We start from the raw sequence: 114282 nt of genomic DNA, 5'->3' as shown, positions 1-114282 counted from the left end.
GGCGCCGGGGTGCGTGCCGTGCAGCAAGCCTGGCAGGCGGCGGTCGACGGCATTCCGCTGGCGGATTTCGCCTTGAGCCATCCGGAGCTGGCGCGGTCGATCGAAAAATTCGGCGACGGCAAAGCGGCCTGAAGCAATGCAAGACCTGCTTCTCAGCTATTATGGCGACGACCTCACCGGCTCGACCGACGTCATGGAAGCGCTCGAACTCGGCGGCGTGCCGACCGTGCTGTTCATGCGCCAGCCGGACGCGGCCATGCTTGCGCAGTTCAGCCACTGCCGCGCCATTGGATTGGCCGGCACCAGCCGCAGCGAGACGCCACAATGGATGGACACGCATCTGAGCGATGCCTTCGCTTGGCTGAAGACGCTGAATGCCGCGATCTGTCACTACAAGGTCTGCTCGACCTTCGATTCCAGTCCGACGATCGGCAGCATCGGTCGCGCCATCGAGATCGGCCGCTCGGTTTTCGCTCAGGACAGCGTGCCGCTGCTGGTTGGGGCGCCGCAGCTCAAGCGTTACACCGCCTTCGGTCATTTGTTCGCGGCCTATCGTGAAAAGTATTTCCGCATCGACCGCCATCCGGTGATGAGCCGCCACCCGACGACGCCGATGGATGAATCCGACCTGCTGATCCATCTGTCGCGGCAGACGGAGCTCACATCGGGGCTGGTCGATCTCGCGACGTTGCAGTCGGTGTCGCGCTCGGAAGCCTTCGACCGCTTGCTCGCTGAGGGCACCGACATCGTACTTGTCGATGTCGACAGCCTCGAGACGCAGGCGCTTGCCGGCAAGGGGATATGGCGCGCCCGCAAGCCGGGCGGTTCGTTCGTCGTCGGCTCGTCCGGGATCGAATATGCGCTGCTGGCCGAATGGGTGTCGAGTGGGACAGTCAGAGCTGAGCCAGGATTTTCGCCGCCAGGTGCCGCCGACCGGATCGCGGTCGTCTCGGGCAGTTGTTCGCCGACGACCGAACGACAGATCCGGCACGCTTTGACCGACGGCTTCGATGGCATCGAGGTCGATCCCGTCGAACTGATCTCCGAAGCTTCCGGAGATGCGATCGCACGCGCGACGGCAGCCGGTCGCGCCAGTCTGGAAGCCGGGCGCAGCGTCGTTCTCTACACGGCCCTTGGACCCGCGGCCGATAGGGGGGGCGAAATCGACCGCCAGGAAGGCGCCCGCCACAAGCTCGGGCGGGGCCTCGGCGAACTGCTTCGCGCGCTGACCATCGAGCAGAAGTTGCAGCGCGTGGTCGTTGCCGGCGGCGATACGTCGAGCCACGCGCTCGGCCAGATGGGTGTCGATGCGCTGACCGTGCGGATGCCGTTGCCGGCGTCGCCGGGCTCGCCGCTTTGCGTCGCTCACTCGCGCGTCAAGGCGATCGATGGGCTGGAGGTGGCACTCAAGGGCGGGCAGGTTGGAACCGACCGCTATTTCAGCGCCATCCGTGACGGCCTTAGCAGCTGATTACGCGTCGCCTGGCAACGGCGAGATCCATTCATGCCCTCTAACGGCGCCGTAGCGGTTTTTGTCGCGCATGTTGACGTTAAATTCACATAAAGATATGGGTGTTTTGTCCGGGCAAGGTACTTTTGCCATTTATCCGCCTTGCTCTATCGGGGTTGTCGCCATGTGTTTCGCCCTTGCATCAGACTGCAGGATCGCCCTGTAGCAATCGCCAATGCTGAAAGAGGCGGTGATCATGCCCAGCCTGCTCGGAATCGATAACGGCCTCACGGTCACCAAGGCGGTCATCTTCGATGCCGACGGCACGCAATTGTCCGTGGCGCGTCGCCGGGTGCCGCAATCGATGCCCCACGCGCGCTGGGTGGAGCGCGACGTGTCAGGCCTGTGGCAAGCAACAGCCGACGCCATCAAGGAGGCGATCGCGCTCTCCGGCAGGCCGGCGGAAGACATCAAGGCGGTGGCGGCGACCGCGCATGGCGATGGTCTCTATCTGCTCGATCATGATCGTCAGCCTTTGGGACCAGGCATCCTGTCGCTCGACAGCCGCGCCGGCGACATTGTCGACAGGTGGTCCGCCGGTACCGTTTTCACCGATGCGCTGGCGACGACGGGCCAGACGCCGCATGTTTCGGCGCCGTCGGCGCTGCTGGCGTGGCTCAAGCAGAACGATCCTGATCGCTATGGCCGCATCGGCCATGTGCTGGCCTGCAAGGACTGGCTGCGCTTTTGCCTGACCGGCACGATCGGGACCGACCGCACGGAGGCCAGCACTTCATTCACGGATTTTCGCACGCAAGCCTATGCGCCTGAAGCGCTGCGCATCTTCGGGTTGGAGGATCTGTTCAACGCGCTGCCGCCGGTGGCGCATTCCGCTGACATCGCCGGTCAAGTCACAGCCGATGCCGCCGAAAGGACCGGCCTTCGCAAGGGAACACCGGTCGCCTGCGGCCTGCACGACGTGGCCGCATCGGCGCTTGGCATGGGCGGCCATGAAGACGGCGTGCTCGCCATCGTCGCCGGCACCTATTCCATCAATGAAGTCGTCTCTTCGCAACCGCGCGTCGACCGGCGTTGGTTCTGCCGCAACGCCATCGACGCGGGCCGTTGGAACAACATGTCGATCTCGCCGGCCTCGACCGCGAACTACGACTGGTTTCTCGACACGTTTTGCCGCGCGGAGCAGGACAGGACGGATGGCGGCTCCCTCCACGAATTGCTGGCGGGAGAGATCGACGCGGCGTTGAAGAAGCCTTCGACCATCCTGTTTCATCCCTATCTGTTCGGCTCTCCCTATGGCGATTTGGCCAGCGGCAGCTTTGTCGGCCTGCATGGCTGGCACAATCGCGGCGACATGCTGAAGGCGGTTCTGGAAGGCATCGCCTTCAATCACCGCACCCATGTCGAGGCTTTGCGCGAAGGCTTTGCTATCAGCGAGATCCGCCTGACCGGCGGCGGCTCGCGTAATCCTGCCTTCGTGCAGATGTTTGCCGACGTGCTGAACGCCCCGGTCACCGTCACCTCGACGGATGAGACCGCGGCCCTCGGTGCCGCGCTTTGCGCAGGTGCCGCGGTCGGGATCTTCGCGACGCCGCAACAGGGCGCCAGGCAGGTCGGGATGACGGAGCGGACGTATCAACCCGTGCCCGCCTCCAGTGCTGTGTTCAATGAGCGGTTTTCGCTCTACTGCCGCATAGCCGAGCAGCTGAAGTCGCATTGGCCTGATATCGAAAGGCTGGCGGGGGTAAACGCATGATCAAGGCCGACGAACGACGCGAAGAGATCGCCGATTATGTGATCAAGCTCGGCCAGGTGCGCATCGATGATCTGGTCGAGCATTTCGGCGTGTCGCGCATGACCATCCACCGGCATATCGACCGGCTGGCGCAGCAGGGCGTGCTGCGCAAGCTGCACGGTGCGGTGACGGTCCAGCCTTCCGGCCTCTACGAGAGCGCTTTCCGCTACCGGGTGACCGTCAATCGAGCCGAGAAGGATGCACTGGCGCGGGCGGCACTGGATTATATCGAGGCCGGCCAGGTGGTGATGCTGGACGATTCATCGACGGCAAACGCGGTCGCGACGCTGCTGCTCGACGTCAAGCCGCTGACCGTCATTTCCAACAGCGTTTCGACGGCGGGCCAATTGATCAATGTGGACGATATCGATTTCATCTGCCTCGGCGGCCAGTATCATCCCACTTACAATGCCTATATCGGCATTGTCTGCGAGAACGCCGTGGCGCAGTTGCGCGCCAATGTGCTGATCTGTTCGGCTTCGGCCGTCACCGGAACCACTGCTTTCATCCAGGATCCGAATGTCGTGCGGGTCAAGCAGGCGATGATGACCGCCTCCGTGAAGCGCATCCTTTTGGTCGACCACGCAAAATTCGACCGGATCGCGCTGCATGTCTTCGACGATCTGACCAGTTTCGACGCCGTGCTGGTGACCGAGGGCCTGGGCGATGCGCAGGCGCAGAGCCTCGAACGGGCGGGGGTGAAGTTGCGCATCGTCAAGACGAAGGCGCCATGAACCCAGCAGATGGAGCCGGGGCGGACAATCCCGCAGGGCGTCTCGCCGCGATGGCCGGGACCGGCGAAGTCGACGTCGTCATTCTTGGCGCCGGCATCAACGGGGCTGGGCTGTTTCGCGATCTGTGCGCGCAAGGTGTCAGCTGCCTGATCGTCGAAAAGGCGGATTTCGGCTCGGGCACCAGTGCCGCGCCGTCGAGGCTCATCCACGGCGGCTTGAAATATCTCGAGACCGGCGAGTTCGGGCTGGTGGCGCAGTCGACGCTCGAACGCAATCTGCTTCTTCAAAACGCGCCGCACTATGTCAGCCCGCTGCCGACCGTCATCCCGATCTTCTCGTGGAGCAAGGGCATGCTCGCGGCGTTGCGAACGCTGTTCGGCTCGACCAGCGCGCCGCGCAGCCGCGGCGCCATACTGATCAAGATCGGCTTGATGATCTACGATTTCTACGGTTCACGAAACCAGGTCATGCCGCGCCACCGCATGGTCGGGCGGCGGCAGGCGCTTGTTGAGATGCCGGCGCTCAATCCGGCGGTCGTCGCCACCGGCACCTACTACGACGCCAAGATAAGTCACCCGGAAAGGCTGGTGCTGGAACTGATCCTCGACGGCTTGCAGGCTCACGCGGCGTCTGCCGGTGCCAACTACACGACACTGGCGGCTTCAGCCAATGGCGTGCTCACCTTCCAGCCGGAAAACGGCGCGGCCTTTTCGGTGCGGCCGAAGCTGGTGGTGAACGCCGCCGGTCCGTGGATCGACGACGTCAACGCGCTGCTTGGTGCTCCATCGAAGATGATCGGCGGCACCAAGGGCTCGCATATCCTTTTAAGGCATGACGAACTGGTCAAAAGCCTCGCCGGGCGCATGCTCTATTTCGAGGCCGATGACGGCCGCATCTGCCTGGTCTACGACTATCTCGGCCTGGCGCTGGTCGGCTCGACCGACATCAAGGCCGACAATCCGGACGCGGTCCGCTGCGAACCCGAAGAAGTCGACTATCTGCTCGACAGCGTGCGAACGCTGCTGCCGGGCATGGCGTTCGAGCGCGACCAGATCGTCTACGCCTATAGCGGCATCCGGCCGCTGCCGACGTCTGAAGCAGCGACGCCCGGACTGATCAGCCGCGATCATTCGGCGCCCGTTGCCGAGCCGGACGGCAACAGGCCCTTTGCAGTCATTTCGCTGGTCGGCGGCAAATGGACGACGTTCCGCGGCTTTGCCGAGGAAGTCACTGATACCGTACTCAAGCGCTTGCAGCGCAGCCGCAAGATGTCGACTCAGTCGATGCCGATCGGCGGTGGGCGGGATTTTCCGGCCAATGCCGCCGCGCGCGCGGACTGGCTGGCTGAGGCACAGCAGGCAACGGGCGCCGGGGAAGGGCGCCTTGATCAATTGCTGTCGCGCTACGGGACCAGAGCCGTTGAGATCGCCAGGCACGGGTCGGATGATGAGGGTTGCCTGCCGGACTCCGGCGGCTACGGCAAGGCGGAAATCGACTACATCGCGCGCAACGAGTTCGTCGAACATCTGGCCGATGTCGTTATGCGCCGCAGCACGTTGGCGATAGGCGGCTCGCTGACGAGCCGCGACCTGCAGGAGATTGCCGCGATCGCGGGGCGGGCGTTGGGGTGGAGCACCGAGCGCCTCACGCGGGAGGTCGAAGCCGCTGTTGTCGAGCTCGAAGGCAGGAACCTGATGCGGCTGGACTGATCGCTTGATCGCCGACGCCTAGCTTTTCCTGAGGCAATCCGATCGATTTGCCCTTGTTGCGCCCTGTGCATCAACCTTCCCATTTTGCACCCGGATTGGGATTTGCCGGCGCCTACGGGCTCATGCCGTCACTGGATCCGGTAACACAAATTGACGTTAAATTAACACTACCGTATGGTCATATTGTATGCTTACCTTCTAATAGGCTCGCGTTGGCTGCCGAACGTCGGCTGAGGCAACCATCTGCGGAGGGATTGACAGCGGTGCAAAGGTATGAAAATTTTTGCACACAAAGATAATATTATCACCCTGGGGAGGGGATGGCTTGAATTCCGGCGGAAGCGCAAACCGCGACCATGAATCCAGCCTCGCCACGCGCGCGGCCTGGCTGCACTATGCCGGTGGTCTGACCCAGGCCCAGGTGGCCAAGCGGCTTGGCCTGACCAGCCTCAAGGCGCATAGGCTGATCACCAAGGCCAACCAGGAAGGTCTGGTCAGGGTCTTCATCGACGGCGACGTCGCCGAATGCGTCGACCTGGAACAGCGCCTGATCGCCGCCTATGGGCTCCACTATTGCGAGGTGGTTCCCGATCTCGATCAGGACGAACTGCCGCTCAAGGGGCTGGGCATTGCCGGCGCCCAGTTCCTGAAGCGCGAAATCGATCGCGGCGAAGACATGCTGATCGGCGTCGGCCATGGCCGCACGCTTGCCGCCAGCGTCGAATATCTGACGCGCGCAACTGCTGCTCACATCCGTTTCGTCTCGCTGCTTGGCGGCGTGACGCGCAAATTCGCCGCCAACCCGCACGACGTCATGCATCGCCTGGCAGAGCGGACCGGCGCGCAGGCTTTCGTCATGCCGGTGCCTTTTGTCGCCAATACCGCCGAGGACCGCGAAGTGCTGCTTGGCCAGCGCGGCATCAGCGATGTGTTCGCTCTCGCCAGCCGGTCCGACCTGATGTTCGTCGGAATAGGCACGGCCGAGCGGGAGGCGTCGCTGGTCGCCACCGGCATGATCGAGCCTTCCGAAATCGACGAGGTCAAGCGTGACGGCGGCGTTGGTGAATTGCTGGCGCATTTCTTCGACGACAAGGGGCGTCCGGTCGAAACGGCGCTGTCGGAAAGAATACTGGCGCTTCCGCGCGATCAGTTGAAGGGCCGCAGGATCGTTGCCGTCGCCGGCGGCAAGGTGAAGGTGCGCGCCATCAAGGCAGTACTCGAAAGCCGTTATCTCAGCGGCCTGATCACCGACGAATGCACGGCCCGCGCGCTGGTCGAGCTCGACGATGCAGCCGGGACCGCGAAGCGCTGCGTGAACGGAGGAACTTCGAATGCGTGACAACGGACAATCCGCACCGCTGGTGGTTGCATCATGAGCGCGAAGGCCACCGCCCGGCAAGCTTCGCCCGGCCTGCGCCGGGTGCTTGCCGGCGCTGCGGTTGTGGTTCTGCTCGGCGCCATGGCGCTCGATACCAAGGTGATCAAGATCGGCTCTGCCGGCGATGTTCGCAACGCGGTGTTTTCGGCCGCCGACTACGGCAAGTCTGAATTTCCCAAGGTGCAGGCCGATGTCGAAGCGCGTGCCGCCGACGCCGCAACGGTGGCGACGGCGATCGCCAAGGACAGGGCGACGGCCGAAAAGGAATATGGCGTGCCGGCGGGAGTCGGACCGGTCATCTCGGTCAAGTTCACCGGCGTCGTCGGCGAGGGAAAATCGGGCATCTACAAGGTCGCGGTCGACGGTTTGCCGGACACGTTGACCGTCCGCGTACAGACTGGGCCGGCGATCAACGGCACCGAGCTTCGCGACGCCACCGGCAAGATCACCTTTGGTCAGTTCACCAACCAGATCGAGTATCAGGACGCCGGCTCGGCGCTGAACAACGAGATGAAGAAGGAGGTGCTGGCGAAAGTCGATACCAGTGACTTGACCGGCAAGACAATAGCGGTGGTCGGCGTCTTCAAGCTGGTCAATCCGAAGAGCTGGCTGGTCACGCCGGTGAGGCTGGACGTCAAATGACAATGGCTGCCGGCACAGAACCCGCGACTGGCGATGCCGTGCTTTCGGCGCGCAATGTCGTCATGTCGTATGGCGGCGTCCACGCGCTCAAGGGCGTCAACTTCGACATCCATCGCGGCAAGGTCACCACCCTGTTCGGAGAGAATGGCGCCGGCAAGTCGACGCTGATGAAGATCCTGTCCGGCGTGGTCACGCCGACATCCGGCGACATCGTGCTCGACGGCAATCTCGTCAGCTTTTCCTCGTCTTCGGACGCGCGCGACCGCGGCATTTCGATCATCCACCAGGAGCTCAGCCTGGCGCCGAATCTGAGCGTTCGCGACAACATCTTCATGGGCCGCGAACTGCGCACCAGAACCGGCCTCGACTTCGCCGAGGAGTCGCGCCAAGCGCGGGCGCTGATGGCCGACCTCGAAGAAGACATCGATCCGATGACCTTGGTGGAGGACCTGCGCCTGGGGCAGCAGCAGATCGTCGAGATCGCACGCGCGCTATCGGTCGACAGCCGCATCCTGATTATGGACGAGCCGACCTCCGCGCTGAGCGCCACGGAGGTCGAAGTGCTGTTCAAGGTGATCCGCGATCTGACCAGCCGCGGTGTCTCCATCGTCTACATCTCGCATCACCTCGAAGAGGCGCTGCAGATCACCGACTACGCCGTCGTGCTGCGTGACGGGGCGATCACGGCGACGGCCGAAGCCAAGGACATCGACCTCGAATGGATCGTCCGCAACATGGTGGGTGAGAATTTCGACCTCGGCTCGCCGCCGACCGGCCATGCGTTTGGTGAGGTCGCGCTGTCGATCGAGGATGTCAGCGTCACCGACGCTTCGGGTTCAGGCTACGTCGTCGATCATCTGTCGCTGGATGTCAAAGCGGGCGAGATCGTCTGCATCTATGGGCTGATGGGCGCGGGCCGCACGGAATTGCTGGAGGCCGTCGCCGGCCGTGTGCCCATGGCGGGCGGGCGGGCGCTGCTGGAGGGTGAGGACGTTTCGGGGCTGACCATTGCCCAGCGCATCGCCCGAGGTCTGGTTCTGGTCCCCGAGGATCGCCAGCGCGACGGCCTGGTTCAGACCATGACCGTCGGCCGCAATCTGTCGCTTGCCAGCATCGAGGCGTTCGCGAAAGGCCTGTTCCTCTCCCGGCCGAGGGAACGCGCACTGATCGACGATTCGATCCGCAAGGTGACCATCAAGACCGCGGGCGGCAACGCCATGATCGGATCGCTGTCGGGCGGCAACCAGCAGAAGGTCGTCATCGGCAAGATGCTGACGACAGATCCCAAGGTCATCCTTCTCGACGAGCCGAGCCGCGGCATCGATGTCGGCGCCAAGGCCGAAGTCTTTCGCTTGCTCAGCGAGCGTGCCGCGCAAGGCCTGGCGGTCGTCTTCTCGACCTCGGAGGTCAATGAGTGCCTCAGCATCGCCCATCGCATCGTCGTGATGCGGCGCGGCAAGATTTCAGCCGAATTCGGCGCCAACGCCACCAAAGAGCAGATCATGGCCGCCTCCGGCGAAGCCGTGGTCGCCTGACCATAGAATTTCGGAGCCCCGACCCATGAGCGATGTCAGCCAGGCCAGCAAACAGTCCAGCCCCAATGCGGGCGGCGAGGGCTTCGACGTGGCCAAGCTGCTGCTCGAAGGCCGGGCCTTCTTTGCCCTGATCGTCATCATTGTCGTCTTCTCGATCCTGTCGCCCTATTACCTCTCGGTGGCGAATTTCCTGACCATGGCCTCGCATGTCGCCATCTTCGGGATTCTCGCCGTCGGCATGCTGCTGGTCATCCTCAATGGCGGCATCGACCTGTCGGTGGGGTCGACGCTCGGGCTTGCCGGCGTCGTCGCTGGGTTTCTGATGCAGGGCGTGACGCTGACCTGGCTGGGCGTCGTTCTCTACCCGCCGGTCTGGATGGTCGCGGTGCTGGCCTGCATGCTGGGTGCGGCCGTCGGGCTTATCAACGGCGTGCTGATCGCGCGGTTCAAGGTTCCGGCCTTCGTCGCCACGCTCGGCGTCATGTACATGGCGCGCGGCCTGGCACTGCTGATGACCAGCGGCCTGACCTACAACAATCTCGGCGGCAAGCCGGAGTTGGGCAACACCGGTTTCGATGCTCTCGGCTTCAACCGCCTGTTCGGCGTGCCGACCGGCGTGGTGGTGCTGGCGGTTATCGCGCTGATCGGCAGCATCGTCCTGAACCGCACCGCCTTTGGACGCTGGCTCTACGCCTCGGGCGGCAATGAGCGCGCCGCCGAACTCTCCGGCGTTCCGGTCAAGACCGTGCAGATTTCGGTCTATGTGCTGTCGGGCATCTGCGCCGCCATTGCCGGCCTGATCCTGTCCTCGCAGCTGACCTCGGCCGGGCCGACCGCCGGCACCACCTACGAACTGACGGCCATCGCCGCCGTGGTCATCGGCGGCGCCGCACTCACCGGCGGGCGCGGCAACATTCGTGGCACCCTGCTCGGAGCCTTCGTCATCGGCTTCCTGTCCGACGGTCTGGTGATCATCGGCATCTCATCCTACTGGCAGACAGTGTTCACCGGCGCCGTCATCGTGCTCGCCGTGCTCCTCAATGCCGTTCAGTATCGCCGCCGTAGCAAGCTTCCAGCTTCGACGGGCGGCCAACCGACTTCTCAGAAACGGGGGAAGGCCGAACCGGCCAATCCTGCCGAAGGGAAGACTGCCAGCTGACTGGCAGCAAGACCGCGTAAAATCATTGGAGGAATGTACATGAAAATCGTGCTTAGAAGTTTGCTTGCCGCCGCGATGGTGGTCGGGTTTAGCGCAGCCGCATCGGCCGCAGGCCTGATCTCGATCATCGTCAACGATCCGGCCAACCCCTACTGGCTGACCGAAGGCAACGTCGCCAAAGCCGAAGCCGAAAAGCTTGGCTATACAGCCAACGTCGCCGCCCACAAGGGCGACACCAATACCGAAAGCAATCTGATCGACACCGCCATCACCAACAAGTCGGTGGCGATCATCCTCGACCCGGCCAATGCCGATGGTTCGGTTGGCGCGGTGAAGAAGGCAATTGCCGCCAACATCCCGGTTTTCCTCGTCAATGCCGAGATCAACCAGGAAGGCCTTGCCAAGGGACAGCTCGTCTCCAACAACGCGCAGGGTGCAGCCCTCGGTGCCCAGCAGTGGGTGCAGGCGGTCGGTGAAAAGGGCAAGTATGTCGAACTGCTCGGCGCCCCGTCGGACAACAACGCCGCCACGCGCTCGAACGGCTACGCGACCGTGCTGAGCCAGTATCCGGATCTCGAAAAGGCCGCTTCGCAGGTCGCCAACTGGGATCGTACCCAGGGACACGACAAGATGCAGAGCATGCTGCAGGCCAATCCCGACATCATCGCGGTGATCAGCGGCAACGACGAAATGGCGCTTGGCGCGGTTGCGGCGCTGAAGGAAGCCGGCAAGCTCGCCGGCATCAAGGTCGGCGGCTTTGACGGCTCCCCGGATGCGGTTGCGGCCATCAAGTCCGGCGAACTGCAGTACACCGTGCTTCAGCCGGTGGCCATCTTCTCGGCCAAGGCCGTGCAGCAGGCCGACTCGTTCATCAAGTCGGGCGCTACTGGCGCCACCAGCGAGAAGCAGCTGTTCGATTGCCTGCTCATCACCAAGGACAATGTGGACAAGTACACCGCACCCTTCGTGCTGTCGGAATAAAACGTGCTCAGGGGGTGTCCTTTGCGGACACTCCCTGGCTCTTCCACGGCTCCAGACAATAAAGACTGCTCCTTGTGAATTGCCTTCATAACCATCCGGAACGTGCGGCATGAAAGACCTGCTGATCGGGATCGACGCGGGAACGTCCGTGATCAAATCGGTCGCTTTCGATCTGTCGGGGCGGCAGCTTGCCATGGCGTCGGTGACCAACAGCTTCGTCACGCTGGAAGGCGGCGGCGCCGAGCAGGACCTTAATCAGACCTGGCGCGACATGGTGCTGACCGTTCTCGATCTGGCGACGAAAATTCCAGACCTCGCGCGGCGAACCGCGGCCGTCGCGGTCACCGGGCAGGGCGACGGCACCTGGCTGATCGATGGCGACGGCATGCCGGTCGGGCGCGCCTGGCTCTGGCTCGATGCGCGCGCCGGACATCTGGTGGACGAGATGCGCGGCGATCCCCGGGATCGCACGCGGTTCGCGATCACCGGCACCGGGCTCAACGCCTGCCAGCAGGGCGCTCAGCTCAGCTGGCTGAAGAAAAACAGCCCGGAAATCCTGGAGCGCGCCGCCAATTCCTTTCACTGCAAGGATTGGCTCTATTTCAAGATGACCGGCGAGCGCGCCACCGATCCTTCGGAGGGAACATTCACCTTTGGCGATTTCCGCTCGCGCAGCTATTCCGACGAGGTGCTCGACATTCTCGATCTAACGTCGCACCGCCGGCTGCTGCCGCCAATGCTCGAAGGCACGACCGACCATCATCCGCTTTCTGCGTCGGCAGCAAATGAGACCGGCCTGCTTGAGGGCACGCCGGTGGTGCTGGGCTATGTCGACATGGTCAGCACCGCGCTTGGCGCCGGCCTCTATGATCCAAGCGGCAATGTCGGCTGCACGGTCATCGGCTCGACCGGCATCCACACACGCCTGGCGCGCACTGCCGACGACGTCGTTCTCAACGACGATGCATCAGGCTACACGATCGCCATGCCGGTTCCTGGCGCGTATGCGCAACTGCAATCCAACATGGCGGCGACGCTCAACATCGACTGGCTGCTTGGCCTGGCGCGCGACGTGCTGACCGCCAGCGGCGCCAAGCCTTCGCGCGACGAATTGCTGAAAGCGCTCGATGTCTGGGTCGAAGGATCGGAACCGGGGTCGCTGGTCTATCAGCCCTACATCTCGCTTGCCGGCGAACGCGGACCGTTCGTCGATCCAGACGCGCGCGCCGGCTTCATCGGGCTTTCCGTCAAGCACGGTTTTGGCGATCTGGCGCGCGCAGTTCTCGAAGGATTGGCCTTCGCGGCCCGCGATTGCTACCAGGCAATGGGCAGCATGCCCAGCGAAATCCGCCTGTCTGGCGGCGCCGCGCGCAGCCCGTCGCTGCGCCGTATCATCGCTGCGGCGACCCGCGCGCAAGTCAGGACCAGCAGCCGCCAGGAAGCCGGCGCCGCGGGTGCGGCGATGATGGCCGCGGTCGGGCTTGGCGTCTATCGCTCGATGGATGTTTGCTGCGCCGAGTGGGTGACGCCGCTGCTGGGCGAATGCGACGCCTATGACGAGGCGCTTTCGCAAACCTACGATGCGCTGTTTCCGTCCTTTGTCGCGGCGCGTCAGGCGCTGCATCCGGTGTGGAAATCGATGGCGCACCGCACAGGAGCTAAGTCTTGAGCGATACAACGGATATTGTCGATCTCTTCGTGATCGGCGGTGGCGTCAACGGCGCCGGTATAGCGCGCGATGCCGCGGGTCGCGGGCTGTCGGTCATCCTGTGCGAGAAGGACGATCTGGCGCAAGGCACCAGCTCGCGTTCCGGCAAGCTGGTGCATGGGGGCCTGCGCTATCTCGAGTACTACGAGTTCCGGCTGGTGCGCGAGGCGCTGATCGAGCGCGAGGTGCTGCTTGAGGCGGCGCCGCACATCATCTGGCCGATGCGCTTCGTGCTGCCGCACAGCCCCGAAGACAGGCCGGCATGGCTGGTCCGGCTCGGGCTGTTTCTCTACGACCATCTTGGCGGCCGCAAGCGCCTGCCGGGAACGAGGACGCTGAATTTGAGAACCGCGCCGGAAGGAGCGCCGATCAAGGATGAATTCAAACGAGGCTTCGAATATTCGGACTGCTGGGTCGATGATGCACGGCTGGTGTTGCTCAATGCGCTCGACGCCAGTCAGCGTGGCGCAAAAGTCTTCACGCGCACGGCCTGTATTGCCGCCAGGCGCGAAGGCGGCCTGTGGTCGATCGACATGCAGGATGGCCGCACGGGTGCTGTGACGAGGGCCCGCGCACGCGGGTTGGTCAACGCGGCCGGGCCATGGGTGAATGACATCGTCAGCCGCGTCGCTGGACAGAATTCCACCCGCAACGTTCGCTTGGTGAAAGGAAGCCATATCGTCGTGCCGAAATTCTGGGAGGGACGGCAGGCCTATCTCATCCAGAACAACGACAAGCGGGTGATCTTCGTCAACCCGTATGAGAACGATCTGGCGCTGATCGGCACCACCGACATTCCTTATGAAGGTCGGCCCGAAGAAGTGGCCGCCGAGGCAAGCGAGATCAATTATCTGATCAAGGTGGTCAATCGCTACTTCAAGCGGCAGCTGACCGCGCAAGACGTGGTCTACAGTTTCTCGGGCGTGCGTCCGCTCTATGACGACAATGCCGACAACCCGAGCGCGGTGACGCGCGACTACATCTTCGAACTCGACGCCCCGAACGGTGGCGCGCCGCTGCTTTCTGTGTTCGGCGGCAAGATCACCACCTTCCGCAAACTGTCCGAACATGCGCTCGAAAAAATACAGCCCTTCTTTCCGACCATGAAGAAGGCCTGGACGGCCAAAATTCCCCTGCCGGGAGGCGACCTGCCCAACGCGGATTTCGAGCAGTTCCTGGGTGATCTGCACGCCGAGTTTTCGTGGCTTAGCCCGTCGCTGGTGAAGCACTATGCTCGAAGCTACGGCACGCGCACACGCGCTTTGCTGAAAGGGGTCAAAGACGAAGCGGATCTCGGCCGTCGTTTCGGCCCGGATTTCTACGAGCTCGAAGCTGTCTTCCTGTTCGAGACCGAATGGGCGATGACCGCCGCCGACGTTCTCGAGCGCCGGACCAAACACGGGCTGCATATCAATGCGGCCGAGCGGAAAACATTCGAAGACTGGTGCACAAAGACAATGGCGGCGGTGAACTGATGGCCTTCACGCTTTCGCTGAACACCAACCCGCTGGTCAATCGCTTCGCCGATCCCGACGATCTGATCGACGCCATTGCCTATGGCATCGGCATCCGCGACGTGCAGCTGACGCATGAATTCGTCAATCCGGGCTGGCCGGCGGCAACGATCGCCAAGTTCGTTCGCCTGTTCAACAGCGCCCTGGCGCGGACCGGCGTGCGGATCACTTCGGGTATGACCGGTCCCTATGGCCGGCTCAATCATTTCGGCCATCCGGACGCGGATGTGCGCCGTTATTATGTCGATTGGTTCAAGACCTTCGCCGACATCTCCGCCGAACTCGGCGCGTCGGGCATGGGCACGCAGTTCGCCATATTCACCTACAGGGATTTTGACGATCCGAACCGGCGCGCGGCGCTTCTCGACATCGCGCTCGAATGCTGGCGCGAAGTGGCCGAGCACGCCAAGGCGGCGGGCCTGACCTATTTGTTCTGGGAACCGATGTCGGTGGGGCGGGAGTTCGGCCACACGATCGAAAGCTGCGTCGAATTGCAAGGCGCCGTCGATGCGGCCAAGCTGCCGATCCCGATGCAGATGATGGTCGACATCGACCATGGCGACGTGACCTCGCCCAATCCTGACGACACTGATCCCTATGCCTGGGCGAAAGCGTTCCCGTTGCAATCGCCGATCATCCACATCAAGCAATCGTCGATGAACAAGGGCGGGCACTGGCCGTTCACCGCCGCCTACAACAAGGATGGCCGCATCATCCCGCAGAAGCTGCTCGACGCCGTGCGGGCGGGTGGCGGAACCGACAATGAAATCTGCCTTGAACTTTCCTTCCGGGAGAGGGAACCGGTCGATCATCAGGTTATTGCAATGATCCGTGAGTCGGTGGATTTCTGGGCGCCTTACATCGACAGCGGCCGCGAAAGTCTCAAGCCTCGCGCTTGAGGCAAACCGCCGGCCCGAAGGCGGCGCAGACCCGGAAACACGCATCATTCGAATTTCGGATCGAAGGAGAGAAGAATGGCCCCATATTGGGTCGGCACGAGCTGGAAGATGAACAAGACGCTGGCGGAGGCGCTGCAGTTCGCCGAGGCATTGGCGGCGTTCGTGCCGGGCTTCGATCCGGCGATACAGCCTTTCGTCATTCCCCCCTTAACCGCGGTGCGGCAGGTCAAGGCGGCGCTCGCCAACACCCGCGTCAAGGTCGGCGCCCAGAACATGCATTGGGCCGATGCCGGGGCCTGGACGGGCGAGATTTCGCCGGTGATGCTGAGGGATTGTGGGCTCGACCTGATCGAACTCGGCCATAGCGAGCGCCGTGAGCATTTTGGCGAGACGGACAGGACCGTAGGACTGAAAACGGCGGCGGCGGTCAGGCACGGCTTTGTGCCGCTGATCTGTGTCGGCGAGACGCTGGCCGAGCGCGAGGGCGGCCGCGCCGACGAAATTCTGACCGCGCAGGTCTTGGGCGCGCTGCAGGGTCTCGCAAACAATGAGTTGTCGGCAGAGATACTCTTTGCCTATGAACCGGTGTGGGCGATCGGCGAGAAAGGCATTCCGGCCAGCGCCGACTATGCCGACAAGCAGCAGGCGCTGATCAAGCAGGTCGCAGCAACCCGGTTGCCGACCGCCCCGCTTGTGCTCTACGGCGGCAGCGTCAATCCCGGCAACGCGGCTGAACTGATTGGCCAGCCGCGTATCGATGGGCTGTTCATCGGCCGCTCGGCATGGCAAGCGGAAGGCTATATCGACATTCTCAAAAAGGCGTCGGCCGCCATCGCGCGCTGACCACGAAAACGAAGGAGTTCATTGCCATGAAGATCGCACTCGGAGCCGACAGCGCCGGCAAGCCGCTGCTCGATGTCATCGCCAAGCATCTCGCCACCAAGCCAGAACTGCAGGTCGTCGATCTCAGCCAGGCCGGATTCTACGCCGATATTGCCGCTGCGGTCGGCCACGAAATTGTCGACGGCAATTACGACCGCGCCATCCTGTTTTGCGGCACCGGCATCGGCGTCAGCATCTCGGCCAACAAGGTGCCCGGAATCCGTGCCGCGCTAACCCACGACACCTATTCGGCGGAACGCGCTGCGAAATCCAACAATGCCCAGATCATCACCATGGGTGCGCGCGTCATCGGCCCCGAACTGGCCAAATCGATCGCCGACGCCTGGCTGGCCTCGGAGTTCGATCCGAACGGTCCCTCTGCCGCCAACGTGCAGGCTGTCGACAAGCTCGACGCGAAGCGCTGAGGATCCGCTCCCGACCTAGCCGGTCAAGGCGATCCGCATCGCCTCGATGACGGTTACGGCGGACGCCGCGCCTGGATCCATATGGCCAAGCGAGCGTTCGCCGAGGCGGGAGGCCCGGCCCTTGGTGGCGATCATCGCCTTGGTCGCCTCCGCGCCGGCCTTTGCCGCCTCGGCTGCAGCCGCGAGGCTGCCGGCCAGCCCCTTGCCGGCGGCCAGTGCCTCGCCCGCAGCCGTCGCGGCCGGCGCCCACGCATCGATCATCGTCTTTTCCCCAGGCTCGGCCTTGCCGCGATCCTGAATGCCTCTGGCCATCGCTTGGAACATAGCGACCGCGTCGGCGTCGTCGAGCGTCGCCTTGCCCTTGACGGCGGCCGCGCCGCGCATGAATGCCGTGGCATAGAGCGGGCCCGAGGAGGCGCCGACGGCGTTGAGGAACGACTTCGCCGCCGTGTTCAGCAAGATGGTCGGATCGGTGGTCCCGTCGTCCAATGCGGCCACCGCGTCGCGTGCCGCGGCAAATCCCAACTCCATGGCAATGCCGTGGTCGGCATCGCCGATCACCCCGTCAAGCGCGCACAACCGGTCCCGGTCGGCTGACATGGCGTCGGCGATGGCAACGAACATCGCGGCAAGGCGGGTGGTGTCGATTGTTGTCATCTGTTGTTCCTTGCCGTCCCCAGTTTACCCGGCGCGAAACATGGCGCAGTCGCAAGGGTGGTCGAGCATCGTTTGCAACTCGTCGTCGAGGTGGTGCAGCGTGATCGAAGCGCCGGCCATTTCGAGCGAGGTGCAGTAATTGCCGACCCAGCTTGCGTGAATGGATACACCGATATCGTCAAGCCGCTGCTTCACGCGCCGGTTCATGATGTAGAGTTCCATCAGCGGTGTCGAACCCAGCGAATTGACCAGCACGGCGACCTTCTCGCCGCGTGCCGGCGCCATCTCGGCGAGAATCCTGTCCAACATTTCGTCGGTGATCTCGTCGGCCGTTTTGAGTTTTCCGCGTGCGATGCCGGGTTCGCCATGGATGCCCATGCCGATCTCCATCTCGTCGGGTCCGATTTCGAAATTCGGCCGGCGGGTTTGCGGCAACGAACAGGGCGCCAATGCGACGCCCATGGTAAAGGTGTGGTCGTTGGCTTTCCCGGCAATGCGTTCGCATTCATCGAAAGACAACATGCGGTCGCAGGCGGCGCCTGCCGCCTTGAAGATGAAGAAGTTCCCTGCGACACCGCGCCGCTTGTGCCTGTCACCAACGGGCGCGGAAGCGACGTCGTCGGTGCTCAGCACCGTGCGCACCTCGATGTCGTCCATCGCGGCCATCTCGGCCGCCATGTCGAAATTCATGACGTCGCCGGCATAGTTGCCGTACATGAACAGCACACCGGCGCCGCCGCTCGCCGCCTTGGCGCATTCGAGGATCGGGTCGGGCGGCGGAGAGGCGAAGACATTGCCGATCGCCGCCGCGTCGGCCAGCCCCTTGCCGACGAAGCCGAGAAAACTCGGCTCGTGGCCCGAGCCGCCACCAATGACGAGGCCTACCTTGCCTTGGCGCGGTCCATCGCGGGCGATGATAGAGCGCGGGCTTCCGTCAACGGCTTTGAGATGGCGGGGATGCGCAGCCAGGATGCCTTCCAGCATCTCGTCGACGGCCCGATTGCCGTCATTGATGATCTTCTTGGTTTGCACCAACGTCCTCCCGATTTGGTATTTTCATAGATGATACCGGGCGTTATCAGGCTGCCTTCGGGCCAGGGCAGGGGCGCGATGCCCACCAAACTGCCTCGATCGGCTTCGTAGCTGTTACCAGCCGTTCTGGCAGAAGCTAAGCGGACCGAAGTGCGCGGACAATGGCGCTGTAGTGTACAAGATCGCACCACGGCTTAGAAAAGGCGGTGGCTCCCCGGGCCGGATTCGAACCAGCGACCAACCGGTTAACAGCCGGTTGCTCTACCACTGAGCTACCGGGGAATAGAGGCTCTCATGTGAGTGGCGCAGCCTATAGCAAACCCTTTTCGGCTTTGCAAAGCAGCATTTCGCATTTTTTAGCGCATTTTCACCCAATGGTTTCTGGCAATCGCCGGATGACACCACATATGAGCCGTCTTGGGCGCCGTCGGACCTTGGTCCGCGGAACCTGAAAGGCGATTGCAGCCTTTAGCGCACATGGCTTTATCGAAGGCAACCGGATCGACTTTCGACATGACTGCAGCAGACGAAAACCAGGCACCGGCGCGGAAAATCTCGGTGTTCGGGCGCGAGTTCACCATGCCGCGCTCGCGCGGGCTGAGGATCGCCATCGGTATCATGCTGGTGTTTTTCGGCCTTCTCGGTTTCCTGCCGATTCTCGGCTTCTGGATGATTCCGCTCGGCCTTTTGGTGCTTTCCTACGAATTTGCCGCGGTGCGCCGCCTGCGGCGCCGGTTCGTCGTCTGGTGGGAACGGCGTCGCCGGCCAAATTGAAAGCGATGGCGCGCGGTCCCGGTTCAGTGGACGCTTCGCTTCCACCCCCCCCGCAGACCTTCCCCTCGAATATCTCCTTGAGAACGGCAGCCCCTGGTGTCAGCCGCGCGTTTACGGTGAAAGCCAGTTTGCACCCGCTGCGTAAAGCTGCGGGTTCGAGTTTCGCCGGTCGCGCAGCCATGCTTGAGGAGCGGCCAATATGCCGGTGCGCCAAGCGCTGAAATCGCTCGGGAACCACGTTGCGGCGGCTGATGAGGAAAGCGCGCCGGAATGCCGCGCGGACGCTTGACGACCTTTCGCTGCCACCATATTGAGTTCGCTCGCCGGGAGCGATGAGGCCTCGTGGCGGAGTGGTTACGCAGAGGACTGCAAATCCTTGCACCCCGGTTCGATTCCGGGCGAGGCCTCCAATCGCTTCAACTCCCGCATGCCGGGGGCTTGAGTTCGAATGCGCCGCAGTGTCGGCGCGACAAGCGCATTCAGCGCATTGGCTTTTGACGGATTGGTTGGGACATGAGCGCTGATTTCTCCGAACTTCGCGTCAAGATGGTCGACGGCCAGGTCCGCACCACCGATGTGACCGACGCAGCATTGCTCGATGCCATGCTTGCCGTGCCGCGCGAGGCCTTTGTCGGGGCCGGCCAACAGGCTCTCGCCTATATCGACGAGGATATCCGCATCTCCGACGGCGCCGATGGCAGCGGTGCGCGCTACCTCATGGAGCCGTCGCCACTGGCCAAGCTTTTGCAGTTGGCCGAGATCGACGCCGGCGATTCGGTGCTCGATGTCGGCTGCGGCACCGGTTATTCCGCGGCGCTGCTGTCCAGGCTGGCCAAATCCGTCGTGGCGCTGGAAAGCGATACCACACTGGCGGAAGCAGCCAAAGCGGCGCTTTCGGCGCAGGGCTGCGATAACGTCACCGTGGTCACCGGCCCACTGCCGCAAGGTCATGCCGCCAAGGCGCCCTACAATGTGATTCTCATCGGCGGCAGCGTCGAGAAAGTGCCTGCGGCGCTGCTTGACCAGCTTGCCGAAGGCGGCCGGCTGGTGGCTGTGGAAGGGCAGGGCAATGCGGGCGTAGCCCGGCTCTTTTTCAATGCAGGGGGGGTTGTAACCGGAAGACGGGCATTTAATGCGGCAATTAAGCCACTACCCGGGTTTGAACGCATTCATGCCTTCGAGTTCTAAGTGATTTTGCCTTGCAGCAAAGACTCTGTCATGTTGGCTTGCGATTGAACAATCGTTGCTGATTGGTTAACCGGGGTTTCGGGAGGCTGTCAGCGGGGGAACGATACATCGACGCGGCGCTGGCCGATCCCTAGGGATGGGCTGGCGTGGCGTGGTTCCCGTGCAAAACGAATGAGGGATATAAAGTGCCGTCCTTAGCCAAGAGTTTGTTTGTTACTGTCCTCATTTCCGCGACAGCGCTTTCGCCGATAGCCGCCTCGGCGGAAACCATTCTCGGCGCGCTTTCCAAGGCCTACCAGAACAATTCCTCGCTGAATTCGGCCCGTGCCGGCGTGCGCGTCACCGATGAGGGCGTGGCGATCGCCAAGTCGGGCTATCGCCCGGTGATCACTGGTTCGGCTGATATCGATTACACCTCCAGGCACCTGAACGGCAGGAACGCGAGCCTGGCATTGACCACCGGCAGCTTCGGCGTTCGGATTGATCAGACGCTGTTCGACGGCTTCCAGACCAAGAACAGGGTCGCGTCGGCCGCTGCACAGGTGAGGGCCTCGGTCGAGGGCCTGCGCAACACCGAAGAGAACACGCTGTTCAACGCGGCGAGCGCCTATATGGACGTGATTCGCGACCGCCAGGTGGCGGTGCTGACCGAACAGAATCTGCAGTTCCTGACCGAGCAGGCGCGCGCGGCACGCTCGCGCTTCGAGGTCGGCGAGGGCACGCGCACCGATGTGGCGCAGGCCGACGCGTCGCGTTCGGCCGCGGTGGCGCAATTGAGTGCTGCCCGTGCGCAGGCTCTGGCCAGTGCGGCAACCTATCATCAGATCGTCGGTGACGAGCCGGGCAAGCTCAAGGCCGCGTCGCCGTTGGCGAAGCTGTTGCCGAGGAGTCTCGAGGCGGCGATCGGCATTGCATCGAACGAGCATCCGGCCATCCTGGCCGCCCTACATTCCGTCGATGCAGCCGGATTTGATGTAAAGACGCAGGAGGGTGCGTTGCTGCCGCAGTTGACTGCCAGTGCCGGCCTTTCCCATGTCTATCAAAATACCGTACCTGGCGCGGGGGATTCGGACGGCGATTCCAATGCCGCCACCGTCGGCGCGACGCTGACCGTTCCGATCTATTCGGGCGGCCGTACCTCCGCACTCGTTCGTCAGTCGAAGGAATCGCTCAGCCAGGCTCGCATCGAGGTGGATGTCAGCCGTGACTCGGTGCGCCAGGCCGTGACCTCGGCATGGACGCAATACATCGCAGCGCGTGAAAGCGTCGACGCTAATCGGCAGGTGATCGCGGCCGCACAGTTGGCGCTCAACGGCGTCATCGAGGAGCGCAATGTCGGACAGCGCACCACGCTCGACGTGTTGAATGCCCAGAACGCCGTCATCTCGGCAAAGATCGACCTCGCCAGCTCCGAGCGCGATGTGGTTGTAGCGAGCTACGCCATCCTGTCGGCCATGGGCCGCCTGTCGGCCGATCGCCTGGCGTTGAATGTGGTGAAGTACAAGCCTGAAGAGCACTACAGAGCCGTCAAGGACAAATGGATCGGGCTGCGTACGCCGGACGGTCGTTGATCGCGACTGAGCGGTTCAAATCCCGCCAAGATTGAAAGTATCGTAGCGCCGCGCTTCCCAAGGATGCGCGGCGTTTGTCTTTTGTAGCCTAAATTGTTGAAATCCGGCGTCTTCCGAGATTGGGGATTCTCGGATGGCGATCCGTCGGCTACGCTGTCGCCATGATTCGTATCCGGCTTTGCCGGACAGGAATCCAGGAACGGGTCACTACAGCGCCGCGCGTCCGATGGATGCGCAAAGGAGGCTGTAGAACTTTGATTTTGCGCCTGATCCTCTTCGAAAATCGAGATCGATTTTCGGGATCATGCGCGGGGGCGGCGGATGTGACGATGGCGACGGCAAGCAGCGCACAGCGCGAACCTTCCATGGAAGAAATACTGGCTTCCATCAGGAGGATCATCGAAGACAGCGACACCGGCCGCAAGGGCGACACCGATGAGTTGCGACAGGACCTTGTGCCGGCCGCCGGGCCTGTTTCGGATGTCGAGGCCTTCCGCAGCGAATTGCACAGCTCGACCGAAAGCAAGAAGCCGGTGACGCTGGCCGAGGTGCAGGCCCAACTGGCCGAGCCGGTGGTTGCGCGGCTGGAGCCGCGCTCCGACCCGTCGCCAGTGAAGCCGGCCATTGCGGCAAATGCCACGACCGCCGCGCCACCCGCGCATGCTCCGATGACATTGGCGGAAGTAAGCGCCAGGATAGCCAGTGAGCCAGCTCCCGCCGTCAGGGCAGAAGCTGCAGTGCGGGCAAAGGCGGAAACCACCGACTCGATCGTCACGGATTGGCGCCGCGAAATCGCGGCCGTTGGCAATCAGGCAAAACCGGCTGACACAGTACGGCGGCCCGAGATCAGGCAGCCGGAGATCAGGCAGCCAGAGACTGAAAATCGGCAGGCAGCAATCGCGGAGGTCGAGGCTTTCGAAGACGATCTCGCTGCCGAGCCGGCTTTCGAGCCTCGTCCTTCGCGCAGCGAGCACGCGCGCCCGGCCGATACAACCCCGGCCCGTCCGGCGATCGTTTCGGAACATACGGGACGGCAGGTCGCAGCCGCCTTCGGCGAGCTCTCCGACGCCTTCGCCAGCCGCAGCAAGAAGACCTTCGACGAGATGGCCGAGGAGATGCTGCGGCCGATGCTGCAGGACTGGCTGGACAACAACCTGCCGACGCTGGTCGAGCGCCTGGTACGCGAAGAAATCGAGCGCGTCGCGCGCGGCGCGCAATAGGCATCACCACAGCCCGTTCCGGATTAAAGCGCCGCCTTCGGGCGGCGCTTTCTCGCTGCAGGCCAGCGTCCGGCTGATGTCGCGAATGCGATCAGCTTCCCGTCGGGATCGCTGACGATGAAGGTGCGGGCATGGCCTTCCCGTTGAAATGACCAGGGCCCCGCCTATTTGCGTTGAAGGACTGAGGCAGCCCTCGCGGTTGACTTGGCCAAAACCTTCCGATTTACACCGGGTCAGCAAAACTCCCGACCGCGCGGACCACTTTCCCATGCTTGAAAAGACCTACGACGCCAAGACCGTCGAACCCAAGATCGCCAAAATCTGGGAAGAGGCGGACGCATTTCGCGCCGGCGCAGGTGCGGAAGAGGGGGCCGAGGCCTTTACCATCGTCATCCCGCCGCCCAACGTCACCGGCTCGCTGCATATGGGCCACGCACTCAACAACACGCTGCAGGACATACTCGTGCGCTTCGAGCGCATGCGCGGCAAGAACGTGCTGTGGCAGCCGGGCATGGACCATGCCGGCATCGCCACGCAGATGGTGGTCGAGCGCCAGCTGATGGAGAAACAGATCCATCGCCGCGATCTCACCCGCGAGGAGTTCATCGAGAAGGTCTGGGAGTGGAAGGCCGAGTCCGGCGGCGCCATCTTCAACCAGCTGAAGCGGCTCGGCGCCTCGGCCGACTGGTCGCGTGAACGTTTTACCATGGATGAAGGCCTGTCCAAGGCCGTGCTCGAAGTATTCGTCAGCCTCTACAAGGAAGGGCTGATCTACAAGGACAAGCGCCTTGTGAACTGGGACCCGAAGCTGTTGACGGCGATCTCCGACCTGGAGGTCGAGCCGCAGGAGATCAACGGCAATCTCTGGCACTTCCGCTATCCGATCGAGGGCGAGATTTTCGATCCGGAAAATTCGGCGACCTTCATTACCGTGGCCACGACACGGCCCGAGACGATGCTTGGCGATACGGCGGTCGCCGTGCACCCGGACGACGAGCGCTACCGGCAGCTGGTCGGGAAAAATGTCGTGCTGCCGATCGTCGGCCGGAAAATCCCGGTTGTGGCTGACGAGTATTCCGACCCGGAAAAGGGTTCCGGCGCGGTCAAGATCACGCCGGCGCACGACTTCAACGATTTCGAGGTCGGCAAGCGCCACAAGCTGCCGGCGATCAACATCCTGACCATCGAGGCGGCAATAACGCTCAGGGATAATGAGGATTTTCTCGCCGGGCTCGACGTGACGCCGGAGCGTCAGGCCGTCTGGGACGAGCTCGACGGTCTCGACCGTTTCGTCGCGCGCAAGAAAATCGTCGAGCTGATGGAGACCGGCGGCTTCCTCGACAAGATCGAGCCGCATCGCCACGCCGTGCCGCATGGCGACCGCGGCGGCGTGCCGATCGAGCCGTTTCTGACCGAGCAGTGGTATGCAAACGCCGCGGAACTCGCCAAGCCGGCGATCGCATCGGTGCGTGAAGGCCGTACCAACTTCGTGCCGAAGAACTGGGAGAAGACCTATTTCGACTGGATGGAGAACATCCAGCCTTGGTGTATTTCACGCCAGCTGTGGTGGGGTCATCAGATCCCGGCCTGGTACGGGCCGGACGGCCGCGTCTTCGTCGAGAAGACCGAGGAAGAGGCGCTGGGCGCCGCGATTGAATATTATCTGGCGCTGGAAGGCCCGTGGAAGGCCTGGGTCGAGGACAAGCTCGAGACCTTCAAGCCGGGCGAAATCCTGAGCCGCGACGAGGACGTGCTCGACACCTGGTTCTCGTCCGCACTGTGGCCGTTCTCGACACTGGGCTGGCCGGATCACACGCCGGAGCTGAAGACCTATTACCAGACCGACGTGCTGGTGACCGGTTTCGACATCATCTTCTTCTGGGTCGCCCGGATGATGATGATGGGCCTGCATCTCATGCACGAGGAGCCGTTCCACACCGTCTATGTGCATGCGCTGGTGCGCGACAAGAACGGGCAGAAGATGTCGAAGTCGAAAGGCAACGTCATCGATCCGCTCGACCTCATCGACGAGTTTGGCGCCGATGCACTGCGCTTCACGCTGACGGTGATGGCGGCGCAGGGGCGCGACGTGAAGCTCGATCCGGCGCGCATCGCCGGCTACCGCAATTTCGGTACCAAGCTGTGGAACGCGACACGCTTTGCCGAGATGAACGAGGTCGCGCGCAATGATGATTTCTGGCTGAACGACGCCAGGCTGCCGGTCAACCGCTGGATCCTGACCGAGCTGACCAGGGCGTCGCACGCGATCACCGAGGGCATCACCTCTTACCGCTTCAACGAAGCGGCGGGCGCTGCCTACCGTTTCGTCTGGAACCTCTTCTGCGACTGGTATCTGGAACTCTTGAAGCCGGTGTTCATGGGCTCCGACGAAGCGGCCAAGGCCGAAAGCCGCGCCTGCGTCGCTTTCGTGCTCGACGAGATCTACAAGCTGCTGCACCCGATGATGCCGTTCATGACCGAGGAATTGTGGGCGCAGACGGCAGGCGAGGGCAGGACGCGTGGTACGCTGCTTTGCCACGCCGCCTGGCCATCACCCGATTTCGAGGACGCAGACGCCGCCGCCGACATCAATTGGCTGGTCGATCTGGTCTCCGGCATCCGCTCGGTGCGCTCGGAAATGAACGTGCCGCCGGCGGCGATCGCGCCGCTGGTGGTGGTCGGCGCCAGGGCCGAGACCCACCAGAGGCTGGAACGCCATTCTTCCGCCATCCAGCGGCTGGCGCGGGCCGGCGACATCTCGCTGCAGGACGCCGCACCCAAGGGCTCGGCCCAGATCGTGCTCAACGAGGCGACGATCTGCCTGCCGCTCGGCAGCCTGATCGATCTCTCCGCCGAGGCGGCGCGGCTGCAGAAGGAACTGGCCAAGGTGACCGAGGAGATCGCGCGGTTGCACAAGAAGCTGTCCAACGAGAGATTCGTCGCCAGCGCGCCGGAAGAGATCGTCGCAGCCGAGCGCGAAAAACTCGCGGAATACCGTGATCAGCAGGAGAAGCTTTCGGTGGCGCTGACCAGGGTGCGCGACGCCGGTTGAGCGCCGGATTCGCGAGACGCTTGCAGCGCTTCGCGAAGGTTCTTTTGCTCGAAAAATAGGCGTTCCGTTGCGTTAATATTGACGTAAACGGAAAGTTTCGACCCCATTGTTGCCATAATGTAACAATGGGGCCGAATGCCGGCAAAATAGCCGGTTTTGGTGCCGTTTTGAGCGGTTTTTTCTGATTTGTTCCCCAGTCTGCCGCCCAAATGGTCATTTTCGAACCTGCCGGCCAAGCCGCCACTGTGTTCGAAATGCGGTCCGCAAGAGTGTACATGTACGCTATGTGAATTCATTGTTGCACCGTTAACCCGAATTGGTTCTAGCTTGATGCACTGTATTTCGGGGAGGACATCCATGAACAATTTGCGTTTGAAAACACTGCTGGGGGCGGGGTGTTTTTCGCTGGCTTTGATTGGTTCCGCGATGCATCCGGCGCGTGCCGGCGGTCTGGAGCGTGGTGGCTACGACATCGACCTGCTTTTCGACCCAGCGCCGTTTGCGACGGAAGCTGAAGCGACCTATGTCATGCCGGATCGCAAGTTCAAGAATGCGGCCGGTCCGAACGGCGCCAACCTAGGTCTTGGCACGACGGCCGACGGAGCCGAGGGTTACTGGATACCGCACATAGGAATGAAGGTTCAGGTTGTGCAGGGCGTCGACTGCATGGTCGACTATTCGCAGCCTTGGGGTGCGCATACAGCACCTGGTATATGGAACGGTGCGCTTTCCAACACGGAAACCGATATCAAAAGCAACAACTACGCCGGTACATGCTCATATAAATTTGATGCTGGTAAGGGCCAGCTTCGTTTTATCGGCGGGTTGTTTTACCAGGACATAGGGGGCTTCAAAGAAAGCTTGGTAAGCGTTTTCCCGGTATTGACAGGTCGTGTCGATCTGGAGGCTAACGGCTGGGGCTGGCGCGCCGGCGTTGCCTACGAAATCCCCGACATCGCGTTGCGCGCGAGCCTCGTCTACAATTCGAAAGTCAAGCTCGACAATCTCTCAGGTGAACTCGATCTCACCAGTGTCGGCCAAGGCGTTATCCCGATCTACGGCTCAACGCAGTACATGCCTGATACCGTGGAGTTGAAATTGCAGTCGGGTATCGCTCCAGGATGGCTAGCCTTCGGTTCGATCAAGTGGGTGAACTGGAGTGTGCTGCAGAGCGTTCCGATCTGCCCGACGATTGCTCCATCGTCACTTTGCTACACCAATGGTCCGGGAGAGGTCACCTCGCTTGACCTGATGTATCGCGACGGCTGGACCGTTTCAGGTGGCGTCGGCCACAAGTTCAACGATCAGTGGAGCGGTGCGGCCCAGATTTCCTGGGATCGCGGCACCTCGCATGGCTATGGTTCGCAGTCCGATACCTGGACGCTGGGTGGCGGCGTCGCTTATACGCCACAGCCCAACATCGAGGTTCGGTTGGGCGGTGCAATCGGCGTGCTGACCAGCGGTCACTCCGGCATAATGATTGGCGAGAACGGCAAAGTCGTTGGTGCAGACGCAACCTACGACTTTGGCAACGATCTGATCACGGCCATTTCGGGCGGTGTTAAAATTAGGTTCTAAGCTTCTGAAAATACAGGTAAAAGGCCGGGCGTTGCCCGGCCTTTTACGTTTTTCGGACAGAGTTGGCCCTGCGCTGGCGGGCGCGCCAGCGTTGCAGATCGCCGCACTGGCGTCGCCTCTCGCGATTGTGACGTTTTGGCAACAGTTTCTGAACAACCCCCGCGCTACAACTCCGCCAGACCAAATTGCCCATTTCCCGCCATAAACCCGGCGCACCTCGAATTTGTCTCGGGACACGCGCCAGAAGGCTCGGCGATGGGGCAGGCCGCACCGCCCGCGGCAAGGAAGAGTATGGACGCCAGAGTCATTTCCAAGGCCAAGCTGCCGAGCCGCCATGTGACCGTCGGTCCGGCGCGTGCGCCGCACCGTTCGTATCTCTATGCCATGGGCCTGTCTGCCGCCGAGATCGCACAGCCGCTGGTCGGCGTCGCCTCCTGCTGGAACGAAGCGGCGCCTTGCAACATCTCGCTGATGCGCCAGGCGCAAGTGGTCAAGAAGGGCGTCGCCGCAGCCAACGGCACGCCGCGCGAATTCTGCACAATCACTGTCACCGACGGCATCGCGATGGGTCACCAGGGCATGAAGTCGTCGCTGGTGTCGCGCGATGTCATCGCCGATTCGGTCGAACTCACCATGCGCGGCCATTGCTACGATGCATTGGTCGGCCTTGCCGGCTGTGACAAGTCGCTGCCCGGCATGATGATGGCCATGGTGCGGCTCAACGTGCCGTCGATCTTCATCTATGGCGGCTCGATCCTGCCCGGCAGCTATCGCGGCCGCCAGATCACCGTGCAGGATGTGTTCGAGGCTGTCGGCCAGCATTCGGTCGGCACGATCAGCGACGCCGAGCTGCTCGAGATCGAACAGGTCGCCTGTCCTTCGGCCGGCTCCTGCGGTGCCCAGTTCACCGCCAACACCATGGCCACCGTCGCCGAGGCGATTGGCTTGGCGCTGCCCTATTCCTGCGGCGCGCCGGCGCCCTACGAGATGCGCGACCGCTTCAATTTCGCCTCTGGCGAAAAGATCATGGAGCTTGTCGCGAAGAACATCCGGCCGCGCGACATCGTCACGCTGAAGGCGCTGGAGAACGCGGCGACCGTGGTTTCGGCCACCGGCGGCTCGACCAATGCGGCTTTGCACCTGCCGGCGATCGCGCATGAGGCAGGCATCAAGTTCGACCTGTTCGACGTTGCCGCGATTTTCGAGAAGACGCCCTACATCGCCGACCTCAAGCCGGGCGGCAAATATGTCGCCAAGGACATGTTCGAGGCCGGCGGCATTCCGCTGTTGATGAAGACGCTGCTCGACCACGGCTATCTCCATGGCGACTGCATGACCGTGACTGGCCGTACTTTGGCCGAAAACATGGAGCATGTTGCCTGGAATGATAGCCAGGATGTGGTCCGTCCCGCCAACCGACCAATCACCCAAACCGGCGGTGTCGTGGGCTTGAAGGGCAACCTTGCCCCCGAAGGCGCGATCGTGAAGGTCGCAGGCATGACGGAGCTGAAATTCTCAGGCCCGGCACGTTGTTTCGATTCGGAAGAGGAATGTTTCGAGGCGGTCACGCACCGCAACTACCGGGAAGGCGAGGTTCTCGTCATCCGCTATGAAGGTCCGCGTGGCGGCCCGGGCATGCGCGAGATGCTGTCGACGACGGCGGCTCTCTACGGCCAGGGCATGGGCGGCAAGGTAGCCCTCATCACCGACGGCCGCTTTTCGGGCGCAACGCGCGGTTTCTGCATCGGCCATGTCGGGCCAGAAGCTGCCGTTGGCGGCCCGATCGGACTGTTGAAGGATGGCGACGTGATCTCGATCGACGCAACCAAAGGCACGATCGAGGTCGACCTGTCCGAGGCTGAACTGGCAACGAGGGCGAAGGCCTGGAAGGCGCGCACGACCGACTATCAGTCGGGCGCGATCTGGAAATACGCACAGACGGTAGGGCCTGCCCGCCACGGCGCGGTCACCCATCCGGGCGGTGCCAAAGAAACACATTGCTATGCGGATATCTGAGTTGTTGAGGTCGTCTGTCCTTCCGGCACTGGTCGCTGTTGCGATCTTTGGCGCCGTGGGCCAGGCCATGGCCTTCGACGACAAGGTGTTCGACGACAAGACCGGCGTGAAGCCGCAATCGAGCCCATGGGCCGTGTTCCAGTTCGGCTTCTCCGCCTACAAGAGCGGCCATAAGGAACAGGCGGTCGAGGCCTATAAATACGCCGCCGAGAACGGCCAGATCGGCGCCACCTGGAAGCTCGCGCGCATGTACGCCGAAGGCGACGGCGTGACGCGCGACGACTATGCGGCCTTCAAATTCTTCTCCGAGATCGTCGATCAGGATGTCGAGCCGGGATCGCCGGAGGAAAGCTATGTCTCCGACGCGCTGGTGGCGCTGGGCGACTATCTCCGGACAGGCATCCCCGGCAGCCCGGTCGAGGAAAACGAGGTCGCGGCGCAGGAATATTACATGCGCGCGGCCGCCAATTACCGCAACCCGAACGCTCAGTTCGAGATGGGCCAGATGTTTTTGAAGGGCGAGGGCGGCGTCAAGGCCAGCGTCAAGCAGGCCGGCCGCTGGTTCCAGCTCGCCGCCGAAAAAGGCCATGCCGGCGCCCAGGCGACGCTCGGCAATCTTCTGTTCCAGAGCGGCAAGATCGTGCGCGGGCTGGCCATGATGACCGCCGCGCTCGAACGCGCCTCGCCGAGCGACCAGCCGTGGATCCGCGGCATGCAGGAAGAGGCATTTGCCGCCGCCGGCGAAGCCGACCGCCGCACTGCGATTTCGCTTGCCGACGATATTCTCACCAAGGGCGGCGGCGACCAGTGAAATTGCCAATCTCCCCCCTTGAGGGGGAGATGCCCGGCAGGGCAGAGGGGGGCGCTGTCCCGCTGGCATTTCAGTTGACTAAAGTTTGCCCGGGTTGGACTGAGAGGGTGAGCTTGTTTGACCGAAAGGTCGCGTTTCTTCGCGCCCCCCTCTGGCTTGCCGGCCATCTCCCCCTCAAGGGGGAAATTAGCTCACATCCATCAGTTCTCGGTGAGTTCCGCCGGCGCCGCTCTGTGTACCGGCATCGAGATCGGCGTGACGTGCAGATGCGGCTTCATCGTGCTGTCGGGGCAGCTGTCGCCGATCTTGGTCCATGAGGTGTTGTTGAGCACCAGGTCGCAGCGGGCCATATGGCTCTTGTCTGAAACCGTCAGGCAGGTGACCTGGCCGACCTGGTAGGACTTGCCATTGGCCAGGCACTGCTGGTCGGCAAGTGCCGCTGCAGGAGAGGCCATGGCAAATGCCAGGCCGATCGGGCAAAGGAGGAATCGTAGTGCCATGGAACCCCAGCCGCCATGCTGACCTCTGACTGAATGGCGCGATTGTGGCGACATCAGGGTTTCGGCTGATATCAGGCCGGCAGCAGCGCCAGATCGATCGCCACCGGCACATGGTCGGAAGGCTTTTCCCAGGCGCGCACGTGCTTTTCAATCGAGGCCGAGGAAAAGCGGTTGGCGGCTTCGGGCGACAACAGCAGATGGTCGATGCGGATGCCGTTGTTCTTCTGCCAGGCACCGGCCTGGTAATCCCAGAAGGTGTAGACGTCGGCCGCATCGGTGACGGCGCGCACCGCCTCGGTAAAGCCGAGATTCTTCAGTCGCCGGAAGGCCTGCCGCGTCTGCGGCTGGAACAGCGCATCGCCAAGCCAGTTCTCGGGGAAGCGCGCATCGACCGGCTCGGGGATGACATTGTAGTCGCCGGCCAGCACCAGCGCCTCCTCCAGAAGCAGCCGCTGCTCGGCCCAGCGATGCAGCCGCTCCATCCAGGCCAGCTTGTAAGGAAATTTCTTCTCGTCATCGATGGGATTGCCGTTGGGCAGATAGAGCGAGGCGACGCGCAGCGCGCCCTGGTCGGTCGAGAACACGCCCTCGATGAAGCGCGCCTGCTCGTCGGCGTCATCACCGGGCAGGCCTCTGATAACCTCGTCGAACGGAAGTTTCGACAGTAGGGCGACGCCGTTAAAGCCCTTCTGGCCATGGGTTTCCACGTTGTAGCCAAGCGCCTCGATCTCGGCGCGCGGGAACTGCTCGTCGACCGACTTGATCTCCTGCAGGCAGACGATGTCGGGCTGGCTTTCGCTCAGCCAGTGGGTGAGGTTGCCTATGCGGGCGCGAATGCCGTTTATGTTCCAGGTAACGATTTTCATGGGCGGCCTCAGGGATGTTCGGGCGAAAGACGTTCGACAAGCCCGATCGTATTGCCTGCCGGGTCCTTTAGAAAGGCCATCCACTCGCTTTCCCCTGCCGTTCCGAACGTGCCTTCGGTGTCGTTGTGGACGAGCGCCGGCGGTGCGGTGAAGGGAACGCCGGACGCTTTCGCCTCGGCGTGGAAGGCTTCGAGCCCGGCTATATCGAGATAGACGGTGCCGGCCGGAACGCCATCGGTGAACAGCAACCTGATATCACCGGCCATGATGAAGGCGATGCCCGGCGGATCGTAGCGGGCATGAACGCTGAGGCCGAGCACATCGTGCCAGAAGGCCAGCGTGACGTCGAGGTCGCGCCCGGCCGACAGTGCGACCTGACGGACCGCGCCGACGCCGGACATCTGCCTAGATGGAGAAACTGGTGCCGCAGCCGCAGGAGGCGACTGCATTGGGGTTGCGGATCTGGAACGACTGGCCCATCAGATCGTCGACGAAGTCGATCACCGAGCCGCCCATATAGACCAGCGACAAATCGTCGATCAGCACGGTGGCGCCGTCCTTTTCGATGGCGACGTCGTCGTCGTTGCGCGTATTGACCAGGTCGAACTTGTAGGAAAAGCCGGAGCAGCCGCCGCCCTCTACGGAGACGCGCAGCGCCGTCTTGCCGGCCTCGCCAGAGACGATTTTCGCGATCCGCCTGGCGGCGGACTCGGTCATCTCGACTTTCATGGCAGTCTTGGCATCAGCGCCCATGGGCGTCACCTTGCTTTCAGTTTCACATGATAGGTATGAAGCGGGAAGGGGCAAGTCAACTGCGGCGGCATCAGCCATGACAAATGAGCTTGGCGACATTGGGTTCGGCTATCGGCCGCGCGCGGCCTATGCCAGCGACCCAGCCAGGTCGCGCGGGCGGCTCTATGACGAGGTCGAGAGCCCGACTCGCACGCCATTCCAGCGCGACCGCGACCGTATCATTCATTCGACTGCCTTCCGCCGCCTGAAGCACAAGACGCAGGTGTTCGTCGCCCATGAAGGCGACCACTATCGCACCCGGCTGACGCATTCGATCGAGGTGGCGCAGATTGCGCGGGCTCTGGCGCGAGCGCTGCGCGGCGACGAGGATCTGGCCGAGGCGGTCGCCTTGGTGCACGATTTCGGTCACACGCCGTTCGGCCATACCGGCGAGGACGCGCTGAACGAGCGGATGGCCCAATGGGGCGGCTTCGACCACAATGCGCAGTCGCTGCGCGTGGTGACGCGGCTGGAGCGGCGCTATGCCGAGTTCGACGGGCTAAACCTGACCTGGGAAACGCTGGAAGGGCTGGTCAAGCACAATGGGCCGCTGACAGATGCCAAGGGAAAAGGGCTCAAAGGCCCGGTGCCGCAGGCGATCCGCGACTATTCCGAGCTGCACGACCTCGAACTCGACCATTTCGCCGGCATCGAGGCGCAATGTGCTGCGATCGCCGACGATATCGCCTACAACACCCATGACATCGACGACGGCCTGCGCTCCGGCTTCCTGACCTTGGACATGCTGGAAACGGTGGCGCTGCCGGGATCGATCCTGGCAAGCGTGCGCGCGCGCTATCCGGGCCTGGACGATGTGCGCACCGGCCATGAGCTGATGCGCCGGCAGATCACGATGATGGTCGAGGACGTCATTGTTTCCACCACCGCCAATCTTGAGCGCATCAAGCCTGACAGCGCCGAAGCGGTGCGGGCGGCGGGCGAAACGATGGTGACCTTTTCCGCTGACGTGGCGGCGACCGAGAAGGAATTGAAGACCTTTCTCTACAAGCATCTCTACCGGCATGACGAGGTGATGCGCGTGCGCACTCAGGCCGAGCAGATCGTGCGCGACCTGTTCGATGTCTATTACGCCGATCCGCGCGCCATGCCGGACGGCTGGCGGGAGGGGCTCGACCGGGCGGAGGACCGCATCAAGGCGCGCAGCGTCGCCGATTTCCTCGCGGGGATGACGGATACCTACGCCTTGAAGGAACACCGCCGTCTGTTTGACCATACGCCCGATTTAAGCTAGGGCGGGCGCGATTTGCCGGCCAATGAGCCGGTTCCCCTGCACAGTCCGCCAGAGCAAGACCCATGAACATCTTCGCCGATTTCAGCGCGCGAATCACAAAAGCCGTCGAAGCGCTTGATTTGAAAGACAGTAATGGCGTTTCGCCCGACCTGTCGCGCATCGCCGTCGAGCCGCCGCGCGACGCCAGCCATGGCGATCTCGCCACCAATGCGGCGATGGTACTGGCCAAGCCGACAGGGCACAACCCGCGGGCGCTGGCCGAGCGGCTGGTGGAAGTGCTGCGCAGCGACGCCGATGTTGCCGAAGCCGACGTCGCCGGTCCCGGCTTCGTCAATCTCCGGCTCAAGGACGCTTTCTGGCAGGCACATCTGACCGCGGTGCTCGGCGAGGGGCAAAACTACGGCCGCTCGACCATTGGTGGCGGCAAGAAGACCAATGTCGAATATGTCTCGGCCAATCCGACCGGGCCGATGCATGTCGGCCATTGCCGGGGCGCGGTTGTCGGCGACACGCTCGCCAATCTGATGGCCTTCGCCGGCTATGACGTCACCAAGGAATACATCATCAACGACGCCGGCGCGCAGATCGACGTGCTCGGGCGTTCGGCCTTCCTGCGCTACCGCGAAGCGCTGGGCGACGACATTGGCGAGATACCGGCCGGTCTCTATCCCGGCGACTATCTTGTGCCGGTCGGTCAGGCGCTGGCTGCCGAATTTGGCCGCAAGCTCTTGCAGATGCCCGACGATCAGTCGCTGGCAATCGTCAAGGACCGCACGATCGACGCCATGATGGTGATGATCCGCGAGGATCTGGCGTTGCTCAATGTGCATCACGACGTTTTCTTCTCCGAGCGCACGCTGCATGCCGACAATGCCAAAAAAATCCGCTCGGCGATCAACGATCTGACGCTGAAGGGCCATATCTACAAGGGCAAGCTGCCGCCGCCCAAGGGCGAGAAGCCGGACGACTGGGAAGACCGCGAGCAGACGCTGTTCCGCTCGACGGCGGTCGGCGACGACATGGACAGGGCGCTGGTCAAGTCCGACGGCTCGTTCACCTATTTCGCCGCCGACGTCGCCTATCTCAAGGACAAGGTCGACCGCGGTTTCGTCGGCCTGATCTATGTGCTGGGCGCCGACCATGGCGGCTACGTCAAGCGGCTGGAAGCGCTGGCGCGGGCGATTGCAGGCGATGATCTGAAGCTGCAACTCACGGTGCTGCTGTGCAATCTGGTGAAGCTGTTTCGCGATGGCGAACCGGTTCGGATGTCGAAGCGGTCGGGCGACTTCGTGACCTTGCGCGAAGCGGTGGAGGAGGTGGGCCGCGATGCGATCCGCTTCATGATGCTCTACCGCAAGAGCGACGCGCCGCTCGACTTCGATTTCGCCAAGGTCACCGAACAGTCCAAGGACAATCCCGTGTTCTACGTGCAGTACGCTTCGGCGCGCTGTCATTCGGTGTTCCGGCAGGCGAGCGAGCAACTGGGCGAGGCCAATTTCGACCGCAACAGCCTGGCCGCGGCCTCGGCGTCGCTCACCGACGAGGGCGAGATCGGCCTGATCCGGAAGCTGGCTGAATATCCCCGGCTGGTCGAATCTGCGGCCCTTGCGCTGGAGCCGCACCGGCTGGCATTCTACCTCTACGATCTGGCTTCCAGCTTCCATGGACACTGGAATCGGGGCACCGAGAATGCCGACTTACGTTTTGTTAAGGTTAACGACCGACAATTGACTCATGCCAGACTAGGGCTGGTGCAGGCTGTTTCGGATGTTTTGACCTCCGGCCTGACGCTGATTGGGGCTGATGCGCCCACTGAGATGCGTTAGGTTTAACTAAAACACCTGTCACCATTTGCCCACATTGCGCTGGTAAGGGCCAACCCTACGCGACGTCCATGGCGTCCGAATGAGTGCGAGTTCGGGAACAATAATGGCAGACAGAACCCAGCTGAGAGTAGCCGACAACAACGACATCGCCGAAGATGATCCGTTCGCTGAACTGACCAGGATCATGGGTTTCGATCCGCGCCAGCCGGTCAAGCCGCAGGCGCCAGCCGTCGAGACGGCTGCGGACGAGGGCGATTTCGACATCGACCTCGAGAAGGAGTTGATGGGCGAATTCGGCGATGAAGTCGGTTCCATGGAGGCCAGCCAGCCAGCTCCCGAGGTTCACCAGCCTGCCGCTGAGCCCTACGAACCTGCTGCCGAGATTCGCGAGCCGGCTTTCGAAACCACCGATGCCGCGATGGACGATGCGCTGGCTGCTTCGCTGGAATATGATTTCGTCTTCGACGATGCCGCCGATCTGGATTTCGGCGCTGCCCCGCAGGCTGCGGCTGCTCCCGTTGAACCCTCGGTTGCCGAACCTTGGTTTGCCGAGCCCGCATTCGACGAAGCTGCATTCGATGACGATTTCGACAATGCCGTGGCCAGTTCACTGGAAAACGTATCGCCGCTCGAAGACGACCTGCCGATTGATGACGAGCTTGCCGCTTCGCTCGAGCAGGGGTTGCTGCTCGATGACGATGCGACCGTCGCCCATGCCGCAGATGTAGCCCAGGTTGCTGCTGCGCCCGCCGACGATGTCGCGTTCGACGATGATTTCGACAATGCCGTCTCGATGTCGCTGGAAGACGAGCTGACGCTGGACGGTCCTGCGCCGGCGCAGGACCAGTATGCCGCGCCAGTAGCCGAGGCGCCGGTCGTCGGAGTTGCCGACCACACTGTTGCCGACGAGGATTTTGCGGGTCATTTCGATGACGCGATGGCCGATGTCGACATGGACTTTGCGGCCCAGGATTTTGCAGCCCAGGATTTTGCGGCCGAGCATTTCGAGCCTCAGGCTTTCGAGGCTCAGCCTGTTGAGGCCGAGGATCCGGAAGAGCGCGATCTGGATGTCAGCGATCTGCAGGCCAGCGCGCCGGTTGAGATGGATGCGCCGGAAGTGAACGAGACGCCGGCCTGGACTGTGGAGGCCAGCCCCTCTCATGAGACTGCGCACGAAGCATTCGACGATTTCGATCTGAGCATCGATGATGCGCTTGCCGATCACGAGCCGGTTGCCGAGATCGCACCCACTCCGGTTCAGCCAACTCCGGTCGCACCAGCCTATGTGGCGCCTACCAATATGGCGACCCCGGCCGCTCCGGTCGCTGACGAACGGACGTTGGAAGATGAACTCAACGCGCTGCTTGGCGCCATGACCACACCACGCCCGGCGCCAGTCGCGCCGTTTCCGGTCGTCACCGAGCCCACCAGGGCTGCCGCCATCGAGCCCGCCAGGACTTATGAGCCGGTTGCCCCGGTGCAGCGGTCCGTCGCAACGCCGGTCGCTCCGGTCGATAATCTCGACTGGGACCTGGACGAACACGCGCCGGCTCCTCAGGAGGTCCGGGCGGACGATGCCGATTTCGACGATCTGCTTGCCGGCGAACTCGAGGGCCATGAGCCCGAGATCGAGTTCGATGATCATGCCTTCGATGCGGCGCTCGCCAAGGGCATCGATCTCGGTAATGACACGGCAGCACCGGTCGCTGGCGATTGGCGCTCGACGCCGCCGGAGCCGGCGCGTTCGTGGAGCCGCGTGACTCCCACCCCGGCCCAGCCTTCCTTTGCAGCGCAGCCGCAACCTTCTTTTGCAGAAAAGCCGTCCATGCCGCCGGCGGCAGCGCCAAGCTATCGCGACCAGCCGGTTGCAGCTGCTGCCTATGCGGCGCCGACGCCATCGCGCCAGGCGCCGCCTCAGGCCTATGACGAGATGCCGGATGTCGAGACGGTCGATGTGCCGGAGCGTGTGGTGGCGATTGCCGACGACCTCGACATTCCAGAACTCAGCTTCGAGCAAGACGAGCCGGCCGCCTATGACGACATCGACGCCGAATTCGCCGGCATGCTCAACGAGATGAACGCGGTGGAAGTGGCGCCGCCCACTGCCGCACGCAGTGCCGGCTATGATGACGATTCCTACAGTTCCGGCTTCAGTTCGGGCCACGAGCTCGACCAGCGCGCCTATGCGGCGCGGCCAGCCGAAGTGCTTGCAGCCACGCAAGCTCACCACGCCGATGCCGCCGGCGGCTTCGACATGGACGATCTGCCCGGCAGCCAGCCGGTTTCGCAGGCCGACGATTTCGCGGTCGACGAACTCGACTACGATCCGGATCTGGACGAGGCAATGGCGGTGCCGGGCCTCGCCGAGCAGGAAGCCGCACGGCCGCGCAGGAGCGGCCTGCTGGTCGCGGGGGTCGTTGCTGCGGTTGCGATTGCCGGCGGCCTTGGCGCCTTCGCCTTGTCGTTCGGCGGAAAGGGCGGCAGCGATGCGCCGGTCATTGTCAAAGCCGACAACAGGCCGATCAAGGTCAAGCCCGAAAATCCGGGCGGCGCCGTGGTGCCGAACCAGGACAACAAGGTTTATGATGCGGTCGCCAAGGGCACCAAGCCGGCCGAGCCGGTTCAGGAGAAGCTGGTCACCAACACCGAAGAGCCGGTCGATGTGAAGGCGCAGGAGCCTGAAAGCCGCGTCGTCGATCTGTCGCCCGACGATACCGACGCTGCCCCAGGCCCCGACGCTGCCGGCAACCCCGAAGCTGCCGTCAACCCCGACGCGGCTGTCGCGCCGGCGCCAAAGTCCGAGGACCGCATCGCTCAGGTGCTGCAGGAAGCCGACAAGAACCCCGATACGGTCGCCGTTGCCCCGCGCAAGGTGCGGACCATGGTGGTCAAGCCCGACGGCTCGTTGGTGGCCCGCGAGGACTCGACGCCGGCCGCGCCACAGGTTGCGGCGACTGAGCCGCTTGACCCGGCGCCGCAGCACGTCGCCCCTTCGGCCGATGCCGAGCAGACCGGCACCGTGGCGCCTGCCGATCAGGCAAATAGCGACCAGGCAAGTGCCGAGACCGCCAAGCCGGTCAAGCCGGTGAAGCCGGCGGCCACGCCGAAGGCTGAGACCCAGTCCGCCAACACGCCGCAGACGGTTGCCGTAGCGCCGCAGCGCCCGTCCGACCAGCCGGTCGACGTGGTCGGCGAGGTCAAGCCCGACCAGGTTGCCTCCATCCCGGCGACGGCTTCGACATCGGGCGGTTCGTGGTCGATGCAGATCGCTTCGCAGCCGACGGTCGAAAGCGCCCAGGCCAACTACGCCGACCTGCAGCGCCGCTATGGAAATGTGCTCGCCGGTCGCACCGCCAACATCGTCAAGGCGGAGATCGCCGGCAAGGGCACCTTCTACCGTGTCCGGGTGCCTGCGCAATCGCGCAACGATGCGATCAATCTGTGCACCAGCTACAAGGCTGCCGGCGGCAACTGCTTCGTGTCTCGGTAAGGCCGGATCCAATTATCAGAGCCGGTGCGTTCCCAACGGTCGCGCCGGCTTTTTCATGTGGATGGGCGAGAGGTTGAGGCGCTTGCCGTCCGGGGAGATTCCCTTTGCCGGCGCGAAGCCCTAAACTGGTGGAATGACCGAATCAAAATCCATGATCCTCGGCTGTGCCGGGAAATCGCTGACCCGCGAAGAAATCCGTTTCTATCGCAATGAATGCCCGTGGGGCTTCATCCTGTTTGCGCGCAACATCGGCGAAACCGAGCAGATCCGCGATCTGGTCGCCGAAATGCGCGACTGTATCGGGCGCCCCGATGCGCTGGTGTTCATCGACCAGGAAGGTGGCCGGGTGCAGCGCCTGCGGCCGCCGCTGGCGCCGAACTATCCCGCCGGCGGCGCGCTCGGTGCATTGTGGCGCAAGGACCATGATGCCGGCACCCGCGCTGCCTGGCTGATGGCGCGGCTGCACGCCTTCGACCTGTTACGCTACGGTATCTCTGCCGATTGCCTGCCGGTGCTGGACGTGCCGATCGAGGGCGCCAGCGACGTCATCGGCGCGCGCGCCTATGGCAAGGAGCCGCGCCCGGTCATCGAACTCGGCCGCGCGGCGGCGGAAGGGCTGATGTCGGGCGGCGTGCTGCCGGTCATGAAGCACATTCCGGGTCACGGGCGCGCCTTTGCCGACACGCATTTCGAACTGCCTGTGGTGGATGCCTCGCTGAGCGACCTGCAGCGGCATGATTTCGCCCCTTTCCGCGAGCTTAGCCATCTGCCGATGGCGATGACGGCGCATGTCGTCTATAGCGCCATCGATCCGAACAACCCGGCGACCACGTCAGGCAAGGTCATCGACGAGATCATCCGCCGCGAGATCGGCTTCGACGGGCTGTTGATGAGCGACGACACCTCGATGAAGGCACTTTCTGGGGATTTCCCGACAAAGGCGGCCTCGATCCTTGCGGCGGGCTGCGATCTGGTCCTTCACTGCAATGGCGTTTTCGAGGAGATGGCGGGCATCGCATCGCGAACCACGGGACTTGAAGGGACATCGCTGGAGCGCGCCAAGCGGGCGCTGACCTATATAAGGGATCGCGACCGGGCCGACGAAACCGAGATACGCGCCGAGTTTGCCACCTATTTCGATGCGGTGGCCTAGAGACGGATGATTTCAGGTCTGTTCGACCTGAAATCTGAATCCGTCTCTAAATTAGATAGAGAGAGCATGATGTCGTCCGAAAACCGCTTCACACTTTTCGGCATCATGCTCTAACCAGAGGTAAAGGAACAAGTGGCGGAGACATTGGACAGCAAGGCTGCGAAGGCCGCACCGATGGACCGTCTGTGGGCCGAGAACGACAATTCACGGGTCACCGGCGACCCGTCGCTTGTCGTCGACGTCGCCGGGTTCGAAGGTCCGCTCGACCTCTTGCTGCATCTCGCCCGCAACCAAAAGGTCGATCTGTCGCGGATTTCCATCTTGGCGCTGGTCGAGCAGTATCTGACCTTCGTCGAGACGGCGAGGGCGCTGAGGCTTGAGCTTGCCGCCGACTACCTGGTGATGGCGGCGTGGCTGGCCTTCCTCAAGTCGAAGCTCCTCATCCCCAAGCAGCCCGGCGAGGAAGGCGAAAGCGGCGAGGAACTGGCCGCGGTGCTGCAGTTCCGGCTGAAGCGTCTGGAGGCCATGCGCGACGCCTCGGCAAGGCTGGTCAACCGCAACCGGCTCGGCCGCGACGTGTTTGCACGCGGCATGCCTGAAATGGTCATCGTCGAGAAGCGTAACGCCTATTCGGCCTCGCTCTACGATTTGCTCACCGCCTATGCGCAGCAGCGCCAGAAACAGGCGATCACCAATGTGACAATTGCCCGGCGTGGCGTGTGGTCGCTCAAGGATGCGCGCGATATCCTGACCCGGCTGATCGGCTCGCTGCGCGACTGGACGGCGCTGGACAGCTATCTGATCAATTACCTGACCAGCCCGGACGAACGGCGTACCGCGATTGCCAGCTCGTTCGCGGCGTCGCTGGAACTGGTGCGCGAAGGCAGCATCGAGATGCGACAGGACCAGGTGTTCGCGCCGCTCTATCTGCGCGGCCGCGCGCAACCAATCAAGGCAGTCGAGGTGGCATCATGAGCGAACGCGCCAACGCTTCGGTCATTCCGTTCAAGGTCGAAGAAGAGACCGAGGAGGGCATTATCGCCCAGGACCCGACTGATACCCTGCTTCTGAATCCTGGCGAACGGCTGCATATGGCCGAAGCCATACGCATGGCCGAGGCGATCGTGTTCGCCAGCGCCGAGCCGGTCAGCGAAAAGCAGCTCGCAGCCAGATTGCCCGATGGCATCAGCATTGCCGCTGCCATGGCTGAGCTGCAGCAGATCTATGCGCGGCGCGGCGTCAATCTGGTTCGGGTCGGCGATGCCTGGGCGTTCCGTACCGCCGGCGATCTCGCCTTCCTGATGAGCCGCGACACGGTGCAGCAGCGCAAGCTGTCGCGCGCCGCGCTCGAAGTGCTGGCGATCATCGCCTACCACCAGCCGGTGACGCGCGCCGAGATCGAGGACATCAGAGGCGTCGAGACCTCGAAGGGCACGCTGGATACGCTGCTCGAAACGGAATGGGTGCGCATGCGCGGCCGCCGCCGCACGCCCGGCCGTCCCGTCACCTACGGCACGACAGACACTTTCCTCGACCATTTCGCACTGGAGGAGATCCGCGATCTTCCCGGGATGGACGAACTGAAGGGGGCAGGGCTGCTCTCCGGCCGCATGCCGTCGAATTTCGCCATCCCGTTGCCGCCGGCCGATCCGGACGCGCTGACCGAGGACGAGGATGCGTTGACCGACATCGATCTCGAGGAACTCGGCCTGCTGACGCCGCGCGTCACGGAAGATTGACCGCAAGCCGCTGTCAAAAAGCTGCATTGCTGCGGTAGATGCGCCGATTGGTAGCGGGCAGCTTTGCCGAAAATGCGTGACATAAGCCGCGCCTTCATAAACTTTGTCGCTGTTGTGTTTGAATCCCAACGCGAAAACGCATAGATCATCGCCAGGGAAAACATTCGAGAGAGAGTTACAATGGGTTCATTTTCGATTTGGCACTGGATGATCGTGCTGGTGATCGTGCTGCTGGTGTTCGGCCGCGGCAAGATACCCGAGCTGATGGGCGACATGGCCAAGGGCATCAAGAGCTTCAAGAAGGGCATGGCCGATGACGATACCGCCGAAGACAAGCGCACCGTCGAGCACCGCCCGGACGAGACCGTTTCGGCAGTGAAGGAAAAGGCCAGCAAGAGCTGAGCCGAAGGTTGTTGCTTTTGTGCAAGTCGTTGTCCCAAAACCGCTTCGCACTTTTGGGCGACAAGCACTAGTCGGAACTGATTGCCATGTTTGAAGTCGGCTGGACCGAAATGCTGGTGATCGCGATCGTCATGATCGTGGTCGTCGGACCCAAGGATTTGCCCAATATGCTGCGCACCTTCGGCCGCACGACGGCGAAACTGCGTGCCATGGCCTCTGACTTCCAGAAGCAGTTCAACGAGGCGTTGAAGGAAGCCGAGCTCGACGACGTCAAGAAGTCGGTCGATACGCTGCGCGGCCTCAATCCGGCGGCCGAGATCCGCAAGCAGCTCAATCCGTTCGAACAGGCGGCAGCAGAGGTTCGCTCCGGCGTCGATGCGGTGATGAAGCCGAAGCCCGCCGTCGACCCCGCAACGCCGGCGGCAGAAACACCACAGGCGGCCGAGCCGCTCAAGAACGGCGCGACGGTGATGCCCGGCGTCAACGGACCGGAAACAGCGCCGGCGGCGCCGATCCTTCCGGCGATGACCGACGAGGCGGTGGTGACACCGGCTGCAGCAACAGCAGCGCCACGAAACGCGCGCGCCAAGGGGGCTGCGATATCAAAGGCCCCGGCAACCAAAACAGCGGCAGCCAAGGCAGCACCGGCAAAGCCGGCGCCTGCGGCGAAGGTTGCGGCCAAGCCGTCAGCGGCGCCCGCCAAGGCTGCACCCGGAAAAGCCGCCACCAAGCCGGCTGCTGCACCGAAGGCAGTCACAAAGGCTGAGCCGAAGCCTGCGCCGGCCACGAAGCCCGCGTCCAAGAAGACGGCGGGGGCCGCCAAGTGAGCATTACGGACAGCGAAAAGGACGAGATCGAGAAGTCGTCGGCTCCGCTGATGGAGCATCTGATCGAACTGCGCCGGCGGCTGATCTGGTCGATCGGCGGTTTCTTCGTCGCCTTCCTCGTCTGCTTCTTCTTTGCCAAGAAGCTGTTCAATCTTTTGGTCGTTCCGTTCAAGTGGGCCACGCAGTGGGCCGGGCTCGATCCGCACAAGGTCGAGCTGATCTATACGGCGCCGCAGGAATTCTTCTTCACCCAGGTCAAGCTCGCCATGTTCGGCGGCATGGTCATCGCCTTTCCGCTGATCGCCACGCAGATCTACAAATTCATCGCGCCAGGCCTCTACAAGAACGAACGCAACGCCTTCCTGCCGTTCCTGATCGCATCGCCGATCCTGTTCCTGATGGGAGCGTCGCTGGTCTATTTCTTCTTCACGCCGATGGTGATGTGGTTCTTCCTCGCCATGCAGCAGGCCGGCACCGACGACCAGGTGCAGATTTCGCTGCTGCCGAAAGTGTCGGAATATCTCAGCCTGATCATGACGCTGATCTTCTCTTTCGGCCTGGTGTTCCAGCTGCCGGTGGTGACCAGCCTGATGACGCGCGTCGGCATGCTGTCGTCGAAGGCGCTGGCCGAGAAGCGCAAATGGGCGATCGTCATCGCCTTCGTCGTCGCGGCGGTGCTGACGCCGCCTGATCCGATGAGCCAGATCGGTTTGGCCATCCCGACCATCCTGCTCTACGAGGTGTCGATCTGGGCGGCCCGGCTGATCGAGCGCGATCAGGTCAAGCAGAAGCTGGCGCGCGAGAAGCAGGAAGCCGCCGAAGCCGTGGCCGAAAAGGCGGCGGACGCGTCCTCAAAGCAGGCTCGTTCATAGGCTGTCGCGTTCGGGTATCCGCGTTAGCGGAAAAACGCGACAGCCGCTGACCCTCATCTTGCATCGATGAAGGATGCGGTTTACCCCCTCAGCCTTATTCTGAGGACGAACCAACCATGCTTGATATCAAATGGATTCGCGACAACCCGAAGGCCCTTGTCGAGGCGCTGGCCAAGCGCTCGTGGTCGGCTGACGAGGCGCAGTCCACGGTCGATGAGCTGATCAAGAAGGACGAAGCGCGGCGCGAGCACGTCACCGAGCTGCAGACCAAGCAGGAACGCCGCAACGCCGCCTCGAAGGAGATCGGCAACGCCATGCGTTCGGGCGACACGGCACTTGCCGAAAAGCTCAAGGCCGAAGTCGGCGATATCAAGACCTTCATCCAGAATGGCGAGGCGCGCGAGCGCGAGCTCGACAAGACGCTGAACGATGCGCTGGCGGTGCTGCCGAATGTGCCGCTCGACGACGTGCCGGTCGGCAAGGACGAGCACGACAATGTCGTCAAGCATATCGTCGGCGAGGTGCCGACTCGGCCGAACTGGGTGAAGGAGCATTTCGAGATCGGCGAAGCGCTCGGCATGATGGATTTCGAGCGGGCGGCAAAGCTGTCGGGATCACGCTTCACCGTGCTGAAGAGCGGGCTGGCGCGGATGGAGCGCGCCATCGGCCAGTTCATGCTCGATCTGCACACGACCGAGCATGGCTATGAAGAAGTCATCCCGCCACTGATGGTGCGCGACGAAGTGCTTTTCGGGACCAACCAGCTGCCGAAATTCGAGGACGACCTGTTCTTCGTGCAGCATGGCGATGGCCGGCTCGGGTTGATTCCAACCGCCGAGGTCCCGCTCACCAACCTGGTGCGCGAAGAAATCACGGCCCATGAAAAGCTGCCGCTGCGCTATACGGCGCTGACGCCGTGCTTCCGCTCGGAAGCGGGCTCCGCCGGCCGCGACACGCGCGGTATGTTGCGCCAGCACCAGTTCTACAAGGTCGAGCTGGTCTCGGTCACCGACCAGGAGTCTTCTCTCGCCGAGCACGAGCGGATGACGCAGTGCGCCGAAGAGGTGCTGAAGCGACTGGAATTGCCGTTCCGCACCATGGTCCTGTGCACGGGCGACATGGGATTTGGCGCGCGCAAGACCTACGACATCGAGGTCTGGCTGCCGGGACAGAACGCCTATCGCGAGATCTCGTCCTGTTCAGTGTGCGGCGACTTCCAGGCCAGGCGCATGGATGCCCGCTACAAGGACAGGGACGGCAAGGGCAACCGCTTTGTGCACACGCTGAACGGTTCGGGCACCGCTGTCGGCCGTGCGCTGATTGCCGTCATCGAAAACTACCAGAATGAGGATGGCAGCGTAACCATTCCTGAAGTGCTGCGGCCTTATATGGGCGGTCTGGCGAAGATCGAATCGAAATAATGCGCATCCTTCTGACCAATGATGACGGCATCCATGCCGAGGGCCTGGCGTCGCTCGAACGCATCGCCCGCACGCTGTCGGACGATGTCTGGGTCGTGGCGCCGGAGCAGGACCAGTCCGGCTACGCGCACTCGCTGTCGATCTCGGAGCCGCTCCGGCTGCGCAAGATCGGCGAGAAACACTACGCCGTGCGCGGCACGCCGACCGACTGCGTCATCATGGGCGTCAAGAAGATCCTGCCTGGCGCGCCGGACCTGATCCTGTCCGGTGTCAATTCCGGCGCCAACATCGCTGACGACGTCACCTATTCCGGCACCGTCGCCGGCGCCATGGAAGGCGCGCTGCTCGGCATCCGCTCGATCGCACTCAGCCAGGGTTATTCCTATGTCGGCGAGGACCGCGTCGTTCCCTATGAGACCACCGAGGCGCTGGCGCCGGCGTTGCTGAAAAAGCTCGTCGCCATGCCGCTGCCGGACGGCGTGCTGCTCAACGCCAACTTTCCCAACTGCCTGCCTGACGAGGTTGCCGGCACCGTCGTGACGTCGCAGGGCAAGCTGGTGCACAGCCTTTGGGTCGACGAGCGCCGCGATGGGCGCGGCCTGCCTTATTACTGGCTGCGCTTCGGCCGCGAGCCGGTCGAGGGCAAGCAAGGCACCGATCTCCATGCTCTGCACAACCGGCTGGTGTCGGTGACGCCGCTGCAGCTCGACCTCACCGCGCATGAAATCCGTGACCAACTGACCAAAGCGCTGTCTGATTAAGGTTTTGGCATGAACAAGGTTTCTGCATGAACATGCCGCTCGACGATCGCGAGGGTTTTGCCGCTTTCCTGCTGCGCCTGCGCGGCCAAGGCGCGGTGCCGAAGGCGCTGATCGCAGCCTTCGAGGCGACGCCGCGGCGCGGCTTCCTCAACGGCCAGTTCCATTCGATCGCCTGGTCGGACGGGATGCTGCCGATCGAGTGCGGCGAGGCGATCGAGGGCGCCGACCTGCAGGCGGCGGTGATTGCGGCCCTGGCAATAGAGCCCGGCAACCGGGTGCTCGAGATCGGCACCGGCTCGGGCTACACGGCAGCGGTGATGTCGCGGCTCGCGGCTCGCATCGTCAGCGTCGACCGCTACAAGACGCTGGCCGAGCAGGCCAGGCAACGCTTCGAGGCGCTCGGCATCGGCAATGTCATCGTGCGCCAGGCCGATGGTTCCACCGGCCTTGCCAACGAAGCGCCGTTCGACCGCATCGTAGCCTGGGCGGCTTTCGACAGCCTGCCGCGCTTCCTGCTCGACCAATTGTCGAGCGGCGGCATCGTCATTGCCCCGATCGGGCCGGAGGAGGGCGAGCAGGTGCTGGCCAAGCTGACCAAGGTCGGCAGCCGCTTCGAGCGCGAGGATATCGGCACCGTGCGCCTGCAGCCGATCCTGCGCAGCGTCGCGGCGGTTATTTAGGTGAACTGATATTCAGGTGAGGCCGGCCTGCAAATGCCAGCTTCCTGCGCTTCCGGTGCTCACGTGTTTGAGTACGCTCCGCTCCGGCCTTCGCCGGCCGAAGCCGTCATAAATGCCTCCGCTCTATGAAGGCTACGGCCGGCGTAGGCCGGTTCTCAGAACCTGTCATTTTCGACTCGGGCCGATCTGAATCAACGCAGCTTCGGCGCATTCGAAAATGTTTTAAGAAAATTCGCGTCTGATTCTATGGGGTTAACCCGCCAGTAACATTAACGCGCTTTAATCATGACCAGTGTGTACCGGGTCTGCGGGTTAGTGCGATGCAATTCAGTGTTATGAAGGCAAACGGGCGTACTCTGTCGCGGGGCTGCGCTGTCCTCATGCTAGCCGGAATGGCAGCGGGGTGTAGCTCCCAGGTCTCGCGGTTCAACGGTGTCGACGACGTCTTCACCTCCTCGACCAACAATCAGCGCGCCATCATCGACAAGCAGAGCACCGCTCAGCCCTATCCGGGCGATGTGGCGGCCGAGCCGATCGCTGCGGCACCTGTCGATGGCAGCCATAACCAGTCGGTCAGCCGCTCCAGCCTGGAGCCGGTCACCGTCCAGCAGCTGCCGCCGCCGAGCGCGCCCAAAGCTGCTCCGATGCGTACCGCTTCCGCGCCGGCGCTTGCACCGGCACCGCATGTCGACAGGACGACCACCGGCACCGTCCAGCCGGCGAGGCCGTTCAAGAATGCCGGTGACTCCGATCCGAAACCAGTTGCGGCTGGTACGCCGCATGCGACCGAGATCGTGGTCAGCGACGGCGAGACCATTTCCGGCATCGCTCATCGCTATCATGTGCCCGCCGACGTGATCATGAAGGTCAACGGCTTGAGCGCCACCAAGGGGCTGAAGACCGGTCAGAAACTGGTCATCCCGGCCTATGCCTATTCAAGCAAGGGGGCAGAGCCGAAACTTGCCGACGGCAAGCCGGCAAACAGCCCCAAGGCGCCAGCGCCGGAAAAGGTCGCCGTGCTGCCGCAGCAGCCGAAACTCAAGGACGGCAAGTCCGCCGCGCAGGTTGACGCTTCGGCAGCGAACAAGCCGAAGACCGACAAGCCGGCGCAGACGGCCTCGGCCGCGCCAAAGGCCGGCGCGGGCATCTACACGGTCCAGTCGGGCGACACCATGTCCTCCATCGCCAGGAAGACCGGCGTTGGCGTCGTGGCGCTGAAGCAGGCGAACGGCATGCAGGACGGCCTGCTCAAGATCGGCCAGACGCTGAAGGTTCCGGCAGGTGGCACCGCAACGGTCGCCAGCGCCAAGCCGGCCAAAGTTGATCCGGTGACGACCGCGACCACCCAACCGGCGGCAAAGCCGACGGAGACACTCGCCACCTACACGCCGCCGAAGAAGGACGCCAAGGTTATCCAGCAGGCCGAGGACGACGATGCTGTTGCGCCCGATGCCACCGGCATCGGCAAGATGCGTTGGCCGGTGCGTGGCCGCGTCATCTCCAATTTTGGTGGCGGCAAGGATGGTGTCGACATCGCCGTGCCTGAGGGGACGCCGGTCAAGGCGGCCGAAAACGGCGTGGTCATCTATGCCGGCGACGGCCTCAAGGAATTCGGCAATACGGTTCTGGTGCGCCACGAAAACGGGCTGGTCACCGTCTATGGTCACGCCAGGTCGATCGAGGTGCAGCGCGGCCAGAAGGTCAAGCGCGGCCAGGAAATCGCGCTGTCGGGCATGAGCGGGACCACCGACTCGCCGAAACTGCACTTCGAAGTGCGCAAGAACTCGGCCCCGGTCGACCCCTCTGGCTATCTCGAATAGAACAATAAACGTTTTGCAGGCCGTCTGACCTCCAGTCCGGCCCGCCGGCTCAGCCCGCTCCGCAAGGGGCGGGCTTTTTCAGTGACCTGACGGAAATCAATCAGTCGTTCAGCGGCTTGCCGAGCCGGCCGGCCAGATCCTGGGTGAACTGCCAGGCGACGCGGCCCGAGCGGCTGCCGCGCGTCGTTGCCCATTCCAGCGCCTCGGCGCGCAGCTGCTCCGGGTCGATAGTGAGCCCGTGATGGCTGGCATAGCTGTTGACCATGTCGAGATATTCGTCCTGCGAACATTTGTGGAAGCCGAGCCACAGGCCGAAACGGTCGGACAGCGAAACCTTTTCCTCGACCGCCTCGGACGGGTTGATGGCGGTCGAGCGCTCATTGTCGATCATGTCGCGCGGCAACAGGTGCCGGCGGTTCGACGTGGCGTAGAAGATGACATTGGCCGGGCGGCCCTCGACGCCGCCTTCAAGGGCTGCCTTCAGCGACTTGTAGGAGGTGTCGTCATGGTCGAAGGAGAGGTCGTCGCAAAACAGGATGAAGCGAAACGGCGCCGCCTTCAGCAGGCCCATCAGCCTGGGCAGCGTGTCGATATCCTCGCGATGGATCTCGATCAGCTTGAGCGGCAGGTCGGATTTGGCCTGGGCGTTGATCTGCGCATGCACGGCCTTGACCAGCGAGGATTTGCCCATGCCGCGCGCACCCCACAACAACACATTGTTGGCGGCATGGCCGGCGGCGAAGCGTTCCGTGTTTTCGACCAGAATGTCGCGCACGCGGTCGACGCCGCGGATCAGGCCGATGTCGACGCGGTTGACCTTGCGCACCGGCTCGAGATAGCCGGGGTCGGCCTGCCAGACGAAGCAATCGGCAACCGCAAGATCGGTTTGCGGCACCGGCGGCGGGGCGAGGCGGGTGACCGCCTCGATCAGGCGGTCGAGCTTTTGGTTCAGGGCCTCGATGGTGCTGTCGGTCATGTCTCGTCTTTTATGTTTCCGCACGAACGTGCGTAGGGGCCGAAATCGTCTTGATCCGGGCGAGATAGAAACTGGTTCCAAGCTTTTGTTTGGGCATGATCTTTTGCGAAAACCACGCCCGTATTCCGGGAGCATGCTCTAACACGGGTCAACCGGCCGGAAAAGCAGCTGAAAGCCCGGCCGCGCAGTTGCATTGGTAACTTTACCCACTATATTCCGGCCAAATTTGGCGAGGCCGCCCTACGGCCTTCTTCGTAACCAGGAGTTCTTGATGTTCGTCACACCGGCATACGCCCAAGCTACCGGAACTCCGCTTGGTCCGTTCGGGGATATCGGCATGATACTCCCGTTCGTTCTGATCTTCGTGATCATGTATTTCCTCATCATCCGGCCGCAGCGCGCCCAGTTGAAGAAGCGCCAGGAGATGATCTCGGCCGTGCGCCGTGGCGACACGGTCATCACCGGCGGCGGCTTCGTCGGCAAGGTGACCAAGGTGATCGACGACAATGAGCTTGAGATCGACCTTGGCGGCGGCACCAAGGTGACGGCGCTGCGCTCGACGATCGCCGATGTTCGGGTCAAGGGCGAGCCGGTGGCCAACCAGAACGCCAAGAAGTAAGCCAGTTTCCCAAGCGGAGCGATCCGCGGGCAGAACTCTGACAAAGACGGCGTATGGTCCATTTTTCGCGCCTGAAAATGATCCTGATCTGGCTTGCTATGGCCACAATGCTCGTCGACGCGCCCAGTCTTCACGCTGCCGGCGCGGACGTGCTGCTTCGATTGGACGCGACCGATGTGATCGATCGCCGGTTGGAGGCGACGCGTGACGAAATCAGGACGCTGCTGCGCGATGCAAGGATCGGCTATACTGGTCTTGCTAAGTCGGGTCGGGCCGTTCAGGTGCATATCACCGACGCCGCTCAGGTCGGCGCGGCCAAGATGGCATTGGAGGCGGTGACTGATCCTGTCCTTGGCAGCGCTGGTCCGGTCCAGGAAGTGATCCTGGATGATACCGGAGCAGCGTTGCTCAAGTTCACGGTAACAGACACAGGTATCAAGTATCGGATGTCGATCGCGCTTGCGCAGTCGATCGTGGTCATTAAGAATCGCCTGCGTGATCTTGGTGTAGCCGACCCAGTAGTGCGGCCAGAGGGCGAAGACGGTATGCTGGTCCGGACCTCGGGCGTTGCGGATTTGCAAAGGCTGAGGAGAATTCTCACCCGAACCGGAATGCTGACTTTTCAGTGGGTTGATGAGTCGATGCCGGTCGCTGATGCGATCAATGGCCGGACGCCCGCTGGCTCGGTGGTGGTTTATTCGAAGGACGATCCACCGGTTCCCTATCTGGTTGAGAGCCGAACGATCGTTTCCAGTGACGACATTGTCAATGCTCAGGCGACTTCCAACTCCGTCACAAATGAGCCGGCGGTTTCGTTCACCTTCGATTCCAGGGCAACGGCACGCGTTGCGCAGGCGACCTCGCAGAATGTCGGCAAGCTATTTGCGATGATCCTCGACAACCAAGTGCTTTCGGTGCCAGTCGTCCGCGAGCCAATTCTTAACGGCCGCGGCCAGATATCGGGCAACCTTACAAAGGAGAACGCCGATGATCTGGCCTTGCTTTTGCGTTCCGGACCGATGCCTGCACAATTGAAAATAGTCGAGTAGCGCACGATAGCGCCCGGCGGTGATCAGAATTAGAATGGAACCGACAGAGGCGATTGACGCCGAAACCGCTGCCGGCGGCAGCGCCAAATTGACCTCAGCGCGCTCGACAATCGGCGAAGTGCGGGTTAAGGGCGAGCCGGTGGCAAATAAGAACGCCAAGAAATAACCGAATTGTCGGCGGAACGATCCGCCAGTACGCCCTGACGGACAACGCCATATGCTGTATTTTTCGCGCCTGAAGATGATCCTGATCTGGATCGCCGTGGCCGTCACATTCATCCTTGCCGCGCCAAATCTCTTCCCGGCCAGCACATTGGCGCAATTGCCCAACTGGGTGCCGAAGCGGCAGATGACGCTTGGTCTCGATCTGCAGGGCGGTTCGCACATCCTCTTGCAGATGGACCAGAACGACCTGGTCAAGGCGCAGCTGGAAACGACGCGCGACGAGATCCGCACACTGCTGCGCGATGCCAAGGTGGGCTATACCGGCCTTGGCGGCACCGGCAGGACCGTACAAGTGCGCATCACCGATCCAACCCAGATCGATGCCGCCAAGGCGGCGCTTAAGCCGCTGACCGATCCGGTCGCGGCCGGCCTGTTCACCGGTGGCTCCATCCAGGAGATGTCCCTGGATGATTCCGAAGCCGGGCTGCTCAAATTCACCGTCACCGACGCCGGCATCAAATACCGCACCTCGGCCGCATTGGCGCAGTCGATCGAAGTCGTCGAGCGTCGCGTCAACGAACTCGGCACCACCGAGCCGATCGTGCAGCGGCAGGGCGACGACCGTGTACTCGTCCAGGTGCCGGGCCTGCAGGATCCGCAAAGGCTGAAGGAGATCATCGGCCAGACCGCCAAGATGACCTTCCAGATGGTCGATACCTCGATGTCGGTGCAGGATGCGCTGAACGGCCGCCCGCCGGCAGGCTCCTCGGTGCTTTATTCGCAGGACGATCCGCCGGTTCCGTATCTGGTGGAAAATCGCGTCATCGTGTCCGGTGAAGATCTTGCCAAGGCGACGGCAACCTATGATTCCCGAAACAACGAGCCGGTGGTTTCGTTCGTCTTCAACTCGCGCGGTGCGACACGATTCGGCCAGGCGACGCAGCAGAATGTCGGCAAGCCGTTCGCCATCATCCTCGACAATCAGGTGATTTCGGCGCCGGTGATCCGCGAACCGATCCTCGGCGGCAGCGGCCAGATCTCAGGCAATTTCACCGCCGAAAGCGCCAACGACCTCGCCGTGCTGCTGCGCGCCGGCGCGCTGCCGGCAAAGCTGACCGTGATCGAAGAACGCACCGTCGGCCCGGGCCTCGGCCAGGATTCGATCCATGCCGGCAAGGTCGCCGGCATCATCGGCTCCATTCTCGTCGTCGCCTTCATGTTCGTCGCCTACGGACTTCTCGGCTTCCTCGCCAACATTGCGCTCGCCGTGCACGTGGCGATGATCGTCGGGGTCTTGTCGCTGCTTGGCGCGACACTGACCTTGCCCGGCATTGCCGGTATCGTGCTGACCATCGGCATGGCGGTCGATTCCAACGTGCTGATCTATGAGCGTATCCGAGAGGAGCGACGGGCCGGCCGTTCGGTCATCCAGTCGATCGACACAGGCTTCACCAAGGCGTTGGCGACCATCGTGGATTCCAACGTGACGTCGCTGATTGCCACGGTCGTGCTGTTCTATCTCGGCACCGGACCGGTCAAGGGCTTCGCCATCACCTATGCCATCGGCATTTTGACCACGGTGTTCACCGCCTTCACCTTCACCCGTCTGCTGGTGTCGATCTGGCTGCGCCGTGCGCGTCCGAAGGAATTGCCGCGTGCGCCGGTGACCTTCGTTCCGGCCGGCACGAAAATCCCGTTCATGGGCATCCGCCGCTGGACGTTCGCACTGTCCAGCCTGCTGTCGATCGCGTCGGTTATCGGATTCCTGACCATCGACATCAACTACGGCATCGACTTCAAGGGCGGCTCGATCATCGAGGTGCAGTCCAAGCAAGGCGACGCCGATATTGGCGATATCAGAAGCCGGCTGTCGGAGCTCAATATCGGTGAAGTGCAGGTCCAGCAATTCGGCGCGCCGAATGACGTGCTGATCCGCGTTGGCACCCAGGATGGCGGTGAGAACGCCGAGCAGACCGTCATCGACAAGGTGCGCGGCGAGCTGCAGGACAATTACGATTTCCGCCGCGTCGAGGTGGTGGGTCCCACCGTTTCGGGCGAACTGGCCAAGCAAGGCACGATTGCGATGATCATCGCGCTGATCGGCATCCTGGTCTATGTCTGGTTCCGCTTCGAATGGCAGTTCGCGGTCGGCGCAATCGTGGCGACGGTGCACGATGTGGTGATGACGCTGGGCTTCTTCGTCATCACCGGGCTCGAGTTCAACCAGTCTTCGCTGGCGGCGATCCTGACCATTATCGGCTATTCGCTCAACGACACGATCGTCGTCTATGACCGTGTTCGAGAAGATCTGCGAAAATACAAACGAATGCCGCTCCCACAATTGTTGAACAACGCCATCAACGAGACGCTGTCGAGAACGACGCTGACTTCGGTGACGACCATCCTGGCGCTGCTGGCGCTCGTGTTGTTCGGCGGCGAGGTGATCCGCTCGTTCACCATGGCGATGCTGTTCGGCGTCGTCTTCGGCACCTATTCGTCGATCTTCATCGCAGCGCCCTTGCTGATCCTGTTCAGGCTCAGGCCGCAGGGAGCGAGCGCCGATGAGGAGAAGCCGGTTGGTGGCGGCAAGGCCATGGCGACCTGACGGCTGCGCTGGTGGCAAAAGGCATCGTCATCCGCGAGGCGCATTTCCCCGGACGGGCGCCGATCGAAGCCTACGGCAATGGCGGCTTCCGCTTCGCCGACATGTCGCATCGCGGCTCGCTTCTTTGCCTGCCCTCCGGCATCCATGGCTGGGAGCCGGCCGATCCGCTGGCCCTGACGGCGGCGGATTTCGACCTGCTGCTGGCTGAGGCCGGCAAGGTCGAGATCCTGCTGGTCGGTACAGGCAAGGATTTGCGGCCCTTGCCGACAGCACTTCGGGCGGCGCTGAAAGCGGCTGGCATTGGCTCCGACCCGATGTCTACGGGGGCAGCGGTGCGGACCTACAATGTTCTGCTTGCCGAAGACCGCGCCGTGGCCGCGGCGCTCATCGCCGTCGACTGACGTGACCGATACAGCTGACATCGTCATGGAGACGGTGCGCGCCGGCGACCATGACCGCTATGTCAGCGCACTCTATGCACCGGCCAACAAGCGCGCGGCGCTGTTTTCGCTTTACGCCTTCAATGCCGAGATTGCGTCTGTCCGAGACCGCATCCACGAGGCATTGCCGGGCGAAGTGAGGCTGCAATGGTGGCGCGATGTCATCGCTGCTGAAGCCGCAGCCACAGGCAACCCGCTCGCCGATGCGCTGAAGGCGACGATTTCTGCCCATGGCCTGCCCAAAACTGCCTTCGACAACATGCTCGAGGCGCGCATCTTCGACCTCTATGACGATCCAATGCCGTCGCGCACCGACCTCGAGGGATATTGCGGCGAGACGGCGGCGGCGCTGATCCAGCTGGCGGCGATGGTGCTCGATCCCAATGAGGCGCCGCCCTTTGCCGAACTGGCGGGCAGGGCCGGCTGCGCCCAGGCGATGACCGGCCTGTTGCTGCTGTTGCCGCTGCATCGCCGGCGCGGGCAATGCTTCGTGCCGGCGGATATCCTTGCCGCGGTAGGCTCATCGCCGGAAGAGTTCGTCGGCGGCGACGGCGGCCCCGGCGCTCAGCGCGCGGTGGCTGCGATGATTGCATTGGCGCAGGAGCATCTCCGCGCTTTCGAGCAAGGGGCGTCCGCACTTCCGCAAACGCTGCGTCCGGCGTTCCTGCCGCTGGCGCTGACCAGCGCCTATCTCGGCAAGATGGCGAGTGGTCGTCGCTCGCCGCTTGGCGGCGCAGCCCGGCTTTCGGCTCTGCGTCGGCATTGGCTGTTGCTCAGGCGCGCAACGCGGGGATGGACAGCGAGTTAACGTAGACGTCAATCGCGTTAGGACTCTGAGACTTGGCTATTCAGCAGCTTCCGCTGTTTGCGCCGGCAGCCCTAGCCACTCCCGACAATCTGCCCGCGCGCGTGAGGTGATCGCGTGGCGCTTGGCCACCGTCTTGTCCTTGCCGCGCAGGCGTTTGCCTTCGGTCTTCGGTGCTTCCACCGGCGGGAAAAGGCCGAAATTGACGTTCATCGGCTGGAACGAGCGTTTGCCCGGCTCGTCGTCTGAGACGATGTGGCCGCCGGTGATGTGGTTGAGCAGCGCGCCGAAGGCGGTGGTGAGCGGCGGCAGCGATGGCGCGTGGCCGAGCCGCTCGGCGGCGGCGAAGCGGCCGGCGAGCAGGCCGATGGCCGCGCTCTCGACATAGCCCTCGCAGCCGGTGATCTGGCCGGCAAAGCGCAGGCCCGGCCGCGACTTCAGTTGCAGCGAGGCGTCAAGCAAGCTCGGTGAGTTGATGTAGGTGTTGCGGTGCAGGCCGCCGAGACGGGCGAACTCGGCGTTTTCCAGGCCCGGAATGGTGCGGAACACGCGCACCTGCTCGGCATGCTTCAGCTTGGTCTGGAAACCGACCATGTTGTAGAGCGTGCCCAGCGCATTGTCCTGGCGCAGCTGCACCACGGCATAGGCTTTTACCGTCGGATTGTGGGCATTGGTCAGCCCCATCGGCTTCATCGGCCCGTAGCGCAGCGTCTCAACGCCGCGCTCGGCCATGATTTCGATCGGCAGGCAGCCGTCGAAATAGGGCGTGCCTTCCCACTGCTTGAATTCGGTCTTCTGGCCGTCGACCAGCGCCTGTACGAAGGCGAGATACTGGTCCTTGTCCATCGGGCAATTGATGTAGTCCTTGCCGGTGCCGCCGGGCCCAACCTTGTCGTAGCGCGACTGGAACCAGCAGGTGTCCATGTCGATCGTGTCGAAATGGATGATCGGGGCGATGGCGTCGAAGAAGGCCAGCGCGTCGGCGCCGGTTGCCTCGGCGATCGACTGGGCGAGCGACGGCGCGGTCAGCGGGCCGGTGGCGATGATCGCCTGGTCCCATTCCGCCGGCGGCAGGCCCGGCACTTCCTCCCGCTCGATGGTGATCAGCGGGTGCTCTTCGAGCCTTTTCGTCACCGCGTCGGAGAAGCCGTCGCGATCGACGGCCAGCGCGCCGCCGGCCGGCACCTGGTTGGCGTCGCCGGCGCTCATGATCAGCGAGCCGGCCAGTCGCATTTCGGCATGCAGCAGGCCGACGGCATTGTTCTCGGCATCGTCGGAGCGGAAGGAATTGGAACAGACGAGTTCGGCCAGCCCATCGGTCTTGTGCGCATCGGTGCCGCGCACCGGGCGCATCTCATGCAAAATGACGGGAACGCCGGCTTGTGCTGCCTGCCATGCGGCTTCGGAGCCGGCCAGGCCGCCGCCGACGATGTGGATAGGATTTTTGCTCATGAGCGCTGGAATAATCGCTTGGCGCGCCGTTTGCAATTGGCCGGTGCGAGCGTGGGTCATTGTCGTGCAACGACGGAGCTCGACTTTCTTATGTCCGCGGCGACGGTCTGATGGCGGCGTAAAGCGCCTCGATCGACTGCATGCGCAATTGAAAAGCCTGCCCAAAAACAACAACACCCGCCGCGGGAGGAGGTGCGGCGGGTGTCGTTTTTGGGGCCGATCCTCGGGAGGAGGTGGGGATCGGCCGTATTCGTCATCGCCGGGGAGGAGGTCGGCTTTGACGAAATTCTTTTCGCCGGATCGAGGGAGGCGAAATCCCTGGAAGACGAACTGCGTTCACTTTGGAGACGAACTGCGTTCGGTTTGGAAACAGCGCCCGCCGCGGGAGGAGGTGCGGCGGGCGCCGTTTTGGTGGTCAACCCTCGGGAGGAGGTGAAGGCTGACCGTATCCGTCAGGGTCGGGGAGGAGGTCGACCCTGGCGAAATTCTTGTTAGATCGTCGCCCTGCGGGCGATGATCTTGATCTCGTCACGGACGATGCCGAGATCATGGAGCTGACGGTTCGAAAGGCGACCCAGCTCGGTAACGGTGTCGCGGTAAACGCGCCAGTTACGATAGTTGCGGATCAGGTTCATTGTCGTTCTCTTTTTCAAAACTGGTTCGGATCATTTGCGATCCGAAGAGGATTAGACCGCCTTGCGGGCGACGTAGTGGATGTCGCTGCGGCTGATGCCGAGGTCGGTCAGTTCACGGTTCGACAGGCGGCTCAGCTCGGATACGGTGTCCCGGTAGCGGCGCCAGTTGCGGTAGTTGCGGATCAGGTTCATGGTAGTGCTCGTTTCGTCTTTCTTCGGATCATTCCGTTTGTGTACGAACAGTAGATAGGCTGGGTAATATCGATTTAAAAGTGCTGTTGGCGCATGGCAGCAATGCAAATTGTGCAATGCAACATTAACGCGCGTTCACGGCTTCGTCATGAAGAAACCCGAATCGGAAAATGACGTTGCGTCAACGATTTGGGCGGATCGGCTGTCAGAAAGACCAAGCTGGGGGAGAAGCGGCATGGCGAGTTATTCGTCACGGGCGAGGGCCGATATCGGGCGGTGGCTGCAGGCCGGCCTGATCGATGCCAAGACGGCCGATGCGCTTAAGCGCGACATCGACGCAAACGAGCGCAAATCGCTGAGCTTCGGCACTATATTGGCCATGATGGCAGCGCTGCTGTTCGGCGCCGCGATCCTGCTCTTCGTCGCCGCCAACTGGGACGCGATCCCGCGGCTGGTGCGGGTCGCGGCGCTGTTTGCCGTCATTCTCGCCGGCTATGTCGGCGGCGCGGTGTTGAAGATGCGCGACCATGCGGCGATCGGCGAGGCGCTGTGGATCGTGGCCGCCGCGGCCTTCGGCGGATCGATCGCGCTGATCGGCCAGATGTACCATCTCACGGGTGACGAAGCCTCGGCCATCGTCACCTGGGGCATCGGCACGGCATTAGCCGCGGTGGCGTTGCGCTCGAACCCGCTGACGGTCGCTGCCGTCGGCATATCCGTTGCCTGGCTGTTCGTGCGCGCGTTCGACTTTTATGACCGCCCCGTATTTCCGGATTTCTTCGTTATCATGGCGCCGGTGCTTTTTGTCGTCTCGTTGTGGACGCGCAGCCAGCCGGCACGCCACCTGATCATTGTCTCGGTCATTTTCTATATTGCGGTGCGCGGCCTGGACCAGAACACGCTCGCCCTGGCTATTCCTCTCGTCGTGGTGTCGGCGCTGCTGTTTGCGGTTTCGATCTTCGCCGCTGGGCCGGCCGACCGGATCTTGCAGCTCGGCGGGCGGTTGCCTTTGCACGCCTTGATCGGCTTTCTCACCGGGCTGGCGATGATGCAGATCGAACTGGGCGATGACAACGCCTTCAGCAACGGCTTTGCCATTGCGTCGGTCATCGCACTGGCCGGCATTGCCGCGGCGATCATGCTGGGCGGGCGCGAGAGCAGGGGGCTGCGCTGGGTTGCCTATGCCGGCTTTGCCTTCGAACTTGCCATTATCTATGTCGTGACCTTGCAGACGATGCTCGGCACGGCCGGCTTCTTCCTGGCTGCCGCAGTGCTGTTCGGCATCCTGGCTCTCGTCATCATCCGTGTGGAAAAACGCATGAAGGCCCCGGAAGGAGCGGCAGCATGATGTCGGGAAAGAAACTTGTCATCTCGGCGCTGGTCCTGGCGCTCGTCCAGATCGGCTTCCTGAGCTGGATCATCGCCGGCCGCGCGGCGATCCTGCGCAACGGCAAGGAGGTCTTGCTGAAAGTCGAGCCGGTCGATCCGCGCGATCTGCTGCGCGGCGACTATATTATCCTCGGCTATGAAATATCGCGCTTGCCGGTGAAGCTGATCGCCAACATCCCGGCCGGCCAGCTCGTGAGCGAGAACACGCCGATCGTGGTCCGGCTGAAGCCGGGTGCCGACGGCTATTGGCATGCGACCACGGCCTGGTTCGGCAAGGCTCCGACGCCGGCGACCGCCGACGAAGCCGATATTGTCGGCCAGGTCGCGCCGGGCTGGACGCTTGATCCTGAATCCACGATCGCACCGCAATACGGCATCGACCGCTTCTACCTACCTGAGGGCCAGGGCATGGCGATCCAGAACGACATGCGGGTGCGGCCATTCGGCGTGCGCATCGCGCTCGCCGCCAGTGGCCAGGCACAGATCAAGGCGCTGATGGACGGCGACAAGACATTGTTTGAGGAACCGCTCTACTAGAAGACATTACCCAGGGCATGGATTTCGGCAACGATCGATCGCTTCGCCCTCATGCAAACCAGACGGGCGAAGACAATGCCGATTACGGTGACGACGCGCGAAGATATCAATCTCGATGCCGTTTTGCGCGTCGCCTGGAGAAACGACACGGTCGAAATCGGCGACAAGGCCTTGCAACGCATTGCCGAATGCCGCGCCTCGTTCCTGAAACTCATTGAGTCCGATCCGCCGCCGGTCATCTACGGCGTCACCACCGCGATGGGCGAGCTGGCAAGCCGCAAGCTCGAACTTGACGAGCGCGACCGCCATGCGCGCATCAAGGCTTTTGCCGCCGCCACATCGTTCGGTGAGCCATTGCCTGAGCGCGTCGTAAGGGCGATCGTGTTGGCGCAGCTGACCAACTTTATCGAAGGCAATGCCGCGACCACGCCGCGCATCGCACGGGCGGTCGCGGCGATGCTCGACGGCGGCCCGATGCCGGTGGTGCCGTCGCAATGGCAGGGTGGCGCCGGCGAGATCCTGGCGCTCTATCCGCTGTTTGCTGCGCTTACCGCCAGCCTTGAGCTTGAGGTGAAGGAGCGCGGTTCGCTGATCAACGGCTCGCCCTGCGCGGCGGCACTGGTGGCGGACGCAGCACTTGCCGCACGCCGTCGCCTCGCCATGGCGCACAAGGTGTTTGCGCTGTCGATCGAAGCCTTTCGTGCGCCGCTCGAGCATTATGATGCCGCGCTCGACGGGCTATGGGGCGACGCGCACGAAGCGGCCGCCTTGCAAGGGTTGCGGCAATACCTGGTTGGCGCCGGCGACGGCCGGCGCAACTATCAGGCGCCGGTCAGCTACCGCATCGTGCCGCGCGTGCTCGGCCATGCGCATCGGGCGCTGGCGGGCGCCGAGCAGGCGGCGACCGTGTCGCTGGCCTCGATCTCGGACAATCCGGTCTATATCCCGCCCGACGATGCGCATCCGCTGGGACGCTGCATCTCCACCGGCGGCTACCACAATGCCATGGCGACACCGGCATTGGACGATCTGGCGGCGATCTGGGCCGATCTCTGCCTGCTTTGCGACCGCCACGCCTCAAAGCTGCTGAACGGCAAGGTGTCGCTGCTGCCCGATCTGTTGATGACCGGGCGGCATTGGGCCGACAGCGATGGCCATGGCAATGTCGGCTATGTCCCGATGGCGATCACCGGCTATCTCGAACAGGCCAAGCTCGCGGCGCAGCGCACCTTCATTCCGGGCACCGAATCGGCCGGCGCCGGCCAGGACGACGTCGCCACCACCGCATTCTTCGCCTGGACCAAGGAAGCGACGGCCGGCCGCTGCCTCGATGCGGCAATGGCGATGCTGGCCATGATCGCCTCGCAGGCCCTGTACGTGACTGAACGCGCCGCGCCGCCGGCATTGCAGGATTTTGTCGCGGATATCAGGAAGATCGTGCCGCCGGTCGACGCCGACCGGGTGCTGGGTCCGGAGCTGGCGAAATTGGCGGAGTGGTTTACCGGTCAAGTGTTTGAAGTGTAGGCCGTCGCCGCCAGTCCTCCTACGCCACGGCTTCGGAGGACACCCTTCGCTTTATCAAGCTCCTGGGTGGCCTGCCACCCGAAGCTCGATAGAGCGAAGGGTGGTGCGGATGAAGGGACTCGAACCCCCACGCCTTTCGGCACTGGAACCTAAATCCAGGGCGTCTACCAGTTCCGCCACATCCGCATTTGTCGGCAATCCCATGTAGCCATCATTCTGTCAATGTCGGGGCGAAAATGTCTGCCGTTGGGGCGGTCATTCGCTGCAACGCGAAGATGGTTGAAAATTGGCCTCGCCTGTGACAAAAGGCGTGTCAAATGTGACGGGACGCGCCGATCCGCTTCTGCAGAATGTGATAAGAAGTAGGAAAAACAAGAACTTATTCACATCTTGGAACGCAGTTTGGAACAATTTGAGCCGTAATTTCGGTCAAATCGCCAGGTTCCGTACCAAAAGCCATTCCCGGCAAGATTGTACCGGCAGGCTGTGAACGGCAAGACGCCGTGGCAGCCTCTTTGGTGAAGATAAAGGTTTTACGATGCAGGTCACCGAAACGCTCAACTCCGGTCTCAAGCGCGAGATCAAGATCACCGTGCCGGCCGGTGATATGGAAGCCAAGCTGATGGCGCGGCTGTCCGACGCCAGGAACAAGGTCCGCATCAACGGCTTCCGTCCCGGCAAGGTGCCTGTGCAGCATTTGCGCAAGGTCTACGGCAAGTCGTTCATGGCCGAAGTGGTCAACGAAATCCTCAACGATTCGACCCGTTCGATCATCACGGGGCGCGGCGAAAAGGCCGCCATGCAGCCTGAAGTGATCATGACGGAAGACGAGAAAGAGGCCGAGAAGATCCTGGCCGGCGGCGCCGACTTCGAATTCCGCCTCAACTACGAGGTCATCCCGGCGATCGAGATCAAGGATTTCTCCGACATCAAGGTGACGCGCCAGGTATTCGAAGTGCCGGACAGCGAGATCGACGAGCAGGTCCAGCGCGTTGCCGAATCGGCGCGAAGCTTCGAGCCGAAGACCGGCAAGGCCGCCGAAGGCGATCGCGTTTCGATCGACTATGTCGGCAAGATCGACGGCGAGGCCTTTTCCGGCGGCGCCGGCACCGACCAGCCGCTGGTTCTGGGGTCCAAGGAATTCATTCCGGGCTTCGAGGACCAACTGATCGGCGCCAAGGCCGGCGACGAGAAGCAGGTCACCGTCACTTTCCCGGAAAACTACCAGGCAGCGCATCTGGCCGGCAAGGAAGCCACCTTCGACGTCACCGTCAAGGAAGTGTCCAAGCCCGGCGCGCTGGAAATCAACGACGAAATGGCCAAGAACCTCGGCTTGGAATCGCTGGAGCGCCTGCGCGACGTGGTGCGCGGCCAGATCGAGAACCAGTTCGGTTCGATGACCCGCCAGAAGGTCAAGCGCCAGCTGCTCGACCAGCTTGACGCGGCCTATTCGTTCGAGGCGCCGTCGAAGCTCGTCGATGCCGAGTTCAACAACATCTGGACCCAGGTCAACCGCGATCTCGAAGCCGCCGGCCGTACCTTCGCCGACGAGGAGACGACGGAAGAAGAGGCACGCGCCGAATATCTGCGGCTTGCCGAGCGCCGCGTGCGTCTCGGCCTGGTTTTGGCCGAGATCGGCGAGAAGGCCGGCGTCACCGTTTCCGACGAGGAACTGCAGCGCGGCCTGTTCGAGCAGGTGCGCCGCTACCCGGCCAACCAGCAGCAGGAAGCCTTCGAGTTCTATCGCAGCAATCCGGAAGCCCTGAACACGCTGCGCGCGCCGATGTTCGAGGAGAAGGTCGTCGACCATCTGCTCAGCCAGATCTCTGTCACCGACGTCAAGGTCAGCAAGGAAGAGCTGATGGCTGACGACGAAGAGGGCGATGCCGCCAAGGCCAAGCCGGCGAAGAAGGCCGCTGCCAAGAAGGCCGACAAGGCTGAAAAGGCCGACGACGCGGAAGAGCCGAAGAAGAAGGCAGCCCCGAAGAAGAAGGCCGCCAAGGACGCCGAATAAGCGCCTGACGACAAGATCAGAAAAGGCCGCCCTCGAGGCGGCCTTTTTCGTTGTGGCGGATGTGCCTTGAGCCACCGCAGCCCACCTGAACCTTTGTACGGTCGACCTGTTCTACCTACCGGCCAGATTCTGTGGTACACAAGTGCCGCAATTCCATCTGGGGAGGAGCGGAGAATCTATTCTGCCGTGCAGGGCGCATGCTGGTGCTACCGGCATGTGCAGACCGTCTCAGGCAAATTTGACGATCAGGGAGGAATGCCATGCGCTTGGTTGCGTTTTTCGCCGTCGTTTCCGTTGCAACTTTCATCGCCAATCCATCGCGGGCACAGGACGCCGCGGCGGGCGAGAAGGTCTTCACCAAATGCAAGGTCTGCCACGTCGCAGACCAAGATACCAACAAGATAGGCCCTTCGTTGCATGGCGTTATCGGCCGGACGGCCGGCACGCATCCGGATTTCAAATATTCCGAAGCCATGATCGCGGCCGGCACATCCGGCGTCAAATGGGATGAACCGACACTGACGACGTATCTTCACGACCCCAAGGCAATGGTCAAAGGGACGAAGATGGCGTTTCCCGGTCTCAAGAAGGACGAGGACGTCGCCAACGTCATCGCCTATCTGAAGCAATTTTCCCCGTAACCTGGCTCGTCGGCCGGCCAGAGCGTTTCACCGTCTCACGGAAACGGCGATCCGCTCGATCTCTTTGTTCTTACGCAATTCCGGACGGAAAACCGCATACGCTCTTTCTGGAATTGCTCTAGGCTGCCCGGTTTCCATCGATGGTCGTCTCAAATGTCGGTCAAGGAAAGCCTTAAGGATACCGGCGTCCGCCTCTCGGAAGCGACGGCCAGTGATTTCTTTGCGCTCTTGAAGCCTCGGGTCATGGCCCTTGCCGTCTTTACCGCCTTCGTCGGTCTGATGGTGGCGCCCGGCGCGATGAACCCGGTCATCGCCGTGATCGCCATAGGTGCGATTGCGGTTGGAGCGGGAGCGGCCGGCGCGCTCAACATGTGGTACGACGCCGACATCGACGCGCTGATGTCGCGCACGTCAAAGCGGCCGGTTCCGTCGGGCCGCGTCACGGCGGGCGAAGCCCTCGGCTTCGGCCTGGTGCTTTCCGCACTTTCGGTCATGACGCTCGGCGTGCTGGTGGGCTGGCTTGCCGCGTCACTGCTGGCCTTCACCATCTTTTTCTACGTCGTCATCTATACGATGTGGCTGAAGCGCTCGACGCCGCAGAACATCGTCATCGGCGGCGCGGCGGGTGCGCTTCCTCCGATGATCGGCTGGGCAGCGGCCACCGGCGCCATCGGCATTGAAAGCCTGATCCTGTTCCTGATCATTTTCCTGTGGACGCCGCCGCATTTCTGGGCGCTCGCACTGTTCAAGGCCGGCGACTATGCCGCTGCCGGCATCCCGATGATGCCGAACGTGGCCGGCCAGGCCTCGACCAGAAGGCAGATCTTCGCCTATTCACTGCTCCTGGCACCAATCGGCGTGCTGCCCTGGGCGTTCGGATTCACGAGCGGGGTCTATGGGATTGCTTCGGCTGCATTGGGCTCGGGTTTCATCTGGCATGCCTGGAACGCCCTGGTCGTCCTCGACAAGGAGATGAAGCCGGCCAAGGCGCTGTTTGCCTATTCGATCTTCTATCTTTTCGCGATCTTTGCCGTGCTGCTTGCCGATACCATCGCGATACGCGCGTTCATGTCAGCCGGAGGGTGACGGCATGACGCTGTGTTCGGAAACCTCGCCTTCCGGGAGCCTTTTGTAAGAACGGGCGACAAGCTCCAGTCAATGGAGTATATTGATTGCGGTGCAGGTCGCGGTTCGCGTGGCCAGTCATGCAGAACGGCAGCACCGTGAAACCGCGACCTTGCCGGACCTGGTCTGGAGGAACGGGCATGACAAGTTTTCACGTGATTGCAGGCGCCAGCGAAACGCTGGAACACACCAAAATCCGAAAAATCAGCGTTTCCGATCTATTCGATGCGCTCAAGCGCGGTGTTGACGATTTTATGGTCAAACCGTCGCACATCGTCTTTCTCTGCCTGATCTATCCGCTTGTCGGCGTGGTGCTCGCTGCCTGGACTTCGGGCGCCAATGCGTTGCCGATGTTGTTTCCGCTGGTGTCCGGCTTTGCGCTGATAGGTCCATTCGCGGCGATCGGCCTCTATGAGATCAGCCGCAGACGAGAAGCCGGGCTCGACACCTCCTGGACGCACGCTTTCGAGGTCAGGAATTCTCCGGCCCTGCCAGCCATCGCCGCAGTCGGGATCATGCTGGTTGCAATCTTCATCGCCTGGCTTTTGGCGGCGCAGGTGTTCTACGAATATCTCTTCGGCCCGGCTCCGCCTGTATCGATTTCGGGCTTCATCAATGAAATATTTGCCACCGGACGCGGCTGGTCTCTGATTGTCCTGGGGCACGCCATCGGCTTCGTCTTCGCCGCGGTGGTGTTGTGCACGACGGTTGTCGCCTTCCCATTGCTGCTCGACCGCGACGTCGGCGCCTACGAAGCCATCCACACATCGGTGCGAGCGGTGCTGGCGAACCCGATCCCCATGGCTGTCTGGGGACTGATTGTCGCCGTCGCCCTGATCATAGGCTCGCTGCCGGTGTTTGCCGGGCTGGCGGTCGTGCTGCCGATCCTGGGTCACGCCACCTGGCATGTCTACCGCAAGGTTGTGGAGCCGCCATCGTCCCCGACGCGGGTCGGCCTCTGACCCCGCAGATCAGCTGATGGGAAGCTTCATCTCCGGTCTTTGACCGGAGATGAAGACTGTGCGTCAGGGCCCCGGTCCGAAGAAGGACAACCGGGTGAGAAGCGTGTAGTCCGCTTCGAAGAGCATCATCGCCACGAACACCAATATCAGAAGCGGCGGCAGGATGATCGCATAGGTCAGCGCCAGCCGCTCCCAGGCCATGTGCATGAACACGGCGACGATCAGCCCGGCCTTGAGGATCATGAAGATCAGGATCAGAGACCATCTGAGATAGCCGTGGATGCCGAGATAATCGACCATGTAGGAGCAGGCGCTGAGGATGAACAGCCATGCCCAGACCACCAGATAGAGCTTGATCGGATGTTCCTGATGAACCTCCGCGACGCCGGTCGATGGCCCTTCATGCGCATGATCAGAGTGCAGCGCGTGTTGCCCGAGGCCGTTTGCGGTTGCTTCAGCCATGTCAGCCTCTCACCAAAGATAGAAGAATGCGAAAATGAACACCCAGACCAGGTCGACGAAATGCCAGTAGAGCCCCATGATTTCGACGTTCTCGTAGCGACCCCTGCGGCTGGTGAAGAAGCCGGGACGACCGACGTCGTAGTCTCCACGCCAGACCTTTCGCGCCACGATGATGAGGAAGATCACCCCGATCGTCACATGCGTGCCGTGGAAGCCGGTGATCATGAAGAAAGTCGAGCCGAATTGTGCCGCGCCCCAGGGATTGCCCCACGGCCGTACCCCTTCGGTGATCAACTTGGTCCATTCGAAGGCTTGCATGCCGACGAAGGTGGCTCCTAGCGCTGCCGTCAGAAGCATGAGGATTGCGGTTTTGCGGCGGTCGCGGCGATAGCCAAAATTGACCGCCATGGCCATCGTTCCGCTGCTCGATATCAGCACGAAGGTCATGATGGCAATCAGGATCAGTGGAATGTCCGAACCGCCGATGCGAAGCGCAAAGACCTCGCTCGGATTGGGCCACGGCACACGTGTGGAGACGCGCGCGGTCATGTAGGAGAGCAGGAAGCAGCCGAAGATGAAGGTGTCGCTGAGCAGGAAGATCCACATCATGGCCTTGCCCCAGGACACGTTCTTGAACGCGCGCTGATCCGAGGACCAATCGGCGGCGATGCCTTGCCAGCCTGCGGGCCGCGTCTCCGTTTGGCCGGTATGCGTCAGTGTCGTTTCTGCCATGCTCCTCGACCTCCTAGGTCAGCAACTGCCGGCAAATATCGATGAACGTCGCGGCCCAGCCGGCTAAAAGAGCGAAGATGGCGAGCCAGACGAAAAGCAGGAAATGCCAGTACATGGCGCATAATTCGACGCTGAGGCGAAGCCGTTCCGGCCGTGCCCCGTTCCAGGCGCCGGCGGTTGTCCTGCCCAGGCCCACCAGCCCTCCCACTATATGCAGGCCGTGCATCCCGGTTATCAGGTAGAAAAAACTGTTGGCCGGATTGGAGGCCAGAAAATAGCCATCGGCGGTCAGGTCCCGCCATGCCATGAGCTGCCCGATGAGGAAGGCGATCGCGGTGAGCCCAGCCGCAGCAAGGCCGAGCCTGACCGTGTCCATCTGGCGCTTGCGCGCCGCGATCGAGGCGCATTGCAGCGCAACGCTGCTCAGCACCAGCATGCCGGTGTTGAGCCAGAGCAGGCGTGGGATGGGCAGCGGCTGCCAGTCCGACAGCGCCATACGCATGAAGTAGGCGCTGGTGAACAGCGCAAACAGGCAGCCGACCACGGCGAGGAAGACACCGAGGCCAATCTTGGCGGTCGGCAGGCTCGATCGGTCGAAGGCGACAAAATCTCCTGCCACACCTTGCTCGAGCCATGGTTTCGCCATCAGCCGCTGATGCGAGAGCCACCAGCCGGCAAAACCGGCGATCACGAGCAGGAAGACCAGGATGACGCTCATGCCGGCTCCCTGGAGGGGCCGAACGTGCCCGGCATGTTTTGCGGAATGAAGTCCTCCTTCGCGCCCGGCACGCTGTAGTCATAGGCCCATCGATAGACGATCGGCAGATCCTTGCCGAAATTGCCATGCGCCGGTGGCGTCTGCGGTGTTTGCCATTCGAGTGTCGTGGCTCGCCATGGATTGCCACCGGCCTCGCGCCCATGGCGGATGCTCCAGATAAGATTGAACAGGAACACGATCTGGGCGAAGCCGACGATGAACGCCATGATGCTGATGAACGAGTTGAGGTGATGCGCCGACTCCGTCATGACCGTCACGTCGGTCAGTTCGGCATAGCGCCGCGGCACGCCCATCAGGCCGATGTAATGCATGGGAAAGAAGATCAGGTAGGCGCCGAGGAAAGTGACCCAGAAATGGAACCGGCCGAGCGTCTCGTTCAGCATCCGGCCGGTGACCTTCGGGTACCAGTGGTAGATCGCGCCGAAGATGACGACGATCGGAGCAACACCCATGACCATATGGAAGTGAGCGACGACGAACATCGTGTCCGACAGCGGGACGTCGACGACGACGTTGCCGAGAAACAGCCCGGTCAACCCGCCATTGACGAAGGTGACGATGAAAGCCATGGCAAACAGCATCGGTATGGTGAGGTGGATGTCGCCCCGCCACAGCGTCAGCACCCAATTGTAGACCTTGATCGCTGTCGGGATGGCAATGATCAATGTCGTGGTGGCGAAGAAGAAGCCGAAATAGGGGTGCATGCCGCTGACATACATGTGGTGCGCCCAGACCACGAAGCTCAGCGCGCCGATGCCAACGATGGCCCAGACCATCATCCGGTAGCCAAAAATGTTCTTGCGCGCATGCGTGCTGATCAGATCGGAGACGATGCCGAAGGCCGGCAGCGCCACGATGTAGACTTCCGGGTGGCCGAAGAACCAGAACAGATGCTGGAACAGGATCGGGCTGCCGCCATTGTGCTGTAGTTGTTCCCCCATCTCGACAACCGCGGGCATGAAGAAGGAGGTTCCAAGCGCGCGGTCAAGCAGCATCATCACGCAGGCGACGAACAGCGCCGGAAAGGCGAGCAGCGCCATGACGGTGGCGGTGAAGATGCCCCAGACGGTCAGCGGCAGGCGCATCATCGTCATGCCGCGCGTGCGGGCCTGCAGCACCGTCACGACATAGTTCAGACCGCCCATGGTGAAGCCGATGATGAACAGGATCAGCGAGACGAGCATCAGGATGATGCCCCATTCCTGGCCGCCAGGTGTGCCGGTCATGATGGCTTGCGGCGGATAGAGCGTCCAGCCGGCGCCGGTCGGTCCGCCGGGCGCAAAGAAGCTCGACACCAGCACCAGCACGGCAAGGAGGTAGATCCAGTAGCTCAGCATGTTGACATAGGGAAAGACCATGTCGCGGGCGCCGACCATCAGCGGGATCAGGTAGTTGCCGAAGCCGCCGAGGAAGAGTGCCGTGAGCAGGTAGATCACCATGATCATGCCGTGCATGGTGATGAACTGGTAGTAGGCCTCGGGGGTGATGAAATCGAACGTGCCGGGGAAGCCGAGCTGCAGCCGCATCAGCCAGGACAGCACCAGCGCGACCAGGCCGATGGCCGTTGCGGTCGCCGAATACTGGATGGCGATGACCTTGGCGTCCTGCGAGAAGACATACTTCGTCCACCAGCTGTGCGGATGGTAAAGCTCCATTTCCGCGACTTCGGCGGGCGGGACGGCATCTGCAGGCGTGATATCGACCATAGGCGGAGCACCTCCGTGCCCTTCAGCGGGACCCGACAGTTTCGAGTTTTGCCGCAACTTCTAGAGCTGACGCCGTCGCGTTGCCCGGCGCCTGTTCCACCGAGCCCGTCTGCTGCGGCGCCGACAACTGCGCGAACGTCTGCTGCTGGTCGAGCCAGGCCACATAGTCCTGCTCGGTATCGACCATGACGATGCCATGCATCATCGGGTGCCCCTGGCCGCACAGTTCGGCGCACAGAACCTGGAAGGTCCCGGTCTTGGTGGGGGTGAACCAGAAATAGGTGACCGAGCCCGGTATCATGTCCATCTTGGCGCGGAATTCCGGAACGTAGAAATCGTGCAACACATCGATCGAGCGCAGCAGCATCTTGACCGGCTTGCCGACCGGCAGATGCAGGTCGGCCGCTTCGACCACGACGTCGTCCTGGCCGCTGGGATCCTTGGCGATCACGCCCAGCGGATTTTCAGCGGTGACGTCGCGGGTGTCGGATGTGCCGAGTTTGCCGTCCTTGCCGGGCAAGCGGAAGCTCCACTGCCATTGCTGGCCGACGACTTCGACCACGGTTGCGTCGCTTGGAACGTTGACGAACCGGCTCCAGACAAACAGGCCGGGAACCAGCATGGCGGTAACACCCACTCCGGTAACGATCGTCAGCCACCATTCGAGCCGCTTGTTCTCCGGTTCGTAGGCCGCCTGGTTGCCTTCGCGGTGACGGAAGCGGAAGACGCAATAGGCCATGAATAGGACGACCGCGGCGAAGACGACGCCGGTGATCCAAAAGGTGATGATGATGGTGTTGTCGATATAGTCCCAATTCGAGGCAATCGGAGTCCACCACCATGGGCTCAGGAAGTGGAACAACACCGAGCCCACGACGATCAAAACGAGTACAACCACTATGGGCATGTCCCGTTCCTCCCGGTATTTCAGGGGACGCGAAGCCGTCCTGGGAAAATACCAAGTGCATCATGCGTGATTTGCGATCGAAATTCTAGAGCCGGTTGTGGAAGGAGCGAAAAATTGCTTCTGCGGCGCCGGACCTTGCTTCGTTGGTGACGCCGGAGCGACACCTGACCCCCCAAATCAGGGAGGGCAGGGGCTGGTTTGATTCGGCTTGCCTTGTTCCAGCGGGATCAAAGCGCCTTGATGGTGATGCAGCCGGCCAAAAGCAGCACGACGCCGGCGAGCCGCATGCCGGAGACAAGCCGCTGCGGCAGGCGGAACCAGCCGAAGGTGTCGACGAAGATGCCGGCGACCTGCTGGCCGGCCACCGTCAGGCTGACGGCAGCTGCCGCTCCGATGACGGGGATGGCGGTGAACACGGTCGTGACATAGGTGGCGCCGGCAAAACCTCCGAGCCAGCCCCACCAGGGCATCGACGACAGGCCGGCGCGGCGAGGGCGGGGCGTCTTCGTCAGGGCAAGCGCGATCAGAAGCACCGCGGCCATGGCCATCATCGCCACCAGGAACGAGATGGTGCCGACCGCAAACGGCGCGCCGCCAAGGTCGTGCCGAAGCAAGGCGTTTACAGCGCCTTGCACCGGAAGCACGGCGCCTGCCAGCAGCGCCAGTCCGATCCAGCCGAGTTTCGAGGGCGCCAGATTGTCCGCCGCGCCCTTCTGTCCCAGAACGATGAGGGCAGCACCGGCAAGCACAACCAGCATGCCAAAGGCAGCCCCTGCTCGCAGTCCGGCTTCGGGGATCCCGAGCCAGCCGAACGTGTCGAGGGCGAAGGATGCAAGCATCTGCCCGGCGATGAAGAGCCCGACGGACACGACGGCGCCAAGGCGAGGGAACACAAGAATGGTCGAAACGACGTAGAAGGCCGAAGCCATGCCGCCGATCGCATGCCACCATTCGGCTTGCCGAACGGCAAGCAGAGCCGGTGTCGTTCCGGTGAGGGCCATGATCGACAACAGCACGATGGCGCCGACCGCGAGCTGAAGCGTGGTCGCGGCAAAGGGTGAGCCGACCGCCTTTGAAAGTTGGGCATTGGCGCCGGCTTGCACCGCAAGCAGGCCACCGGCGACAAGCGCCAGAGGGACGAAGAGGATTTCCACGATCGTATTCCTTGAATGCGGGGTGCGGCGGCTAGGGCATGATCCCAAAAAGTGGGTGCCGGTTTTTGGAAAAGATCATGCTCCAACAAAGGGTTAGGTCATGATGAGATTTCAACCAAATCTCATCATGATCTAAGCGGCCGCTGACGCTTCCGGCAGGGCGGGAACAGCGATCCCTCTGACAACTGCGGAGCGGCGGCCGATGGCCGCATACCAGCGCGCCAGGTTTGGTGTGTCATCGAGGCTGAGGCCGAGCTTGGTGACGGCCGCGTTGATCCATGGCCATGTCATCACATCGGCGATGCCGTAGCTTTTGCCGGCAATGTGCTCATGGTGCTTGAGCCGGCTATCGAGAACGCGGAAGACACGTCCGGTTTCGCGCTCAAAACGCTCGATCACGTAAGGGATTTTTGCCGGCGCGAAGATTTTGTAATTCCACAATTGGCCAAGCGTCGGGCCGACATGGGCCGCCTGGAACAAGGTCCAGGTCAGCGTATCGTCCGCCTCCTGCGCGCCCACCGGCTGAAGCTTGCCCGACCGTCGCGCCAGGTAGTGTAGGATGGCGCCGGATTCGAAGACCGTGCGGCCGGCGTCCGGGTCGACGATCACCGGGATCTTGTTGTTGGGATTGAGCGCCAGGAAATCAGGCTTGGTCTGGTCGCCCCTTTCGATGTCGACCAAGCGGACCGAGTAGGGCAGGCCGACCTCTTCCAGCATGATCGAGGCCTTGTGCCCGTTGGGTGTCTGGCAGGTGTAGAGTTCTATCGGCGTCATGGCTCTTCTCCGCGACTGTTTCCTTTTGTCGTCGGACTCCATATGGCGTGCGTGCATGCGCAGATCGACATGCCGATCCGCCCGCTTGCTCTGCGTTTTTGCACAGCGAAGCGTCATTTTGACTCGCAGAGCGCAGCGCTTTCTTTTATCTTTCTGCAAGAATGCACAGCTCACGCGATATCGACTGGGAAGATCTGCGCATGGTGCTGGCCGTCGCCGATGGCGCTTCGCTGGCGGCGGCGGCTCGGATCCTGGGCGTGAACCACACGACTGTGCTGCGGCGCGTCAACGCCTTCGAGGCGCGGCTGGGTATCCGCCTTTTCGATCGGCTGCCGACTGGCTATGCCCTCACAGCGGGCGGCGAGGAACTGCTGGGCGCGGCACGCACAATGGCCGAGACGGTCAATGAACTGGCGCGCAAACTGTCGGGGCAGGATCTCAGGTTCGAAGGCAGGTTGCGGGTCACCACCACCGATACGCTGATGGCATCGGTGCTGCCGCCGATCCTGGCGGCGTTTCACAAGCTCCATCCCGGCATACGGGTCGAGGCGATGACGCAGAATTCCATCGCCAACCTGACGCAAAGGGATGCAGACGTGGCGATCAGGCCGGTGTCGCAACCGCAGGAAATCCTGGTCGGCCGGCGCATTTCGGGCGTCGCCTTCGCCGCCTACGCGACACGTTCCTATGCCGAAACGCTACCCCCGGAGCCGAGACTGGGTGCGCTGCGCTGGATCGCGCCCGACGACAGCCTGGCCAACACCGGCGTCGCCCGCTGGATGCGGTCGTCGCTGCCCGATGTCGAGATCGCCATACGCGCCGATTCCCTGGTGACGATGTCGCATGCGGCGGGCGCCGGAATCGGGGTTGCGGCGCTGCCCTGTTATCTCGGCGACAGCCTGCCCGGGCTTGTAAGGGTCGGAGGGCTGATCGAGGAGATTGGCTCGGCGCTGTGGGTGCTGGTGCACGACGATTTGCGCCGCACGGCGCGCGTCCACGCCTTCACCAAATTCGTCTCCGGCGAATTGCAGCAGCGGCGCGACCTTCTTGAGGGCAGGCTCGGCGCCGGAGCTTGAGACACACGCCAGCTGACGCGCGGGCTCAGCTCCGCAACAAGCTCCGAAGCTCTGCGACGGTCATCACGGGCCCGAACACCTTGCCTATGATGTCGAGGGTTGCATTGTGCGATGGCTCGTCCAGTCCGCCATTGGCGTCGCTGAAGAAGCCACCTTGTAGTCGCGCATGAAGGCGCTCCGCGCGGTGGATTCGCAGCAGATGCTGGTCACGGTGCCGATGATGATCACCGTGTCGACCCGGCCTGCGCCACGGATGTTGCGCAACACCGTCTCGATCTGCGTGTTGTGGAAGGCATCGTAGCGGTGCTTCTTGATGACGACATCCCCAGGCAAGGGCGCAAGCGCGGCGACGATTTCGGCGCCGGCGCTGCCTTCCCGCATTCCTTTGGTTTTCAGCTTCGGCTGATAGCCGGTTTCCAGCGGCGAGATATCGAAATGGTCGCTGAGCACATGCTGGGTGTAGATAACCGGGACGCCTTGCGCGCGGCAAAGCTCGACCACCTGCCGCATCGCCGGAATGCGATGGCGGGCCATGGCCACTTCCATGACGGCGCCCTCATCGACAAAGTCGCTTTGCATGTCGATGACCAGAAGGGCTGCGCGTTGCTTGTCGAACGGCCATGGTTCGTCGCCGGGCTGGGGCATTGCGTGTTTCCTGTTTCCGACGTTGATCAGGTGAGCAGCAGGCTCTTCATCGAGACATCGCAATTCCTGCCGATGACGATGTGATCGTGGATGGATGGAGAGATCAAGGTCGTGGCAATCTCGCAGCGAGCTCCGGGATTGGTTTGGGCGACTTGACGCGTCCTCGCTTGGCCTAGGGGTCGATGACCGCGATCGCATCGATCTCTATCAGGTAGCCGGGAGACATCACTGCTATCCCGACCACTACGTTTGCTGGCTTGTGATCGCCGAACAGCTCGACCTGGGCCGCTTCGATGATCGGCACGTGTTCGTCGCGTTTGTAATCGACGATGTAGATCGTGATCTTGCAGACTTGCTCGGGCCGAGCGCCGGCGGCAGCAAGCGCTCGGCCGAGATTCCCGAACGCCAGGCGCGCCTGGACTGCGAAATCACCATGGCCAACGAGCTTGCCGTGTATGTCTTCTGGCTGCTGGCCCGAGACGAACACCAGCTTGCTTCCTGTCGCAACGACGACCTGGGAGTACATTTCCGGAATCGGCAGATCATTTGGATTTATGCATTCGAGCGTCATTGAATAGATCTCCTGCAATGGCTGACGGGAACTGGCTGCTTCGTATTCGCGAGTCTACGACATTGTCGCCGAAGCGGGCGCTTCCGTCGCAATATCACTTCTACACCGCAAGCGTGGGCGTTTGAGCCAAGCCGGAATGTTGCTGATTGGCTCGCGAGCGGTGGCGTTTGGGATGACGGCACCGGCGCCCATCAGGCTCAGATCAGCAGCAGGCCCTTCATCGAGGCGTTGCCTTTCTTGCCGATGATGATGTGGTCGTGGACGGCGATGCCGAGCGGCTTGGCGCTGTCGATGATCTGCTTGGTCATTTCGATGTCCGCACGCGATGGTGTCGGATCGCCGGAAGGGTGGTTATGCACCAGGATGACGGCGCTGGCCGATAGTTCCAGCGCGCGCTTGATCACTTCGCGCGGATAGACCGGCGTGTGGTCCACGGTGCCGACCTGCTGTACCTCGTCGGCGATCAGCACGTTCTTCTTGTCGAGAAACAAGATGCGGAACTGTTCGCGGTTCTCGAACGCCATCGCCGAGCGGCAGTACGCAAGAAGCTGCGTCCAGTTGGACAGCACCTCGCGGTCGCGAACCTCGGTCCGCGCCATGCGCTGCGCGGCAGCGGCAATCACCTTCAGGTCGACCGCCACGGCGGGGCCGATGCCCTTCACCTCCTGCAGCAGCGCCACCGGTGCGCCAAGCACTTCGCCAAAAGTGCCGAAGCGCGCCAAGAGCGCCTTGGCGATCGGCTTGGTGTCGACGCGCGGGATCAGGCGAAACAGCAGCAGTTCGAGAAGTTCGTAGTCGGGCAGGGCGTCCGCGCCGCCGGCAACGAAGCGCTCGCGCAAACGGTCGCGATGGCCGTGATAGTGTGGCTTCTCCGCCGATTTGTCTCTTGGTGCCTTGTCCTTCGCCGGTGGTTCAAGCCACCGCTCGGAGAAGAACCCCCGTTCGTCGTCACCGCTGTTCCCCATCCATCCCCCACACTCCCCGAGGCTTCGACGGCAGATTAGAGCGGTAAGCAGCGCGCGGTCGAGTTTTTTCGGCGACGGCGCCTCAAAGCTGCGGCTTGAGGCGATCTTGTTTTCAGCTGACCGGCGGCAGGCCGGGGCGGTCGAGCTTGTTTGGCGACAGGGTGAAAATCTCGCAGCCAGTTTCGGTGACGCCGATCGTGTGTTCGTACTGCGCCGACAGCGAGCGGTCGCGCGTCACCGCCGTCCAGCCGTCCGACAGCACTTTCACATGCGGCCGGCCAAGATTGATCATGGGCTCGATGGTGAAGATCATGCCCGGCCGCATCTCGACGCCTTCCGAGGCGGTGCCATAGTGCAGGATGTTGGGTGCGTCGTGGAACAGCTGGCCAACGCCGTGGCCGCAGAAATCGCGCACCACCGAGCAGCGCTCTGCCTCGGCATAGGTCTGGATGGCGGCGCCGATGGCGCCGGTGCGGGCGCCGGGCCGGACCGCCGCGATTCCGCGCATCAGGCACTCATGAGTGACTTCAAGCAGGCGTTCGGCGGCGCGCTTGATTGTGCCGACGGGATACATGCGCGAGGAATCGCCGTGCCAGCCGTCGAGGATGTAGGTGACATCGATGTTGACGATGTCGCCATCCTTCAACGGCTTGTTGTCTGGAATGCCGTGGCAAACGACGTGGTTGATCGAGGTGCAGGACGATTTGGTGTAGCCGCGGTAGTTGAGCGTCGCCGGTAGCGCGCCTTGGTCCATGCCGAATTCGAAGACGAAACGGTCGATGGTCTCGGTGGTGACACCCGGCTGGACCATCGGCACCAGTTCATCGAGGCAGCGCGCGGTGAGATCGCAGGCCCTGCGCATGCCGGCAAATCCTTCTTCGCCGTAGAGGCGGATCTGGCCGGTATTCCTGAGGGGTGCCGTGGCGGCGTCGAGATAGGTGACCATAGTGTCCGTTTGCCTGTAAGCGGGCGGCGCATATCAGCCCGTTAGAAAATTTCCTCAGATTTGGCACTGCAAGCCGCAAGGTTCAAGGAAGAACTGCCGGCAATGGACTGATACTGGCGATATTCCTGGCTTGCGCGGCCGCTCAGATGACATCCAGGTGCGCGATCTCCTCCGAATGCCGAGATCGCACTGACGACACATTTTCGCGCAAAAGCAGCCAAAGCAACTTTTGACGACGAACGGCGTTGCTGTGGTCGACGCCAGTTCGGGAGATATAGAATGGACAGATTGCAATTCGAGGTGCCGGTGCGCATCGCGCCCGCGCCCGGGCTGCCGGTAGAGGAAATATACAGCGTCGAACAGGCGCTGGATATCCTGCATGACTGGCCAAAGAAGCGACAGGGCAAGGTCTATGAAGCGGCGTTCAATGCCTGTTTCGGGGCCACGGTGGATGTGGTCAGGACTGAGGACGCATGGCGCGCCTTCATGGCGTTTTGCCGGGTCAGTGGCCTGCTGGCCAGGGACATGATGGTTACGGCCAAGCGCGCCGGCGAGGCGAGGGGCCTGAGGGTCTAGAGTTCTGCTTGGCCTGGAGGCCGGCCAACCGACTCGTTCCAATCGGCGCGGACTCCGCGGCGTTAAGGTTCCGTTTCCGACTTCACAGCTAGGCATGAGCCATAGAGCAGCGTCTGATTCGTTGCGTCGGTTTCATGGTGCAGAACATGTCTTCAGCCAATGTGCGTACCTTCCCGCTAGATCGGCAGACCGTGCTGGTGCGCGAGGTCGCCGCAAGGCTGGGCAGACTGCACGGCGACACGGCCACGTCGTTCTGGAAGGCCACGGCGCGCGAACTCCTCGACAAGGCGGTCGCGGCCGGCTGCGATACGGCTTCGGCGGCCAACGATGTCCGCCGGTTTTTTGCCGCGGTCCAGGACGAGATGCTTTTCAAGGCGGACGATGCCGCACCAGGGCAGCGCCGGACGCGCACCCGCCCCTAGCCTCAAAACACACGCGCTCATCATTGTGTGGCCAACCGTGGACCGGTCTTGGCGTCGACGGATCTCGGGTCTTACGCTGTCGATTGTGCCGTCCCAGCCACGGCGAGCGCCTTGTTGAACGCGAGACAGGCGATGAAATACTGGTCGCGCTCGGCCCTGGCGACGTCGGTCATTGCCAAGGAAATCGTCGAGCGCTATGGCGGGACCGTCACGCCGGAGAACCTGCCTGACGGATGGCTTTTGCAGATGGTGGGATCGACGCGGTTTAGCGCAAGGCGTCGGCCTCTCGGCGATCCCTGTGCCGGTCCGGTCCGAATCGGCTATGCCTGCGCGATGCAGGAAACGTCTCTCTATATCCCGGTGAAGCGGTTTCTCGAGAGCCTGGAATTTACGGTCAAGGGCGAAGTCGGCCACTGCGATATCGTGGCGGTGCGCGACGGCGAGCCGCCTGTGCTGGTCATCTGCGAACTGAAATTGCAGTTCAACCTCGAACTGGTGCTGCAAGGTGTCGATCGCGCCGCGGCATGCGACGAAGTGTGGCTGGCGGCGCGCATGTCGGCGCGTGGCAAAGGCCGCGAGCACGACCGCCGTTTTCGCGCGCTGTGCCGGCGGCTCGGCTTCGGGCTTCTGGCTGTCAGCGGCAAGGGGGAGGTCGAATTGCTGCTCAGCCCGGCCGCTCTGCCGCCGCGTCGCGATCCAAAGCGGCGCTCGCGGCTGATGGAGGAACACCGGCGCCGGCGCGGCGATCCGGTGGTCGGCGGCGGTTCGCGCGCGCCAATCATGACCGCCTACAGGCAAGATGCGCTGGCCTGCGCCGCAGCCATGACCGACGGGCCGAAACGCCCGCGCGATCTGAAAGCGATTTCGCCGCGCGCGGCCAGCATCCTATTGGACAATGTCTATGGCTGGTTCGCCAGGGCCGAGCGCGGCGTCTACGCGCTGACCGAGGGTGGCCACGCGGCGTTACTGCGCTGGCCGCAGGTAGCGCACGACCAAGGGTGAGTGGCCGGAGATTGCCGCGAGCAGGCGCCGAGGGAAACCTCGGCACTGCAGCCGCTGTTCGCCGTTTCAACCGATTCGCCGCGCCACCCTTCCAGCCGCTGCTAGTTCGGCGGCTGCCGCGAGGCTTCCTGTTTTCCTGAAAGATCTGGTACGCCCAAGGGGAATCGAACCCCTGTTACCGCCGTGAAAGGGCGGTGTCCTAACCGCTAGACGATGGGCGCGCTCAGACGAAGCGGCTTATAATTGCGTTGTTGCCAACCGGCAACCCATCAGCCGCCAGATGCGGAAACTTTTTTCAAGAGGGGCAAGAAAAGCCAGTTTGGTGAGCCAGCGCAGGTTTCTGGCCTCGCGTCGTTGCACATCTTTGGATGAACGCGCCGCGCAGTCGTCATCCTATGGTCTGCGCTGCGTCGCTGCGTGCCTTGCTTCGCCATAGGATGACGAAGTCGCGGGTGCCTCGGCTAATCTCGAACGTCGCTGATAGCTAATCGGAAAAAAACGGCGGGCTGCTAACAGCCCCTCGGCCCGTTTGCCGAATGGGGATGCTACCCCCGCCGGCGGCAGCGCCAATTCCAGTCGCGCTCGGGGCCGACGTCGACGTGAACGGATTCGGTATGGCAGTAGGTGCCGACGCCGCCGCGGCCGGGCATGGTTCGGATGTAGCTCGCCAGTTCCCATTTGGAGACGCCGGGAACCTGGATGTCGGCGGCGGCGCAATACATGTGCAGCGAATTCTTGGCGCCGTTGGCGCGGCGGTTGCGGGCCGGGTCGCGGTAGCCTGATGTGACCATCATCTTGCGGCCGTAATGGCCTTCGATGGTCTTCAGCACCCGCACCAGCGACGGCTTCAGGCAGGCGACGTCGACGCTCTCGTTTTGCTTCAACAGGCCGTTGGGCGCCAACCGGGCGAGGCCGGCGGCGGAAGCCACCTGATAGGCGCCGCCCGAACCCTCGTCCTCGTTCAGGTCGACGTCGCTTTCGTCGTCGAGGCCGGATTTGCGCTTGATCTCGAACAGCGCCGTCTGGCGCACGCCGGGCAAGGCATCGCTGCCGGTGATGTGGTTGCTCTCGTTGCCAAGCGAGGCAAGCTGCAAGGGCTTGTCGGCGGAATTGGCTGACGCTAGCGTGATGATCGGCTTTGCCGGGACGGCCTTCTGGGCAGCAACCGCAGGCTGTTCGCCCGAGCGCGAGTTGACCAGCGGAGCAGGTGCCGCCGAGGTTGGCGTGGTGCTGAACAGTGAGGCCAGGAAGCCCTTCTTCGGCGTGTCGATCTGCTGGGGCGCGGCGGTCACGTAGACCTCGTTGGTCGCGGGTGCCGCTGCCGTCGCTTTCGGTGCGATCACGCCGGCATCGGCGGCGGCGATCTTCTGCGCCACGGCGTCCGTTGCGGCCGCGGTCTGTGCTGACTGCTGCAGCGACTGCGGCGTCTGGCCGACAATGGTTTCGGAGCCGGCGGGAACATTGACCGGGAAGCCGGTGCCGGGCTTGGCCACCGGCACATAGGCGACCTGCTCGGGCAGTGTCGCATCGCCCGCTGCCGTCATCATCATCTGCGGCCCGGTGGATGTGACCTGCACGGTCGAATCGCCCGGCGCCGCAGGGCTGGCGCCGGAAGCCGCGGCGATGTCAGAAGCGGTCGCGTTGTAGCCAGGCATGCCGGCGGACATTGTGGGGTCGCCAGCGGAGGTGCAGGACGCCAGAAGCACGGAGAAAAGCGCTGCCGCTATAGTGCGACCTTCTCTCCCCGCGAGACGCGATCCTACTGATTTCAAAACTAAATTCCCCCTCGGTGTCCGGTCGGCCTGCTATTGGTGCGGCGTCGAAACGTTCACATCCAACAACCTTGTGTTCCCAAACCGGAAACGAGACTTGTGTCAATTCTGCAAGCCTCTGAATTATTTGCTCGATGGAGGCCGATTGAGGCTTCTTGAAGGTTGACGACACCATTTCGCCCCGTTTTGCCGGCCCGTCAACTCACCAGACATTACATTCCGTTACACACAGGCACCTGCAAAAGGTGCCGGCCGTTACACGCGCACCTTCACATAGGTGCCGGGGGCATCACCCAGGGTTTTCATATGCTTGCCCGGTTTGCGGGCCGGAACGAGGGTGTCGTCCTGGGTTTCGATCCAGTGCTGCCAGTGCGTCCACCAGGAGCCGGGATGCTCCACCGCCGAGGCGAGCCACTGGTCAAAATCGCCTGTCGGTTTGCCGCCGGTCCAGTACTGGTATTTCTTGGCTGCCGGCGGGTTGACGACACCGGCAATGTGGCCGGAACCAGCCATCACAAACTCGACGTCGCCGCCGAAATATTGCGAGCCGAGAAACACCGAAAGGGCCGGCGCGATGTGATCTTCCTTCGACGCCAGGTTGTAGACCGGGATGGTGACGTCGGCCAGCGACACAGTGCGGCCGGCGAGTTCCATCACGCCACGAGTCAGATTGTTCTCGAGATAACAGTTGCGCAGGTAGAAGGAGTGGTTGGCGGCCGCCATGCGGGTGGAATCGGCGTTCCAGTAGAGCAGGTCGAAGGGCAGGGGATCCTTGCCGCGCATGTAATTGTTGATGACATAGGGCCAGATCAGGTCGCCCGAGCGCAGCATGTTGAAGGCGGTCGCCATCTTGGTGCCGTCGAGGTAGCCCTTTTCGTTCATCGATTTCTCGACCGCTGCCACCTGGTCCTCGTCGACGAAGACTTTCAGGTCGCCGGCATGGGTGAAGTCGACCTGTGTGGTGAAGAAGGTCGCCGATTTGATGCGGTTGTCGCCTTCCTGTGCCAGCAGTGCGAGTGCGGCCGCCAGCAGCGTGCCGCCGACGCAATAGCCGATGGCGTTGACCTCTTTCTCGCCGGTCGCCTTCTCGATCGTGTCGAGGCCGTATTGCAGGCCCTCCCGTATGTAAGCTTCCCAGCCCTTGGCGCCGTGCCGCTCGTCGGGATTGATCCAGGAGATGACGAACACGGTATGGCCTTGCTCGATCGCCCAGCGGATGAAGGACTTTTGCGGGTTGAGATCGAGGATGTAGAACTTGTTGATCCAGGGCGGGCAGATCAGCAGCGGGCGCTTGAGCACCGTCTCCGTCGTCGGATCGTACTGGATGATTTCGGCGACATCGCTGCGGCCGACCACCTTGCCGGGAGATGTCGCGACGTTCTTGCCGATCTCGAAGGGCGAATAGTCAGCTTGTCTCAGCTTCAGGTCGCCCTTGCCGGCGGCGATGTCTTCGGCCAGCATCTTCATGCCGCGCACCAGGTTTTCTCCATTCGAGGCGACGGTTTCTCGAAACAGCTCCGGATTGGTCAGGATGAAGTTCGACGGCGAGATGGCATTGGACACCTGCTTGACGTAGAAGCTCGCCTTGTGGCGGGTGTGGTCGTCGAGGCCTTCGGCGTGCTCGACCAGGTCGGCCGCCCAGCGCGAGGTGACGAGATAGGCCTGTTTGAGGAAATCGAAGAAAGCGTTGCGACCCCATTCGGGGTCTTGAAAACGCTTGTCGCCGCGCTCGGGCTTGACCGCATCTTCGGGCGCCTCGGCATTCGGGCTAACCTTCTGGATGGCGTTGCCCCAGACCGTCATGTAGCCGGCGAACAGCCGCGTCTGCGCTTCCAGCGCGCGTTGCGGGTCGGCCAGCCAATATTCGCTGAGCTTGGAAAAGGTTTTGACCATGTCGACCACGGGTTCGGCGACATGATCGCGCACCTCGCCCTTTTCGCGCGGCTCGGCCCAGGCGGAGGCGGCTTTCCCGGCCTGCTCGACCATGCGCGCCATGTTCAACGCGAAGCGTTCCGGGTCTTTCACCAGATATTGCTCGACGGTCGAAGATTGATCATCTTCCGCTTTGCTCGAATCAGGTGTTTTGGACATGGCTCGCGGGGTTCCTCCCGAGGCGTTTTCTTGACATATTATCATGGGACATCTGACCGGGTCCAATGCGCTGTACCCCGGCTGCCAGGAAAACAATATGACGATTAACACCGGCAAGACCATTTTTTCGGGGGCAGGCCGCTTTTGCCGCGTCGCGGTTGCAATCGCCTGTCTGGCGCCAGGGCTGCTGGCGGCAAGTGGCTGCACGAGCGCCAACACCGGCAACGGGATGAATGTCGGCCTGACCCAGGGCGCGCAGGACACCGGCTCTTATCCCAATCTCAACATCCCACCGCAGGTGGCGGCAAAGCAACTCACCCCTGAGGAGACGCAGGCCAAGCTTGCCCAGTTGAAGGGCGAACAGCAGGGGCAAGTGGCCAAGGGCGGCGGCGGTGCCCCGTCCACCAGCCCGGCGGCGCTGAACTCGCTGGCGAAGAACCATGGCAAGGACACGCTGAAGCAGATCGAAGCCAAATGCGATCCCGCCCTCGACCCTACCTGCAAATAAGGCTATATCGCGCGCCGAAAGCGGTCTTTGCCAAAGGCGCCTAGCCAAGCCAACTGTGCTAAAGCCAATCTTAAATCGTCTGGAACTGACATGGAAGAATTTCACAAGGTCCGCCGGCTTCCGCCCTACGTGTTCGAGCAGGTCAACCGGCTGAAGGCCAGCGCCCGTTCGCGCGGCGCCGACATTATCGACCTTGGCATGGGCAATCCGGACCTGCCGACGCCGAAGGCGATCGTCGACAAATTGTGCGAAGTGGTGCGCGATCCGCGCACGCATCGCTATTCCTCCTCCCGCGGCATCCCAGGTCTGCGCCGCGCCCAGGCCGCCTATTATCAGCGCCGCTTCGGCGTGAAGCTCAATCCCGACACGCAGGTGGTGGCGACGCTCGGTTCGAAGGAAGGCTTCGCCAATATGGCGCAGGCGATCACCGCGCCGGGCGACGTGATCCTGTGCCCCAACCCGACCTATCCGATCCATGCTTTCGGCTTCATCATGTCGGGCGGCGTCATCCGTTCGCTGCAGGTCGAGCCGGATGACGGCTTCATCCCGGCGCTCGAGCGCGGTGTCCGTCATTCGATCCCGAAGCCGCTGGCATTGATCCTCAACTATCCGTCGAACCCGACGGCGCTGGTCGCCTCGCTCGATTTCTACAAGGACGTGGTCGCCTTCGCCAAGAAGAACGACATCATCATCCTGTCGGACCTTGCCTATTCGGAGATCTATTTCGACGGCAATCCGCCGCCTTCGGTGCTGCAGGTGCCGGGCGCCATCGATGTCTGCGTCGAGTTCACCTCGATGTCGAAGACCTTCTCCATGCCTGGCTGGCGCATGGGCTTCGCCGTCGGCAATGAGCGGCTGATCTCGGCGTTGACGCGGGTGAAGTCCTATCTCGATTACGGCGCCTTCACGCCGATCCAGGTGGCGGCGGCGCATGCGCTGAATGGCGACGGCGCCGACATCGCCGAAGTTCGCGAGGTCTATTTGAAGCGCCGCGACGTCATGGTCGATGCCTTCAGCCGCGCCGGCTGGACCATTCCGGCACCGGCTGCCTCGATGTTCGCCTGGGCGCCGATCCCGGAGCCGTTCAAGCATCTCGGCTCGCTTGAGTTTTCCAAGCTCCTGATCGAGCACGCCGACGTCGCGGTGGCGCCGGGCATCGGCTTTGGCGAGCATGGCGACGATCACGTCCGCATCGCTCTGGTCGAGAACGAGCACCGGATCCGGCAGGCGGCGCGCAACATCAAGCGCTTCCTGGCGTCCAGCGCCAAGCAGCCGAACAACGTGGTGCCGCTTTCCGCGCATCGCTAAAGTCGCCGCACATCTTATTCGAGCAGATTTTTTGAGGGGCGTCGCCGGGCATGGCTGAAGCGTTGCGTGTTGGAATTGCGGGTCTGGGTACGGTTGGCGCCTCGGTGGCGCGCGTGCTGCGCGACAAGGCAGCGGAACTGACGCGCCAGTGCGGACGCGATGTCATCGTCACGGCCGTTTCCGCGCGCGATCCCAAGCGCGACCGTGGCGTCGACCTCAGCGCCGCCAAATGGTTCGACGATCCGATCAAGATGGCGCAGGCCGCCGACATCGACGTCTTCGTCGAACTGATCGGCGGCGACGAAGGGGCAGCGCGCGCGTCGGTCAAGGCAGCACTTGAAGCCGGACGTCATGTCGTCACCGCCAACAAGGCGCTGTTGGCCAAGCACGGCGTGGCGCTTGCCGAAATCGCCGAGAAGAAGGGCGTGCTGCTCAACTACGAGGCGGCAGTTGCCGGCGGCATCCCGGTCATCAAGACGATGCGCGAGGCGATGGCCGGCAATTCGGTCACCCGCGTTTTCGGCATCCTCAACGGCACCTGCAACTACATTCTGACCCGCATGGAGGCCGAGGGCATCTCCTTCGACGAGTGCCTGAACGACGCGCAACGGCTGGGTTATGCAGAGGCCGACCCGACCTTCGATATCGAGGGCCATGATACGGCGCACAAATTGTCGATCCTGACCAGCCTGGCCTTCGGCACCAGGATCGCGGCCAATGACATCTACATGGAAGGCATTTCCAACATCAGCCAGGCCGACATCCGCGCTGCCGCCGATCTCGGCTACCGGATAAAACTGCTCGGTGTCGCGCAGCGCACCGACAGCGGCATCGAGCAGCGTGTGCACCCGACCATGGTGCCGACCGCGTCGGTGATCGCACAGGTGCATGGCGTGACCAATGCAGTGGCCATCGAAACCGACATTCTGGGCGAACTGCTGCTCTCCGGCCCGGGCGCCGGCGGCAACGCCACCGCGTCCGCCGTGGTCGGCGATATCGCCGACATCGCAAAGAGCCGGCCGGGCTTCCAGCACGGTCCGGTGTTCGGCCTGCCGGCCAAGGAACTGCGCCCCTACAAGAAGGCGCAGATGCGCAGCCATGCCGGCGGCTATTTCATCCGGCTGACCGTGCACGACCGCATCGGTGTCTTTGCCGCGATCGCCAAGCGCATGGCCGACAATGATATTTCGCTGGAATCGATCGTCCAGCATGCCGTCAGCGGCGAGACGGACGCGCAAAAGACGGTGATCCTGGTCACCCACGAGACCACGGAAGCAGCCGTGCGCAAGGCTGTCGACGGCATTACCAAGGACGGCCACCTCACAGACAAGCCGCAGGTTATCCGCATCGAGCGTGCGGGCTAAGCCAAGTCATTTTTCTCCTTTAACCGATTGATGCTGCTGCTGAAAAGTGGTTTCGGACGCCATAATGCTCTCTCTCTTTGATTTGGAGCCGGATTGAGATTTCAGGTCGAACCCACCAGTCATCATCGGGTTCTGGCGGAGGCGTGAGCCGCGAGATCAAGGCGCGTCACCAGGAGGTGGAAAAGTTGAGACTTTCCTGTTTAGCCGTCGCATATTGCCGGAAATGACAATCTGTAGACTACGCCTCCTATGACGGGCGACAAACGCTTCTTCCTCGATGTCAGGCAGTCGGCGACCGGTGTTTCCTGGGAACACCGGTTGAGCGAGCGGCAGGACATGACTGCGCTCGCCATAGCGCAGGGCCACGGCGTGCCCGACATTGTGGCTCGCGTGCTCGCCGGGCGCGGCGTCACCGCCGACCAGGCCGAGCGCTTCCTCGATCCGACGATTCGCAATCTGTTGCCGGATCCGGCTTCGCTGACCGACATGGGCAAGGCTGCGACCCGCATCGCCGAAGCGGTCATGGCCAAGGAGAAGGTGGCAATCTTCGGCGACTACGATGTCGACGGCGCCGCCTCTTCGGCGTTGCTCAAGCGCTTCCTGACGCATTTCTCGGTGCCTTCGGAGATCTACATTCCCGACCGCATCTTCGAGGGCTACGGCCCCAATCCGGAGGCTATGCGCGAACTGGTCTCGCGCGGCGCGACGCTGATCGTCACCGTCGATTGCGGCACCAACAGCGCTGTCTCCATTGATGCCGCCAAGGCCGCAGGCGCCGATGTGGTGGTGCTCGACCACCATCAGGTCGGCGGCCCGCTGCCGGAGGCGACCGCGGTCGTCAATCCCAATCGCGAGGACGACCTTTCCGGGCAAGGCCATCTGTGCGCCGCCGGTGTCGTCTTCCTCACTCTGGTGCAGACGGCGAGGGTCCTGCGCAGCCGATTGCCCGACGCAGCGCCACCGGACCTGTTGTCGTTGCTCGACCTGGCGGCGCTGGCCACGGTTTGCGATGTGGTGCCGCTCATCGGCGTGAACCGCGCTTTCGTCGTCAAGGGACTACAGATGGCGCGGCAGCAGAAGAATGAGGGGCTCGCCGCACTGGCGCGGGTGTCCCGCATCGGTGAGCCGATAAGCACCTTTCATCTCGCCTATCTGATTGGGCCGCGCATCAATGCCGGCGGCCGCATCGGCGATGCAGCACTTGGCAGCCGGCTGCTCGCCACCGACGATCCGGTTGAGGCCAGGACCATTGCCGAGACACTCGACCGGCTCAACCAGGAACGCCAGCAGATGGAACTGGAGATGCTGGCAGCGGCGCGCGCCGAGGCTGACGCCGAACTTGCCGGCGGCAACGGGCCGGCCATCATCGTCACCGCCAGCACCAATTGGCATCCCGGCATTGTCGGCTTGATCGCCTCGCGGCTGAAGGACCATGCGCGGCGGCCGGCCTTCGCCATCGCCTTCAACGCCAATGGCATCGGCACCGGCTCTGGCCGTTCGGTGTCGGGCTTCGATCTCGGACGGCTGGTGCGCGCAGCCGCCGATGCCGGGCTGATCGTCAAGGGCGGCGGCCACGGCATGGCCGCCGGCATCACGGTGGAACGCGCCAAGCTCGGCGAACTCCGTGCTTTCTTCGAGGAGCGCGCGGCGGCCGAAGTGTTCCGGCTGCAGGACGAAGAAAGTCTGGCCGTCGACGGCGCGCTCGCCGCCGAGGGCGCGACGATTGCTTTGCTCGATGCACTGGAAAAGGCCGGGCCTTTCGGCGCCGGCCATGTCGCGCCGGTGTTCGCGCTGCCGCGCCATCGGCTGGCCGACGCGCGGGCCGTCGGCACCAACCACATCCGGGCTGATCTGCAGTCGGAAAGCGGCGGCCGCATCCAGGGCATCGCCTTTCGATCCGTCGATACCGCGCTGGGCGAATTCCTGTTCAAGAACAGGGGCAACACGATCCATGTCGCCGGCTCGCTGTCGGGGAATTATTGGAACGGCAACCGTACGGTGCAGTTCAGCATCACCGATGCGGCCAAAGCCTGACATTGCCGAACTGGTTTAAGCGAGAACCGTCTGCAGCCGCTTCAACTCGCTGATCTGCGCCATCGTCGCCTGGTAACCGACGCTGATCGCCTCATCCGCGCGGTGGAATTCGGTCAAGCCGATATGGCTGAGTTTCGGTTGGAGCGACATGTCGGGCGGATCGCCCGCCAGCCTTGCGCGTGAAATCCGGTCCTGGATGATGTTGAAGGCTTCGACCATGACGCCGGTGATGCCGAGACGGCTCTGGTGCGGCTGGTGGTCGGGGCTGGCCTGGCCTGGCCGGGGCGCGTCCTTCTCGATGAGCAGTTCGCCGGCGCTGTGCTTGATGACGGCGGCGCGGCCGAACAGATCGTAGTGAAGGTTGACCGCGACGACCAGCGGCTGCTCGTAGGCGCGGCAGACCGAAACCGGAACCGGGTTGACCAGCGCGCCGTCGACCAGAATGCGGCCGTTGCAATTCACCGGTTCGAACACGCCGGGCAGCGCATAGGAAGCCCGCATCGCGGTGATCAGCGAACCGCTGGACAGCCAGATCTCATGGCCGGTGCGGATTTCCGCGCCAACGGCGACGAAGGGTTTCGTCAGATCCTCGAAGCGGATGCCTGCCATGTGCTCGCGCAGCCTGACGTCCAGTTTCATGCCGCCGAACAGGCCGCTGCCGCGCAGATTGAGATCGAGCAGGCCGAAGATGCGCCGCTTGGTCAGGCTGCGGGCGAACTCCTCGAGTTCGTCCAGCTTGCCGGCGAGATAGCAGCCGCCAACCAGCGCGCCGATCGAGGTGCCGGCGATCATTGAGACTTCGATGCCGGCTTCGTCGAGCGCGCGCAGCACGCCAATGTGCGCCCAGCCGCGTGCGCAGCCGCCGCCCAGCGCGAGCGAAATGCCTGTCTTGCCCGCGGGTTGCGGGTCAGGCACGCCGCCGGACGATGAGGGGCCATTGGCCTCCCGCACGTCCGGTCTGCTACGCAATGACGCCCACTCGAGCATCATGATCTCCCTTGTCCCGCGTCCGTTCTACAGGAAGGACGTTTGAGAATAGTGAATATGAGTGGTTTGCGACTGTTGAATGGTTCACGCGGGCTTCCGATACGTTTTTTCCGCATCGAACAGCGGCGTGCTGCCATCGCCGGCAAGCGTTGCCTTGCCGCCGATTAGCCCCACCGTCCGATAAAAACATGAACGCCGGCCGGTGTGACAAGTTGCGTCGTGGCCCAACACTTTGACGCGCAACCATATGGCGTCCTGGTCACAATCCGTGAGCATCTCGACGACGGTCTGAAAATTGCCTGATGTTTCGCCCTTCTTCCACAGCGTGCTGCGCGAGCGCGACCAGTAGTGCGCGATGCCGGTTTCGAGCGTCAGCGCCAGCGCCTCGGCATTCATATGGGCGACCATCAGCAGCATACCGTCAGCGGCGTCGGTGACGACGACGGTGACCAGCCCGGCAGCATCGAAGCGCGGGGAAAACACCGCGCCTTCTTCGAGAGCCTTCTTGTCTGATGGAGCCGTGGGAAATGTTAGTGCCGACATCGCCGGTCCTTGATCTAGCGATGCCGGCGAGGGGCTTACGCCCCGAGGCCGCGCACCATGGTGACGAAACGGACCTGTTCCTCGGGCGTGTCCTTGAACACGCCGGTGAAGGTCGAGGTCAGCGTGGTGGAGCCCTGCTTGCGGATGCCGCGCATGGCCATGCACATATGCTCGGCCTCGATCATGACGGCGACACCGCGCGGATTGAGCACGTCCTGGATGACGCCGGCGATCTGTGCGGTCATGGCCTCCTGAGTCTGCAGGCGATGGGCGAAGATATCGACGACGCGCGCGATCTTGGACAGGCCGACGACCTTGCCGTCCGGGAGGTAGCCGACATGCGCCTTGCCGATGATCGGCACCATGTGGTGCTCGCAATGCGAGTGGAACTGGATGTCCCTGACGATGACGAGATCGTCATAGCCGGCGACTTCCTCGAAGGTGCGGCCGAGTTCTTCGGCCGGGCACATGTCATAGCCGTTGAACATTTCGAGAAAGGCCTTGGTGACGCGCTTGGGCGTGTCGATCAGGCCCTCGCGGTCCGGATTGTCGCCGGTCCAGCGCAACAGCGTGCGCACGGCGGCCTCGACCTCGGCTTCGCTCGGCCTGTCGGTGACCGGCTTGTCCAGATAGTCGGAAGGGGGCATGATTTTCTTGATGATGGCATCCATAAAGGCGTCTCCCGTAGTTCCTCTCTCAGGAGGAACGAGTTGAACGGACCACGACCTTTCGGGTGCTGAAAACTCGCCCGGTTTCCAGCCCGCAAGCGGCGTGAACGAAATGGGCAAGGACGATGGCTCTGCGTTGCCTTGTCGGTACCCGACTGCCACCATTATATATGGTCGTACGCAGCGAATGAAAGACGCCACAGCGGCAATCGCTGTTCGCTTGGCGGCGACGGATTGGAAAAATATGATTGACGACGTCTACAATGCGAAAATTCTGGGTTTTGCCGGAAACATCGCACGCATCGGCCGGCTCGATCATCCGGATGCGACGGCCAAGGCCCATTCCAAATTGTGCGGCTCGACGGTGACCATCGACCTCAAGATGGACAATGGCGTCGTCACCGATTTCGCGCATGACGTGAAGGCCTGCGCCCTCGGCCAGGCCTCGTCCTCGATCATGGCTCAACATATCATCGGCGCCAGCGCCGACGAATTGCGGGCGGTGCGCGACACCATGCTGAAGATGCTCAAGGAAAACGGCGCGCCGCCGCAAGGCCGCTTTGCCGATCTGAGATATCTGGAGCCGGTGCGCGACTACAAGGCGCGTCATGCCTCGACCATGCTGACCTTCGATGCGGTCGTCGATGCCATTGGTCAGATCGAGAAGAAACGCGCCGAAGAAGCAGCGTGACATAGCGCGGGCTTCGCGCAGGACATGACGTTTGCATTGGTTGATGGTGGCTTCGGGCCTTGTGGTTTCGCTGGTCACGAGTGGCTATGCTGCCGGCGCAGAAAACGCCTCGCAGCAGAAGGCTGCCGCCTACCTCGCTGACAAGCTGGCTGGCTGCTGGATTATCCCCCTCGGCGACGAACTTGTGGCCACACGCGTCAAAATCAGCTTTAACCGGGATGGTTCGCTGGCGGCGCCGCCGAAGGTACTCAATCCTGCAACAGAACCACAGGGCAAGAAGTTCAATGACAGCGCAGTTCGGGCGATTACCCGCTGTGCGCCCTTCATTGGCCTTGCGACTTATGCCGATAGCTACCAGGCTTGGCGCGAGACGACGGTCAATTTCGACGGCCGAGTGATGTCATCCGGCGCGCAGCAGAAATAGAACCGAAGGCTTAAGAAGCACGACGGCTTAGGTCTGCTGTTCCTGCGCCCGTCTGCTTTCGGCAAATTCGCTTCTCACCCAGTCGGCAAAGGCCTTAGCCGGCTCCGGCAAATCCTTCAAACTCCTGGCCACCAGCCAGTAGGCGCCCGATGCGACGTCGATGTCGAACGGCTTGATCAGCGCGCCGGATGCAATCTCCTCGCCAATCTGCAAGAGGTCGCCCAGCGCCACGCCGTGGCCGAGCAGGGCCGCCTGCTTCGACAGCGACACATCCGCCAGCATAGGGCCGCGCGCCGGAATGGTGTCGGCTGCCACGCCGGCTGCCTCGAACCAGCGCGCCCAGCCTTGACGATTCTCCTCGTGCAACAGCGTGTAGCGGGCAAGGTCGAGCGGCTTTTCGAGGGCAGGGCCCGATGCCAGCAAGGCCGGCGACAAGACCGGTGAATCGACGGTCGAGGCGAGCCATTCGGCCTCGCTGCGCGGCCATGAGGTGGCGCGCGCGCTGAAGCGCAAGGCGAGTTCGGGCTGATCGCTGCGGAACTCGATCGGCCTTGGGTCGACTTCGAGGGAAACGTCGATATCGGGCCGCAACTGGCTGAAGCGGTTGAGCCGCGGCAACAGCCATACAGAGGCCAGCGACGGCTCGACGCTGACGCGAACCACCGACTGCGCCGGGGCCGCCACCAGGTCCGAAAGCAGCCTGTCGATGTCGTCGAAACTCCTGACCAACTGATCGAGCAGGCGCTGGCCGGCTTCGCTCAGCTCGACGCGACGGTGATGACGGTGGAACAAGGGCTGGCGCAGGAACTGCTCGAGTTCGCGGATCTGCCGGCTGATGGCGGCCTGGGAGACGAACAGCTCCTCGGCGGCCCGGCTAAAGCTCAATTGCCGGCCGGCTGCCTCGAAACTTCGCAATGCCGTCAGGGGCAGCCGTCCGCGCTTCATTTCGCATAACCCGAAGTTATCTGAACCGGAAATTATACTCGTTTGAAGGCGAAGGCCAGCGGGCGTCTAATCCGTCTCAAAGGAGATGCGGCCATGATCCAGTTACTGGAAATCTTTTGCGATGTGATGCGGATCGCGACATTTCAGTGGCATGGCGACAGGCAGCATCATGTGCAGCGCACCGAGCAAAGGCCGGCCACCCGCTGGGCGGCTCCAGCGGAGCGGCATCCCTTTCGCCGCTCGCGACCCTGAAGCCGACAAAGAGGCGAGTGAAGAGGATTGCGTTTGCCGGCCGAAGCTCACATCTATCGGTTTGGAAACGCAAGCTGACCCGGAAGCCGGTTTCGGGGTCGCGTTCGGAAAGAGACTGCGGTGGGCGACCAGCATCGGCATGTGCATGCCGCCGGACAGACCCGGCGCGGGCGCAACTGGCCCGGTCCCTGGCGCAAAACACCCGGCCGCATTTTCGGCACGTCGCTGGTGCGCTTGTACCAGCTGACGCTGTCCGGCTTTGTCGGCAATTCCTGCCGGCATCTGCCGACCTGTTCCGAATACGCGCATGAGGCAATCGCCCGCCATGGCCTGTGGGCCGGCGGCTGGATGGGGCTTTTTCGCGTGCTGCGCTGCGGGCCGTTCGGAACGCATGGTGTCGACCGCGTGCCGGAGGTGCTCGCTCCGAGCTACGTCTGGTTCACGCCATGGCGTTATTGGCAGATCGGCAGGAAGCGCGGCGAGGCCTGACGGCGGAGGCGCTGGGTCCCTGATATAGATCGCCAGGGCGGCATTTCTTTACGATCCGGTAGGGTTAACAACGGCCTGCACAAAGACTGCGCATTTGAGTCAAAATCGAGCCAAGACACTTCGCTAAGCGCCTCCTGTTCATTCCCAGGAGAGCCCACATGCGTCGGATCGAAACCCATCCCTTCATCATTGCCGCGGTCCTCTTCCTGCTGGCCTGGTTTCTGGGATTTCCGATGCGGGCGCAATCGGCGCCGCTTGGCGATTTCGCCTGCACGCTTATCCAGGACGCGGCGAGCGGCGAGACGCTCTATCAAAGCGGCGTCTGCGACCAACGCGTCAGCCCGGCGTCGACCTTCAAGGTGCCGCTGGCGCTGATCGGCTACGACAGCGGTGTCCTCAGCGACGCGCATACACCGAGCTGGGACTACAAGCCTGAGTTCAACGCCGTGAAGCGCGACCACAAGGCCGTCGACCCGACGATCTGGGAGCGCGACTCGATCGTATGGTATTCGCGCGAGATCGTGCGCCGGCTCGGCGCAAAAAGCTTTGCCCTCTACGTCTCGAAATTCGGCTACGGCAACATGGATGTCTCGGGCGATGCCGACAAGGACAACGGGCTCACGCAATCCTGGATAAATTCCTCGCTTGAGATATCGCCGGTCGAACAGACAGCCTTCCTGCGCCAGCTGCTCGCCGGCAAGATGCCGGTTTCTGCCAAGGCGCATGAGATGACCCGAGCCATCCTGCCGACTTTCCAGGCCGGCGGCTGGACGGTGCGGGGCAAAACCGGCAGCACCAGGCTGGGAAACAGCAAGGACAAGCGCGCGCTGGGCTGGTTCGTCGGCTGGGCCGAAAAGGGCGGCCGCCGGATCGTCTTCGCCCGGCTGGTCGTCGACACCAAGCCGATCGACATGCCGAAAGGCCCGGCGACACGCGCGGCGTTACTGAGGGAGTTGCCGCAACTGGTGAAGTGAACTTGCTTTAGCTTCAAGTGCTCCGGCGGGCACGAAGGATGTGGCCGCCGGAATTCCTTGTCTCCGCCTTTGGCGTCCTGGAGAAGCGGGCGGCGATGTCGCTGCTTTCCAGATCTTCGATCTCATCGAAGCCGAGCTCGCGCAGCGATTGCGCCAGTGCCGCGGGCACGAAGAAGCTGATCCAGGGCTCTCCGGCAGCGGCGACGCGCGCCGCATGGAAAGAGAGGGCAGCCTGTCCAGCCGCATCGCGGTTCTCGGCCGGCTCGCTGTAGTCGAAGACGACCTCCGAACCGGGCATGCCGGCAATCCAGGACAGGGTGCTGAAGATTGCGTCCTGGCTCAGATACGGAACGACACCCAGCCAGATGAAGAAACTGGGCTCGGTCTGCCGCAAACCGGCCGATGCCAGGCCATCCGCGGGGCGCTGGCGCTCGAAGTTGACCGGCACCAACATGGTGGCCCGCGGTTCGGCAAGACCAGCATCGGCGATGCATTTCCGTTTCCAGGCCTGTGTCGCCGGGTGATCGACTTCGAACACCGCGACATCAGGGTACGGATTGCGCAGCGAGAAAGTGTCGAGGCCGGCGCCGAGCACCACCACTTGCTGGACGCCCCGGCGCACCGCCGCAGCCAGCCAGTCCTCGGCGAGGCGGGCGCGCGCTGCCACGAACAGGCGCATGCGCCGGCTGCGCTCACCTTCCTGCTCGAGCTCCTGCACCGTCGGTGCGGCATCGCCCAGTATCGCACTCGCATATGGGTCGCGAAACAGCGCCGCCTGCTGCGAGAACTGGTGGAGGGCCCGCATGCGCGCGACGCCCAAGGCGGTTCGGCTGGATTTTGCGTCTTCCATGCCGGGGATTCCAACCTCGTGTCGGGGAAATTCGCAAGCCTGTGCGACTGGCCTGCGACATCTGTCGCGCCATTTCCTGACAGCTGCGCCAACGACGGCTCTTTACCTGATGCCGCGTGGCCTCTAAAACCCGCCCGCTGCCGGATGCCTCCGGCTTCACACCACGACCACCCGCGCTCGTTTGCGGGACTGGATAGGAGATACCCGATGCTGAATTCCGTTTCCCTGACATTTCCCGATGGCTCCGTCCGCGACTATGACGCGGCGATGACCGGTGCGGGCCTCGCCGAATCGATCTCGAAGTCGCTGGCCAAGAAGGCTGTCGCCTATGCCATCGACGGCACCGTTCGCGATCTTTCCGACCCGCTTGGCAAGTCCGGCAAGGTCGAGATCATCACCCGCAGCGATCCGCGCGCGCTGGAGCTCATCCGTCATGATGCAGCACACGTGCTGGCGGAGGCCGTGCAGGAACTGTGGCCGGGAACGCAAGTGACCATCGGGCCGGTGATCGAGAACGGATTCTATTACGACTTCGCCCGTAACGAGCCGTTCACGCCTGACGATTTCCCGGTGATCGAAAAGAAGATGCGCGAGATCATTGCGCGTAACAAGCCGTTCACCAAGGAAGTCTGGTCGCGCGACAAGGCGAAAAAGGTCTTTGCCGAGAAGGGCGAGCGCTACAAGCTCGAGCTGATCGACGCCATTCCCGAAGACCAGGATCTCAAGATCTATTCCCAGGGTGACTGGTTCGACCTCTGCCGCGGCCCACACATGGCCTCCACCGGGCAGATCGGCAACGCCTTCAAGCTGATGAAGGTGGCCGGCGCCTATTGGCGTGGCGATTCGAACAACCCCATGCTGACCCGCATCTACGGCACGGCCTGGGCCGAGCAAGCTGAACTCGATGCCTACCAGACGATGCTGGAAGAGGCAGAGAAGCGCGACCACCGCAAACTCGGCCGCGAGATGGACCTGTTCCATTTCCAGGAAGAGGGGCCGGGCGTCGTCTTCTGGCACGCCAAGGGCTGGAAGATGTTCCAGAATCTGGTCAACTACATGCGCCGCCGCCTCGACGAGCAGGGCTACCAGGAGGTCAACGCACCGCAGGTTCTCGACAAGAGCCTGTGGGAGACGTCGGGCCACTGGGGCTGGTATCGCGATGCCATGTTCAAGGTGACGGTGGCCGGCGACGACACCGACGACGACCGCGTGTTCGCGCTGAAGCCGATGAATTGTCCGGGCCACGTGCAGATATTCAAGCATGGGTTGAAATCCTATCGCGATCTGCCCGTAAAACTTGCGGAATTCGGCAATGTGCATCGTTACGAACCGTCCGGCGCCTTGCACGGGCTGATGCGCGTGCGCGGCTTCACGCAGGACGATGCGCACATCTTCTGCACCGAGGAGCAGCTGGCCGCGGAATGCCTGCGCATCAACGATCTGATCCTGTCGACCTACGCCGATTTCGGCTTCGACGATGTCAGCGTGAAGCTGTCGACGCGGCCGGATAAGCGCGTCGGCACCGACGAGGCCTGGGATCATGCCGAGGCGATCATGGGCAACGTGCTGGATACAATCAGGACGCGCTCGGGAAACCGCATCAAGACCTCGATCAATCCGGGCGAGGGCGCTTTCTACGGGCCGAAATTCGAATATGTGCTGAAGGACGCGATCGGCCGCGAATGGCAGTGCGGCACCACGCAGGTCGACTTCAATCTGCCGGAACGCTTTGGCGCCTTCTACATCGGTTCGGATTCGGAAAAGAAGCAGCCGGTGATGGTGCATCGCGCCATCTGCGGTTCGATGGAACGCTTTCTCGGCATCCTGATCGAGCATTATTCCGGCCATTTCCCGCTGTGGTTCGCGCCGCTGCAGGTGGTTGTGGCGACGATCACCTCGGATGCTGACGACTATGCGCGAAAGGTTGTCGCACAGTTGAAGGCGGCAGGACTTTTGGCCGAACCGGATCTGCGCAACGAGAAGATCAACTACAAGGTGCGTGAGCATTCGCTGGCCAAGGTTCCTGTGATCCTCGTCTGCGGCAAGCGCGAGGCGGAGGAGGAGACGGTCAACATCCGCCGGCTTGGCTCGCGCGATCAGGAATCGCTCAAGCTGGCCGACGCGCTGAAGCTGCTTTCCGACGAGGCTGTTTCGCCCGACCGAAGGCGCAGCGCGGCCTGAGGAATCAATATTTCGGAGAAATGGCGGTGGAGCGATCCACCGCCATTTTCACATGCCTGTCACGCCAACCTTGTAACGAGCCCCCATGCTCAAGCTGAAGATACGGGAAAGGCCGTTTCCCGAACTCTCCTACGCCAATGCGAGCCAGCCGGCGCTGACGCGCTGGTTCATCCATTCCATTGAAGGTCTGTCGGGGCGCGACCGGTATGCCGCGCTCTATGATTTCTGGCGCCGCCAGGTGGCGCCGACGGGCGAGCGGGTGTTCAGCCGCATGCTGGAGCTGATCGACGTCAAGGTGCGCAGCACCGATCGGTGGCCGCCGGCGGGGCTGCCGGACACGCCGCTGGTGATCGTCGCCAACCACCCGTTCGGCATTGGCGACGGCATTGCCGTGCTGTCGTTCGTCGAGCAACTCGGGCGTCCGTTCCGCGTCATGATCCACAAGGATCTGCTGAAGGTCCGCGAGATGGAACCGTACTCGCTGCCGATCGACTTTTCCGAGACCAAGGACGCGGTGAAGAACAACATGGCGGTGCGCCACGAGGCAGTGCGGCTGTTGAAAGAGGGCGTCACCATCGTCGTATTTCCGGCCGGCGGCGTCGCCACCGCGCCGAAAGGCTTTGGCCGGGCGCGCGACCTGCCGTGGAAGATGTTTCCGGCGCGCCTCGTGCAGGACGCCAAGGCGTCGGTGGTGCCGATGCATTTTTCCGGGCAGAACGGCCGGCTGTTCCATCTGGTCAGCGGCCCGATGAACATGGCGGAGCGCGAAGGAAGGGTGGCGAAATTCGTCGGCAAGGCGTCGCTGACGTTGCGCCTTTCAATGCTCATCCGCGAATTCGCGCGGCTGTCCGGCAAGACGATCGACGTGCGCGTCGGCAACCTGTTGAGCTGGGCCGAGCTGGAATCGCTGCGCGATCGCAAGGCGCTGCTTGAGCGTCTTCATCGCGGCGTCTTCGATCTGGCGCCCGACGCGCCGCGCGGCCGGGTCCACTTCCTGCAGCGCCGCCTGCGCAAGGCCGCCTGACGTAGCCCTGAACTACCACTTCAACTGAGGGCCAAACCGAGGCCAATGGGCGCGCCGGTCAGTCGGCGCCTTCCTCGGGATCGATGGCCGACGCCTCGGTGGCCAGGACCTCGATCTCCTGGTTCTGTCCGGCAACGACGGTGAAATCCTTCTGGTAGATGCGGTCGCGGTTCTTGGCGATGATGGTGTATTGGCCTTCGGCCAAGACCATCGAGGCGAAGGCGCCGACGGCCTCCTTGATCGGGTCGCCGGATTCGTTGAGCAGCGACCAGGATGTATCGGCGATGGCCTCGCCGCCGGTCTCGCGCACCAGCTTCATGGTCTCCTCCGCCGCGCGATGCTCGACGGTGGCTTCGGTCAGCTTGCCGGCTTCGACGCGGATGTCGGAGCGAATGACGGCATTGACCGCGCCATAGGTGGAGACGACATGATAAACGCCGGCGTTGAGCCGCACGACGCTGTTCGGCTCGACATCGGGAATGATCAAAGCGCGGTCGCCATTGGCCTCGGCGGTGCCCTCATAAATGGAGAAGCGCAGTTTTTTCGGCGGAATACGCACGCCGCCCGACAGCACCGCGTCGAGCTTGAGGCCGCCGGCATCGAGCACCAGGCTTTCGCGCCTGGCGTCCTTGCCGACGGTGATGCGCTTGGTGGCGCCGGCGCGTCCGTATGAGGCGTGGACCAGATAGCTGCCGGGTTCGAGCTGGAACACGGCGCTGCCGCCATGCGCGGAAGCCACCATCGGCAGCTTGCCGTCGCCGGCGGCCTCGGGCTTGAAGACGCGCCAGACGATGCCGCGCGTGATGTCGGCGCCCTTGTCGGTCAACTGGGCCGACAGCGTTATGGCGCCGCCGCCACCTAGTGCCAGCGGCGTCTCGCCCTTGGGCGGTGCATAGCTCGAAATATCGGGGAGTTTCAGATTGCCGATGCCGTCGGCATTCTGCGCCATGGCCATCGAGGCCGGCGCAAACAGCGCTACGGCGAGCCAAATCAGGAAAAGGCGCGATGTCCCCTCAAACATGCCTTGCGTTGAAGCCCAAGGCGGTGGCAATTTCAAGGCTTAAGAGTCCGATCCGCCTTGGCAACGGCTCTTTCGTCCGGCGCGTGCGCGCCAATGCACGAGCCGCCCCACCCGCAATGGCGCGCTTCAGCTCAAAATCGAGTGCTTTAGGAGACCTGGCCCCATGGCGTCGCCGATCATCGACTTCCTGCTGACCCGAAACTCCGCACCGATTCCTGAATTGAAGGAACCGGCGCCCAGCGATGGCGATATCGCGACCATGATCGCGGCTGCAAGCCGTGTGCCCGATCACGGCCGACTGGAGCCGTGGCGCTTCATCCTCTATCGCGGCGAGGCGCGATTCGAGATCGGCAGGAAGCTGGCGGCGCTCGCCGAACAGCGCGAAGGGCCGCTGCCGGAAAACCGCCGCAACCAGGAGCTGGCGCGGTTTTCCCGCGCGCCGCTGGTGATCGGCGTGGTGTCGGTTCCGAAGGACAATCCAAAAATCCCGCAATGGGAAATGTTCCTGTCCGGCGGCATGGCGGCGATGAACCTGATGATCGCAGCCAATGCGCTGGGCTACGGCACCAACATGATCAGCAACTGGTATTCCGACGTGGCGGAGGGCCGGGCGCTGCTGGGACTGGCGCCACAGGAACGTGTTGTCGGGTTTATCCATATTGGCTCCTATCAGGGACCGGCGCCGGAACGGCCGCGGCCCGATCCGGCAAAGCTCTATGCCGATTATGCGGGGCCGTGGAACGACTGACACCCGAAAGCGATTCCCCTTTATTTAAACACCGGCTAAGACAGCGGCTTCGGCGATGCGTTGGGGTCGGCGCATCGACCATGGGGAATATTGGGGGTTGCCGGCGACATGAAGAAACGAGACTCGCTGCGAACCCGGCTGCGCTACGGGTTTGACAAGAGCATGGCCGCCGGCCCGATCGCGCTGATCGGCTGGCTCGCCCTCGCTTCGCTGCTGATCATCATCGCCGCCGCGGCTTTCCTTGCGGTGACCCGCATTGCGCCGGAGGGCGGCGAACCGTTGAACTTCTTCGAAGCATTCTGGGAATCGCTGATGCGCACGCTCGATTCCGGCACGATGGGCGGCGACACCGGCTGGGCCTTCCGTCTCGTCATGCTGTTTGTCACGCTTGCCGGAATTTTCGTCGTGTCGGCCCTCATCGGCGTGCTCAGCGCCGGCGTCGACAGCAAGCTCGATGAATTGCGCAAGGGTCGTTCGCGGGTGCTGGAGAGCGACCACACCATCATCCTCAACTGGTCGCCGTCGGTCTTCGACGTCATCTCCGAACTCGTCATTGCCAATGCCAGCCGCCGCCATCCGCGCATTGTCGTCATGGCCAATATGGACAAGGTGGCGATGGAGGACGAGATCGCCGCCAAAGTCGGCAGACTGGGCAATACACGCATCATCTGCCGCAGCGGCGACCCGACCGACCTCTACGATCTGGCCATCGTCAACCCGCAGACCTCGCGCTCGATCATCGTGCTGTCGCCGGACGGCGACGACCCGGATTCGCAGGTGATCAAGACGGTGCTGGCGCTGGCCAACGACCCGAACCGGCGCACGGCGCCCTATAACATCGCCGCCGAGATCCGCGACGGAAAGAACGCCGAGGTTGCCCGCGTCGTCGGCGGGGCCGAGGTACAGCTTGTCCTGGCCGACCAGCTGATCTCGCGCATCGTCGTGCATTCGAGCCGGCAGTCGGGTCTCAGCGGCGTCTATTCGGAGCTGCTCGATTTCGACGGCTGCGAAATCTACACGACCGAGCAGCCTGATCTCACCGGCAAGACCTTCGGCGAGGCAGTGATGGCGTATGAGCATTGCGCGCTGATCGGGCTCTGCGACCAGCAGGGGCGCGTCAATCTCAACCCGCCGTCGGAGCTGGTGATCGGCAAGGACATGCGCGCCATCATCATTGCCGAGGACGATGCCGCCATCAAGCTGGGAAGCGCCGGAGCCAAGATCGATGCCGCGGCAATCCTTCGCCATCAGCCTGTCGAGGCGAAGCCGGAGCGCACGCTGATCCTTGGCTGGAACCGGCGCGGACCGATTATAACCTATGAACTGTCGCGCTACGTCGCACCTGGGTCAATCCTGACCATCGCCGCCGATACGCCGGGCCTCGAGCAGGAAATTGCCGGACTGCCGGTCGTCGGCGACAATCTGTCGGTTTCCTGCCGCATCACCGACACGTCGAGCAGCACAGCACTGGCAAGCCTGGACGTGCCTTCCTACGACCACGTGCTCGTCCTCGGCTACAGCGAGACCATGGCAGCGCAGCCCGCCGATACGCGCACGCTGGTGACGCTGCTGCATCTGCGCAAGATTTCGGACGATGCCGGCACGCATATCTCGATCGTCAGCGAGATGATCGACGTGCGCAACCGCGAGTTGGCGGCGGTGACCAAGGCAGATGATTTCGTCGTCAGCAACAGGCTGGTCAGCCTGATGCTGGCGCAGGCTTCGGAGAACCAGCATCTCGCCGCGATCTTCGATGATCTGCTCGACGAGGAGGGCTCCGAAATCTACATGCGTCCGGTCGGCGACTATGTCGCCATCGACCAGCCGGTGACGTTCTGGACGATCGCGGAATCGGCGCGGTTGCGCCGAGAGATCGCCATCGGGCACCGGCGCGTTCGCGCCGCGCAGAATGATGAGCGGGCTCTGGGCGGCGTCACCGTCAACCCGTTGAAGTCGCAAGCGCTGGCCTACCTGCCGGAGGACCGGGTCATCGTGCTGGCGCGGGACTAAACCCCGGCTGCCTTGGCGCGAGCCAGAAGCCGCTCGGCGAGCCTGAGATGCGGCCGGTCATACATCTTGCCGTCAATGCCGACCACGCCAGGATTTCCGGCCGCCTCGAAGGCCGCGACGATGGCCTGCGAGCGTTGCACTGCCTCCGCCGACGGTGTGAAGGCGGCGTTGATGACCGGCACTTGCGCCGGATGGATCGCCATCTTGCCGGTAAAGCCGTCACGCTCGGCCTCCGTGCATTCGGCTTCGAAGACGGCCATGTCGCGAAAGGCGGGGAAGACCGTGTCGATCGCCGCGACTTCGGCCGCGCCGGCGGCGAGGATGGTCATGGTGCGGGCATGGCGGAAGACATCGGTGTAGCGGCCGTTGTCGTCGCGCGCAGCCCGCGCACCGATCGCCGCGGACAGATCTTCGGCACCCCAGGTGAGGCCGGCAAGCCGGGCGCTTGCCCCGGCGTAGGTCGCGGCGGCCAGCAAACTGGCAGCCGTCTCGGTGATGATCGGCAGGATCTTGATCGCGCCATCCGGCAATCCGTTTTCGGCCTCATGCACGCGGAGCTTTACGGACAGCTGCTGAACATCCTGGCCGCTGTTCGACTTCGGCAGCATGATGCCGTCGGGCTTTGCAGGAACCAGCGCGGCCAGATCATCGTCGGTCAATCTGGTCGAAAGATCGTTGACGCGGATATAGATGGCGGAGCTTGTCTGCTGCCGATTGCCGGCGATAAAGCGTGCCGCGATGTCGCGTGCCGCCGCCTTGTTTTGTGGCGCCACGGAATCCTCGAGATCGACGATTACCACGTCGGCGCCGGCGCCAAAGCCTTTGTCCAGCTTCTTTTCGGAATCGCCGGGCACAAACAGCAGCGAGCGCATCAGGCCGCCTTTTTCATCATCATCGCCTGGCGCGTGCATTTGGCGACGAGCACATCGTTCTGATTGTAGGCGCGATGCTCGAACTCGACGATGCCGCGGTCCGGCTTGGATTTCGATTCCCTGACCGAGATCACAGTCGTTTCGACACGGATGGTGTCGCCATGGAAGACCGGGTGCGGAAACACTGTCTCCCTCATGCCGAGATTGGCAATTGTGGTGCCGACGGTGATGTCATTGACGGAAATGCCGATCATCAGGCCGAGCGTGAACAGCGAATTGACCAGCGGTCTGCCCCATTCGCTCTTGGCGGCGAAGTCGAAGTCGATGTGCAGCGGCTGCGGGTTCAGCGTCATCACCGAGAACAGCATGTTATCGCTTTCGGTGACGGTCTTGCGCAGCGTGTGCCGAAAGACATGCCCGACGACGAACTCTTCGAGATAAAGCCCGGGCATCGTTTTTCTCCTCCGCTGCCTGACGGTTGATAGGCGCTGCCCATGCCACCCGCAAGCCAGTTAATAAACATGGTGAACCGTTCGTAAACCATTTCTGCCTAGGGTCATTCCTGGGGCCGGAAGCTTTCCGGCAAGGGGCGTAGCAGGCAGTATGGTTGTCTCGCATTTTCTCAAATGGATCTACACCGCGAGAGTTTCGGAGCGCGCCGCGGCGGCGAGCGCGCTGGCCCGCGCCTACGTCAATTCCGACCTGCCTTTCGAAGACCGTTGCGCGGCCGAAGCGGCGCTGACGCTGCTGCTCGACGACGCCTCGTCGAAGGTGCGGCTGGCTATGGCCGAAGCGCTGTCGATGAGCCATCACGCGCCGCTGCAGATCATCAGCGCGCTTGCCTCCGATCAGCCGGAAGTGGCAGCCCTGGTGCTGGCGCGCTCCCCGCTGCTGACGGACGCCGACCTGATCGACCGCGTCGCGGCCGGGCACAAGGCGACGCAAAAACTGATCGCCGACCGGCCGGTCGTTTCGATGGCGGTTGCCGCGGCGATCGCCGAGATCGGCGAACCGGAAGCGTGTGCGGCGCTGCTCGCCAATGACGGCGCCGACATAGCCTCGCTCTCCTTCCGCCGCATCGCCGAGCGGCATGGCCATATCGCTCATTTGCGCGAGGCAATGGTCACGGATGTGCGGCTGCCGGCCGACTGCCGGCACATGCTACTGGTCAAGCTCGGCGAAACGCTGAAGGCTTCGCCGCTGGTGATGGCGCTGATGGGGGCGGCCAGAGCCGAGCGCGTCACGCGCGATGCTTGCGTCAAGGCTTCGGTGCGGCTGGTCGAAGGCACGCGCGCGGAGGAACATGCGGCACTTATCGAACATCTGCGCCTGCGCGGCGACCTGACCGCAAGTTTCATCATCCGTGCCATTGCCCACGGCAAGGTCGACTTTTTCGGCTCGGCCCTGGTTGCGCTCAGCCAGCAGTCGGAGCAGCGGGTGCGGGCGCTGCTTGCCGGCGGCCAGGACGTTGCGCTGCAGGCGCTGTTTCGCCGCGCCGGCATTGCCGCGCCCACCCATGGCATCATTCTGCGGGCACTCAAGATCTGGCGCGAGGTCGCCAATGGCAAGCGTGTCGCCGGCGTGCAGGAAGTCAGCTGGCTGATGCTGAAGGAACTCGGAGGTCAATCCACTGAGGGCGATCTCGCCGGCCTGGTCAAGTCGATCCATCTCGATGCGCTACGCGAAAACGCGCGCGGCCACGCGCTGGCGATAGCGGCGGCTTGACGTCCTAGCCGCGATCCCTCGCAAAAAAATCCGGAAAGTCTTCGATCGCGGCGGCGATGATGCGCAGCGAGGCTGCGATTTGCAGCATATCCGCACTGCTGCTGCGCTCTGAGAGGCCTGCTGCATATTGCCGGGCCACAGTGATGGTTGCCGTCTGCGGATCGCCGGGTGCGCGAAAGAGCAGTTCACGCGCCAGGCCGCGCAGGAAATTGTCGATCGAAAGCGCGGTTTCGGAAGGAATGGCCGGGCTCTGCTGCGCGGCGCGCAACCGCAGGATTTCAAGGCCGACGGTAACGGCGGCGACCCCGCCGCCCAGAATCGCATCGCCTTTCCTGCCGGCATTTTGCAAGAGCGGCATCAGCTGGTTGATGCGGTCATAGGCCAGGCTCTCGAAGGCCGAACGCCGCGGCACCCGCTCATGCAGGCACAGCCGCGCCAGATCCTCGCGCATGGCCCGCACGATGCGGTTGGCCGCGCGCCATGGATCCACCGGCAGCACCACGATGAAGACGCCGATCGCCAGCAGGATGCCGACCAGCACCGACGCCGAGCCGGCGAAAAACGGGCCTGGGGCATAGGTCATCGCCTGATGCGGGCTGAGGAAGGCGAGGAAATTGATGGCAAAGGCCGTCGCCACGCCGACGGTGCGCGGATTGGCCATGCCCAGCGCCGTCGGTACCAGGATCGGCACGACAAACAGCGCGAACCAGCCGAAGCCGGGCAAAGCAGGCAGCGCGACCTGGCCGACAAGGAAGGCAAAGGGCAAAGCCAGCAGCGTTCCCTTGAAGAAGCCCCAGGACACCCGCACCGGGTCAGGCCGCGCGGCGAAAAGACTGGAGACGACGGCAACGAGGATGACGGTGCCGGCCGCATCGGACCATTTCGTCGTCAGCCAGAAGGCGGCGACCGCCAACGTGGCAAGGGCGGCGCGTATGGCATTGCGCGAAGCCCCGGGATAATCGCGGTGCACCACCAGCGCAGGCGGCTGCCTGTTGCTCCGGATAGGGCGCGTCACCGGTGCGCGCAGGGCGTCGAGGCCGCGCAGCACCTGCTTGAAGGCTTCGGCGAAATCGGCGGCGATGGTGAGGCGCGTGATGGTGCCGACCCTGTCGTCGCCCTGATCGGTCGAGGCGTCGGGCATTTGCCGGGCCTTGCCGGCAATCGCGTCGAGCCGCGTCACCCAGGGCGACGTGTCCTCCAGCGCCTCGGGCGTGGCTGCCAGTTCGCTGACCAGCGACTGCAGTTCCGAGCGCACCGGAATGAGCGCTGCGTTTTTCGGCGCGGCGTGAGAATGCAGCGCGCGTGCCGCCGACAGCGCCGACAGAAGCTGACCGATGGTGAGGCGGACCGGATGGGCGCGGGTGGCGAAGCTCGGGGCTTCGAGCCGGGCATAGGTGCGCATCTCGGCCAGCATCTGGGCGTCCGTGATCAGTTTGCCGTGCAGGCCGGCCAGTCTCGCCGGGTCGCCGCCGGAAAAAGCGCCGCCTGCATAGGTTGCAAGGTCGAGGATGCTGCGCTTCAGCCTGGAGATGATGGCGTCAGCGGCCAGCTTGGGCAGGATCAGCCGGCTGGTCAGGCCGGCGCAGACGATGCCGAGCACGATCTCGGCGCAGCGCGCGACAGCGAGATCGACGACTACATGCGGCTGGCCGAAAGCCGGCAGCCCAATGATCATCGCGGTATAGCCGGCAAGTGCAGCGCCATAGGCTTCCGGATTGCGCAGCAGCGACGAAACCAGCGTGCACAGCCCAATCCAGACGGATAGCGCCGTGACCAGCAGCCAGGGATTGGTGCCGAAAACCGAGGTGATGCCGATCGCCGCAAGTCCACCGGCCAGCGTGCCGAGCAGCCGGAAAAAACCTTTCGCCAGCACCATGCCGGCGACCGGCTGGGCGACGATGAAGACCGTCATCATCGCCCATTGCGGGTGGTCGAGTTTCAACGCGTAAGCAGCGAGAAGCGCGATCAGACCGGCCGAAACCGTGCGCAGGGCGAAAATCCAATCCGAGCGCGTCGGCTGCGTCAGGCCCGCCAAACTGGTTTCGAAGTAGCTCTTCAGCCGCGCCCGGATCACAAGCTGGTCTCCGTATCGGAAGTGCAGGCTAGAGCAATTCCAGGAAAAGTTTGAAACGGTTTTCCGCCCGGAACTGCGTCAAAACGAAGAGTCGGCCGGCGCTCAGATATCCAGCACTTCCGTCGCGGCGAATTCGGCGCGTTCCTGGATGAAGCGGAAGCGGGCTTCCGGCTTGGTGCCCATCAGCGCGTCGACAGCATCCTTGGTCGCCGCCACGGCGTCGATAACATCGACCCTGAGCAGCGTGCGCTTCCTCGGGTCCATGGTGGTTTCCTTGAGCTGCGCGGCCATCATCTCGCCCAGGCCCTTGAAACGGCCGATCTCGACCTTGGCGCGGCCGGTGAATTCGGTGCGCAACAGCTCGTCCTTGTGCGCATCGTCCCTGGCATAGGCAACCTTGCCGCCTTGCCGGATCGAATAGAGCGGCGGCACCGCCAGATAGAGATGGCCGCCATTCACCAGGTTCGGCATTTCCTGGTAGAAGAAGGTGATCAGCAGCGAGGCTATGTGAGCGCCGTCGACGTCGGCGTCGGTCATGATGATCACGCGGTCGTAGCGCAAATCCTCATCGCGGTATTTCGAGCGCGTGCCGCAACCGAGCGCCTGAATCAGGTCCGATATCTGCTGGTTGGCGGCGAGCTTGTCGTTGCCGGCGCTGGCGACGTTGAGGATTTTTCCGCGCAGCGGCAGCACCGCCTGGCTCGCACGGTCGCGCGCCTGCTTGGCCGAGCCGCCGGCCGAGTCGCCTTCGACGATGAACAGTTCGGCGCCCGCGGCGGCGTTCTGCGTGCAGTCGGCGAGCTTGCCGGGAAGGCGCAGCTTGCGCACCGCGCTCTTGCGCGACACCTCCTTTTCCTGGCGCCGGCGCACCCGCTCGTCGGCGCGCGCAATCACCCATTCCAGCAGCTTGGAGGCTTCCTGCGGATTGTCGGCCAGCCAGTGGTCGAAGGGATCGCGGATGGCGGTCTCGACAATGCGAATGGCTTCGATCGTTGCCAGCCTGTCCTTGGTCTGGCCGACGAATTCCGGCTCGCGAATAAACACCGACAGCATGCCTGCCGCCGAGATCATCACGTCTTCGGAGGTGACGATCGAGGCGCGCTTGTTGCCGACCAGGTCGGCATAGGCCCGAAGTCCGCGCGTCAGCACATTGCGAAAGCCGGCCTCATGCGTGCCGCCTTCGCCGGTCGGGATGGTGTTGCAGTAGGAGTTGACGAAGCCGTCACCGCCGAACCAGGTCACCGCCCATTCCAGCGAACCGTGGCCGCCCTGCTTCTCGCTCTTGCCGGCGAAGATTTCGCGGGTCACCTGGAAATCATCGCCGAGCGATGCCTTGAGATAGTCCTTCAAGCCGCCGGGGAAATGGAACTCCGCCTTGGCCGGCGTCTGGTCCTTTTCCTTGATCAGCGATGGGTCGCAGCTCCAGCGGATCTCGACGCCGCCGAACAGATAGGCTTTCGAGCGGGTCATGCGATAGAGCCGCGCCGGCTCGAAGGCGGCGCCCTTGCCGAAAATCTGCTCGTCGGGATGGAAGCGGATTTTGGTGCCGCGCCGGTTGTGCACTTCGCCGAGCTGCTCCAGCCCGCTCACCGGAACGCCGCGCGAGAACCTTTGGCGGTAAAGCTGGCGACCGCGCGCGACCTCGACTTCGAGATGGTCCGACAGCGCATTGACGACCGAGACGCCGACACCGTGCAGACCGCCGGAGGTCTCATAGACCTTGCTATCGAACTTGCCGCCCGAATGCAGCGTCGTCATGATGACTTCGAGCGCCGGTTTCTTGAATTTCGGATGCGGATCGACCGGAATGCCGCGGCCATTGTCGGTGACGGTCAGAAATCCGTCGGCCGACAGCTCGACATCGATGAAGGTGGCATGGCCGGCGACCGCCTCGTCCATCGAATTATCGATGACCTCGGCAAACAGATGGTGCATCGCCTTGTCGTCGGTGCCGCCAATATACATGCCGGGACGGCGCCGCACCGGCTCCAGCCCCTCCAGCACCTCGATGTCGGCGGCGCTATAGCCCTCGCTGCCGTCCTTGGTCGCGGCAGGACGCTTCGTGGCCTGCACCAGCGGGTCGGCCGGGCGCGAAGGTGTCCGAGCCGGTTGGGGCTGCTTTTCCAGATTGCCGAAAAGATCGTTGTTGTCGTCCATGCCTACCATAGAATCCGTGCCGCGAATCACCCGTCGATACTGCCACGCTTTTCGGCGCCAAGCGACGGAAGTTCCTGTTACGTTCGGGGATTAAACCCTTCTTATCCTAAAACCTTTCGATAACCAAGCCGGCGGAAATAGGTCCGTGCGGAGCGGCCGCGATTCCTGAATCTTTAACAAAGCGGCCTAGCGTCGCTCCAACAAAACAAAAGACCACGAATGTCAGGGGTTGGTTGTGAGGGGCAAGGCCATAACGATGATTGGCATCGCTGCCGTCTTCGGCGCGATTTCAATCTTTGCCGCGGATTTCTGGGTGAAAAGCCAGGCCAAGGCCGATGCCGAAGAGAAAACGGCGTCGATCCCGGCGCCCGCCGTCCCCAAGGTCGTCTTCAAGACCATAGTGGTGGCCAACGCGCCGCTGCGTTACGGCATGGAGCTTGACCGGGCGCAGCTCAGCGAAATCCCATGGTCCGAGGATTCGGTGCCGCAGGGCGCGTTCACCACAGTCAATGCATTGCTCGCCGAAGGCAGCCGCGTGGTATTGTCGCCGATCGAGGTCAACGAGCCGGTGCTGATCAGCAAATTGTCGGGGCCGAACGGCCGCGCGACGCTATCAAACATGATGACGCCCGGCATGCGGGCGGTGACAATCCGCACCGACGAGATCGCCGGTGTCGGCGGCTTCGTCATGCCGGGCGACCGGGTCGACGTGGTGCTGACACGCGATGCGGGCGAAATCCAGGAAGTGGCCAAGAACGCGCAGGGCGCTGCCGGATCGACCGTTACCTCCGAGATTGTCGTCTCCGACGCCAAGGTGCTGACCGTGGGGCAGGGCGCCGACGAGCGCCAGACCACACCGCAGATCGCCAATTCCGTCACCATCGAGGTGACGACCGAAGGCGCGCAGAAAGTGGCGCTTGCCCGCACCGTCGGCACCTTGTCGCTGTCGCTCCGCTCGGCCGCAGACGGAGGGGCCGCCAAGGACGGCGTCACCACCATCTCGTCCTTCGGCGGATCGGTCGCCTCCGGCGTCCAGGCCGCTGCCGGCGCGCTGTTCACTGCCGCGACCAAGGAGCCTGAGAAGCCGAAATTCAAGACGATCATCGTGACGCGCGGCACGCAGGTCGAAGAATACCAGGTTCCTGCGCGGGACCAGCAATAACTGCCGGTGGGGACCGGGCGAGGGACGGGACAGATGTCGGGACTTCATGCATTTCGAACTACGAAAGGGCTGCGCCCAATGCGGGCGCTTGCGGTGGGGGCTTGCCTGGCCGCGGCCGCAATGCTCGGCCTCAGTGCACCAGCCAAGGCCGACAACGATATCGTCCATGTCTCGTCGACAACGAATGCGTCGATCAAGGTAGCCAAGGGCAAGCCGAAGACGGTCATGACCAATGCCGCCTTCTACCAGATCGTCATCGGCGATCCGGAGATCGCCAACGTCAATCCGCTGACCGACAAATCCTTCTATGTGCTGGGCAACAATCTCGGCACCACCGGCATCGCGCTGTTCGACGAGAACAAGCAGTTGGTCGGCACCGTCGACATCGAGGTGACGCTGGACACCGACCAGCTGGCCAGCACCATTCGCGCCAGCGTGCCGGACGCCAAGATCAAGGTCGGCTCGGCCAATGGCCGCGTCGTGCTGTCGGGCGAGGCCGATGACGCGGTCGCCGCCGAGAAGGCAAGCAAGATCGCCAGCCGCTTCTCCGGCAATGAAGAAGTGATCAATTCGGTCAACATCTCGTCCTCGCAGCAGGTTCAGCTCAACGTCCGCTTCGTCGAGATCAATCGCCAGGCCGGACAGGATCTCGGCGCCAAATACAGCGCCAATTTCGCTTACGGCATTGGCGGGCGCGACGTCACCCTCGATCCTGGCACGGTGCCGGGAGCCGGCAATGGCGAGATCATCGGCCGGCTGCTGTCCAACGGCCTGTCGATCGACGTCGCCATCAAGGCGCTGGAGGAACGTGGTCTCGCCAGGCGGCTGGCCGAGCCGAACCTGATCGCCCGCTCGGGCCAGACGGCAAGCTTCCTCGCCGGCGGCGAGTTCCCGATCCCGGTCTCCGAGGACAATGGCAAGATTTCCGTCAGCTACAAGAAATACGGCGTCAGCCTCGACTTCACGCCGACGGTTCTCAAGGACGGGCTGGTGAGCCTCGACATCGCGCCGGAAGTGTCCTCGATCGACGCTTCGGCCTCCTACAATATCGGCAATATCTCGGTCCCGGGCTTTATCGTGCGCCGCGCCAAAACATCCGTCGACCTGAAGAATGGCCAGAGCTTCATGATCGCCGGCCTGCTGCAGTCACAGAACGACATTACCACATCGCGTCTTCCCGGCCTCGGCAAGCTGCCGGTGCTCGGCTCGCTGTTCTCCTCCAAATCCTATCAGCGGCGCGAGACCGATCTGGTGATCATCGTCACCCCCTATCTGGTCAAGCCCGTCGATCCGTCGAAGAAGCTGCTCGAGCCGACCGACGGCACGCAGCCAGCCAGCAATGTCGACTATTTCCTCAACAACACCGAGGAAGTGAAATCGTCCGAAGCCAATCGTGCAGTGGCAATGGCCAGCGGCAGTACGGCACAGCCGGCCGCGGTCACCACCGTCGGGCATTTCCTCGACCTGCCGAAGGATTGAAGCCATGCGCGTGGAATCATGCATCGCCCTGCTGATCGCCGGCCTCGCCGGCGGCTGCACCAGCGACGACTATGTCCGCTCCGAGGGACCGACGATTGCCGCCGGCAACGCACAGGCCGCCAATACGGCCATGCAGATGGTCGATCCCTGGAAATACGGCGTCCAGAACACCAGGCTGCTGGTGCCGGCGCAGCGCAGTGAGGCGGCAGTCAACGCCGCCGACCAGGCTGCTGCTGCCAAGGCCGTGCAACCGACAGCGACAACCGATTGATTTGCCCGGTGATTTGACCGGGAATGACCTGACAGGCTGACAAAATGGCAAGCGGCATCAAGACCAAGAAGATCCTGCTGGTGTCCAGCGACCGGACCTTTGCGCAGGATACGCGCACCGCGTTCGCGGCCTCGGAGGTGATCCAGCTTTCGACCGTCGAGAAGAACATTACCGAACTGCGCGGCGAGGTCCAGGAAGCCGATTTCGGCGCGCTCATCGTCGACATGGATGCGGCAAAGCTGGAAGAGATCGAGTCGCTGCAGCGCATCATGCGCCGGCTTGAAGGCCGCGTTCCGGTGGTCGTCGTCACCCAGGAATTCAACGCAGCCGCAGTGCGTATCCTGGTGCAGCTCCAGGTCGCCGATTTCCTGGTCAAGCCGATCACCACCGCCGATCTGGTGCGGTCGGTCGTGCGCGCGCTGCAAGGGCCGGGGCGCGAGGAAAACACCGAGTCGCAGATCTATACCTTCATGCCGGCCGCCGGCGGCGTCGGCACCACGACGCTGGCGCTGCAGACCGCCTTCCAGCTGCATCATTCGGTGACGCGCGGCGCGTCGACCTGCGTGGTCGACCTCAATTTCCAGCAAGGCGCCTGCGCCGAATATCTCGACCTCGAGCCGCGCTTCGACATCACCGAAATCGAGAACCAGCCCGAGCGCCTCGACCGTCAGCTGCTGGATGTGATGCTGTCCAAGCATGCGAGCGGGCTCTGCGTGCTGGCGGCGCCAACGCATCCGTCGGAAATGCGCTCGTTCAAGACCGATGTCGTGGTGCGCATGCTCGATCTCGTCTCGGCCTATTTCGATAACGTCGTCATCGACATGCCGCGCACCTGGTTTCCGTGGACGGAGACGGTGCTGCTCGGCTCCAACAAGCTCTACATCGTCGCCGAAATGACGGTGCCATGCCTGCGCCACACGCAGCGGCTGATCCAGGCGGTCTACGAGACGGCCGGCAAGGAAGTGAAGCCGAACGTCATCGTCAATCGTTTCGAGCAGAAGATGTTCGACAACGGCATCAAGCAGGCGGATGTCCAGGAAATCCTGGGCGAGCATTTCGTCGGCGGCATCTCCAACAATTACCGGCTTGTGCGTGAAGCGGTCGACCGCGGCGTGCCGCTGCATGAGATCGACCCGAACGCCAATGTCGTCAACGATCTGAAGAGGATCATCCTGCCGGAAGAAGCCGTGGTGACGCCGGAGAAATCGCGCTCGCTGTTCGGCATCGGCAGGGGCCTCCTGAAGAGGAAAGCCGGATGACCAGCCGCTTCTCGACCCTGCAGAACCGTGACGTCCGCGCTCTGAAGCCGGCCGAGGCGGCGCCGGTCGCGCATCACGCCGTGGTCATCCCGACGAACCGCAAGGCCTTGCCGCCGAAGCCGGAGACAACACCGGGAAAAAGCGCCAACAAGGTGCTCGATGCCCGCGTGCGCATCCACCGGCTGCTGCTCGAGGAAATCAACCTGGTCGCGCTGGAGCGCCTGCCCAAGGATGAGATGCGCCGGCAGGTGCAGGAGTTCGTGTCGGAAAAGACCCGCCAGGAGCGTATGGCGATCAACACCGTCGAACTTGAAGCGCTGGTCGATGACATCGTCGATGAGATGGTCGGCCTCGGCCCGCTGGAACCGCTGCTCAAGGACCCCGACATCAACGACATCCTGATCAACGGCCACCAGAACTGCTTCGTCGAAAAACGGGGCAAGCTGCAGCAGGTCCATATCCCGTTCAAGGACGAGGCGCACCTGTTGCGCATCGTCAACAAGATCGTCGCCGCCGTCGGCCGCCGGGTCGACGAATCGCAGCCGATGGTCGATGCCCGCATGCTCGACGGCTCGCGCTTCAACGCCGCCATTCGCCCGGTCGCCGTCGACGGGCCGCTGGTGTCGATCCGCAAGTTTTCAAAGAACAAGCTCGGCCTGCACAAGCTGGTCGAGTTCGGCGCCATCACCCAGAACATGGCCGAGGTGCTGGCGGCTGCAGTCCACGCCCGCAAAACGACCATCATCTCGGGCGGTACCGGCACCGGCAAGACGACGATGCTCAACGCATTGTCAGCCTTTATTCCGGAAGACGAACGGTTGATCACCATCGAGGACGCGGCCGAACTGCAGCTGCAGCAGCCGCATGTCGCGCGCATGGAAACGCGCCCCGCCAACATCGAAGGTCATGGCGAGCTGAAGCAGCGCGACCTGGTCAAGAACGCGCTGCGCATGCGCCCTGACCGCGTCATCCTCGGCGAGTGCCGCGGCGAGGAGGCCTTCGACATGCTGCAGGCGATGAACACCGGCCATGAAGGCTCGATGGCGACCATCCACGCCAACACGCCGCGCGACGCCATTTCGCGCCTCGAGCAGATGCTGGGCATGACCGGCATGCCGATGACGGTGCAGTCGATCCGCAGCCAGATCGCCAGCGCGCTCGACCTTATCGTCCAGCTGACGCGACTGTCGGACGGCAAGCGCAAGGTGACCAGCGTCGCCGAGGTGACCGGCATGGAAGGCGACGTCATCCAGATGCAGGAGATATTCCGCTTCGTGCGCACCGGCATGGAAGCCGACGGCAAGATTCTCGGTCACTACGAGGCGACCGGCATTCGCCCGCGTTTCCTCGAGGACCTGCGCAACATGGGCATTGAATTCCCCGGCAAATATTTCGAACCCGGCCGGCCGCAGGAGTAGCCGGGT

General features: G+C 63.0%; 105 protein-coding genes and 4 tRNA genes (2 of these 109 cut by a window edge). 72 read left to right on the top strand and 37 right to left on the bottom strand.

The window, feature by feature from the left end:
- From oiaX to derI, 15 genes are all read left to right on the top strand, one after another.
- Positions 1-132, top strand: partial view of a 3-oxo-isoapionate-4-phosphate decarboxylase OiaX gene (gene oiaX, locus AC3EML_RS23030; protein ID WP_023688192.1) — the 3' portion only. 1119 nt of this gene lie to the left of the window's left edge; the window shows 132 of its 1251 coding nt (coding positions 1120-1251); the start codon falls outside the window, past its left edge; it ends in the stop codon at positions 130-132.
- A 4-nt stretch (positions 133-136) separates the two neighbouring features.
- Positions 137-1471 (top strand): four-carbon acid sugar kinase family protein, encoded by a 1335-nt coding sequence (locus AC3EML_RS23025; protein WP_023815457.1) that lies wholly within the window; start codon positions 137-139, stop codon positions 1469-1471.
- A gap of 235 nt (positions 1472-1706) precedes the next feature.
- Positions 1707-3224, top strand: a complete 1518-nt coding sequence (locus AC3EML_RS23020; RefSeq protein ID WP_352520567.1) for an FGGY-family carbohydrate kinase — start codon at positions 1707-1709, stop codon at positions 3222-3224.
- The gene (locus AC3EML_RS23015; RefSeq protein WP_023672603.1) at positions 3221-3997 is read left to right on the top strand and encodes a DeoR/GlpR family DNA-binding transcription regulator; all 777 of its coding nucleotides are present in this window, start codon (positions 3221-3223) and stop codon (positions 3995-3997) included. The genes AC3EML_RS23020 and AC3EML_RS23015 overlap by 4 nt, the downstream gene beginning before the upstream one ends.
- Positions 3994-5706, top strand: a complete 1713-nt coding sequence (locus AC3EML_RS23010; RefSeq protein WP_488505320.1) for a glycerol-3-phosphate dehydrogenase/oxidase — start codon at positions 3994-3996, stop codon at positions 5704-5706. The genes AC3EML_RS23015 and AC3EML_RS23010 overlap by 4 nt, the downstream gene beginning before the upstream one ends.
- Before the next feature lie 325 nt (positions 5707-6031).
- Positions 6032-7045: a sugar-binding transcriptional regulator gene (locus AC3EML_RS23005; RefSeq protein WP_023672601.1), complete on the top strand. Its 1014-nt coding sequence runs from the start codon at positions 6032-6034 to the stop codon at positions 7043-7045.
- Between the two features lie 33 nt (positions 7046-7078).
- On the top strand, positions 7079-7726 hold the full coding sequence (locus tag AC3EML_RS23000; RefSeq protein WP_023672600.1) for a DUF2291 family protein: 648 nt from the start codon (positions 7079-7081) through the stop codon (positions 7724-7726).
- Positions 7723-9261, top strand: a complete 1539-nt coding sequence (locus AC3EML_RS22995; protein WP_023818099.1) for a sugar ABC transporter ATP-binding protein — start codon at positions 7723-7725, stop codon at positions 9259-9261. The genes AC3EML_RS23000 and AC3EML_RS22995 overlap by 4 nt, the downstream gene beginning before the upstream one ends.
- Before the next feature lie 25 nt (positions 9262-9286).
- The gene (locus AC3EML_RS22990) at positions 9287-10420 is read left to right on the top strand and encodes an ABC transporter permease (protein WP_352520496.1); all 1134 of its coding nucleotides are present in this window, start codon (positions 9287-9289) and stop codon (positions 10418-10420) included.
- Positions 10421-10459: 39 nt separating this feature from the next.
- Positions 10460-11401, top strand: a complete 942-nt coding sequence (locus AC3EML_RS22985; protein ID WP_081725422.1) for a D-ribose ABC transporter substrate-binding protein — start codon at positions 10460-10462, stop codon at positions 11399-11401.
- A 109-nt stretch (positions 11402-11510) separates the two neighbouring features.
- Positions 11511-13070 carry an FGGY-family carbohydrate kinase gene (locus AC3EML_RS22980; protein WP_352520495.1) on the top strand — a complete coding sequence of 520 codons (1560 nt, stop codon included), beginning with the start codon at positions 11511-11513 and terminating at the stop codon, positions 13068-13070.
- Positions 13067-14584 carry a glycerol-3-phosphate dehydrogenase gene (locus AC3EML_RS22975; protein WP_023739038.1) on the top strand — a complete coding sequence of 506 codons (1518 nt, stop codon included), beginning with the start codon at positions 13067-13069 and terminating at the stop codon, positions 14582-14584. The genes AC3EML_RS22980 and AC3EML_RS22975 overlap by 4 nt, the downstream gene beginning before the upstream one ends.
- The gene (locus AC3EML_RS22970; RefSeq protein WP_352520565.1) at positions 14584-15522 is read left to right on the top strand and encodes a sugar phosphate isomerase/epimerase family protein; all 939 of its coding nucleotides are present in this window, start codon (positions 14584-14586) and stop codon (positions 15520-15522) included. The genes AC3EML_RS22975 and AC3EML_RS22970 overlap by 1 nt, the downstream gene beginning before the upstream one ends.
- A gap of 75 nt (positions 15523-15597) precedes the next feature.
- Positions 15598-16365 (top strand): triose-phosphate isomerase, encoded by a 768-nt coding sequence (locus tag AC3EML_RS22965; protein WP_352520494.1) that lies wholly within the window; start codon positions 15598-15600, stop codon positions 16363-16365.
- A gap of 26 nt (positions 16366-16391) precedes the next feature.
- The gene (derI, locus tag AC3EML_RS22960; protein ID WP_023672592.1) at positions 16392-16829 is read left to right on the top strand and encodes a D-erythrulose-4-phosphate isomerase; all 438 of its coding nucleotides are present in this window, start codon (positions 16392-16394) and stop codon (positions 16827-16829) included.
- A gap of 15 nt (positions 16830-16844) precedes the next feature.
- Here derI and dhaL read toward each other — a convergent pair whose 3' ends face one another.
- The 3 genes from dhaL to AC3EML_RS22945 all read right to left on the bottom strand — a co-directional run bounded on the left by dhaL (position 16845) and on the right by AC3EML_RS22945 (position 18800).
- Positions 16845-17486, bottom strand: coding sequence for a dihydroxyacetone kinase subunit DhaL (gene dhaL / locus AC3EML_RS22955; RefSeq protein ID WP_023744772.1), 642 nt, complete (start codon positions 17484-17486; stop codon positions 16845-16847).
- A gap of 24 nt (positions 17487-17510) precedes the next feature.
- Positions 17511-18518 carry a dihydroxyacetone kinase subunit DhaK gene (locus AC3EML_RS22950; RefSeq protein ID WP_023667709.1) on the bottom strand — a complete coding sequence of 336 codons (1008 nt, stop codon included), beginning with the start codon at positions 18516-18518 and terminating at the stop codon, positions 17511-17513.
- 207 nt (positions 18519-18725) lie between these two features.
- Positions 18726-18800: transfer RNA gene (locus AC3EML_RS22945), tRNA-Asn, on the bottom strand.
- A gap of 231 nt (positions 18801-19031) precedes the next feature.
- On the opposite strand from AC3EML_RS22945, the gene AC3EML_RS22940 reads away from it, so the two are divergent.
- The 6 genes from AC3EML_RS22940 to AC3EML_RS22915 all read left to right on the top strand — a co-directional run bounded on the left by AC3EML_RS22940 (position 19032) and on the right by AC3EML_RS22915 (position 26323).
- Entirely contained in the window at positions 19032-19292 is a 261-nt protein-coding gene (locus AC3EML_RS22940; protein WP_023667708.1) for a PGPGW domain-containing protein, read from the top strand.
- Between the two features lie 336 nt (positions 19293-19628).
- Positions 19629-19702, top strand: a tRNA-Cys gene (locus AC3EML_RS22935).
- 103 nt (positions 19703-19805) lie between these two features.
- Positions 19806-20480: a protein-L-isoaspartate O-methyltransferase family protein gene (locus AC3EML_RS22930; protein WP_023667707.1), complete on the top strand. Its 675-nt coding sequence runs from the start codon at positions 19806-19808 to the stop codon at positions 20478-20480.
- A 185-nt stretch (positions 20481-20665) separates the two neighbouring features.
- Entirely contained in the window at positions 20666-22051 is a 1386-nt protein-coding gene (locus AC3EML_RS22925; protein WP_023691095.1) for a TolC family outer membrane protein, read from the top strand.
- 329 nt (positions 22052-22380) lie between these two features.
- Positions 22381-23271, top strand: a complete 891-nt coding sequence (locus AC3EML_RS22920; RefSeq protein ID WP_352520493.1) for a PopZ family protein — start codon at positions 22381-22383, stop codon at positions 23269-23271.
- A gap of 268 nt (positions 23272-23539) precedes the next feature.
- On the top strand, positions 23540-26323 hold the full coding sequence (locus AC3EML_RS22915; protein ID WP_023733698.1) for a valine--tRNA ligase: 2784 nt from the start codon (positions 23540-23542) through the stop codon (positions 26321-26323).
- Here the strand turns inward: AC3EML_RS22915 and AC3EML_RS22910 are convergent.
- Positions 26272-26532: a hypothetical protein gene (locus AC3EML_RS22910; protein WP_156937187.1), complete on the bottom strand. Its 261-nt coding sequence runs from the start codon at positions 26530-26532 to the stop codon at positions 26272-26274. The two genes, AC3EML_RS22915 and AC3EML_RS22910, sit on opposite strands and share 52 nt — an antisense overlap.
- Before the next feature lie 148 nt (positions 26533-26680).
- On the opposite strand from AC3EML_RS22910, the gene AC3EML_RS22905 reads away from it, so the two are divergent.
- The 3 genes from AC3EML_RS22905 to AC3EML_RS22895 all read left to right on the top strand — a co-directional run bounded on the left by AC3EML_RS22905 (position 26681) and on the right by AC3EML_RS22895 (position 30728).
- Entirely contained in the window at positions 26681-27901 is a 1221-nt protein-coding gene (locus AC3EML_RS22905; protein WP_023667703.1) for an OmpP1/FadL family transporter, read from the top strand.
- 291 nt (positions 27902-28192) lie between these two features.
- Positions 28193-29917, top strand: coding sequence for a dihydroxy-acid dehydratase (ilvD, locus tag AC3EML_RS22900; protein WP_023733697.1), 1725 nt, complete (start codon positions 28193-28195; stop codon positions 29915-29917).
- Positions 29904-30728, top strand: coding sequence for a tetratricopeptide repeat protein (locus AC3EML_RS22895; protein ID WP_023667701.1), 825 nt, complete (start codon positions 29904-29906; stop codon positions 30726-30728). Before ilvD ends, AC3EML_RS22895 begins: the two co-directional genes overlap by 14 nt.
- 200 nt (positions 30729-30928) lie before the next feature.
- Here AC3EML_RS22895 and AC3EML_RS22890 read toward each other — a convergent pair whose 3' ends face one another.
- From AC3EML_RS22890 to erpA, 4 genes are all read right to left on the bottom strand, one after another.
- Positions 30929-31228: a hypothetical protein gene (locus AC3EML_RS22890; protein ID WP_023667699.1), complete on the bottom strand. Its 300-nt coding sequence runs from the start codon at positions 31226-31228 to the stop codon at positions 30929-30931.
- 71 nt (positions 31229-31299) lie between these two features.
- On the bottom strand, positions 31300-32094 hold the full coding sequence (gene xth / locus AC3EML_RS22885; protein ID WP_023667698.1) for an exodeoxyribonuclease III: 795 nt from the start codon (positions 32092-32094) through the stop codon (positions 31300-31302).
- Between the two features lie 8 nt (positions 32095-32102).
- Positions 32103-32495 (bottom strand): VOC family protein, encoded by a 393-nt coding sequence (locus tag AC3EML_RS22880; RefSeq protein WP_023681658.1) that lies wholly within the window; start codon positions 32493-32495, stop codon positions 32103-32105.
- A gap of 4 nt (positions 32496-32499) precedes the next feature.
- Positions 32500-32847: an iron-sulfur cluster insertion protein ErpA gene (gene erpA / locus AC3EML_RS22875; RefSeq protein ID WP_031199080.1), complete on the bottom strand. Its 348-nt coding sequence runs from the start codon at positions 32845-32847 to the stop codon at positions 32500-32502.
- A gap of 76 nt (positions 32848-32923) precedes the next feature.
- Here erpA and AC3EML_RS22870 point away from each other — a divergent pair, with 76 nt between their 5' ends.
- From AC3EML_RS22870 to AC3EML_RS22810, 13 genes are all read left to right on the top strand, one after another.
- Positions 32924-34138, top strand: coding sequence for a deoxyguanosinetriphosphate triphosphohydrolase (locus AC3EML_RS22870; protein WP_023688214.1), 1215 nt, complete (start codon positions 32924-32926; stop codon positions 34136-34138).
- Between the two features lie 62 nt (positions 34139-34200).
- The gene (gene argS / locus AC3EML_RS22865) at positions 34201-35964 is read left to right on the top strand and encodes an arginine--tRNA ligase (RefSeq protein WP_023744778.1); all 1764 of its coding nucleotides are present in this window, start codon (positions 34201-34203) and stop codon (positions 35962-35964) included.
- 103 nt (positions 35965-36067) lie between these two features.
- Positions 36068-39454 (top strand): SPOR domain-containing protein, encoded by a 3387-nt coding sequence (locus AC3EML_RS22860; protein ID WP_352520492.1) that lies wholly within the window; start codon positions 36068-36070, stop codon positions 39452-39454.
- Between the two features lie 133 nt (positions 39455-39587).
- Complete coding sequence (nagZ, locus tag AC3EML_RS22855; RefSeq protein WP_023681654.1) at positions 39588-40607, top strand: beta-N-acetylhexosaminidase; 1020 nt, start codon at positions 39588-39590, stop codon at positions 40605-40607.
- Positions 40608-40781: 174 nt separating this feature from the next.
- A complete protein-coding gene (locus AC3EML_RS22850; RefSeq protein WP_460221792.1) occupies positions 40782-41582 on the top strand; it encodes a segregation and condensation protein A in 801 nt (266 codons plus the stop codon).
- Positions 41579-42346, top strand: coding sequence for an SMC-Scp complex subunit ScpB (gene scpB, locus AC3EML_RS22845; RefSeq protein WP_023667689.1), 768 nt, complete (start codon positions 41579-41581; stop codon positions 42344-42346). Before AC3EML_RS22850 ends, scpB begins: the two co-directional genes overlap by 4 nt.
- Before the next feature lie 180 nt (positions 42347-42526).
- Positions 42527-42748, top strand: coding sequence for a twin-arginine translocase TatA/TatE family subunit (locus AC3EML_RS22840; RefSeq protein WP_023681650.1), 222 nt, complete (start codon positions 42527-42529; stop codon positions 42746-42748).
- Between the two features lie 86 nt (positions 42749-42834).
- Entirely contained in the window at positions 42835-43575 is a 741-nt protein-coding gene (tatB, locus tag AC3EML_RS22835; protein ID WP_023688218.1) for a Sec-independent protein translocase protein TatB, read from the top strand.
- A complete protein-coding gene (gene tatC, locus AC3EML_RS22830) occupies positions 43572-44447 on the top strand; it encodes a twin-arginine translocase subunit TatC (RefSeq protein ID WP_023667686.1) in 876 nt (291 codons plus the stop codon). Before tatB ends, tatC begins: the two co-directional genes overlap by 4 nt.
- Before the next feature lie 116 nt (positions 44448-44563).
- The gene (gene serS / locus AC3EML_RS22825) at positions 44564-45868 is read left to right on the top strand and encodes a serine--tRNA ligase (RefSeq protein ID WP_023667685.1); all 1305 of its coding nucleotides are present in this window, start codon (positions 44564-44566) and stop codon (positions 45866-45868) included.
- Positions 45868-46629, top strand: a complete 762-nt coding sequence (surE, locus tag AC3EML_RS22820; RefSeq protein ID WP_023688221.1) for a 5'/3'-nucleotidase SurE — start codon at positions 45868-45870, stop codon at positions 46627-46629. Before serS ends, surE begins: the two co-directional genes overlap by 1 nt.
- Before the next feature lie 26 nt (positions 46630-46655).
- Positions 46656-47309 carry a protein-L-isoaspartate(D-aspartate) O-methyltransferase gene (locus AC3EML_RS22815; RefSeq protein WP_023697616.1) on the top strand — a complete coding sequence of 218 codons (654 nt, stop codon included), beginning with the start codon at positions 46656-46658 and terminating at the stop codon, positions 47307-47309.
- Between the two features lie 320 nt (positions 47310-47629).
- Positions 47630-49129, top strand: a complete 1500-nt coding sequence (locus AC3EML_RS22810; RefSeq protein WP_352520491.1) for a peptidoglycan DD-metalloendopeptidase family protein — start codon at positions 47630-47632, stop codon at positions 49127-49129.
- Between the two features lie 100 nt (positions 49130-49229).
- On the opposite strand, the gene AC3EML_RS22805 is transcribed toward AC3EML_RS22810, so the two are convergent.
- Positions 49230-50105 carry an ATP-binding protein gene (locus AC3EML_RS22805; RefSeq protein WP_023688224.1) on the bottom strand — a complete coding sequence of 292 codons (876 nt, stop codon included), beginning with the start codon at positions 50103-50105 and terminating at the stop codon, positions 49230-49232.
- Between the two features lie 271 nt (positions 50106-50376).
- Between AC3EML_RS22805 and yajC the strand changes: the two genes are divergently transcribed.
- The 5 genes from yajC to AC3EML_RS22780 all read left to right on the top strand — a co-directional run bounded on the left by yajC (position 50377) and on the right by AC3EML_RS22780 (position 55791).
- On the top strand, positions 50377-50724 hold the full coding sequence (gene yajC, locus AC3EML_RS22800) for a preprotein translocase subunit YajC (RefSeq protein WP_023667680.1): 348 nt from the start codon (positions 50377-50379) through the stop codon (positions 50722-50724).
- Positions 50725-50777: 53 nt separating this feature from the next.
- On the top strand, positions 50778-51773 hold the full coding sequence (locus AC3EML_RS22795) for a SecDF P1 head subdomain-containing protein (RefSeq protein WP_023697614.1): 996 nt from the start codon (positions 50778-50780) through the stop codon (positions 51771-51773).
- Between the two features lie 217 nt (positions 51774-51990).
- Positions 51991-54543 carry a protein translocase subunit SecDF gene (gene secDF, locus AC3EML_RS22790; protein ID WP_023667677.1) on the top strand — a complete coding sequence of 851 codons (2553 nt, stop codon included), beginning with the start codon at positions 51991-51993 and terminating at the stop codon, positions 54541-54543.
- An 11-nt stretch (positions 54544-54554) separates the two neighbouring features.
- Complete coding sequence (locus tag AC3EML_RS22785) at positions 54555-54944, top strand: Mth938-like domain-containing protein (protein ID WP_023688226.1); 390 nt, start codon at positions 54555-54557, stop codon at positions 54942-54944.
- Between the two features lie 25 nt (positions 54945-54969).
- Positions 54970-55791: a phytoene/squalene synthase family protein gene (locus AC3EML_RS22780; RefSeq protein ID WP_023691113.1), complete on the top strand. Its 822-nt coding sequence runs from the start codon at positions 54970-54972 to the stop codon at positions 55789-55791.
- A 36-nt stretch (positions 55792-55827) separates the two neighbouring features.
- On the opposite strand, the gene trmFO is transcribed toward AC3EML_RS22780, so the two are convergent.
- From trmFO to AC3EML_RS22765, 3 genes are all read right to left on the bottom strand, one after another.
- On the bottom strand, positions 55828-57240 hold the full coding sequence (trmFO, locus tag AC3EML_RS22775; RefSeq protein WP_352520490.1) for a methylenetetrahydrofolate--tRNA-(uracil(54)-C(5))-methyltransferase (FADH(2)-oxidizing) TrmFO: 1413 nt from the start codon (positions 57238-57240) through the stop codon (positions 55828-55830).
- Positions 57241-57731: 491 nt separating this feature from the next.
- On the bottom strand, positions 57732-57875 hold the full coding sequence (locus AC3EML_RS22770; protein ID WP_023667673.1) for a DUF1127 domain-containing protein: 144 nt from the start codon (positions 57873-57875) through the stop codon (positions 57732-57734).
- 51 nt (positions 57876-57926) lie between these two features.
- Complete coding sequence (locus AC3EML_RS22765) at positions 57927-58067, bottom strand: DUF1127 domain-containing protein (protein ID WP_006335194.1); 141 nt, start codon at positions 58065-58067, stop codon at positions 57927-57929.
- 235 nt (positions 58068-58302) lie between these two features.
- Between AC3EML_RS22765 and AC3EML_RS22760 the strand changes: the two genes are divergently transcribed.
- The 3 genes from AC3EML_RS22760 to AC3EML_RS22750 all read left to right on the top strand — a co-directional run bounded on the left by AC3EML_RS22760 (position 58303) and on the right by AC3EML_RS22750 (position 61517).
- Positions 58303-59415 (top strand): DUF2157 domain-containing protein, encoded by a 1113-nt coding sequence (locus AC3EML_RS22760; RefSeq protein WP_023833785.1) that lies wholly within the window; start codon positions 58303-58305, stop codon positions 59413-59415.
- Entirely contained in the window at positions 59412-59993 is a 582-nt protein-coding gene (locus AC3EML_RS22755) for a GDYXXLXY domain-containing protein (RefSeq protein WP_023697610.1), read from the top strand. Before AC3EML_RS22760 ends, AC3EML_RS22755 begins: the two co-directional genes overlap by 4 nt.
- Positions 59994-60068: 75 nt before the next feature.
- Positions 60069-61517 carry an aromatic amino acid lyase gene (locus tag AC3EML_RS22750; RefSeq protein WP_352520489.1) on the top strand — a complete coding sequence of 483 codons (1449 nt, stop codon included), beginning with the start codon at positions 60069-60071 and terminating at the stop codon, positions 61515-61517.
- A gap of 101 nt (positions 61518-61618) precedes the next feature.
- Here the strand turns inward: AC3EML_RS22750 and AC3EML_RS22745 are convergent.
- Positions 61619-61703: transfer RNA gene (locus tag AC3EML_RS22745), tRNA-Leu, on the bottom strand.
- Between the two features lie 352 nt (positions 61704-62055).
- On the opposite strand from AC3EML_RS22745, the gene tig reads away from it, so the two are divergent.
- The 4 genes from tig (at position 62056) to AC3EML_RS22725 (ending at position 66259) form a co-directional block, all read left to right on the top strand.
- Positions 62056-63531 (top strand): trigger factor, encoded by a 1476-nt coding sequence (gene tig / locus AC3EML_RS22740; RefSeq protein ID WP_023825709.1) that lies wholly within the window; start codon positions 62056-62058, stop codon positions 63529-63531.
- A gap of 260 nt (positions 63532-63791) precedes the next feature.
- On the top strand, positions 63792-64172 hold the full coding sequence (locus AC3EML_RS22735) for a c-type cytochrome (protein WP_023667668.1): 381 nt from the start codon (positions 63792-63794) through the stop codon (positions 64170-64172).
- Between the two features lie 153 nt (positions 64173-64325).
- On the top strand, positions 64326-65258 hold the full coding sequence (locus AC3EML_RS22730; protein ID WP_352520488.1) for a heme o synthase: 933 nt from the start codon (positions 64326-64328) through the stop codon (positions 65256-65258).
- Between the two features lie 179 nt (positions 65259-65437).
- Positions 65438-66259 (top strand): DUF2189 domain-containing protein, encoded by an 822-nt coding sequence (locus AC3EML_RS22725; RefSeq protein WP_023667666.1) that lies wholly within the window; start codon positions 65438-65440, stop codon positions 66257-66259.
- Positions 66260-66322: 63 nt separating this feature from the next.
- Here AC3EML_RS22725 and AC3EML_RS22720 read toward each other — a convergent pair whose 3' ends face one another.
- The 7 genes from AC3EML_RS22720 to AC3EML_RS22690 form a co-directional block, all read right to left on the bottom strand.
- Positions 66323-66721: a cytochrome C oxidase subunit IV family protein gene (locus AC3EML_RS22720; RefSeq protein ID WP_023667665.1), complete on the bottom strand. Its 399-nt coding sequence runs from the start codon at positions 66719-66721 to the stop codon at positions 66323-66325.
- A 9-nt stretch (positions 66722-66730) separates the two neighbouring features.
- Complete coding sequence (locus tag AC3EML_RS22715) at positions 66731-67453, bottom strand: heme-copper oxidase subunit III family protein (protein ID WP_023667664.1); 723 nt, start codon at positions 67451-67453, stop codon at positions 66731-66733.
- A gap of 13 nt (positions 67454-67466) precedes the next feature.
- Positions 67467-68171: a cytochrome c oxidase subunit 3 gene (locus AC3EML_RS22710; RefSeq protein ID WP_023688233.1), complete on the bottom strand. Its 705-nt coding sequence runs from the start codon at positions 68169-68171 to the stop codon at positions 67467-67469.
- Positions 68168-69937 carry a cytochrome c oxidase subunit I gene (gene ctaD, locus AC3EML_RS22705; protein ID WP_023681631.1) on the bottom strand — a complete coding sequence of 590 codons (1770 nt, stop codon included), beginning with the start codon at positions 69935-69937 and terminating at the stop codon, positions 68168-68170. The genes AC3EML_RS22710 and ctaD overlap by 4 nt, the downstream gene beginning before the upstream one ends.
- A gap of 22 nt (positions 69938-69959) precedes the next feature.
- A complete protein-coding gene (locus AC3EML_RS22700) occupies positions 69960-70844 on the bottom strand; it encodes a cytochrome c oxidase subunit II (protein WP_023667661.1) in 885 nt (294 codons plus the stop codon).
- Between the two features lie 227 nt (positions 70845-71071).
- The gene (locus tag AC3EML_RS22695; RefSeq protein WP_352520487.1) at positions 71072-71998 is read right to left on the bottom strand and encodes a DMT family transporter; all 927 of its coding nucleotides are present in this window, start codon (positions 71996-71998) and stop codon (positions 71072-71074) included.
- 132 nt (positions 71999-72130) lie between these two features.
- Entirely contained in the window at positions 72131-72772 is a 642-nt protein-coding gene (locus AC3EML_RS22690) for a glutathione S-transferase family protein (protein ID WP_352520486.1), read from the bottom strand.
- 161 nt (positions 72773-72933) lie between these two features.
- On the opposite strand from AC3EML_RS22690, the gene AC3EML_RS22685 reads away from it, so the two are divergent.
- Complete coding sequence (locus AC3EML_RS22685; protein ID WP_023701662.1) at positions 72934-73848, top strand: LysR family transcriptional regulator; 915 nt, start codon at positions 72934-72936, stop codon at positions 73846-73848.
- Between the two features lie 84 nt (positions 73849-73932).
- On the opposite strand, the gene AC3EML_RS22680 is transcribed toward AC3EML_RS22685, so the two are convergent.
- The 4 genes from AC3EML_RS22680 to map all read right to left on the bottom strand — a co-directional run bounded on the left by AC3EML_RS22680 (position 73933) and on the right by map (position 76975).
- Positions 73933-74493, bottom strand: a complete 561-nt coding sequence (locus tag AC3EML_RS22680; RefSeq protein ID WP_352520485.1) for an isochorismatase family protein — start codon at positions 74491-74493, stop codon at positions 73933-73935.
- A 172-nt stretch (positions 74494-74665) separates the two neighbouring features.
- Positions 74666-75064, bottom strand: a complete 399-nt coding sequence (locus AC3EML_RS22675; RefSeq protein ID WP_023667656.1) for a RidA family protein — start codon at positions 75062-75064, stop codon at positions 74666-74668.
- A gap of 197 nt (positions 75065-75261) precedes the next feature.
- Positions 75262-76029, bottom strand: a complete 768-nt coding sequence (gene radC / locus AC3EML_RS22670; RefSeq protein WP_023753348.1) for a RadC family protein — start codon at positions 76027-76029, stop codon at positions 75262-75264.
- Positions 76030-76141: 112 nt separating this feature from the next.
- The gene (gene map, locus AC3EML_RS22665; protein ID WP_352520484.1) at positions 76142-76975 is read right to left on the bottom strand and encodes a type I methionyl aminopeptidase; all 834 of its coding nucleotides are present in this window, start codon (positions 76973-76975) and stop codon (positions 76142-76144) included.
- A 279-nt stretch (positions 76976-77254) separates the two neighbouring features.
- On the opposite strand from map, the gene AC3EML_RS22660 reads away from it, so the two are divergent.
- The 3 genes from AC3EML_RS22660 to AC3EML_RS22650 all read left to right on the top strand — a co-directional run bounded on the left by AC3EML_RS22660 (position 77255) and on the right by AC3EML_RS22650 (position 78975).
- The gene (locus AC3EML_RS22660; RefSeq protein ID WP_023688240.1) at positions 77255-77551 is read left to right on the top strand and encodes a DUF982 domain-containing protein; all 297 of its coding nucleotides are present in this window, start codon (positions 77255-77257) and stop codon (positions 77549-77551) included.
- A gap of 146 nt (positions 77552-77697) precedes the next feature.
- Complete coding sequence (locus tag AC3EML_RS22655; protein ID WP_352520483.1) at positions 77698-77973, top strand: DUF6074 family protein; 276 nt, start codon at positions 77698-77700, stop codon at positions 77971-77973.
- A 333-nt stretch (positions 77974-78306) separates the two neighbouring features.
- Positions 78307-78975, top strand: coding sequence for a DUF2161 domain-containing phosphodiesterase (locus tag AC3EML_RS22650; protein ID WP_352520564.1), 669 nt, complete (start codon positions 78307-78309; stop codon positions 78973-78975).
- Positions 78976-79121: 146 nt separating this feature from the next.
- Here AC3EML_RS22650 and AC3EML_RS22645 read toward each other — a convergent pair.
- The 3 genes from AC3EML_RS22645 to phaC all read right to left on the bottom strand — a co-directional run bounded on the left by AC3EML_RS22645 (position 79122) and on the right by phaC (position 82838).
- Positions 79122-79196: transfer RNA gene (locus tag AC3EML_RS22645), tRNA-Glu, on the bottom strand.
- 324 nt (positions 79197-79520) lie between these two features.
- Complete coding sequence (locus AC3EML_RS22640; RefSeq protein WP_352520482.1) at positions 79521-80642, bottom strand: D-Ala-D-Ala carboxypeptidase family metallohydrolase; 1122 nt, start codon at positions 80640-80642, stop codon at positions 79521-79523.
- Positions 80643-81002: 360 nt separating this feature from the next.
- Positions 81003-82838 carry a class I poly(R)-hydroxyalkanoic acid synthase gene (gene phaC / locus AC3EML_RS22635; RefSeq protein ID WP_352520481.1) on the bottom strand — a complete coding sequence of 612 codons (1836 nt, stop codon included), beginning with the start codon at positions 82836-82838 and terminating at the stop codon, positions 81003-81005.
- A 97-nt stretch (positions 82839-82935) separates the two neighbouring features.
- On the opposite strand from phaC, the gene AC3EML_RS22630 reads away from it, so the two are divergent.
- The 4 genes from AC3EML_RS22630 to recJ all read left to right on the top strand — a co-directional run bounded on the left by AC3EML_RS22630 (position 82936) and on the right by recJ (position 88052).
- Positions 82936-83346 carry a hypothetical protein gene (locus AC3EML_RS22630; protein ID WP_023681616.1) on the top strand — a complete coding sequence of 137 codons (411 nt, stop codon included), beginning with the start codon at positions 82936-82938 and terminating at the stop codon, positions 83344-83346.
- A 90-nt stretch (positions 83347-83436) separates the two neighbouring features.
- Complete coding sequence (locus AC3EML_RS22625; protein ID WP_023667626.1) at positions 83437-84654, top strand: LL-diaminopimelate aminotransferase; 1218 nt, start codon at positions 83437-83439, stop codon at positions 84652-84654.
- Positions 84655-84704: 50 nt separating this feature from the next.
- Positions 84705-86018 (top strand): homoserine dehydrogenase, encoded by a 1314-nt coding sequence (locus AC3EML_RS22620; protein WP_352520480.1) that lies wholly within the window; start codon positions 84705-84707, stop codon positions 86016-86018.
- Between the two features lie 249 nt (positions 86019-86267).
- A complete protein-coding gene (recJ, locus tag AC3EML_RS22615; RefSeq protein WP_352520479.1) occupies positions 86268-88052 on the top strand; it encodes a single-stranded-DNA-specific exonuclease RecJ in 1785 nt (594 codons plus the stop codon).
- Between the two features lie 15 nt (positions 88053-88067).
- Here the strand turns inward: recJ and AC3EML_RS22610 are convergent, their stop codons facing one another.
- The 3 genes from AC3EML_RS22610 to folE form a co-directional block, all read right to left on the bottom strand.
- Positions 88068-89039 carry a patatin family protein gene (locus AC3EML_RS22610; protein WP_023667624.1) on the bottom strand — a complete coding sequence of 324 codons (972 nt, stop codon included), beginning with the start codon at positions 89037-89039 and terminating at the stop codon, positions 88068-88070.
- Positions 89040-89123: 84 nt separating this feature from the next.
- On the bottom strand, positions 89124-89582 hold the full coding sequence (hisI, locus tag AC3EML_RS22605; RefSeq protein ID WP_023729882.1) for a phosphoribosyl-AMP cyclohydrolase: 459 nt from the start codon (positions 89580-89582) through the stop codon (positions 89124-89126).
- A 35-nt stretch (positions 89583-89617) separates the two neighbouring features.
- The gene (gene folE, locus AC3EML_RS22600; RefSeq protein ID WP_352520478.1) at positions 89618-90253 is read right to left on the bottom strand and encodes a GTP cyclohydrolase I FolE; all 636 of its coding nucleotides are present in this window, start codon (positions 90251-90253) and stop codon (positions 89618-89620) included.
- Positions 90254-90494: 241 nt separating this feature from the next.
- On the opposite strand from folE, the gene AC3EML_RS22595 reads away from it, so the two are divergent.
- Both AC3EML_RS22595 and AC3EML_RS22590 read left to right on the top strand, forming a co-directional pair.
- On the top strand, positions 90495-90941 hold the full coding sequence (locus tag AC3EML_RS22595) for an iron-sulfur cluster assembly scaffold protein (protein ID WP_352520477.1): 447 nt from the start codon (positions 90495-90497) through the stop codon (positions 90939-90941).
- A gap of 31 nt (positions 90942-90972) precedes the next feature.
- Positions 90973-91365 carry a hypothetical protein gene (locus AC3EML_RS22590; RefSeq protein WP_352520476.1) on the top strand — a complete coding sequence of 131 codons (393 nt, stop codon included), beginning with the start codon at positions 90973-90975 and terminating at the stop codon, positions 91363-91365.
- Positions 91366-91392: 27 nt separating this feature from the next.
- Here AC3EML_RS22590 and AC3EML_RS22585 read toward each other — a convergent pair whose 3' ends face one another.
- Complete coding sequence (locus AC3EML_RS22585; protein ID WP_352520475.1) at positions 91393-92310, bottom strand: LysR substrate-binding domain-containing protein; 918 nt, start codon at positions 92308-92310, stop codon at positions 91393-91395.
- 372 nt (positions 92311-92682) lie between these two features.
- Here AC3EML_RS22585 and yidD point away from each other — a divergent pair, with 372 nt between their 5' ends.
- Positions 92683-93051, top strand: a complete 369-nt coding sequence (yidD, locus tag AC3EML_RS22580; RefSeq protein WP_023695455.1) for a membrane protein insertion efficiency factor YidD — start codon at positions 92683-92685, stop codon at positions 93049-93051.
- A 158-nt stretch (positions 93052-93209) separates the two neighbouring features.
- Positions 93210-94025 (top strand): class D beta-lactamase, encoded by an 816-nt coding sequence (gene blaOXA / locus AC3EML_RS22575; RefSeq protein ID WP_023695454.1) that lies wholly within the window; start codon positions 93210-93212, stop codon positions 94023-94025.
- A 13-nt stretch (positions 94026-94038) separates the two neighbouring features.
- On the opposite strand, the gene AC3EML_RS22570 is transcribed toward blaOXA, so the two are convergent.
- Complete coding sequence (locus AC3EML_RS22570) at positions 94039-94875, bottom strand: SAM-dependent methyltransferase (RefSeq protein ID WP_352520474.1); 837 nt, start codon at positions 94873-94875, stop codon at positions 94039-94041.
- A gap of 207 nt (positions 94876-95082) precedes the next feature.
- Between AC3EML_RS22570 and thrS the strand changes: the two genes are divergently transcribed.
- Positions 95083-97056, top strand: a complete 1974-nt coding sequence (thrS, locus tag AC3EML_RS22565; protein ID WP_023667614.1) for a threonine--tRNA ligase — start codon at positions 95083-95085, stop codon at positions 97054-97056.
- Between the two features lie 85 nt (positions 97057-97141).
- A complete protein-coding gene (locus AC3EML_RS22560) occupies positions 97142-98080 on the top strand; it encodes a lysophospholipid acyltransferase family protein (protein ID WP_352520473.1) in 939 nt (312 codons plus the stop codon).
- 58 nt (positions 98081-98138) lie between these two features.
- Here AC3EML_RS22560 and AC3EML_RS22555 read toward each other — a convergent pair whose 3' ends face one another.
- Positions 98139-99101: a hypothetical protein gene (locus tag AC3EML_RS22555; protein WP_023695450.1), complete on the bottom strand. Its 963-nt coding sequence runs from the start codon at positions 99099-99101 to the stop codon at positions 98139-98141.
- A gap of 163 nt (positions 99102-99264) precedes the next feature.
- Here AC3EML_RS22555 and AC3EML_RS22550 point away from each other — a divergent pair, with 163 nt between their 5' ends.
- Positions 99265-99849, top strand: a complete 585-nt coding sequence (locus AC3EML_RS22550) for a nitroreductase family protein (protein WP_352514096.1) — start codon at positions 99265-99267, stop codon at positions 99847-99849.
- A gap of 108 nt (positions 99850-99957) precedes the next feature.
- A complete protein-coding gene (locus AC3EML_RS22545) occupies positions 99958-101859 on the top strand; it encodes a CASTOR/POLLUX-related putative ion channel (RefSeq protein ID WP_352520472.1) in 1902 nt (633 codons plus the stop codon).
- Here AC3EML_RS22545 and AC3EML_RS22540 read toward each other — a convergent pair.
- Both AC3EML_RS22540 and AC3EML_RS22535 read right to left on the bottom strand, forming a co-directional pair.
- The gene (locus AC3EML_RS22540) at positions 101856-102731 is read right to left on the bottom strand and encodes an HpcH/HpaI aldolase/citrate lyase family protein (RefSeq protein WP_023830639.1); all 876 of its coding nucleotides are present in this window, start codon (positions 102729-102731) and stop codon (positions 101856-101858) included. The genes AC3EML_RS22545 and AC3EML_RS22540 overlap by 4 nt on opposite strands.
- On the bottom strand, positions 102731-103243 hold the full coding sequence (locus AC3EML_RS22535; RefSeq protein WP_460221791.1) for a MaoC family dehydratase: 513 nt from the start codon (positions 103241-103243) through the stop codon (positions 102731-102733). The genes AC3EML_RS22540 and AC3EML_RS22535 overlap by 1 nt, the downstream gene beginning before the upstream one ends.
- 91 nt (positions 103244-103334) lie before the next feature.
- Here AC3EML_RS22535 and AC3EML_RS22530 point away from each other — a divergent pair, with 91 nt between their 5' ends.
- The gene (locus tag AC3EML_RS22530; protein ID WP_352520471.1) at positions 103335-104456 is read left to right on the top strand and encodes a DUF2336 domain-containing protein; all 1122 of its coding nucleotides are present in this window, start codon (positions 103335-103337) and stop codon (positions 104454-104456) included.
- A gap of 4 nt (positions 104457-104460) precedes the next feature.
- Here the strand turns inward: AC3EML_RS22530 and AC3EML_RS22525 are convergent, their stop codons facing one another.
- Both AC3EML_RS22525 and parE read right to left on the bottom strand, forming a co-directional pair.
- Positions 104461-106530, bottom strand: a complete 2070-nt coding sequence (locus tag AC3EML_RS22525) for an FUSC family protein (RefSeq protein ID WP_352520470.1) — start codon at positions 106528-106530, stop codon at positions 104461-104463.
- A 102-nt stretch (positions 106531-106632) separates the two neighbouring features.
- A complete protein-coding gene (gene parE, locus AC3EML_RS22520; protein ID WP_023691142.1) occupies positions 106633-108687 on the bottom strand; it encodes a DNA topoisomerase IV subunit B in 2055 nt (684 codons plus the stop codon).
- 256 nt (positions 108688-108943) lie between these two features.
- Between parE and cpaB the strand changes: the two genes are divergently transcribed.
- The 6 genes from cpaB to AC3EML_RS22490 all read left to right on the top strand — a co-directional run.
- Entirely contained in the window at positions 108944-109849 is a 906-nt protein-coding gene (gene cpaB, locus AC3EML_RS22515; RefSeq protein WP_023688289.1) for a Flp pilus assembly protein CpaB, read from the top strand.
- 78 nt (positions 109850-109927) lie between these two features.
- Complete coding sequence (locus AC3EML_RS22510; RefSeq protein WP_031197419.1) at positions 109928-111328, top strand: type II and III secretion system protein family protein; 1401 nt, start codon at positions 109928-109930, stop codon at positions 111326-111328.
- A gap of 4 nt (positions 111329-111332) precedes the next feature.
- Positions 111333-111599 (top strand): hypothetical protein, encoded by a 267-nt coding sequence (locus tag AC3EML_RS22505; protein ID WP_023667602.1) that lies wholly within the window; start codon positions 111333-111335, stop codon positions 111597-111599.
- Positions 111600-111643: 44 nt separating this feature from the next.
- Positions 111644-112858 carry a CpaE/TadZ family protein gene (locus tag AC3EML_RS22500; protein ID WP_023667601.1) on the top strand — a complete coding sequence of 405 codons (1215 nt, stop codon included), beginning with the start codon at positions 111644-111646 and terminating at the stop codon, positions 112856-112858.
- Positions 112855-114276 (top strand): TadA family conjugal transfer-associated ATPase, encoded by a 1422-nt coding sequence (locus AC3EML_RS22495; protein ID WP_023667600.1) that lies wholly within the window; start codon positions 112855-112857, stop codon positions 114274-114276. The genes AC3EML_RS22500 and AC3EML_RS22495 overlap by 4 nt, the downstream gene beginning before the upstream one ends.
- A 4-nt stretch (positions 114277-114280) precedes the next feature.
- Positions 114281-114282: a 2-nt sliver of a type II secretion system F family protein gene (locus AC3EML_RS22490; RefSeq protein ID WP_023688292.1), read on the top strand. The gene runs 964 nt beyond the window's last position; just 2 of its 966 coding nucleotides fall inside the window; the start codon is cut by the window's right edge — 2 of its three bases fall inside, at positions 114281-114282; its stop codon lies off the right edge, out of view.

The sequence above is a fragment of the Mesorhizobium sp. P170090 genome, from assembly GCF_057786115.1.
The sequence above is the reverse complement of the archived record's forward strand: the minus strand, read 5'-3'. Positions and strand labels throughout refer to the sequence as shown.

Bases quoted from the DNA above. Each gene is read 5' to 3' on its own strand.
- AC3EML_RS23025 (WP_023815457.1), top strand. From the start codon at position 137: ATGCAAGACCTGCTTCTCAGCTATTATGGCGACGACCTCACCGGCTCG.
- AC3EML_RS23020 (WP_352520567.1), top strand. From the start codon at position 1,707: ATGCCCAGCCTGCTCGGAATCGATAACGGCCTCACGGTCACCAAGGCG.
- AC3EML_RS23015 (WP_023672603.1), top strand. From the start codon at position 3,221: ATGATCAAGGCCGACGAACGACGCGAAGAGATCGCCGATTATGTGATC.
- AC3EML_RS23010 (WP_488505320.1), top strand. From the start codon at position 3,994: ATGAACCCAGCAGATGGAGCCGGGGCGGACAATCCCGCAGGGCGTCTC.
- AC3EML_RS23000 (WP_023672600.1), top strand. From the start codon at position 7,079: ATGAGCGCGAAGGCCACCGCCCGGCAAGCTTCGCCCGGCCTGCGCCGG.
- AC3EML_RS22995 (WP_023818099.1), top strand. From the start codon at position 7,723: ATGACAATGGCTGCCGGCACAGAACCCGCGACTGGCGATGCCGTGCTT.
- AC3EML_RS22990 (WP_352520496.1), top strand. From the start codon at position 9,287: ATGAGCGATGTCAGCCAGGCCAGCAAACAGTCCAGCCCCAATGCGGGC.
- AC3EML_RS22985 (WP_081725422.1), top strand. From the start codon at position 10,460: ATGAAAATCGTGCTTAGAAGTTTGCTTGCCGCCGCGATGGTGGTCGGG.
- AC3EML_RS22980 (WP_352520495.1), top strand. From the start codon at position 11,511: ATGAAAGACCTGCTGATCGGGATCGACGCGGGAACGTCCGTGATCAAA.
- AC3EML_RS22970 (WP_352520565.1), top strand. From the start codon at position 14,584: ATGGCCTTCACGCTTTCGCTGAACACCAACCCGCTGGTCAATCGCTTC.
- AC3EML_RS22965 (WP_352520494.1), top strand. From the start codon at position 15,598: ATGGCCCCATATTGGGTCGGCACGAGCTGGAAGATGAACAAGACGCTG.
- derI (WP_023672592.1), top strand. From the start codon at position 16,392: ATGAAGATCGCACTCGGAGCCGACAGCGCCGGCAAGCCGCTGCTCGAT.
- dhaL (WP_023744772.1), bottom strand. From the start codon at position 17,486: ATGACAACAATCGACACCACCCGCCTTGCCGCGATGTTCGTTGCCATC.
- AC3EML_RS22940 (WP_023667708.1), top strand. From the start codon at position 19,032: ATGACTGCAGCAGACGAAAACCAGGCACCGGCGCGGAAAATCTCGGTG.
- AC3EML_RS22930 (WP_023667707.1), top strand. From the start codon at position 19,806: ATGAGCGCTGATTTCTCCGAACTTCGCGTCAAGATGGTCGACGGCCAG.
- AC3EML_RS22920 (WP_352520493.1), top strand. From the start codon at position 22,381: ATGGCGACGGCAAGCAGCGCACAGCGCGAACCTTCCATGGAAGAAATA.
- AC3EML_RS22915 (WP_023733698.1), top strand. From the start codon at position 23,540: ATGCTTGAAAAGACCTACGACGCCAAGACCGTCGAACCCAAGATCGCC.
- AC3EML_RS22905 (WP_023667703.1), top strand. From the start codon at position 26,681: ATGAACAATTTGCGTTTGAAAACACTGCTGGGGGCGGGGTGTTTTTCG.
- ilvD (WP_023733697.1), top strand. From the start codon at position 28,193: ATGGACGCCAGAGTCATTTCCAAGGCCAAGCTGCCGAGCCGCCATGTG.
- AC3EML_RS22895 (WP_023667701.1), top strand. From the start codon at position 29,904: ATGCGGATATCTGAGTTGTTGAGGTCGTCTGTCCTTCCGGCACTGGTC.
- AC3EML_RS22890 (WP_023667699.1), bottom strand. From the start codon at position 31,228: ATGGCACTACGATTCCTCCTTTGCCCGATCGGCCTGGCATTTGCCATG.
- xth (WP_023667698.1), bottom strand. From the start codon at position 32,094: ATGAAAATCGTTACCTGGAACATAAACGGCATTCGCGCCCGCATAGGC.
- AC3EML_RS22880 (WP_023681658.1), bottom strand. From the start codon at position 32,495: ATGTCCGGCGTCGGCGCGGTCCGTCAGGTCGCACTGTCGGCCGGGCGC.
- erpA (WP_031199080.1), bottom strand. From the start codon at position 32,847: ATGGGCGCTGATGCCAAGACTGCCATGAAAGTCGAGATGACCGAGTCC.
- AC3EML_RS22870 (WP_023688214.1), top strand. From the start codon at position 32,924: ATGACAAATGAGCTTGGCGACATTGGGTTCGGCTATCGGCCGCGCGCG.
- argS (WP_023744778.1), top strand. From the start codon at position 34,201: ATGAACATCTTCGCCGATTTCAGCGCGCGAATCACAAAAGCCGTCGAA.
- AC3EML_RS22860 (WP_352520492.1), top strand. From the start codon at position 36,068: ATGGCAGACAGAACCCAGCTGAGAGTAGCCGACAACAACGACATCGCC.
- nagZ (WP_023681654.1), top strand. From the start codon at position 39,588: ATGACCGAATCAAAATCCATGATCCTCGGCTGTGCCGGGAAATCGCTG.
- AC3EML_RS22850 (WP_460221792.1), top strand. From the start codon at position 40,782: ATGGACCGTCTGTGGGCCGAGAACGACAATTCACGGGTCACCGGCGAC.
- scpB (WP_023667689.1), top strand. From the start codon at position 41,579: ATGAGCGAACGCGCCAACGCTTCGGTCATTCCGTTCAAGGTCGAAGAA.
- AC3EML_RS22840 (WP_023681650.1), top strand. From the start codon at position 42,527: ATGGGTTCATTTTCGATTTGGCACTGGATGATCGTGCTGGTGATCGTG.
- tatB (WP_023688218.1), top strand. From the start codon at position 42,835: ATGTTTGAAGTCGGCTGGACCGAAATGCTGGTGATCGCGATCGTCATG.
- serS (WP_023667685.1), top strand. From the start codon at position 44,564: ATGCTTGATATCAAATGGATTCGCGACAACCCGAAGGCCCTTGTCGAG.
- surE (WP_023688221.1), top strand. From the start codon at position 45,868: ATGCGCATCCTTCTGACCAATGATGACGGCATCCATGCCGAGGGCCTG.
- AC3EML_RS22815 (WP_023697616.1), top strand. From the start codon at position 46,656: ATGAACATGCCGCTCGACGATCGCGAGGGTTTTGCCGCTTTCCTGCTG.
- AC3EML_RS22810 (WP_352520491.1), top strand. From the start codon at position 47,630: ATGCAATTCAGTGTTATGAAGGCAAACGGGCGTACTCTGTCGCGGGGC.
- AC3EML_RS22805 (WP_023688224.1), bottom strand. From the start codon at position 50,105: ATGACCGACAGCACCATCGAGGCCCTGAACCAAAAGCTCGACCGCCTG.
- yajC (WP_023667680.1), top strand. From the start codon at position 50,377: ATGTTCGTCACACCGGCATACGCCCAAGCTACCGGAACTCCGCTTGGT.
- AC3EML_RS22795 (WP_023697614.1), top strand. From the start codon at position 50,778: ATGGTCCATTTTTCGCGCCTGAAAATGATCCTGATCTGGCTTGCTATG.
- secDF (WP_023667677.1), top strand. From the start codon at position 51,991: ATGCTGTATTTTTCGCGCCTGAAGATGATCCTGATCTGGATCGCCGTG.
- AC3EML_RS22780 (WP_023691113.1), top strand. From the start codon at position 54,970: ATGGAGACGGTGCGCGCCGGCGACCATGACCGCTATGTCAGCGCACTC.
- trmFO (WP_352520490.1), bottom strand. From the start codon at position 57,240: ATGAGCAAAAATCCTATCCACATCGTCGGCGGCGGCCTGGCCGGCTCC.
- AC3EML_RS22770 (WP_023667673.1), bottom strand. From the start codon at position 57,875: ATGAACCTGATCCGCAACTATCGTAACTGGCGCGTTTACCGCGACACC.
- AC3EML_RS22765 (WP_006335194.1), bottom strand. From the start codon at position 58,067: ATGAACCTGATCCGCAACTACCGCAACTGGCGCCGCTACCGGGACACC.
- AC3EML_RS22760 (WP_023833785.1), top strand. From the start codon at position 58,303: ATGGCGAGTTATTCGTCACGGGCGAGGGCCGATATCGGGCGGTGGCTG.
- AC3EML_RS22755 (WP_023697610.1), top strand. From the start codon at position 59,412: ATGATGTCGGGAAAGAAACTTGTCATCTCGGCGCTGGTCCTGGCGCTC.
- AC3EML_RS22750 (WP_352520489.1), top strand. From the start codon at position 60,069: ATGCCGATTACGGTGACGACGCGCGAAGATATCAATCTCGATGCCGTT.
- tig (WP_023825709.1), top strand. From the start codon at position 62,056: ATGCAGGTCACCGAAACGCTCAACTCCGGTCTCAAGCGCGAGATCAAG.
- AC3EML_RS22735 (WP_023667668.1), top strand. From the start codon at position 63,792: ATGCGCTTGGTTGCGTTTTTCGCCGTCGTTTCCGTTGCAACTTTCATC.
- AC3EML_RS22730 (WP_352520488.1), top strand. From the start codon at position 64,326: ATGTCGGTCAAGGAAAGCCTTAAGGATACCGGCGTCCGCCTCTCGGAA.
- AC3EML_RS22725 (WP_023667666.1), top strand. From the start codon at position 65,438: ATGACAAGTTTTCACGTGATTGCAGGCGCCAGCGAAACGCTGGAACAC.
- AC3EML_RS22720 (WP_023667665.1), bottom strand. From the start codon at position 66,721: ATGGCTGAAGCAACCGCAAACGGCCTCGGGCAACACGCGCTGCACTCT.
- AC3EML_RS22715 (WP_023667664.1), bottom strand. From the start codon at position 67,453: ATGGCAGAAACGACACTGACGCATACCGGCCAAACGGAGACGCGGCCC.
- AC3EML_RS22710 (WP_023688233.1), bottom strand. From the start codon at position 68,171: ATGAGCGTCATCCTGGTCTTCCTGCTCGTGATCGCCGGTTTTGCCGGC.
- ctaD (WP_023681631.1), bottom strand. From the start codon at position 69,937: ATGGTCGATATCACGCCTGCAGATGCCGTCCCGCCCGCCGAAGTCGCG.
- AC3EML_RS22700 (WP_023667661.1), bottom strand. From the start codon at position 70,844: ATGCCCATAGTGGTTGTACTCGTTTTGATCGTCGTGGGCTCGGTGTTG.
- AC3EML_RS22690 (WP_352520486.1), bottom strand. From the start codon at position 72,772: ATGACGCCGATAGAACTCTACACCTGCCAGACACCCAACGGGCACAAG.
- AC3EML_RS22685 (WP_023701662.1), top strand. From the start codon at position 72,934: ATGCACAGCTCACGCGATATCGACTGGGAAGATCTGCGCATGGTGCTG.
- AC3EML_RS22680 (WP_352520485.1), bottom strand. From the start codon at position 74,493: ATGCCCCAGCCCGGCGACGAACCATGGCCGTTCGACAAGCAACGCGCA.
- AC3EML_RS22675 (WP_023667656.1), bottom strand. From the start codon at position 75,064: ATGACGCTCGAATGCATAAATCCAAATGATCTGCCGATTCCGGAAATG.
- radC (WP_023753348.1), bottom strand. From the start codon at position 76,029: ATGGGGAACAGCGGTGACGACGAACGGGGGTTCTTCTCCGAGCGGTGG.
- map (WP_352520484.1), bottom strand. From the start codon at position 76,975: ATGGTCACCTATCTCGACGCCGCCACGGCACCCCTCAGGAATACCGGC.
- AC3EML_RS22660 (WP_023688240.1), top strand. From the start codon at position 77,255: ATGGACAGATTGCAATTCGAGGTGCCGGTGCGCATCGCGCCCGCGCCC.
- AC3EML_RS22655 (WP_352520483.1), top strand. From the start codon at position 77,698: ATGTCTTCAGCCAATGTGCGTACCTTCCCGCTAGATCGGCAGACCGTG.
- AC3EML_RS22650 (WP_352520564.1), top strand. From the start codon at position 78,307: ATGCAGGAAACGTCTCTCTATATCCCGGTGAAGCGGTTTCTCGAGAGC.
- AC3EML_RS22640 (WP_352520482.1), bottom strand. From the start codon at position 80,642: ATGTCCGCCGGCATGCCTGGCTACAACGCGACCGCTTCTGACATCGCC.
- phaC (WP_352520481.1), bottom strand. From the start codon at position 82,838: ATGTCCAAAACACCTGATTCGAGCAAAGCGGAAGATGATCAATCTTCG.
- AC3EML_RS22630 (WP_023681616.1), top strand. From the start codon at position 82,936: ATGACGATTAACACCGGCAAGACCATTTTTTCGGGGGCAGGCCGCTTT.
- AC3EML_RS22625 (WP_023667626.1), top strand. From the start codon at position 83,437: ATGGAAGAATTTCACAAGGTCCGCCGGCTTCCGCCCTACGTGTTCGAG.
- AC3EML_RS22620 (WP_352520480.1), top strand. From the start codon at position 84,705: ATGGCTGAAGCGTTGCGTGTTGGAATTGCGGGTCTGGGTACGGTTGGC.
- recJ (WP_352520479.1), top strand. From the start codon at position 86,268: ATGACGGGCGACAAACGCTTCTTCCTCGATGTCAGGCAGTCGGCGACC.
- AC3EML_RS22610 (WP_023667624.1), bottom strand. From the start codon at position 89,039: ATGCTCGAGTGGGCGTCATTGCGTAGCAGACCGGACGTGCGGGAGGCC.
- hisI (WP_023729882.1), bottom strand. From the start codon at position 89,582: ATGTCGGCACTAACATTTCCCACGGCTCCATCAGACAAGAAGGCTCTC.
- folE (WP_352520478.1), bottom strand. From the start codon at position 90,253: ATGGATGCCATCATCAAGAAAATCATGCCCCCTTCCGACTATCTGGAC.
- AC3EML_RS22595 (WP_352520477.1), top strand. From the start codon at position 90,495: ATGATTGACGACGTCTACAATGCGAAAATTCTGGGTTTTGCCGGAAAC.
- AC3EML_RS22585 (WP_352520475.1), bottom strand. From the start codon at position 92,310: ATGAAGCGCGGACGGCTGCCCCTGACGGCATTGCGAAGTTTCGAGGCA.
- blaOXA (WP_023695454.1), top strand. From the start codon at position 93,210: ATGCGTCGGATCGAAACCCATCCCTTCATCATTGCCGCGGTCCTCTTC.
- AC3EML_RS22570 (WP_352520474.1), bottom strand. From the start codon at position 94,875: ATGGAAGACGCAAAATCCAGCCGAACCGCCTTGGGCGTCGCGCGCATG.
- thrS (WP_023667614.1), top strand. From the start codon at position 95,083: ATGCTGAATTCCGTTTCCCTGACATTTCCCGATGGCTCCGTCCGCGAC.
- AC3EML_RS22560 (WP_352520473.1), top strand. From the start codon at position 97,142: ATGCTCAAGCTGAAGATACGGGAAAGGCCGTTTCCCGAACTCTCCTAC.
- AC3EML_RS22555 (WP_023695450.1), bottom strand. From the start codon at position 99,101: ATGTTTGAGGGGACATCGCGCCTTTTCCTGATTTGGCTCGCCGTAGCG.
- AC3EML_RS22550 (WP_352514096.1), top strand. From the start codon at position 99,265: ATGGCGTCGCCGATCATCGACTTCCTGCTGACCCGAAACTCCGCACCG.
- AC3EML_RS22545 (WP_352520472.1), top strand. From the start codon at position 99,958: ATGAAGAAACGAGACTCGCTGCGAACCCGGCTGCGCTACGGGTTTGAC.
- AC3EML_RS22540 (WP_023830639.1), bottom strand. From the start codon at position 102,731: ATGCGCTCGCTGCTGTTTGTGCCCGGCGATTCCGAAAAGAAGCTGGAC.
- AC3EML_RS22530 (WP_352520471.1), top strand. From the start codon at position 103,335: ATGGTTGTCTCGCATTTTCTCAAATGGATCTACACCGCGAGAGTTTCG.
- parE (WP_023691142.1), bottom strand. From the start codon at position 108,687: ATGGACGACAACAACGATCTTTTCGGCAATCTGGAAAAGCAGCCCCAA.
- cpaB (WP_023688289.1), top strand. From the start codon at position 108,944: ATGATTGGCATCGCTGCCGTCTTCGGCGCGATTTCAATCTTTGCCGCG.
- AC3EML_RS22510 (WP_031197419.1), top strand. From the start codon at position 109,928: ATGCGGGCGCTTGCGGTGGGGGCTTGCCTGGCCGCGGCCGCAATGCTC.
- AC3EML_RS22505 (WP_023667602.1), top strand. From the start codon at position 111,333: ATGCGCGTGGAATCATGCATCGCCCTGCTGATCGCCGGCCTCGCCGGC.
- AC3EML_RS22500 (WP_023667601.1), top strand. From the start codon at position 111,644: ATGGCAAGCGGCATCAAGACCAAGAAGATCCTGCTGGTGTCCAGCGAC.
- AC3EML_RS22495 (WP_023667600.1), top strand. From the start codon at position 112,855: ATGACCAGCCGCTTCTCGACCCTGCAGAACCGTGACGTCCGCGCTCTG.